The sequence below is a fragment of the Psychrobacter sp. genome (assembly GCF_041554015.1).
Taxonomy (GTDB): Bacteria; Pseudomonadota; Gammaproteobacteria; order Pseudomonadales; family Moraxellaceae; genus Psychrobacter.
Window position 1 is genome coordinate 115,343 of sequence record NZ_JBFFMS010000001.1, and the last position, 115,343, is coordinate 230,685.

Consider the following 115,343-nt stretch of genomic DNA (forward strand, 5'->3'; position numbering starts at 1 on the left):
CAATCATATTACCCGCTGCGCCACCGACCGCTTGTAGGGCTACTACTTGTGCAGCAAGGTTGGCATCTAAGCCAATTTGACTGGCGGTTGACCACTGAAAGTAAGCGAACATCATATTGCTGACGGTATTTGAGCCTGCAATGAAGGCGCCCAGTGCGCCAATCCACGGCGATACGAGTGGCCATGCATTTTCAAAGGCACCAGCGGCGCTCTCAGCCAGTAAGATAGGCATTGCAGGTAGCGAGTTTGCGACGTCAGCAGCTGATCCGGAGTTGATAAAGACTTGGACCATCGGCACCGAAAATAGCAAGGCTGGTGCAGCGGCGACCATAGTTATTGCAGAGCTGCGCCAACTGCGCTTGACAGCTTGGCTGTTCATTTTAAATAACAAAATGCAAATTAAGGACGCAATAATAAGAATGGTACCTGGAGAATAGGCAAGTTGTATCTTACTCGAGATGGTCGTACCAAAAAGATTGGTGAACTCTACGGTGGTCACCTCTCCAGTCAAAAATGCTTTAAGCGGTGCAATCACTCGAGTGATGATTAATAGACCAATAACGATAAGATAAGGAGAAAATGCCCGAACCAAAGAAAATCTCGGTGCAATAGAATCATCAAACTTTTCTTCAGGTAATGAGCCAAGCCAGTCTTTATCCCATTTAGCACGTGGTGCAAAATCGAAAATCTCTTTTGGCATCAAAAAACCGCGCTTTGCGGCAGGAAGCACAATCATCAGACCGATAAAACCGCCAACCAAGGATGGGAACTCAGGACCTAAGTATTTGGCCACTAAAAAATAAGGGATGGTAAAACAGAGACCGGCAAAAATTGCAAAAGGCCATACTTTGAGTCCTTCAACAAAAGAGCGATTTTTGCCAAAAAACCGAGTCAAAAATCCACTTAACAGTAACGGAATCAAAAAGCCCACCAGTGCATGTATCAGACCGATGTTACCTGCAATTTGTAAGAGATAATTTTCAGTTGAGAGTGGCGCAATCGCTTGCGTGATGTCTTCTTTATCATTGATGCCCGTCCAAACGCCAAGCAATACTGGCGTACCAACAGCACCAAATGACACAGGCGTCGACTGAATAATTAACACCGCCATCACCGAGGCCATCGCTGGGAAACCTAAAGCGAGTAGCAATGGTGCCCCGATAGCAGAGGGCGTACCAAACCCGGACGAGCCTTCTACCATTGAGCAAAATAGCCATGCCACGATGATAACTTGAATACGTCTATCGGGTGAGATATCCATAAAGCCTTTACGGATAGCAACGATAGCACCGCCTTCCTTTAGAGTATTGAGCAATAAAATAGCCGCAAATACAATAAATAAAAGCGTGAGTGCAACGATGATGCCGTTTACAGTCGCGGCGGCGACTTGGGCGCCACTGGCTTGCCAGACGAATAATGCTAATAGCGCAGTGACTAAATAGGCAACGCCCATAGAAATCTTGGCAGGCAGCCGCAATATGACAAGTAAAACGAGGACGACCAAAATAGGCGCTAAGGCCAAAAAAGTGTACATAATAAACCTTCCTTGGTATATGTAGTTGGAGTCATCTTTGAAATATCATTGATTGAATGATATATCTTGTTTCTTTACTGATGTTAAGCCAAAAGAAGCCGGTATCTCTTGATAATGCAGCCGTCATCCAAATGGCGGTAAAGAACGTATTTTAAAAATTAGCTGAGATCTTGAATCCTTTTTTAGAGTGGTTATCCTTACCGTCACTGTAATACAGTTACGGTGTGTACAATTACTGTGCTTACTATGACTAAAAGCTGAATGACTGTCCTTTATCGTTTATTCAGCTCAGGATAACTTGGTTGGTGAGGGATCTAACAATTCGATCCAGTGCTTGACTGGCACAGACGCATGACCGCCCAAATGCAATTGACATCCGATATTGGCTGTTACAATCTGATCTGGATTATCGATAGTAAGATCATTAATTTTATTGGTGAGTAATTGCTGGCTCAGCGTAGGTTGCAGGAGTGAGTAGGTACCAGCAGAGCCGCAGCATAAATGGCCGTTTTGGGTTTTAGAGAGCTCAATCCCAGCGCGTTGCAGAATCTGCTCAACATGACCGCCCAATTGCTGAGCGTGCTGTAGCGAGCAGGGGCAGTGGACAGCAGTCTTGCGATGCGTCTGTTTTACCCCCAAATTCTCTAGGTCTTCTTTGATCAAAATCTCACTCAGGTCTCGGGTCAGTGCACTGATACGCTTGGCTTTAGCTGCATAAGCGTCGTCATGTTTGAGTTTTTCGCCATATTCTTTGACCATCGAGCCGCAGCCTGAGGCGCTGATGACAATGGCTTCTGCCCCAGCTTCGATATATGGCCACCACGCATCGATATTGCGCCGCATGAACGTAAGCCCTTCTTCATGGGCTGGCATATGATAGCTCACAGCGCCGCAGCATCCGGCCTCTGGCGCAGCGATCAAGCTGATGCCGAGCTTATCAAGTACTCGGGCGGCAGCATTATTGGTATTGGGGGTGGCAGAAGGTTGAGCACAGCCCTCTAGTACCAGCATTTGGCGCGCGTGCTGCTGCGAGGGTCGCGGGCGGGTGACTTGCTTAACAGGGACTTGGGCTTTTAAGTCGCGAGGTAAAAAGGCGCGAAACAGTTGCCCGAGCCGTAAAAGAAAGCCGAAGCGATGCGGATAAGGCAATACCTTTCTGATAAGCCAACGTTTGAGCCTTTGATCGGCAGGTCGCGACAGCTGCTCCTCCATGATATCGCGGCCGATTTCAGCCAAGCGGCCATATTTCACCCCAGAAGGGCAGGTGGTTTCGCAGCTACGACAAGTCAAACAGCGGTCTAAATGCAGTTGAGATTTTTCGCTGACATCACCGGTTTCAAGCATTTGTTTTAGTAAATAAATACGACCGCGAGGACCGTCACGCTCATCGCCGAGCTCTTGATACGTGGGGCAGGTGGCATTACAGAATCCACAATGAACGCAAGTACGCAAAATATCGTCGGCTTCTTGAATATCTGGATGATCCAGATATTTTATATTGATTTGAGTTCGCATTACGACTTCCTTGTCATCGAGCCAAGTTACATCCAGCTGTATAAACGATTGGGATTGAACACACCGTTTGGATCAAAAGCATGTTTCAGGCGTTGGTGGAGTTTTTGCAGCGCCTCAGGCTGTGTATGAAAGACCTCCTGACTCCTGTCACCACCGCGATAAAGGCTGACCTGACCACCTGCGGCCTCAGCGATCGCCTCTAATTTGTCCGCGGTAAAGTCGCCACGAAGCCAGCGCTGCGATCCTCCCCAATCAATCAGCCAGTCTTCCTCTGGTAGCATGTGCGCCGCGCTACTTTTGACAGAAAACCGCCACAGGGAGGAGGCGTCTAAGAAATAATCCAATTGCTGCTCACCAAGCATTGACCAAAAATCATCTGTATCCTCTAATGCCGTGCCTTGCCACTGGCTAACGGTACTGTCTACAGCACTTCGCGCGCCTGCCAAGCGCAGATATAAATGATTGTCAAACCAACAAGCCCCCGTTAAAGGTTTAGATTGCCCTGAGAGGCGGTTCATGGTCTCAATTGCCGCTGTCGCATTCATCTCTTGCTTGACAGTGACAGTGGCGGCAGGTTTAGGCATGACTTTTAGACTGACTTCAGTGATGATACCCAAGGTACCCATCGCGCCTGCTTGCATCCGTGAGACATCATAACCGGCAACGTTTTTCATCACCTGACCGCCAAAGCGTAGCTCTTCTGCGCGCCCATTAATAAGCCGAATGCCTAGAACATGGTCCCTTATTGAGCCGCTCCAAGGTCTTGCTGGACCAGATAAATGACAGGCCAAGGTACCGCCTAAGGTTGCCTGTCCGTTAAATGCTGGTGGCTCAAATGCTAAGCACTGATTGTGTTCTGCCAAGGCGCTATTAATCTCATGGATTGAGGTGCCAGCACGGGCGGTCAGCACCAACTCGATCGGCTCATAACTGAGAATACCTTTGTGCTCGCGAAGACTGATGGGTTCGCCTATCGGCTCACGTCCCATAAACTGCTTGCTGCCCCCGCCCACGATTTGTAGTGCTGTGCCGTCGTGGCTGGCTTGTCTTACCCGCGCAATCAGCTCTTGACTGATGTCTGTCATGCCAGATCTCCTTGCTGTGGTTGAGCGTCATGGTTATGCTGAGGTCTGTCAAGGGTGCGGTATTCTTGACAGCGCTTGAGCACAGGAATGCCTTTACCTGGATTTAGCGTACCGATTGGGTCAAAGGCGTGCTTGATGGCATGAAACTGTGTCAGTTCTTGATCGTTAAACTGTATCGTCATTTGGCGGATTTTTTCGACGCCAACCCCATGCTCACCAGTTATGCAGCCGCCTACCTTGACACAAAGCTCTAAAATACGGCTACCAAATTCTTCAGTGCGCTCAAGCTCTCCTGGGACATTGGCATCGAATAAGATAAGCGGGTGCAAATTGCCGTCCCCTGCATGGAACACGTTGGCGACGCGCAGACCATATTGCTCTGAGAGTATTTGCATTTCGGTTAGGACGTGGGCAAGTTGGCTACGCGGAATGGTGCCATCCATGCAGTAGTAATCAGGGGATATTCGTCCGACGGCAGGGAATGCCGATTTTCGACCTTTCCATAATAAGGCGCGCTCTGCCTCACTTTGTGAGACACGGGTTGTGGTTGCACCAAGCTCAATAAACAGCTGCTCAACCTCTGCTATCTGTTCTTGAACTTCCGCCTCGCTACCATCTAACTCACATAGCAGCAAAGCTTGGGCGTCAATTGGGTAGCCTGCATGAGCAAATGCTTCGGCGGCTATGATGGCTGGGCTGTCCATCATCTCAAGTCCGGCTGGAATAATACCTTTGGCAATCACGCCGCCAACCGCGTCTCCTGCGGTCTGAACATTGTCAAAAGCGGCCATGACAACCTGAGCCTTTTCGGGGCTAGGTAGTAGCTTGACCGTCACTTCTGTAATCACCCCAAGCAAACCCTCAGAGCCGGTAATCAGAGCCATCAAATCAAAGCCATTGCTATCGAGACCTTCGCTACCAATAGTGATAAGATCGCCTTCGACTGTGACCATCTCAACCTTTAATAAGTTATGAGTAGTCAGACCATATTTGAGACAATGGACGCCGCCTGAGTTTTCGGCGACATTGCCACCGATAGAGCAGGCAATCTGTGAGGAGGGATCTGGGCCATAATACAAGCCGTATTGACTTGCCGCCTCACTGATAGCAAGGTTGCGGACGCCGGGCTGCAAACGCGCACTACGGGCAAGCGGGTCAATATCAAGGATATGTTTAAATCGGGATAATACCAACAAGACGCCATCAGGGTTGGGCATCGCGCCTGCACACAAGCCCGTACCGGCACCGCGCGCCACCACAGGGATTTGATAGCGATAACAGATTCGCATCACTTTGCAAACTTGCTCAACGGTTGCTGGGAGCACCGTAATGAGTGGCATATCGCAATATACCGATAGGCCATCACACTCAAAAGGCTTTTGCGTCTCCTCATCATTGATCACGTACTGAGGCTCAATAAAATCGCGAAGCAGCTCTGCTAGAGCCGCTTTATCAGGTCTTAGGATCTGATTCATGGTGGCATTCCTTTGCTCACTAAATGGTCGACACTCACTGCATTATTATACAGCTGACCTTAAGCTTATAATAAAAAGGGAAAGATTGGCTATCAATATATAGGCTAAAACTGAATAAAATGATAGGTAATGTTTTGAATTAGTAAGAATTAAGCTTTTTTGTGGCTGTATTGAATAAGCAAGCAGGGGCTGTCAGAGCTATAATAAACGCTGTAAATCCAGTACGGAAAATGGATAGTTTATACGCTTTGTCGGTGTCAAAATGACGGGAATCGTCGTCGCAAATTCCATCATCAACGGCTCAGAGAAATCGGCAATATCGACAGCCGCATAGCTAATAGGTTGCACCGCTTGTAGTTGTATCATCAGCTGTTCAGCAGTGCCACATAAATGACAGCCTGTAGTACCAAGCAGCCACCATTTAGTGCTATTTTCAGAAGTCCCAAGCTCAGGATTTTCTGCAATCATACGGGCGCGCAATGTGCTTATATTATTCTCGTACATGATGACTCTCTGGTTGTTATTTTTAAGGTAACACTTATAAATAAACGGAAGCTCGTTTTACCGCTACTTTATGACATGATAAAGAAATGGGGTAAATAATGACAGCGATTGTGAGATTAGGTAAGATGACTGCTATTTATCATTGCTGAGCTATATTGATAAGCTGAGCGCTCTTTATTTAGTTACTGACTTTGTCTCACTCACTCTTTTTTGAATCACTTGGACAACACCCATGACAAGTTTTGGCACATTTATCAAACGACTATTATTGGCATTCATGGTGTTGGTCGTCGCATTCCACGTGTTGGTTGCAGGGCTGCTGTTAATTTGGAAAACGCAGCCGATCAATAACAGCATGTTTATGCTCACCCATCGTATTACGGGCGGAGAGGTTAGCCAAACTTGGGTTGAATATGACGCCATTGCCAAATCTGCCAAACAAGCGGCGATTGTCAGTGAGGATTCGACGTTCAGCCAGCACAGCGGCTTTGATATGAAAGGTATTAAGGCGGCTCAGAAAAAGAACGAAGAGACGGGGAAAATGTCAGCGGGCGGCTCAACCATCACTCAGCAATTGGCCAAAAACCTATTTCTCACCTCGCATCGCTCTTATACCCGAAAAGCTGAAGAGGCGATTCTCACTATCATGATTGAAACCTTATGGGATAAGCAGCGCATTTTGACCGCGTATTTGAATGTGGCAGAGTTTGGCAATGGTATCTATGGCGTTGAGGCTGCCGCGCAGCATTATTTTGATAAATCGGCAAACAATCTAAATCGTGATGAGTCTGCGCTATTAATAGCTATGCTGACCAATCCAAAATACTATCAAGACAATCAAGGGGACAGGCGCTTGCGTAATAAGCAGCGCATCATCAAAAAACGTATGAAAAATGCTGTATTGCCGCAGTCTGCTTAGGCCTACCGTCATTGAGCATAAACACAGCACAGTCTCTTTACAACACTGCCTCTTTTTAAAATAACAATCATAGAAAGTATGGTATAAAAGTAGGGGCAGAATCAGATTGCTATAAAAATAATGCTAAGTTGATAATGGTGAAGGAGTATAACGTGTCAGAGATGGATAATACCCAGAATAATAATGAGATTACTGATGTTATTGAGGTGGATATTGATACAAATGACGAGGTTAATATAAACGGTGGTACTGCTAATAATGTTCAAATAAGTACTCCTTCTACTCGCCTTACTCATTCAAATGGTAATAAAGAATTAACCGAGATTGATTGGCAACGCTCAGAAGAAGGCAATTATTCACCCAACAGCTATATCAATCGTGACTTATCTTTATTACAGTTTCATCTACGAGTCTTAGCGCAAGCGGCAGATCCCCGCCATCCTTTGCTTGAACGCTTATTTTTCCTAATGATTTTTTCCTCCAATATCGACGAGTTTTTTGAGATTCGCGTCGCTGGTATCATGCAAAAGCTCAATCTGGGTGACGTATCGACCAGTGTGCATGGCATGCGTCCGAGTGAAGTTCTTAATGAGATATCAGCCGTGACCCACGATGCTATCGCTGAGCAATACCGGATTTTAAATGAAGATATCTTGCCAGCATTAGCACTTGAAGACATTCGTTATTTAAAACGTGATGAGCTAAACGCCGAGCAATCTGCCTGGATGAAGCGCTATTTTACTGAGCAAGTATCGCCAGTATTGACGCCTATCAGTATTGATCCCGCCCATCCATTCCCGCGTTTGGTCAATAAAAGCCTCAACTTTATTGCAACATTAGAGGGCAAGGATGCCTTTGGTCGCGATATCAATCTGGCGATTGTGCCCGCACCGCGCAGTTTGCCTCGGGTCATCCGTCTGCCTGATGAGCTAACAGGTGGCAAAGAGCATCATGTGATGCTATCAGCTGTGATTCATGAGCATATCGGTGAGCTATTCCCTGGGATGAATGTCACCGGTTGTCATCAGTTTAGGCTGACACGCAACGCAGATTTAGACTTGGCAGATGATGTCGATGATATTGCCAAAGCTTTAGAAGGTGAGCTTGAAAATCGCCGTTTTGGCGACAAGGTACGTTTAGAGGTGACCACTGACTGTCCGGCACCTATCAGTGATTATCTGCTCAATGAGTTTGAGCTACATGACAATCAATTATATCGTGTCAATGGACCGGTGAACCTAACGCGGCTGCTGTTCGATTTTAATATTCCAGCGCTGCGTTATCAGCCTTTTACCCATGTAATACCCAAACCGTTTCGCCGCGATGTCGACAAGCTTGATAAAGCGACCAGTATGTTTGCCGCAATGCGTAAAGGCGATGTCTTGGTGCATCATCCGTTCCATGCGTTTTCACCAATTATCAATTTGCTGTGGCAAGCTGCCAGTGACCCCAAGGTATTGGCAATTAAGCAAACGCTTTACCGTTCAGGTACCAATTCAGAAATCGTAAAAGCATTAGCTGCAGCTGCGCGTAATGGCAAGGAAGTGACAGCAGTTATTGAGATACGGGCGCGTTTTGACGAAGCATCGAATATTGCGGTCGCCAATTATTTGCAAGAGGCAGGGGCGGTAGTGGTATATGGCATTGTCGGCTATAAAACGCATGCCAAACTGATGCTTATCGTGCGCCGTGAAGAGGGGAAAATGCGCCGTTATGTGCATTTAGGTACGGGCAACTATCACGCGTCAAATGCCAAAGTTTATACTGATTATGGCTTATTTAGTGCTGACCCTGATATCTCAGAGGACGTCCATAAGATATTCCAAGAGCTAACTGGTATGGGCAAACCTGCCAATCTTAAAAAGTTACTGCATGCCCCTTTTACTTTGCACGATAAGCTAATGGAGTTTATCGATGAGGAAATCGCTCATGTTAAAGCGGGCAAGCGCGCTCATATCATTATTAAGGTAAATGCTCTAACTGAACGTCGTTTGATTGATAAACTCTATGACGCCTCACAAGCGGGGGTCAAAATCGAGCTGATTTTGCGCTCTATGTGCTGTCTGCGTCCGCAGGTAAAAGGGTTATCTGAAAATATTACGGTGCGCTCTGTTATCGGTCGCTTTTTTGAACATACCCGCGTTTACTACTTCCATAATAATGGTGATGAGCGCCTGTACTGTGCCAGTGCTGATTGGATGGATCGCAACTTATTTCATCGGGTAGAAGTCGCGTTTCCGATTGAAGATAGCAGATTGGCCAAGCAGGTGTATCAAGATGGGTTGATCAATTATCTAAAAGACAACACCCAAGCGTGGACGCTTAGCGGTGACGGTCGTTGGCAACAAAACCAGCCAGCCGCTGGTGAGACACCGCATATCGCCCAAGAGCATTTGTTAAAAATGATCAATGGTGTGGGCGAGCCGGCCTAACTATCCTTATCCTAGTCGGTAACAACAACTAAGTTGCTTAACCGCCTTTAGGACTTTGGGATTATTGAGATTTTTAAATATATAAACCAAGCATAGAGACTACTTTATGCTTGGTTTTTTTGTGCCCATCAAACTGTCTGCTAGTTACAAACTGTCTGGTAAGCTCACACTTATTCACATATTGATACGGCAGCACACTGGTAGGACTCTAAAGCTTGTATTTATAATTAAAAGGATAAGTAAAAAATAACAACAGGTTAATTACAAAATAGGATTTCACCATGAGTTATGCCGATAATGATACATCAGATATTCAAAAGGCCGCTGAACAAGCAAATAGCCAACAGATTGAGGAAAATTTAAAAGAAGGCAGTTCTGTCGATGCGCCAGAATCTTTAGCTGGTGAAGAAAAAACACCTTTTATTGATGAGGAATTACGTACAGATAAGTAGTGCGCAGTAAATTATTGACCCCCATACTAATAAAGCGAGGGAAACGCTATGTCACATCAGAATCAGTCAAACAGTATCCAAACTAATAATAAACATCCCAATAATGAAGAGCCTGTATTGGTCAATGATTCAGCGAAGCTGCATCCAGATAATCCATCGGACAGTTATGAAGGGCGTAAGCACGATCCTGAAATTGATGGACCTCAGCAGGAATCACAGGAAACAGATGAGATATACGCCGACCCGCGTAAAGAAGAAAACCTGCCGCCCGGAGGCAAGAATGTTGGTGATTTAAATGCGTATGATTTGTCACAAAAAGGCAATGAATAGCTTTTTATTATCGCGATTATCTTAGCTTTTTAACTTTCGTTCTTAACTCGCATATAAAAGCGTGAGATTAGATGTCTGTTAGATGGCTGACAGTGAGAAAATAACAAAAAAGATAAATTAAATATAAGGATATGACGATGGAAACCAAAGATCCTGCATTAACCAAAACGCCTATTAACCGTAGTGATGCTCATACTGATGACACGTACGCGCGCACGGTCGACAACGCCGCAGCTCATGATAATGCAGAAAAAGGGACGGATACGTTTCAAGAGACGGTTATCGGTACCAGATATGCAAGCGATGATGTCGAACATGGTAATCATAGACATGAGGATATTCATCATGATAGCTATAACGTTATGTCGACAGATGATAGCATCGAAAACCATACTACCATTAATAAAGGCACTGACACCTTCCAAGAGAGCGTTATAGGGTCTGAGCATGTCAATGATGGCGATAATCCTGCTCGCCAGCCAGACCGCCGCGATCAAGAAGGCAATGCTTTTGATGAGGGTATCAATGAACATACTACTATTGATGAAAGCGCTAAAAGCGAGGCCATAAATAACTTAAATCGCTATGCAAATATCGACAACGCTCAAAGTCGTGTCCTAAATCCGGATGAAAAAGATTTTTAGAATACATTAAGTAAATGACAATACATCAAGTAAATAAAAAAGGTGTTGCAGGTACAACTGATACGTTGCTTGCAGCACCTTTTTTATTATTGATTTTTCACTGACTAAAGCAGGCAGTTAGAGAGCAGTAGGCTCGCCACTATGAAAGCGCAGCTCAGTATCAGGAGTGGATATCAGCTCTGCTTCTACTTCTTTTAAGAATGTCACGCGCTCATCGATATTGTCCTCAGACAATGACTGCGCCAATGCCAAATAATCCTCAAAATGGCGGCTTTCTGATTTTAATAAATAACGATAGTATTTTGCCAAACGCGCATCATTAATGACCTCAGCAAGTGCCGCAAAACGCTCACAAGAGCGTGCTTCGATAAATGCCCCAATGATAAGTACGTCCACCATAGCGGCAGGCTCGTAGGTGCGCTTATGTTTCAGCATGCCCTTGGCATAACGCCCTGCACTCAGATATCTCCATTCTTGCCCGCGCTCATGCATGATTCCAAGCACTTGCTCATAATGCAGCATCTCCTCACGTATCAGCTGTGCCAACTTACGCTGTAAGTCATATGAGAACTCATAGCGAAAGATGAGATTCATCGCCGTACCGGCTGCCTTTTTTTCACAATTGGCATGGTCTTGAATAATCAGCGGTAAGTTATCAATGGCGGCATTGACCCAAGCTTGCGAGGTACGCGCGCCCAAGAACTCATAAACAGGTGATAGATCGACCTTTAGCGGTGTGCTAAGTTGGCTGATATCAATACTATCGACGCTATCAATGCTGTCATTATTACTATCATGCTCAGCATCTCTGGCAGGTTTGCTCTTTGCAGTAGCGGACAACTCTGATTGTAAATGAGCAGTGGTTTTAGGTGTTGAGGTATTTTCGTGGGTTATAGTCATAGTTGGCTTGGGCTTTATTAACAAGTGAATGAATAAAATAATAAAAAAAGCAGGTATATACGCGCTATATGTTTCTAAATTCTTTTAAATATCTAGATATGATAGATAACCATTACGCATAAATTCATACCGTAATGATTACTTACAGTTTATACTGAACGATAGGTTAGTGGCATGAAATAGTAAGACAATCTTTGCTAACCCATATAGAATATAGATCATCATTTGACTACAGTATAGGCATTTAGCTACTAAATGGGGTTTCCTTGTTTATTACCCTATTTGATAGTAGGATAATATTTTGCTTTTAGGGTATTTTGTCTTACTATTGATTGTCAGCGGATAGCAGATAGTCATTATTGTATCAACTATCAATCGCGTCTCAAAATCTAAGGTTTATAAACCCTCGTTATTTAAAACCTATCTAGATAATATCTGATAATAAAACGTTAAACACCGCTCCATAATGACGGCCAATATGAGTGTAATCTAACAGGAATTTTACCTAGCTTGTTTCTGATGGTCGAATATTTATTACTTTATAACGCTGCTCCATGCGCCCTTTTTCATGACTGTGTACATGGACGAGGTATGTTTTAGCAGCCCAGTATGAACAAAACTAACAAACAGATAAGGATAACAGTATGAGCCAGTCTTCTAATGCCAATCGCGTTCAAAAAGGCATTCTTGCCATCGATCAGCAGCTGTTCGATTTTATCGAAAATGAAGTGCTGCCGAAAGTTGGTGTCGATTCAGATGGTTACTGGTCAGGTTTTGAAAAGGTCATTAAAGAGTTTACTCCGCGCAATAAAGCACTGCTTGCAACGCGTGCCAAGATTCAAGGACAGATTGACCAATGGCATCTGGACAACCCTGCCAAAAATGGTGATATTGACTATCCAGCGTATAAAACCTTTCTACAAGAAATTGGCTATCTGTTGCCAGAAGGCGAAGCGTTCAGTGTCAGCACAGAAAACGTCGATGATGAGATTGCCCGTATTGCCGGACCACAGCTGGTCGTGCCAGTACGTAATGCTCGCTATGCGCTAAACGCCAATAATGCGCGTTGGGGCAGCCTATATGATGCTCTATATGGCACCAATGTGATCAGTGATGAAAATGGCCAAGAAGCAAAGGGTGGCTATAACCCGACACGCGGCGCAGCTGTCGTCGCTTATGCCAAAAACTTCCTTGATGAAAATTTTGCCCTAGCATCAGGCGCCTATAGCGATGTTACAGGTTTTAAAGTCATCGATGGCAAGCTTGAGATTGCGCAAGGCGCTAGCAGTACGCAACTAAAAGATGGCGCACAGTTTGTCGGTTTTGTGGGTGACACGGACAGTCCTAGCGCTGTGTTGTTAAAGAACAATAATCTCCATGCTGAGATTCAAATTGATGGCAATCATCCAATCGGTAAAGAGGATCCTGCCAATATCAAAGACGTTGTATTAGAGTCCGCGCTGACCGCGATTCAAGACTGTGAAGATTCCATCGCTGCTGTTGATGCTGAAGAAAAGGTTGAAGCCTATCGCAATTGGTTTGGCTTAATGAATGGCGATTTGCAAGAAACCTTTGAGAAGGGCGGTAAGACCCGTACACGTAGACAAAACCCTGATCGCGAATACACCACGCCCGCAGGCGATACGCTGACCTTGTCAGGTCGCGCGCTTTTATTGCTGCGTAATGTCGGACATCTTATGCAAAATCCTGCGATTTTGGTCGACTTGGGCAATGGTCAAGAAGAGATTTTTGAAGGTTTGATGGACGGTTTGATCACACCGTTATTATCATTGAATGATTTAAAAGGTAAAACCGAGCTATCAAACTCGCGTAAAGGGTCAATGTATATTGTTAAACCAAAAATGCATGGTCCAGATGAAGTAAAAATGGCGAATGACTTATTTAATGCTTCAGAAGACTTACTAGGCTTAGAGCGTTATACGATCAAGATTGGCATCATGGATGAAGAGCGCCGTATGACGGTCAACTTAAAAGAAGCTATCCGCCAAGCAAAAGAGCGTGTTATTTTCATCAATACGGGCTTTTTAGATCGCACCGGTGATGAGATGCACACCAGTATGAATGCCGGTCCATTTGTCCGTAAAGGCGATATGAAGTCGCAAACGTGGCTACCTGCTTATGAGCAATGGAACGTCGATATCGGTCTTGAAGTAGGATTACAAGGTCATGCGCAGATTGGTAAAGGTATGTGGGCAAAACCTGACGAGATGCAAGAGATGATGGACACCAAAATTGCTCATCCGCAGGCAGGCGCCAATACCGCATGGGTACCATCGCCAACGGGCGCAACATTGCACAGCATGCACTATCATCAAGTCAATGTTGCAGAGGTGCAAGACAGTCTAAAATCACGTGCGCGCGCTAGCATCGATGATATCTTGACCATTCCATTGGCAAAAGACACCAATTGGACTGAAGAAGAAAAGCAGCAAGAGATTGATAACAATGCTCAAGGTATCCTAGGCTATGTCGTACGCTGGGTAAACCAAGGCGTCGGTTGCTCCAAAGTACCTGATATCAATGATGTCGGCTTGATGGAGGATCGTGCGACATTGCGTATCTCAAGTCAGCATATCGCCAACTGGTTACACCACGATGTGGTCAGTGAACAGCAAGTGATGGACGCTATGAAACGCATGGCCAAAATCGTCGATGAGCAAAACGCTGGTGATGCTGAGTATCAACCAATGGCGACTGACTTTGACAATTCTTATGCTTTCAAAGCCGCTTGTGATTTGGTGTTTAAAGGGCGCGAGCAGCCAAGTGGTTATACTGAGCCGCTATTGCATCAAGCAAGGTTAGATCTAAAAGCCAGTGTTGGCTGCTAAAAGTTAAAAAAAGCAGCATTTGACAACAGTTGTCCTTGACGAGAGGTAAATGACTGTCAAGTTTTGAGGCTGTTAATGACTAAGTTAATAGTCAAATTTTTAGCTTTTTTGATCTTCTTTAGAGTGCTCACCCTTATTCGTTTTAAACGAGTAGGGGTGTTTTTTTGCCAAAATTTTCTTTAAAGCAAAACCTTATACAGAGGGTGGGTTTGAAAGTTTTTCCCAACTAAAGCTTCAAAAAAATGTTGCAAATTATGTCAAAGTTGTTATGCTTGTAGCTGAAGTATGAGTTTGGTAACGGATGTTACGCAACAGAGCGATAAAGACCAAAGTTTACATGGCAGTTACTTTTTTAATCCCAGTTATGTAAGTCATGGTTTTTTTCATCTTACGGTAATAGAACTTCGCCACACTTGTTTCTGACTAATCTCGGTAGCCAGTTACACATTATATCTTTGAAGATTTGTGACGATACCATTTGGGCACTAGCTAATAATAGCTCGCTCATTACTAAAATTGTAAAGTGGAGATACCCCCATGAAAAAACTACTTTTAGCTACAGCAATCGCTGCCCTATCTGTATCTGCAGCCAATGCAGCACCAACTGTTTATGGTAAAGCTTTTGTAGCTATGGACTATGTTAATGCTGAATTCGATGCTCCTATCGTTGGTAATATGTATGATGAAGACACAGTAGAGATCAATTCTCATGCTTCACGTATCGGTCTTAAAGGCTCTGAAGCCATGACTGCTAACACTGATGTTATCTATCAGTTAGAGTACGGCACAAGCGTTGATGGCGATAAAAATGGTTTTACTAATCGTGATACTTTCCTAGGTGTTGTAAACAAGCAATTCGGTGAATTCCGTGTTGGTAAGAACCAATCAAGCCTAGCTCGTATTGACAACGTAGTTGTTAACCAAGGTTATTGGGATAACTTAGGTCAGACTGAAAATGAAAGTGAAGTTGTTTCAGCGTTGAACATGGCGGATAGTAACCGTATCCCAAGTTCAGTAATCTGGACTGCGCCTAAATATAACAACTTACCGTTAGAAATCTCTGCAATGTATAGCTCTGATGATGCCAATGGTAACGACAACTCAGGTTTTGGTGTTGCAGCATTATTTGATCAAGGTACTGGCTTTACTGCTGGTGTCGCTTATGACAAAGATCAAAACATCGCTGGCGATATCATCCGTGGTACTGCTACTGTAGATCTAGCTAAATTTATCGCTGCTCCAGTAAGATTGGGTGCGCTATATCAAGTAGCTGATTATGATGGCGGCGAGTCAAAAGAAAAAGGTTTCGTAATCAGTGGTGAAATGCCTTTAACTAACTTTGCGCGCCCAGCTTCTGTCTATGCACAGTACAACAACACGTCAAACCTAAATGGTTGGGACAATTCTGACTCAGATCAGATCGTTGTTGGTGGCAAATATATGTATAAAGACAATATCATTGCTCATGCCTATGCTGGTATGAATAAAGCTGACAATGTTAGAGCTTATGATTTAGGCGCTCCTGGTACTCTAATTGGTGATGCTGAAGTATTGGTAATTGGTACTGGTCTAGAATACAAATTCTAATCTAACCATTAGAATCTGAATAAAAAACTCATCCTTCGGGGTGAGTTTTTTTGTTATGTCCTTTTTAATGAGTGAGTAAGTTATAATAGCTGAGCGCTTGTAACAGACAAACGCTAAAAATGCAGAGTTTCAAATAGTTTGTGCTTTTGCCCTATATTTTTTGACGTATTTTTAGTAAAATCCTTCTTTACCAATTACCGACAGAGTACTATGACCAAGTTTATATTTGTGACCGGTGGGGTAGTGTCCTCACTAGGAAAAGGTATCACCGCCGCTTCTCTTGCTGCCGTCCTAGAAGCACGTGGCGTAAACGTGACCATGACTAAGATGGATCCGTATATCAACGTTGATCCAGGCACGATGAGCCCGTTCCAGCATGGTGAAGTATTCGTGACTGAAGATGGCGCCGAGACGGATTTGGACTTGGGCTATTATGAGCGTTTTTTACGCCATTCAAAGATGAGTAAAAGTAACAACTTCACCAGTGGTCGCATTTATCAAAACGTTTTGAATAAAGAGCGTCGCGGCGAGTATCTTGGTGGTACGGTGCAGGTGATCCCGCATATCACGGATGAAATTAAGAGCAAAATCCTTGCCAGTGGCGAAGGCTATGATATCGCCATTATCGAGATTGGCGGTACAGTAGGTGACATCGAGTCGCTACCCTTTATGGAAGCGGTCCGTCAAATGCAAGTCGAGCTTGGTCGCAATCGTGCCATGCTGATGCATCTGACACTAGTACCTTATATCGCCAGTGCTGGCGAAACCAAAACCAAACCAACGCAGCATTCTGTTAAAGAGCTGCGCTCTATCGGCTTGCAGCCTGATATCTTGATTTGCCGCTCTGATCATCATATCTCGCAAGACAACCGCCGCAAGATTGCGTTATTTACCAACGTTGAAGAACGTGCGGTCATTATGTGTGAAGACGCACAAAGTATTTATCAGATTCCACGTACCTTGCATGAGCAAGATCTTGATGATTTGATCTGTGAGCGTTTTGGTCTGGATGTGCCAGAAGCGGATTTGAGCGATTGGGATAAAGTGGTTGAAGCACAGCTAAATCCTGAGTCAACGGTAACTGTAGCTATGGTTGGTAAATATGTTGAATTGCCAGATGCCTACAAATCAATCAATGAAGCCTTGTTGCATGCCGGTATTACTCATAAAGCCGACGTCAAGATTGATTATGTCGATGCTGAGCGCTTAGAAGACGATGACAGCTTATTGGTGCAGCTACATAATGCTGATGCTATCTTGGTACCAGGCGGTTTTGGTGAGCGCGGCACGATGGGCAAAATGAAAGCCATCACTTATGCCCGTGAAAACAAGGTGCCGTATCTAGGTATTTGTTTAGGTATGCAGTTGGCAGTGATTGAATATGCCCGTAACGTGCTAAACCTTGATGCCAATTCATCTGAATTTGATAAAAAGACCGCTGAACCTATTATTGGTTTAATCGTTGAGTGGTTAGATGAGCGTGGTGAGTTACAGATTCGTAGCGATGACTCAGACCTTGGCGGTACCATGCGTCTAGGCGCGCAGCAAGCTGAGCTGGTCGCTGGTAGTAAGCTTGCCCAAATCTATGGCTCGACCAATATCACTGAGCGTCATCGCCATCGTTATGAGATGAATAACCGCTATATTGAGCCATTAGAGCAAGCAGGTATGACCATATCAGGGTACTCTGCCAAGCAGCATTTGGTTGAATCGGTTGAGCTTGCTGATCATCCATGGTTCATTGCGGTACAGTTCCATCCAGAATTTACCAGCTCGCCACGCGGTGGTCATGCCTTGTTCAATAGCTTTGTGAAAGCGGCAAAAAATTATAATGAAGCGAAGTAATCGTTAATCTATCACTGCTTTTGACATAAAAAGACTGATCTTCGGATTGGTCTTTTTTTGTGGTTGATTTTATGACGATAGTATAACCGATGATTTTTTAACGGTTTGCTGCTAATTACGCTTGTAGGCTTTTTTTAATGAGACTATCGGTTACAATATGAGTCAGACATATCGATAACAGCTATCAATAAAAATAACGAGGAAACTTATTTAATGGAAAACTCATTAACCGCGCAGCCGCATATTCAGCTTACTACGCCAAATGGCAATACGATAAATATCGGTAATGATCAGCCGTTTGTCTTATTTGGTGGGATGAATGTCTTAGAGTCCAAAGAGATGGCGTTTGAGATCGCTGAGCAATATATCGATATCTGCCAGCGACTGGGTATTGGCTATGTATTTAAAGCCAGCTTTGATAAAGCCAATCGCTCAAGCTTGACCTCCTATCGTGGTCCGGGGCTAGAGCAGGGTATTGATTGGCTTGGGCAAATCAAAGAAAAATTACAAGTGCCGATTATCACAGATGTACACGAACCTCACCAAGCGGCACCAGTTGCCGAAGTCGCTGATATCATTCAGCTACCTGCGTTTTTATCGCGTCAGACAGATTTGGTGCATGCAATGGCAAAGACCGATGCGATTATTAATATCAAAAAAGCGCAGTTTTTAGCGCCGCATGAGATGCGTCATATCGTCAATAAATGCCTCGAAGGCGGTAACGATAAGCTGATCCTCTGTGAGCGCGGTAGCTCCTTTGGTTATAACAATCTGGTCGTCGATATGCTGGGTTTTGATACCATGAAGCAGATGGAGATACCGGTATTTTTTGATGTGACGCATAGCTTGCAGCAGCCGGGCGCGCGTAGCGATAGTGCGGGCGGACGCCGTGAGCAAATCACAACATTGGCGCGAGCAGGTATGGCAACTGGCTTGGCAGGGTTGTTTTTGGAGGCGCATCCAAACCCAGAAGTGGCAAAGTGTGATGGTCCCTGTGCCCTACGTATGAACCAGTTAGAACCGTTCTTGCAGCAGCTAAAGCAGCTTGATGAGTTGGTCAAAGGCTTTGAGACTTTGGATACCCATTAATGCTATAAACGATAAGGGGGTAAGATCATGGCGATTAAAGTGGCACAGGTAAGTATCGAAAATATTGAGAACGCTGAAGGTTTGGAGAGCGTGATGACAGCGCTAAAGAATATCGCGGGCGTTACGGCTATTGAATTGGATGCTGACAGTCACATGGCACTGGTACATTATGATGACACCAAAACCAGTATCCATGCCTTTACCGCGGCGATCAGTATGGTCGATTATGTCACGCAGCCATTTCCTATCGATGCGCCGCAAAACCCACGCCATCATGAATAGGTTTATAAAAGTATAACCAAACTGACTTGTGGTCAACGCCGATAGCTCTTATGCTGGTCTTGGGTTTTTTGACAAAGTCTTATACCCTTAAAGTATACCAACCATTTATTCACAGATAACAATAAGGAGCCGAACATGGCAAACCAAACCCGTATTATTAAAATCGATGGCATGACTTGTGGTGGCTGTGTGGCCAGTGTCCATAACGCCACCGCAGACATCGATGGACTAGATGACATCAGTATCGAGCTTGCAGACAATCAAGCGACCGTCACCTTTGATGATAGCAAAACCAGCGTAGAGACAATTGCTGCTGCTATTGATGATGCAGGCTTTGATGCCACCGTTGTTAACGGTTAGTTTTATACGCTGTGCTAAACGAACCAGCTATCATGGCTGGTTTTTTTAATGATTAAAAACTATGAATATAAAAACTATGGATATCAGAGTAAAGCGATAAGCTTCCTTATTGCTACAATATATCCTATTAATCTGAGAGAGTAGGTCGGCTAAAATAGTTGAATTGATGTCAATCATGACCATTTAATACCTAGATTAATATAATAAGACGATCACTGTATAAGCACTCTGAAAAATAAGCGCTCTGAAAAATAAGCGCTCTAAAAACAATATGATATTCATCTTTAGAATGTACGGCTTGTTTGATTTGAATGTTTACTCCTCCACTGATAGATTTTTATAGCGCATACGAACTTATAAATACCATAACGAGTTTTATTTATGAAAGATTCTACCCGTACCAATACCCCTAATTCTTTTGATGTTGAGACTGATGTTCAGTCAAATACGCCACTTACGCCGCAGCGGGCGCATTTGCAGCTGGCGATAGAGGGTATGACGTGTCAAGCCTGTGCATCACGGATTGAGAAGGTTTTGAATAAAAAGCCGTCGGTCTATGAGGTCAGCGTCAACTTCGCAGGCGAGACCGCCAATGTGGATTATGATCCGACTCAGACGACGCCAGAGCAGGTGACAGAGTGGGTGAATAAAACGGGTTTTGTCGCCAATTTACAGGTAGCTGATAGTTTGTTTGAGAAGACGGATGAGGATAACACGAGCGAATACCCATGGCGACTGATTGGAATGTGGGTTTGTTTGCTGCCTTTTTTAGTCGGTATGGCAGGCATGCTTTTTGGACAGGGTATGGCGTGGATGCCAGCGGTTTGGATACAATTTATCCTAGCGACCATTGTACAGTTTGGATTTGCATTGCCATTTTATAAAAGCGCTTGGGCATCTATCAAAGGTGGCCTTGCCAATATGGACGTATTGGTCGTTATTGGTACAGTAACCATTTGGGCGTATTCAACCTATCTGTGGCTGACTCATGGCGATGGCAGCTTAAACAGTTTGTTGCAAAGCGGCCATGCTGGCGGTCATGGTGTGAGTGGCGGTCCTGCCGTATATTTTGAAGCAGGGTTGATGGTCATTGCGTTTGTGCGTACGGGTAAGTATCTGGAAGAGCGCACCAAAAAGCACAGCTTAAACAGCATTGATTTATTATTGTCATTGACACCAGATGAGGTTGAGCAGCAGCAGCCAAATGGTGAGTTTAAAAATATCGCTCTAAAAGAGGTGCAAGTGGGTGATGTCTTACGTGCCAAGCAAGGTAGCCGAGTGGCAACTGATGGAGTGGTCATCGATGGTGCTGGCTGGTGTGTTGAGAGTCATTTGACCGGTGAGTCCGTACCGCTCAAAAAAGAGATTGGTGATGGACTATTAGCGGGTGCCTTGGTTGAAAACGGCAGCTTGCTGTACCGTGTCAAGGCTAAAGGTAGCGATACCAAGCTTGGTGATATGGTACAAGCGCTAAGCGATGCCCAAGGCTCAAAAGCCAATCTGGCACGCCTTGCTGATAGAGTCACTGCGGTCTTCGTGCCCGTTGTGGTAATGATTGCGCTGGTTACCTTTGGTTTGACTTGGTGGCTGACCGGTATGCTTGATACTGCGTTAATGCATGCGGTATCTGTATTGGTTATTGCTTGCCCCTGTGCGCTTGGTTTGGCGACACCAGCCGCAATCATGGCTGGTATGGGCGTTGCCGCGCGTCACGGGGTTTGGTTTAAAGATGCACAAAGCTTAGAAGCTGCGGGTAATATCGATACGGTGGTGCTTGATAAAACAGGCACTTTGACCATTGGTAAGCCGACTATCGTTGATCATGTCATGGTAGATAAGTCAATTGCGGTCGATGATGTGTTACAGATAGCTGCAAGCATTGAGGCACATGCCAGTCATCCGCTTGCAACCGCGCTGGTCAATGCAGCAACCGCGCGCGGCTTATCTTTATTTGATGTGTCTGATATTAGTGTGATAAAAGGCGCAGGTATTCAAGCCAGGATAGACGGTCTTGGTCTTATAAAGGTTGGTACGGCAGAGTTTGCGAATTTGGTCTTGCCTAAATTGATGCCAAAAGTATGGCAAATCGCCAGTACCGTGGCGATTAGTATTAACGATGAAGCATTAGGCGCATTTGCTTTGGCAGATGACCTAAAATCTGATACGCCGCAGGCTATTACTGCGCTACAAGATGCGGGTATTAATGTAATTTTGATGAGCGGTGATAAGCAATCGGTTGTTGATCATGTCGCAGGGCAGCTCGGTATTGAAAAAGCGTATGGTAAGATGAGTCCGCGTGATAAGGCAAGCCAGATTGCACTGCTGCAAACAGCTGGTCATAAAGTGGCAATGGCAGGCGATGGCGTCAATGATGCGCCAGCGATGGCAACAGCGGATGCCAGCTTTGCGATGTTTGAAGGTACCGATGTTGCCCAGCATAGCGCCTCCGCACGCTTAATGGGTGAGTCGCTGATGCATATCGATGCCGCGCAAAAAATTGCGAATGCAACGGTGCGTAATATCAAGCAAAATCTGTTTTTTGCCTTTATCTATAATTGTCTTGGTATTCCGCTTGCCGCCTTTGGCTTTTTAAATCCTATGATTGCCGCAGCCGCTATGGCACTTAGCTCGATTTCAGTATTGATAAATGCCCTGCGTTTAACCCGTTTTAAGACCAAGGTTGAGCTAAATAATACGGTATCTGCTCCCAATGCTGATAAAATAGCCTAATACCATAACAAAGGTTAGATGACTGTCACTTATCCTGTATTTGCGCAGTTGGTAATCGTCAATATTAGCGTTTAGGTTCGATTTTATGCTCGCAAGTTTGGGTAAGATAAGGGCGGTTTGGCAAAATATATGCTATGATGCCAAGCACTATAGTCAGTGATTAGGGTCAGCAATAAAACCTTAATGGCGCTGAAAATTAGACGATCATATTAATCACCAACGCTTTTTTTTGCGCCCTACTATACGATATTTTTCTTTTTCTTTATCTTTTTTGTATTCTAACTGCCATGATTTATTTTATACATCTGGCATGACCAAAGGAATTAACAGACATTATGTACGCTGAAGAAACCACCAACGTCACCGCAATTAAAGACATTCGCGCTCGTGAGATTTTAGACTCGCGCGGTAACCCAACGATTGAAGCCGATGTTATCTTAGCGGATGGCACCATTGGTCGTGCTGCTGCGCCTAGTGGCGCCTCGACTGGCTCACGTGAAGCATTAGAGCTGCGTGATGGCGATCAAAGCCGCTACATGGGTAAAGGCGTCAAAAAGGCGGTAGCTAACGTTAACAGTCAAATCCGTAGTGCTTTAATGGACAAAAATGTCACAGAGCAGCAAGCCATTGATGATGCTATGATTACATTAGATGGTACAGAAAATAAAGACAATCTTGGTGCCAATGCCATACTTGCGGTATCACTTGCAGTTGCTAAAGCAGCTGCTAAGTCACAAAGTCTGCCATTGCATCAGTATATTGCTGATTTGCGTAATCAGACGTCGCTTACGATGCCTGTCCCGATGATGAATATCATTAATGGCGGCGAGCACGCGGACAATACTGTTGATATTCAAGAGTTTATGATTGAGCCAGTTGGTTTTAACAGCTTCTCAGAAGCATTACGTGCTGGTACCGAGATTTTCCATAGCTTAAAGTCTGTACTAAAGTCGCAAGGCTTTAATACTGCAGTTGGTGACGAAGGCGGCTTTGCCCCAAATCTGCGCAGCAACGAAGAAGCTATTACCGTTATCATGCAAGCGATTGAACAAGTAGGCTACACAGCTGGTAAAGACATTCATCTGGCTTTGGACTGTGCTGCTACTGAGTTTTATAAAGATGGCAAATATATCTTGGCAGGCGAAGGTAATAAATCTTTTGATAGCCAAGGGTTCTCAGATTATCTAGTGGGTCTTACGCGTCAATATCCTATTATCTCTATCGAAGATGGTCTTGATGAGTCGGATTGGGATGGTTGGAAGTATTTGACTGAACAAATCGGTGATACGGTTCAGTTAGTCGGTGATGATTTGTTTGTCACCAACCCTGCTATCTTGCAAGAGGGTATCGATAAGAAAATTGCCAATGCGATTTTGATTAAGTTTAACCAAATCGGCACCTTATCAGAAACGTTAGATGCGATTTATCTGGCGAAGAAAAACGGTTATGCAACGATTATCTCGCATCGTTCAGGCGAAACCGAAGACAGCACCATTGCTGATTTGGCAGTAGGTACCGCGGCTGGTCAAATAAAAACCGGTTCACTATGCCGCTCAGATCGCGTTGCCAAGTATAACCAATTGCTTCGTATCGAGCAGCAAGTACGTGCAAGCTATCGTGGCTGTGAAGAGTTTATCGGATTACGTGGTTAATCCGTCAAAACTGTTGCAAATGCTGAGCGATATATAGATATATAAAGGTATCGCTCAGCAAGTTTTTATTCTCTTTATATTGTTTGGCGTTATTACCCTATGAAATATTTTAGCCAATTTATACTACTTGCGTTAGCCGTTGCCGTGCTGTCAGGACTGCAATATCAGTATTGGCTGGGTGAAAATGGTCGCTTTGAGCATAATAAGCTGACAGCTCAGATTACAGAGCAGCAGCGCTTAAATGACAATCAAGTATCAGCAAATAACTTGCTGCGCACCGATGTTAATGATCTAAAAACGGGTCTTGAAGCGGTGGAGGAGCATGCTCGTTTGGATTTGGGTTTGATCAAGCCAGATGAGACTTTTGTACAAGTATCAACCGCACCAACTACCCATAGTCCTTACTGATATAGTCGTTACTGAGTTTGACGTATCGCTATTATGGATATGACCGGCAGTACAATAAGCTATTATGAATAATAATAGTTTTTTTCGTTTTTATACCCCTTGTTTTTATCCTATTGTCATAGAATCAAACCATAAGTACTTTATCGTGGGTACTGTAGCATGAGTACTGTATTATGAATACCACGCCTAATATCCATGCCATGATTGTCGCTGCTGGTCGCGGTAGTCGTTTTGGGGCGCCTGTTGCTAAACAATATACCTTACTACAAGGTCAGACCTTATTACAGCACAGTGTGGCACGTTTGTCTGAGAGTCATTATATTGATCACTGCTTATTGGTGGTGGCGGCAGATGATACCACTGCCCAGACGCTGAGCTTCACGCTTCCTATTCATTATGCTGTCGGTGGTGCTGAACGTTGGCAGTCGGTAAAGGCAGGAGTAGAGGCAATGATTGATTCAGGCGCAGAGGCGGCTGATTTGGTCGTCATTCATGATGCCGCGCGCCCTGCCGTACCAAGTCATGATATTGATGCCGTTATCCAAGCAGCAATGCTAGAGCCTTATGGGGCTATTCTAGCGACACCGGTCGCTGATACGCTAAAGCAGTCTTATGTAGCATCTCATGTACTCGACACGTCAGCACATGAGGCTGCGTTGCCTCATCAGCAGCCTCTTCATGCTCAGCCTGCGCCTGCTAATGATCAAAGCCGTTGTGACACGTTTCATACCTATGCTAAAAAAACCATAGATCGTAGCCATATGTGGCAGGCACAAACCCCGCAAGTATTTAGACTTGGACAATTGCAACACGTACTGAATTATGTGGCTGAGCATAATCTTGCGATTACTGACGAAGCCAGTGCTTTTGAATATTTAAACCTATCGATTAGATTGGTAAAGGGCAGTCGCCAAAACATCAAACTGACTTATCCTGATGATAGTATTCTACTGACAGCAATTCTCACGTCTCAATTCGTTTGCAGCTCATAAATTTATTATTACATTGTAGTTTTTGACTTTTTGAGCGGTTATATATTTTATATACAATTTTTATTGTGGTCCAAAAATATCGGATATCACTGACCTGTATCGCTGCAAACCTTATATGGCAAGCTTTACAGCCCGTTCTAAATTTGGAAAATAAAAAAGAGTCTATTAGTTATTTTTGCTAAATGGTCGTTTATGTTTCCTATAATATTTTTTGTCGTCTTATAGGCTTTGTATATGAATATTTCCTGTATATTGTTTAATGTTAACAACTTGTCATTTCCATAAACATATATTGCTTTGCTCACTAAAACAGCCTATGATGTAACCAACTTAATACAATTAATATAAACATTTATAAAATCAATAATATACCAAGCCGATTCGTGTTTAGAAACGTCTTGCTTCTATGTTTTTTTCTAAAGTCTTAGCTACATTTACCTAATTATAGGGAGAAGCTGATTGTCACCAACGATTGATTCTACAAATCCAGTAATGCCAGATCTTTGCCAACTTGTTTATCTGAGCCACATTACCTCTACTGGTCTATCCAACTCTAGTACGCTTAATGATATTGCAAAGGTCGCAAATGAGCTGAATAAGGTGGATAATATTACGGGTATTCTTTGCTACGGCAATGGTTACTTTTTTCAATATGTCGAAGGTACTGAGCAGGCATTAACCAATCTTAAAAACCGTTTGCTAGTAGATGATCGCCACAAAGATTTAAAAGTATTAGATTTTTCAGTGATTGATGAACGCCGTTTTGATAGATGGTCATTACGCTCTATTACGCTTGAGCGTTGGATGGTTAGTGAGCCTAAGCTAAAAGGCTTTATGCCTTTTAGACCTGACAGCTGGCAGTCAAATGAATGGCAGCAGTTTTTAGATGTTCTGCAAGGTTATTATGAAGCGCAAGAAGTGACTGATGATACTGATTCTCAGCCGATAAAGTACAGCACCTTAGGTTTGACGTTGGGCAAAGTAGTAGGGCAGCACCAAGCCTTCTTCTTAATCCAAACCATACTAGGTGGATTGATTGTTTTAGCGCTACTGTGGCTGATTTTATCCGATAAAATTTTCTAAGTATCGTCAGTTTTACATTAGTTTCACATCGATAGATAGCGTCTCTATTTTATTTCACAGTAACGATATTATAAGTATTTTCATAAAGTCAGCATACATTGCTGGCTTTTTTGTATTTATAAACAGCGATTGCATGATTGCTAGACGATAGGCGTAAGACAGGCTAGAGGTAGCTTATGACAGATATCATAAACAGAGGCGCATAAAAAAAGCCCAATCACAATATTATTGTGATTGGGCTTTTCGGTGGCTTGCTTATTAGTCTGATCAGATGCTTTATAGCCATCTTGCTAATAAGTGACGCCAAATAGTGGCGTCCCCAGGGGGATTCGAACCCCCGTTACCGCCGTGAAAGGGCGGTGTCCTAGGCCTCTAGACGATGGGGACTAGTAACAACGCTTCAGCTGCTTTCACCTTTATGCTGAAGTGGTGCGTATTTTAATGTGGTCTGCGTTTGCTGTCAAGCCTTTTTCTACGTCTTTTTAAAATTAAATATCTTTTTTTTAGGGCGCGGCGTGGATGCAGGTCATTACGCTTTAAATGATAGCGAATCCATAACGAAGTACAAGCGCTAATGGTCAAGGCGAGCAGCATATAACCAATAATGGTTGCCCATAATTTAAACTGTGGTTCCATCATAAAGTCCCTCTTAGTAAGCTTCGATTGTCTATGACAGATGCTCAAAGCACAGCAGGTAACTTAAACCATCTCTAGATTTAACCCCTCATTCGGTATCGCCATTCGGTATTACACAGGCAAGAGGTTAAATCATTCTATCCAATCATAAGGTTGAAGTTAGTCAACCTTACAGATAGCATTATTATGTATGGTGAGCAAGAGGTACTCTGTAATGATTGGCTTATGGACACTCTGGAACAGTTTAGTTTGTGGTTACAGGCTCAGGCTCGCTATTCATGGCGTTAGCCAGCATAGGATAGTTATTTAAGATATAACAAAACAGCTCAGCCGTTTTTTGCGTGTCATATAGTGCTGAGTGGGCATCATTACCATCGAAATCAAGTCCAGCTGCCTTGCAAGCACGAGCTAGTACGGTTTGACCGAATGCCAGCGCAGATAAAGTCACGGTGTCAAAAACTGAAAAGTTATGAAAGGGGTTGTGGCTTTTATTGTTGGTACGTAATACCGCAGCATTTAAGAACGCTAAGTCAAAATGAGCATTGTGTCCGATCAACACACATTGGCGACAGTCTTCAGTACGGCGTACTTCTTTTAACCCTTTAAAGATACGGCGTAGTGCGGTTTTCTCATCTTCGGCTATGGCTTTACGCAAAGGATTGTTGGGATCAATGCCGGTAAAGGCAAGGGCGCTTGGCTCAAGATTTGCCCCTTCAAAGGGTTCGATATGAGCATTGAAAGCTTCACCAGGATAAAAGACACCTTGCTCATTTAATAGTACAGGAATACAGGCAATTTCTAATAGAGCATCGGTTTGCGCGTTAAAGCCAGCAGTTTCCACATCAACGACGACCGGCAAAAACTTACGAAATCGGTCTTTTAGACGCATGGGCGCTAGCTCGTCTGCGGCATCTTCTGTGTGACTATTTGACGCAAGCTTAAGGGTATTATCAACGGGGTTTGATGGGTTTTTATCAGGTAAGGCGGCATCATTTAGAGTGGTCATATCTGGTTAAATCGCTTTTATCAGTCGTGCTGTTATATTGAATTAAGACGTTAAATGATAAATAAACACCCTATGATACAAATCACACAGCTGGTTAGCAGATGTCATGCTGATCATAGGGTTAAAGTTTTACATGTCTAAAGTGAAAATAAAATAAAGACAGTTTTGCTTAGTTGGTTTTAGTCTTTGATAGACCAAGGCAATGTCTCACCTGCCATAAGCGGGGTCAATGTTGAGCCATCAAAATAAGGATAGGCTACTGGCACGTGCATAGGCGTATTGACAAGCGTAATCGTGCTTTCATTAACGGGTAGTCCATAGAACTGTGCTCCAAAACGACTGGCAAAGCCCTCTAGCTTGTCTATTTTCCCCACGCTATCGAAAGCGGTCGCATACAATGGCAAAGCGGTTGCGGCACTATAGCAGCCTGCACAGCCGCAAGCAGATTCTTTTGCATCGGTTGCATGAGGCGCTGAATCAGTGCCCAAAAAGAATTTTGGATTGCCGCTGGTTGCCACATCTAATAATACTTTTTGATGGCTTTCACGCTTTAGGATAGGTAAGCAATAAAAGTGCGGCTTTATACCACCAACCAATAGATGATTGCGGTTAAACATTAAATGCTGCGGGGTAATAGTGGCAGCAATGTGATTGCCTTGTGCTAAGACAAAATCAGCGGCATCACTGGTGGTAATATGCTCGACGACAATCTTTAAGGTGGGGAATTTGACAATGATTTGCGCCAATACTTCGTCTAAAAAACGTTTTTCACGGTCAAAAATATCCACATGATCTTGAGTGACTTCACCATGTATCAATAAGGGTAGATTGTATTTTTCCAGTGCTTCAAAAACGTCGACGCAGGCATTGATATTGGTGACGCCATCAGCTGAGTTGGTAGTCGCGCCAGCAGGGTAGAGCTTGACCGCTTGGACGATACCGGATTGTGCGGCCATCTCGATATCTTGGGCCGTGGTTTTGTCAGTGAGATATAAAGTCATGCGTGGATCGAATGCATTTTTGCGCTCAGCATTCAGCTCACTGTCTGCTAAGTGCGCCATGATACGGTCGCGATAGGCACGCGCATCGTCAGTGTTCTTAACAGGAGGCACTAAGTTTGGCATACACATGATACGGTTAAAGCTGTTTGCTGCATGTGCTACGGTAGTGCTCAATGCTTTGCCATCACGCAAATGGATATGCCAATCGTCCGGCTGAAGGATGGTCAATTCTCTAATCGAATCAGTCATAATGTCGTCGCGCTCTATATCGTCATATACGGAAATAAAAGGAAGGGATACTGTAGCGCTATCATAACAGATTTGCCTACTTGACTAAATATGCGGCTAAATATCTGTACATAATACATGGGTTGTTTTTTAATTTTTGGTAATCAGCTGTACCGATAGGCAAGTAACTAAAATCTGTCGACCCAAAATTTAAAGCAAAAGCTTGAGCCATGGGGCAGTTGTACTTTTGCCTATAGTAAATATGATGTACACTGAGCAAGTAATTTATCTTTTGATTGAATCTCAGCGCTTTTTCTCGAACTAAACGCTCACAACACTCATAACAGGAGTTCTTCATGGCTCAGCTTGATCCAAAAAATATTAATAAAATCGTCTTGGCCTATTCAGGTGGTCTTGATACCTCTATCATCGCGAAATGGCTGCAAGAAACCTATGATGCAGAAGTGATCACCTTTACTGCTGATATCGGTCAGGGCGAAGAAGTTGAGCCAGCGCGCGCCAAAGCTGAAGCCATGGGCATCAAGCATATCCATATCGAAGACTTACGTGAAGAGTTCGCTCGTGATTATGTATTCCCAATGTTCCGCGCCAATGCCATCTATGAAGGCGAGTATCTGCTAGGGACTTCTATCGCGCGTCCGTTAATTGCCAAGCGCTTGGTTGAAATTGCTAAAGAACATAATGCCGATGCCATCAGTCATGGCGCGACTGGTAAAGGCAATGACCAAGTCCGTTTTGAGCTTGGCGCGGTTGCACTGTCTCCTGACGTGGTCACCATTGCCCCTTGGCGTGAGTGGGACTTATCTAGCCGTGAAAGCTTGATGAAATATGCTGAAGAACATAATATTGCTATCGACTATGCCGGCAATAAGAAAAAATCTCCGTATTCAATGGATGCCAACTTACTGCACATCTCTTATGAAGGCGGTATCTTAGAAAACCCATACGCCGAAGCAGAAGACGATATGTGGCGCTGGTCAGTCAGTCCAGAAGAAGCGCCTGACGAAGCACAATATCTAGAGTTAGAATACAAAAAAGGTGACATCATTGCCATCGATGGTGAAGCACTTAAGCCTTTTGAGGTCATGATTAAGCTAAATGAGATTGGCGGCAAGCACGGTATCGGACGTTTGGATATCGTAGAAAACCGTTATGTCGGTATGAAATCACGCGGCTGCTATGAAACCCCAGCTGGTACTATTATGCTAAAAGCGCATCGCGGTATTGAGTCATTGACGCTTGACCGTGAAGCGGCGCATCTAAAAGATGAGCTGATGCCACGTTATGCCAAGATTATCTATAATGGTTATTGGTTCAGCCCTGAACGTATGATGCTACAAGCTCTGATTGACAAGTCACAAGAATATGTCAACGGTACCGTACGCGTCAAATTATATAAAGGGGCGGTAAGCGTCGTCGGTCGTAAGTCAGATGATTCATTGTTTGATGAAAAAATCGCCACGTTTGAAGATGATGCGGGCGCTTATGATCAAAAAGACGCTGAAGGCTTTATCCGTTTAAATGGTCTACGTCTGGCGATTGAAGCCAGCCGTGGTCGTGATTTATCGAAGTAAGCCAGATTTGCGGTAGTCAATTCGAGACATAGACGATACGTTAATAGTCACGTGCGACTGGTATAATTTTTCCTTGCTTGCTGTTATCACAGAGGCTACGAAAAATTCATTCCAGTCGCACTATATCGATTTTAAAGTCAGTCTACTATCGACACAACATAAGCAAGAAGAAATAAAAACGGCGCTATTAATATAGCGCCTTTTTTGATTTTTTTGCAGGTTTGTTCGACTATTTTTTGATGCTTAAGAAGTTATGTACTAATTGCTGCCACTTATTATTGTGCTGCTTTTGTTTCTTTATCGTCAGACTCATCACCGTCCACCATAACAATGGCCACATCCTGCTGTTGACGTTCTGCAATAATATCTTGTGCTATGACCTTTTCTGTCGCTAGCAGCATATCATCAGATTTTTGGCCTTGATATTTAAGAGCGGCAAGCCCGCCAAGCACCCCGATGACAGCAATAATAATTAAGATAACTGGGTTTTTCCAAAGAGGTATAGACGCCTCGTATTCAATGGGTTTTTCGCTGGTAGTGGTTGGCGTATTGTCATTATTACCACCAATGAGACCTAAGCTGACCAAAGGCGGCTTAGGTGCGCTGGCAGGCTCTGAGGTGATACGTAGGCGATTACGACTGAGATAGATATCTGAGATTTTGGCGAGCTGTAATAACCAGCGTTGGTGAGGTAAGGCAATGGCTTGCATTTCTGTAAAGACTAGCATGTCGTTATGATGACCTTGCTGCAAGTTATCAGGTGAGCGCCCAATGGCTTTTAAATAATTGCCCGTCGCTAGCTGCATGTCTTGTACGGGCTCATGATTTTCAGGTTTAAATGTCATCAACTCGTGCCAATAAGGATCAAAAGCGGGCGGGGTATCAGCGAGCTGCGCTGTGTTCAATAAGGCGCGTTCTATATTGGGACTATTTCCAGAGTCTTCTTGTATTGCTACTGATAAATCTAAAGCAGTTTCTGGCGCTGTAATTAAAGCATTATCTTTATTAGCCTTGGTCAATTCATTAGGGCTTGACGGTTGCTGATTGGTGGCAAAGCGGGCCACTGACAAAAACTGCGGTTGCAGGGCAAACCATTTATCCATCTCGTCATTATCAAGTTGGCTATAATCCGCTAAAATAGCCAGTTCACGTAAGACAATCACGCATAGAGATGTGAGAAGTATCTGTACTTGCTGCGTTGCTGCATCAATTTGCTGTGCAATATAGTCACTTGCTTGAATCACGCGAGCATTGTCATAAAATATGGCATGCGCCGCTTCATGGCGATGATATAAGGTCGCATTTAGCGTGGCAAAATTCATTGAATTATACTGGCGTAGCTCTTTGACAGCGCCGCGACTAAATAACTTTTTGCTTACCGCTTGTCCATCATTGTGCTGCTGATAAGCAAGCAAGGCGCTGACAATAGCCTGCAAACTGGCATCCATTGCTAATCGCGCTTGCGGTAATGACAGCTTGGCGGCATCTGCCAGTAACGACACCATGGGCTTGGTATCTTGATAGAGGAAATCATACATCGACACACGAGTCGGTGAAATAGTCGTCATAATCTGCTAGCATCAAAAAGTGTGCCCCTATATTACGGTGCCAAAAGCCTTGATACAATCACTTAATAATAGAAAAAATCAATCAACTTACTTATCACGCGCTCAATAATAATAGCCACTAGGCAAATGACTGTTGGAAATATTCCATGAAGAATAATGAAAGCTATCACAAGAAATTTAACGAAAACTCTAACGCCCATATAGTGATTAATGTTGCTGAGCAAACGTTAACGCTCTACCAACACGATAAAGAAATGAATCAATATACAGTGTCTACCGCCAAAAATGGCATTGGCAGTCAGCAAGATAGCGGCTGCACGCCTCTTGGCAAACATTTTATTGCCGAAAAGATCGGCGCAGATGAACCCATAAATGCGGTATTTATTGGACGTGTTCCTACGGGCGAGATATATAGTGCAGAGCTTGGTAAACAGCACCCAGATCGTGATTGGATACTAAGCCGTATTCTTTGGCTAAGCGGTATGGAAGAGGGCGTCAATAAAGGCAGTAATAGCCAAGGTGGCTGTGATACTTATCAGCGTTATATATATATCCATGGTACGTCAGACAGTGAGCCGATGGGTGTGCCACTCTCGCATGGCTGTGTACGTATGCGTAATAAGGATATGATTGAATTGTTTGCGCAGATTGAGGAAGGAACACCAGTGTATATTATCGCTTAATAGACGTATTGTTGAATATGGGCAGGTTAATATAAAAAGGATAGAGTGGAACTGAAATAAATTTTACGTAGCCTCTGTCGACGTAGGCACGGCAAGCAAGAAAGCAAGCAAGAAAAATTTATTCCAGTCCCGCAGCATAGTATTGTGTATCCACTATTATTTAATAGTGGCACCTATACATTTGAACCTATTTAATTACCAGAATACTGAGCAATCATAAAACTTATCCAAACGTTTTTCTGTGGCTTTTTCTTTTGGTGTTAAAGCCGCATTTAACCAGCCTGTAGCATATAAAGCAGCAGCGTCAGAGCTTGATTTACTTTGATAATATTGCTGATAATCCATCATATCGAGCTGTCGACCCAGTGCCTTCTGTGCTTTTACAACACGCTTTAGCCAGCGCTTGGTTTTCTTTTTACTATATAAAGGTGCTATTAACTCACTGATATAACGCAAGTTTTTTAGATGGTCGTATAGTTTGTACAGTGCCTGAAGGACGTCTTCGTTTTCTAGCTCACAGTCTGACTCATCATAGCTGTCCTCTAAATATTGCTCAGCTTCAAGTAATCTGTCATAAGATTTAATAAGGGCTTTTTCTAGCTTATTGATCGCGAGTTTATCAGCTTGCGGCTCAAGGCTTGGGTCACTCATCGTATAGGCGATAAGCTCAAGCAGCATGATCTGGAAGTCATTAGCACTGATTGCAGCCATTGGGGTAATTTTGATAGCATCAATATCTGCTGTCCAATCAACGCTAGGTGCGCCCTGCTGCTGTAATCTTGGTTCAACGTGACTATTGAGATAAGCAAGCTTACGATACTCAGTGAGTAATACAGTAGTTTGTTGCAATATGGCTGACCAGTCCGGATTGATTTCATCTGATAAGCTATCAAAGGCTTGTAGCACAGTGTGCAAGCGCTCTATACCGATAGACAGCTGTAAAAGGTGAGTATGGTCCTGACTGCCAGCAATGACGGCACTGCTGTTTGGGAGTATTTGCAGCAGGCAGTTGTGTACGGCAGCGCGTAAAAAAGCCGGCATACTGATTTTTTTATTGATATCAAGCGCGCTCAAATCCGTAAGAACGGCTGGGCTATGATTTTGTCCCTTGATAAGTAAGCTACCGCGCTCTGCTTTGGTGACAGTAGATAAGCACAGTTTATAACGCTGACACCAAGTTTTAGCTGTCGCAAATAAAAAATCCAACTCACCGGATACCAGCTCAAATTCGATTTCTTGAATGGCATCTTTTTGAGTATCATCAGTACCATGGATGATTTCTCCATCATCGTATGCCATCTCAATACTGTTAACGATTTTATCGTTTGTATCTTCTATCAATAAGCGGGTGGTGCGCGTTACATCAGTCACGTATAACCGTGTCAGTTTTTTAGCCAGTTTTTTTAGCTTAAAGTCTGCCAATGCTGGGGCAATAGGGGTATCTTTATAAATCGTCAAATCAGGCATGAGCGTGTTAGCGTCCAGCATCGCTTGTACTTGCTCATTATCTAATGTGGCATTGTGCTCTAGTCGCGCCGCAATACCATCGCCACCCGCTTTGATGGTCTGTACCCAAGTATCGCCCTCTTTACGAATACGCAGGCCAATACCAGCCTGTGCAAGCTGTTGATCAGGAGTGTCGTAATAATGGGCCGCCAGTTTAGTCGTTTGCGACGATTTGACTTGCGCTTGGCGCATCAAGCCCTTTAATCGTGATTCTGGTACCAAGAATTTTAGCTCTATCTCTTGCATGATGGCTCCCAATTATTTTAATAAATTTTAAGTTATTACCATCGTATGAAAGCTATCGGTGAATAACAAGTAAAAATTTCGCTTGGTTTACCAAATTATATGAAATACATGCTGAGTGGGTGGATGCTGCTTCATTAAAATATAATTGATCCTAAATGAGACGGATACGTTAGATTACAACGCATAAAAAAGCCGCCCTACAAGGTAGGACGGCTTTTCTTAAAAATTTACTTATAAAATGTACTTATAAGTGGTCGGATATTAGAACTGGTTCATGGTGTTCTTGCCGCCGCCAGCTTTAAGGGCGTTTTCACCAGAGAAGATCTCTTTGTGGTCATCGCCAAGATCAGAGCCTGCCATTGCTTGGTGCTTAACACAAGCGATGCCTTCGCGGATCTCTTTACGTTGTACGCCAGCTGCATAAGCAAGCATGCCGTCATCACCGAAATAGCCTTTAGCAAGTTCATGAACGCTAAGCGCCGTGGTATGATACGTAGGTAGGGTGATTAAGTGATGGAATACACCTGCTTCACGTGACGCATCACGCTGGAAGTTTCTAGCCGCTTCGTCAGCTGCAGTATCAAGTTCAGTACCATCGTAATCAGCACTCATCAAGTCATTTTTATTGTAGGCAGATAGGTCTTTACCTTCTTCTTCCCACTGAGCGATGATTTGCTTACGGAAGTTCAGCGTCCAGTTGAATGATGGGCTGTTATTGTATACAAGCTTGGCTTTTGGCTGTTGCTCTTTGATACGATCAACCATCATTTTGATGTGTGCGACGTCTGGAGTCGGTGTTTCGATCCATAGTAGATCGGCACCATTTTCTAGAGCGGTAACACAGTCAAGTACAACGCGGTCAATGTTTGTTTCTTCACGGAACTGATATAAACCGTTAGGCAGACGAACTGGGCGTACTAGTTTGCCGTTATGCTTAAGTAGGCTGTCGTTTTCTTTGGCGTTCTCTAGCGTCACTTCTTCCATCTCGATGAAGTCGATGTACTGAGAAGCAAGGTCGCCTGGCTCATTTGATACTGGGATTTTTTGCGTGAGTGATGCGCCCTCACTATCAGTACGTGCAACGATCACACCGTCTTCAACACCAAGCTCTAAGAATGCATAACGGATGGCGTTGATTTTTGCGATATAGTCTTCATGCGGTACGGTTACTTTACCCGCTTGGTGACCACATTGCTTCGCATCAGATACTTGGTTTTCGATTTGTAATGCACAAGCGCCCGCTTCGATGATTTGTTTGGCTAGTAGGTAAGTTGCTTCTTCGTTACCGAAACCTGCATCGATATCAGCAATGATTGGCACAACGTGTGAATCAAAGTTTTCGATTTTTTCTAGGATAGCTGAAGTATCTTGACCCGCTTCTTCAGCTGCGTTTAGCTCACGGAAATAGTCGTTCAATACTTTTGCATCAGCTTGGCGTAAGAAAGTGTAGATTTCTTCGATGAGCTTAGGTACAGAAGTTTTTTCGTGCATAGATTGGTCAGGTAGAGGACCAAACTCAGAACGAAGGGCAGCGACCATCCAACCAGATAGGTAGATATAAGTTTTAGACGTAGTGCCAAAATATTTTTTCTTTGCATACATGGTTTGCTGAGCAACAAAACCATGCCATGCACCTAGAGACTGGGTGTATTGAGACGTATCATTGTCATATTCTTCCATGTCTTGACGCATGATTTTTGCGGTGTATTTAGCGATATCCAAACCGGTTTTGAAGCGGTTTTGTGCCATCATACGTGCCGCATCAGTTTCACTGATGTTCTGCCAGTTGCCGTGTTTTTGTTTTAGTTCACGTACTAAATCGATCGCTGATTTATATGCAGTTGACATCTATGGTCTCCTTGGTGGTGAATAAATAAGTAAATTAAAATACTTTTGGTCTGTATAGAAAGATGCTGGCAGAAGTAAAAGTTTAAAATATCCGCTTCTTCCCTGAGCAATCTCTACTAAACTATAAGAAAATTGTGATAAAAGCAATTAAAACCTGTCTATTTGGTCAGCTTTTATTTTATTGCCTCTGTTTTTAACTTATGATTTAAGGTTAATCGATTGATTTATAAGGTTTTTTGATACGAAATTAACCATTGCCTTAAAACGTATCAGATATTTATCTAAGCTTAAAAAGACGTGTAAAAAACTGATTTTTTATAAGATACCGTTATACGGTTTATGTCCGTATTTGAGTATCAAAATACGATAAAATGCACTTAGTCATTCGTCCAATAAAATAGAGAGTAACAGTCTAATGTTGGATAATCCTGAATGAGCGCTTGCTAGCCACTATAGCTAGGTTGCCTTGATTTATCTAGTTTATGATTATTATCTTGGGTATTTCTTTTGATTATAGTGCATATAAAACAATGGCTTGTGAGCGGAAAATTCAGTTATAATGCGTATATTCTAGAATAATTAATATAAGAATATCCTGATATCAGGCAGTTATAGATGAGATTTAATAAATAACAGGACAAAAGTATCACGTTGATAGTGGTATTTATTCTAAGGTAAAGAGATACATATATGAATTTGCAGCGGGTAGATTTGAATTTATTGGTACATTTGGATGTATTGCTTCGTGAAAAAAACGTCACGCGCGCCGCTGAGCAGCTTGGCATTACCCAGCCTGCGATGAGTAATATTTTGCGCCGTTTGCGTAAGTTATTTAACGATCCTTTATTGGTGCGTTCATCAGAAGGGATGACTCCGACAGAGCGAGCTTTAGAATTGCAACCTCGTATCCGCGAGATATTGGCTGACTTGACCCAAGTGCTTGAACCGCGCACCGAGTTCCGTCCTTATAGTACCTCACGTGTTTTTCGGATCATGACCTCAGACTATGCTGAGGCGACTTTGGTGCCAAAGCTGGTTAAGGCACTGCGCTCAGAGGCACCCAATGTCATCTTGGATTTCTTGACGCCATCGGATGTGTCCTATCGTGATATGGAGCAGGGGCGAGTAGATTTGGCGATCAACCGCTTTAATGAGATCCCGCAAAGCTTCCATCAAGTGCTGGTCTGGCGTGATACCTTTAGTTGTCTATTATCCTCTGACAGCCCTTACGCTCATCGCTTTAATCTCAAAAACTATCTTAAAGCGCAGCATGTTTGGGTCTCTAAAACAGGTATGGGCGTGGGCTTTGGTGTCAATCCAGAAAAGTCTGGCGGCTTAGGTTCTATCGATCAAGCTTTGCAGCGTTTAGGTCAAAAACGTCAAATCAGTGTCTTTACCCGTCACTATCAGATGCCTGCGATGCTGGCAGCAAACAAAGATTTGATTGCGACTTTACCGACCCGTGTGGCAAAAATGCAGGCCAATAACGACAGCATCATCATGGAAGAGCCGCCGTTTTTTATCCCAGAATTTGAGCTAACCATGGCTTGGTCGCCTTTATTACAGCATCATCCAGCGCATCGTTGGTTACGTCAATTGATTATGCATGTGGCACGTCAGATTGTTAATGATGAAGAAAATCCTCCACAAGAGATTCCTGTGATTAATCATTTGTTTTAGGTTGTCTGCTACATGATTGACAAGGTGTTCTACAACGTAAATCTATATCAAACCAGCCATCGTGCTGGTTTTTTATTTGTCTAAATTTGCCAAAAACTCTATACAAGAGCGTCTATACAAAATTTAGGTCTGCTTAATAACAGCGTCACATTCTTAACATCTTAGGCACAATTCTTTATAAGTTGTAAACCTACTTTTTAGGCAGTTTGTTATGATGGTTGAATGTTAAGAAAAAGGATAAATCAATCCTCTATTGTTAAGCTATTGGCAATAGAAGGCAATAGAATTTTTATATACCTTTTTATACACCAAAGATATTTTAATAAATAAGGATAAGAATCATGGCAGATATCACGACGGTAAACCCAGCAACTGGCGAGAAGATCAAAGAATATAACTATATGAGCAATGATGAGGTTAATAATATCGTTGAAGCCTCGCATCAGGCGTTTTTAGAATGGCGCAAAACCAGCCATGAGGAGCGTGCGAAGGTGATCAACTCTATTGGCGAAACCTTGATGAAGTACAAAGAAGAGCTGTCTCGTCTTATGACTGAGGAGCGCGGTAAACTATATAGTCAGAGTTTACAAGAAATTGATTTATGTAAAGCAATTTGTGACTACACTGCAGAGAAGGGGGTGGCAGCTCTCGCTGATGATGAGCGTGACATCGAAGGTCTCAAAAAAGGTATTGTCACGTATCAGCCTATTGGCGTCATCTACGGTATGCAGCCTTGGAACTTTCCAGCTTATCAAGTGTTCCGTTATACCATCGCCAATTTGATGGCGGGTAACAGTATTTTGCTAAAGCACGCAGCAAACGTCACTGGTTCTGGCTTATTAATTGAAAAAATATTCCATGAGTCTGACTTGCCAAATGATTTATTCCGTACGATTCTCATTGATCATGATCAGTCAGCAAAGTTAATTGAGAATGATAAAGTGCGCGGTGTCACGCTTACGGGTAGTGATGGTGCAGGCGCAATCGTCGGTCAGCAAGCAGCAAAGGCAATCAAAAAAGCTGTTTTAGAGTTGGGCTCAAATGACGCCTTTATCGTTTTAGAGGACGCTGATTTAGAGCTTGCTGTACAAACCTGTACGCTTGCACGTCTTATCAATAATGGCGAAACTTGTGTGGCGGCAAAACGCTTTATCGTGGTTGATAGCCTATATGATGAGTTCCGCAAGCGCATCGTTGAAGAGTTTGCAAGTAAAAAAGCCGGTGATCCTATGGATGACAGCTCAGACCTTGGTCCACTAGCGCGTAAAGATCTACAAGAAAAGCTGCATGAGCAAGTAGAGGAGAGTGTTAGTAAAGGCGCTACTATCTCTGTTGGCGGTAAATTGCCAGAAGGCAAAGGCAGTTTTTATCCGCCTACTATTTTGGAAAATGTCGAGAAAGGTCAACCAGCTTATGATGATGAGCTGTTTGGTCCCGTCGCCTCACTCATACGTGCTAAAGATCAGGAGGATGCCTTACATATTGCCAATGACAGCCGCTATGGCTTAGGTGGCGCTATCTTCTCTAAAGACGAAGAAAAAGCGATTCGCCTAGCCAATGAGGAATTTGATACGGGCATGGTCTATATCAATGGTTACGGCCTTGCAAATCCAGCATTGCCCTTTGGTGGCGTGAAAAACTCGGGTCATGGCCGCGAGCATGGCGGTTTTGGTATCAAAGAGTTCGTAAACATCAAAGGTGTCCATGTTCATAACAGCTAAGAGCAGGTAAAAACGTTAGATAGTAAAAAGCCCAGTCATTCATCAGTTGAGTGACTGGGCTTTTTTATGCTCGATAGTTTGAAATATAAGCTATCTTACTGTACTTTCTTGCTGTACTTTTTGCCATTAGGTTAATGGTTGACATACAGCCGTAAAGGTAGCATCGGCATATGGGTATGTTGCTGATTTGATAATTGCTCGTTGTTCAACGACAAGACACCTTTGGCCAATAGCAAGATTGTCCAAGGTAGGAGCTGATGCTCAAGCTGTTGTACACGCGTTTGCAAACTGTCAGCCGTGTCTTTTTGATGCACCTCTAGCAAGGCTTGGGTCAAAACAGCACCGGCGTCGAGCTCGGCTGTGACCACATGGATGCTACAGCCATGATGCCGCTCGCCAGCCTGTATGATCCGCTGGTGAGTATCGAGCCCCTTATAAGCTGGTAGCAAAGAAGGGTGCAAATTGATCATCGGCGCAGGCGCATTGTCGATAAACGAGCTACTCAATACACGCATAAAACCTGCTAAGACAATCAAGTCAGGTTGCCAAGCACTTAGCTGTGCGCTGGCATGGGTCTCAAAGGTTTTGATACCCATGCGTTTGCCGCTCGCCACGTGAGATAATACTGCCACAGGAATATCAGCATCATTAGCGCGTGTGATGGAATAAGCATCTTCACGGTTACTAATAACGCCGACAATCTCAATCGGTAGCGCCCCAGCTTGCATAGCGTTGATCAATACTTGCAGATTGCTACCACTACCAGATACCAAAACCGCGATGCGTAATGGCGTGTTATTAGCTTTTGTATGACTGTCTAGCATTAACGGTACACCACGGCATCCGCCTGGTCATCAGTGCAGCGACTAACCATTTCACCCAATTTCCAAGCTTTTTCGCCAGCATCATTCAAGGTTTTGATAGCAGCATCTGCTTTGTCTTTTGGTACGACGATAACAAAACCAACGCCGCAGTTAAAGGTACGATACATCTCACTTTGCTCGATATTACCTTGGGTTTGTAGCCACGTGAATAGCTCTGAGAACTGCCAGCTGGCTGTATCAATGCTAGCCGCTAAATGGTCCGGTAGCACACGTGGCAGGTTATCGGTTAAGCCGCCGCCTGTGATATGCGACATCGCATGCAGGGCTGAGCTACCAAGGGTATCTTGTAGCGCTTTAATCGCTTTAACATAAATACGGGTAGGGGCCATCAATGCATCTTGGATAGGCTGACCATCTAATTGCTCATCGCTCGTAGTCACATCAACGCCGCTGACTTCGATGACTTTACGGACCAATGAGTAGCCATTAGAGTGCGCGCCACTTGAAGCAAGCGCAATCAGTACATCGCCCTCGCTGACATTTTCGCCCGTGATGACTTCCGCTTCTTCAACCACACCGACACAGAAACCTGCCAAGTCATAATCATCATCTTGATACATACCAGGCATCTCAGCCGTCTCACCGCCGATAAGCGCACAGTTTGATAACTTACAGCCTTCGCCAATACCCGTCACGACCGTCGCTGCCACATCGACATCAAGCTTGCCCGTTGCATAGTAATCTAGGAAGAATAATGGCTCAGCGCCGCACACCAACAAATCGTTAACACACATAGCGACCAAGTCGATACCGATAGTGTCATGGCGATTTAATTGTAATGCCAGTTTGAGCTTGGTACCGACACCGTCGGTGCCAGAAACCAATAGAGGTGAGGTGTAACCAGTCGGAATGCGACAAAGCGCCCCAAAGCCGCCAAGTCCGCCCACAACTTCAGAGCGTGAGGTGGCTTTTGCCACGGATTTGATACGTTGTACCAACGCATCGCCAGCATCAATATCAACACCAGCATCTTTGTAGCTTAAAGAAGGCTTGTTACTCATGGTCATCTCACAAATTTTATAGGAAAAGAAGGTCTGTCAGTAGAAAGTCGAGTTGGTCGTGTTAATTCTGAATATAGTGCGCGCATTATACCCAAAAATGACCCTGACTCGCAAAACAACTTGCGGTTATTTACTCGATATTTAGCTAATATTCCATAAAGACGGCAATAAAGCTGATATAAAAATTAAGAAACAAAAAATGACGGCTTTTTTATCGGACTCTGTGATAATAGAAGGCTAACATTACGCTCAATAACTGTTTGCTATTGGCGTATCGTCATTTAAGAAAATCTATAAGCAACTTGAAATCACATCATCCTCTTAAATCAGCCCATTCGTAGGACCAGCTTCATGACAAACCGATCAATAGACCCCTTTTTTCGACGCCTATTTATCGTCGTTGCTATTGTGGTCGCGGTATTTTTATTATATTTGATGACGCCGGTCATCGTGCCATTTGTCGTGGCTTTTGTGTTGGCTTATCTGTTTAATCCGCTGGTTAAGCGCTTATCGAAATATATCAAACGTTGGATTGCGATTATTATCGTATATTCGACCATTACCCTGAGCATGGCACTGCTATTGTGGTGGTTGATACCGACTCTGTGGCATCAGCTGCAAGCGGCGTGGGAGTATCTGCCAAAGGTACTCACTTGGTATAATGAAGTGGTACGTGAATGGTTTGCTAGCAATAGCCGTATTCGTCTACCTGAGCTTGAGGCGAAGGGTTTTTCTGAGACCTTGGTTGAATATATGCAAACCAATTATAAGTTTGAAGATGCCAGTACCATGATGAACCAAATACTGGTATCTAGTATGAACTTTATCAATAATGCTGGACTCATTGTGTTAGTACCAATTTTGACCTTTTATTTCTTATTTAATTGGGATCAGCGCCTGCAAACGTGGAAGATGGCGATTCCCGCGCCTTATTGCAAAAAGGTAGTGGCAATTGCTCAAGAATGTGATCGCGCCCTGATGGCATTTATTAAAGGTCAATTATTGGTGATGGTATTATTGGGTGCTATCTATGCCGTACAGTTGCAGCTTATTGGGCTTGAGCTTGGGCTAATCATTGGTATGGTCGCTGGTATTGCGAGCTTTGTGCCGTATTTGGGCTTTGGTATTGGCTTTATCGCCGCCATCCTCGCTTGCCTATTTCAGTTTGGCTTAGATTGGACATATTTATCACTGATCGCGGGCGCGTTCTTAATCGGGCAAGCAGCTGAGGGTTATATTTTACAGCCATTATTATTGGGTGACAAAATCGGTCTATCGCCATTGTGGGTGATATTTTCGGTACTAGCAGGCGCAAGTTTGCTCGGTTTTGTTGGTATGCTGATTGCGCTGCCAGTGTCTGCTGTCTTAAACGTATTGTTCCGTCATTTATACGCTTATTATCAAACCACTGATTTTTATAAAGGTCGTAAGCAGTTGGCACTATTTGAAGAAAAATAATCAGGTTGTATGTATCACTGACAGCCAGTCATTTGGGTGATGGCATATATGGTACATTTAGTATTAACACGATACAGTGGGGCTGGGATAAGTTTTACGCAGCCTTTGTCGGCGTAGGCGCAGCACGCCAGAAAAATTTATACCACCTCAACGCTGCAATATAATGTATGGATTTTATCGAGAATCGACTATCTTATCGCCTTTTGTCTGCGTGACTAAAGGCGAATGATGGGTGTTGTGGGTAAAAGACTTGTCAGTCATTTTGCAAATATGTTATATATAGGCACAGTAGTAACGGTATTGGCCGTTATTAGGTTGGCTTTGATTAAAACGAATTTATCAGAGCCAGTTTATAAGAATATTAGTCGTTTAGCCTTTTTATTGATTGTGCTACGCAAACCGAGTTGATGATTCATGGCAGAAGCACAGCTAAGTCTCAATCTGGACATAAAGCATGATGCAAGTCTCAGCGACTTCGCTGGTCCGGGTTGGATGTCTATTATCGATGCAGTGCGGCAGCTACATGTCGGCCTGATAGGTCAGCTATACCTATTTGGCAGTCCTGCTACTGGTAAATCGCACTTATTATCCGCTATTTGTGAGTCGTTTATTGAGATGGATAAGTCAGCGATTTGTCTGTCATTAAATGAGCTTATTCATACCGATGTCAATGTACTTTCATCGCTAGAAAACTTCTCCTTGATTGCAATTGATGATTTGGAAGTCATTGAACAAAACAGTCAGTGGCAAGAAGCTTTATTTCATCTGATCAATCGCAGCCGTGAAGGGCAGCGCCAGCTTTTATTTGCTGCCAATAAGCCTGCGTCTGAGTTGCCGTTTCAGCTAAGAGATTTACTCACCCGTTTGGCACAAGCACCGTCATTTAAAGTACCGACAGGACATGATTTTGCTGACCGTGAAGCGTTATTGCAATCGATACTGCGCAGGCGTGGTTGGCAGTTTGATGAGCGTATTATCAGCTACTTACTTACTGAAGGACCGCACCGTATTGGCGCAATGATGGAGGTGCTCAATTACATTCAGCCTATGTTCTCCAATTTGGGTCGTAGTAATATATCAAAAGCGGTCATTGCTGATGCGCTGCGTACCATTGATGAGCAGACGCTTGCCGCCGAACTTGCTGATATCGCACAAGAATCTCAAGTAGACAACGATGCTGCTGATCAAGACCAGCATAGTCAGCATACAATGCCACTTGATTTTTAGCAGTCAGATCACAGATTTTCTCTTTAAAATGCCTTTACTATTACTGGAAAAATTATGAAATCATATGCGTCTTTGCTAAAAAAGCTGTCTATCAGCACGGTGTTTGTCGGTGCAGCTTCTGTCTCTATGCTATCGCAAGCGGCAGTTACTTTAGTGGTTGATGATCATATCAAAGTCACGGCAATCAATGGTCAAGAGCTGACACAGAGTCTTCTCCAGCCATTGACCAAGTCATTTACCTTACAGCCTGGTAAGCATGTAATCACCGCTAAATATGATCGTCTGTATGATTTGCGCCGTGATGAGCATGATTATCTGCGCTCTGGCAACGTCAGTGTTGCTGCTGAATTGGCAGACAATCAGACCTATCGCTTAACCATGCCAAATCAGCCAGAAGACTATGCAGCTGCCAAGAAATATGCTGAGCGTCCAACGCTTGCGATTCAAAGCAATAACACCATCATTGCCAGCCAAGAAAGTGTTGGTGGTAGTAGCAACAGCTTATTCTCAGGACTAGGCAAAGCATTGGGCGGTGTATTCGGTGGTAGCGGTGATGCTGAGCTACAAAACCAGCGAGCGATAGCTGCATTAGATCAACCATCTGTAAGCACTAAAGTATCAGTAAATACGGGTGCTACTGTGACGCAGACGACGAGTGCTAACGCGTCTAGCAGCACACTTGATCAGTTTATGCAGATTTGGCTACAAGCCACGCCTGCTGAGCGTGAAAAAATGCGCCAATGGATGCAAAAATAAGCATTAAACGCTGATAGATTAAAAAAAGTTAAAAAAAGTGCGCATAAAAAAGCACCTATATTAGGTGCTTTTTCTACTTTAGATTTTATGACTATTTGGCTTTTAACCCAAAAAAGCATTATACATCCAGATTAGTTTTTCTTGCTCCTGTACATAGGCATCAACCAAATCCGCTGAACCTTGATCATCGGCCTCGCTTGCCATCGTTGAAACTTGGCGTTGTTCTTCAATCAGGGTTTGTAAACCGGTTACCACGCCTCTCACGCAAGTAGTGCCGTCTTTTACATTTTTGTCTTCTTGAATGCTGGTATGCTGAGTAAAGTCGCTATAAGCATGTAGTGGCGTACCGCCTAAGGTTAAGATGCGTTCAGCGATTTCATCGATTTGAATTTGCAGCGCAGTATATAGCTCTTCAAATTTTGGATGCAAAGTGAAGAAGTGCTCGCCTTTAACGTTCCAATGATAACCGCGAACGTTGATATAAAACATATGGTAGCTAGACAGTAGGCCATTTAACTTGCTGATAACTTCGCTCATATCTGCTTTTTCTAGACCGATTTGATTAGTATCGTTATTATTACTCATTATATTATCCTTTTCATTGAGTGTGGGTATCAAACATTATATCGTTCAACCTTGAAACTTAAGTTACTTAAGCAACTGATCGTAAGCGACTATCAACCTCAAGCTTAAAAGTATAATAGTCGCTTACTATGCGTTGCTCAACTTTTACTGCCTACCATCATAGCAAGCAATTAAAAATAAGTTAAATGAATCAAATTAAAATTTGTAATAGATTTTATCAAACAAATAAACTTTAAGCCCAAACAGATTTTAAGCCTACTTGGCTGGCAGCTGTAAGTTTTCAGGATTTAAGCCTTTGACTGCCACCACTTCTTTTAAATGCTGGCGTACCGTATCGATAGGAAACTTTTGAGCCTGCAAGCGCTTAGGGATAATCTGACTGCCTTGCTGACCTTTCATCTCAAACATCATAAAGATATAGTCGTCGGTCTCATCCCAGCTTTTGACTGCAGACCAAGGAATCACTGCTTGTTGGGTGCTGCCTGCACGCATCTGCATACCGCGCATCTGATTACTATTAAACATATCTGAGTGATTGACCGGCACTGCCATCACAATCCCATGCTTTTGCACACCGATTTTCATTTGGCGCATCTCATCAGGCATCTCTTGCTCAGCGACTTGTTTTTCAAACTCTTTTTTAACATACCATTTAAACCCAAGGGTACGAACCAGCAGATAGATCACAACGGCTGCTAGCATAAGCCAGAAAATAATGGTCGAATAACCGGTCAAAAAGACCAATCCAGCAACGGCCAAAACCACAGCGACTGCCATGATGATCCATTCTTTAAGCTTGATGCTTGACAGACCAAATGACGGGCTGGCACTAGCAAATAGCTCATACTGTGCTTGATGGAATTCTGCCTCGGTTAGGTTTAAGGCAACAGGTTGCAGCGTGTAGGGGTACAGAGCCATAAAGGTTTCTCAAAGACTTATAGTGAAAGCGTTAAATGAAAAGCGCCAAACGTCAACAGCGAGGCAATATTTGGCTGGAAATAGCATAAAGATATGCGCTTATCTTACCGAAAATCGCCCTTAAATGAAACATATAAGCCACTCTGTTCGCTAATAGAGGCTATATTAAAGGCATTAGCATAGGGATGTTGCCTTTATGGAGCAATATGGGAGCTTAGAGCATAGGACTAGAAGATTCATCTAAATATTTATCTTCTATTTGAACCTGAAGAAATAGAAGGTCAAATTGCAGCCAATAGATGAGTAAAAAACGGTCAAAACGTGGTCGAAACATGGTCAAAACCGCCGTAGCTTGGTATGATAGCGGCTACCATCTAATTTTAAGTACGATACGGCTATAGAGCTCAGATTTTATTATTCTCACACCTTTTATTCACTTTTAGCGCGACAGGCACTTACTATGATAGACCCAAAACTCTTACGCGGCGATTTGACTGAGTTACAGCAGCAACTGGCCACCCGTGGTTATACCCTTGATGTGGCGTTCTGGCAAAGTATTGAGAACGAACGTAAATCGCTACAGGTAAAAACCGAAGAGTTGCAGTCGCGCCGTAATGCGGGCGCAAAACAAGTTGGCGCGCTCAAAAAATCTGGTGAAGATGCTAGTGAGCTGCTTGCTGAGATGCAAAGCGTGAGCGGTGAGATTAAAACCGCCGAAGATGAGCTGCGGACTTTGCAAGAGCGTATCAATCAAGCGGCATTGCAGATACCGAATATTCCAGCAGCCGATGTACCAGTTGGCGCGTCAGAAGACGACAATGTCGAAGTGCGCAAATGGGGCACACCGCGCGAGTTTGATTTTGAGATAAAAGATCATACCCATATCGGTGAGACCCTTGGTATGCTTGATTTTGAAGCAGCGACCAAGCTTACAGGAAGTCGCTTTAACGTGTTAAAAGGACAGTTGGCGCAGATGCACCGCGCGTTGATTCAATTTATGCTGAACACTCATACGATTAAGTATGGCTATACTGAAACTTATGTACCGTATATCGTCAATTCTGAAAGCTTAAAGGGCACAGGTCAGCTGCCAAAGTTTGAAGATGATTTGTTTAAATTGACCAATCATACCAATAATGATGATATGGATTTTTATCTGATTCCAACCGCAGAAGTACCGATGACCAACTTGGTACGTGGTGAGCGTTTGGATGTTAAAGAGCTGCCATTGAAATTTACCGCGCATACGCCGTGCTTTCGTAGTGAAGCCGGCTCGCATGGTCGCGATACCCGTGGTCTGATTCGTCAGCATCAGTTTGAAAAAGTTGAAATGGTCAATATTGCCACCGCTGAGCAATCTGATGATTTGCTTGAAGCGATGACAGAGCAAGCAGAATTTATTTTACAGCAGCTTGATTTGCCTTATCGTACGGTCAAATTGTGTACTGGTGATATGGGTTTTGCCGCGCAAAAAACGTATGATATCGAAGTGTGGTTGCCAAGCCAAGATACCTATCGTGAAATCTCAAGCTGCTCAAACTGCGGCGACTTCCAAGCACGCCGTATGGGCACACGTGTCAAAGACGGTAAGCAAACCAGCTTAGCTCATACTTTAAATGGTTCCGGTTTGGCAGTCGGTCGTACCTTATTGGCGGTAATGGAAAATCATCAAAATGCTGACGGCAGCATCACGATACCAGAGGTATTGCGTCCCTTTATGGGCGGTGCTGATAGCATTTTATTGTAGTTATTTGATGATTCATACAATTGGCGAGTCAGGATGCTGGCTCGCCGATTGCAAATTGTTGCAGTAATTACCGGTCAAATTGATAAAACTGATACAAATTATTATTAAATACGAACGCTTCTGTCAGCGTCTTTTTGGCTAGGCAAAGCGCAAATATGTTAATATTGCACCCTGTATTTACAGATTATTTGCTAAGGGCGCCTATTGCGTCCTTATTTTATCATCCTCTGAGTAAACTCTCCTCTTATCCTCCATAATTCTATTCGAATATTAGGACACTCTATGCCAGCTCCAATTAGCGAACGTAAATTAGCCAACGCCATCCGTGTACTGTCGTTCGACGCGGTTCAAAAAGCCAATTCTGGGCACCCAGGTGCACCAATGGGCATGGCTGATATTGCCGAAGTTTTGTGGCGCAAGTTTTTAAAGCACAATCCTGCTGACCCAAGCTGGCACAACCGTGACCGTTTTGTCTTATCCAACGGTCATGGCTCGATGCTGATCTATTCGTTACTGCATTTATCAGGCTATGACGTGAGCATTGATGACCTAAAAGGTTTTCGTCAATTGCACTCAAAAACGCCAGGCCATCCAGAGCTTGGCTATACACCAGGTGTTGAAACGACGACTGGTCCACTAGGGCAGGGTATTGCCAATGCGGTTGGCTTTGCAATTGCAGAAAAGACGCTTGCCGCGCAGTTCAATCGTGACGGTCATAATATCGTTGATCATCATACTTATGCGTTCTTAGGTGATGGCTGCTTGATGGAAGGTATCAGTCATGAAGTTTGCTCGCTAGCGGGCACATTAGGTTTGGGCAAGCTGGTATTCTTCTATGATGACAATGGTATCTCAATCGATGGTAACGTCGAAGGCTGGTTTACTGACGACACCCAAGCACGCTTTGAGTCATATGGTTGGCAAGTTATCAAGGTTGATGGTCATGATACCGATGAGATCACGCAAGCTACTGAGCAAGCAATTGCTGAGACCACTAAACCTAGCTTAATCATTTGTAAAACCACCATCGGTGCTGGTAGCCCAAACAAACAAGGCCTAGCAGCCAGTCATGGCGCGCCACTCGGCGATGATGAAATCGTCTTGACGCGTGATGCATTATCTTGGACGCATGCGCCGTTTGAATTAGATGACGAGATTTATCAAGCGTGGGATGGTAAAGCCAAAGGTGACGTCTTGCAGAAAAACTGGGATGCGAACTTTGAAGCTTATAAAAAGGCTTATCCAGAGTTAGCAGCTGAATTGCTTCGTCGTTTAGAGGGTGATTTGCCAGCTGATTTTGAGCAAAAAGCGCAAGAATATATCCAGCAAACTCAAGAGCAGGGCGGTGACGTTGCCAGTCGTAAAGCCAGCCAAAATGCGATTAATACTTTGCAGCCGCTATTACCAGAATTATTGGGCGGTTCAGCGGATTTAGCTGGTTCAAACCTAACGCTATTTAAAGGCGCCAAAGGTATCGAAAAAGATGCTGACGGCAACTATATTTATTATGGTGTGCGCGAATTTGGTATGACGGCGATTGCTAATGGTATCGCACTGCATGGCGGCTTTGTTCCTTATGTTGCAACCTTCCTTATGTTTATGGAATATGCGCGTAATGCCGTCCGTATGGGCGCGCTCATGAAACAGCGTGTGATTCATGTCTATACTCATGATTCTATTGGCCTAGGTGAAGATGGTCCAACGCATCAGCCGGTTGAGCAATTGACCAGCTTACGTACTACGCCAAACCTACGTACATGGCGTCCGTGTGATGCGACCGAATCTGCTAGTGCTTGGGTAGAAGCTATTAAGTCAGAAAATAATCCATCAGCGCTAATCTTTAGCCGTCAGAGCTTACCACATCAAGCACGTGATGCTGAGCAAGTGGCTAATATCACAAAAGGCGGTTATGTCCTAGCCAAAGAGCAGGGCGAGCTACAAGCAATTATCATCGCCACTGGTTCAGAAGTTGGTCTTGCGATGCAAGCTTATGAGACTTTAACTAGCAATGGTGTTGGCGTCCGTGTGGTCTCTATGCCATGTGCAGAAATCTTCGTTGAGCAAGATGCCAGCTACCGTGAAGCAGTATTACCTGCCAATATTCGTGCCCGCGTCGCGGTAGAAGCGGCACACGTCGATTACTGGTATAAGTTCGTTGGTCTAGACGGTAAAGTGATTGGCATGACCACTTATGGTGAATCAGCCCCTGCTGATGAGCTTTATAAAGAGTTTGGTATCACCACTGACGCGGTAGTTGATGCGGTAAATAGTTTGGTGTAAAGATTCAGAACTGCTTAAACAAAAAAGAGTTGCTAGGTTTTCTAGCAATTCTTTTTTTTGGCCATTTTTAAAGCTATTTCAACTAATTCGCAGCAATGAGCCTTCCTGATATCTCAAGCGGGATGATGTTGCTAATCACCTTTGGAAAAGCCGTAACACCATAGCTATAACGATCTACCAAGCCTGTTGCACGAAATCTTAAGCTAGGTTTAGAGGTAACAGGATCATTCTCTACATCTGATAATGTGACTCTTACCGTTAAAGGTTTGGTTTGACCTAATACCGTAAAGTCACCCGTCACGTTGGCTTCCTTAGCATTTATCATGCTGACTTTTTTAGAAACAAAGGTCATGGTCGGATATTGTTTGGTATTTAAAAGCTCCTTTCGGCGCAAAAACGAATCTCTAAAACCGCGATCAGTATCGATACTATTGGTAAAAACAGTAAAGTTAATGGTGGTGCTCGTTGGTTTATTGACGTCATAATTGATGGCGCCATTTACTTTGTTAAACCTACCATCGGTACTTGCCTTGCCCAAGTAATTGACCTCAAATTCTACATTGGTCTTTGGAACATCGAGCTTCCATTTTTGTGGAACAGTCGCGGCTATCCCCATCAATGGCAATGATAAAAGCAAGCTGCTGCTGAGGGTGATTTTTAGCAAAGAGGTCACAGGTGTGGTCATATATCTAATCCAAAGAGAAATAGGCGGTATGTCAGTAGGTAAAATAATGTCATTAAAGGGATTCTATAGTAATCAATCAGAGCGCTATTCTTTTTAAAATGAATCAACTATAGTAAAGCGATATCCTACTATAAATAAGTGGTTTCAATGTACTATTAAGGTTATGAGTGCTTAAAGTCTGCTAGGTAAAAGCTTTCAGACAAACAGTATGCCAGTTGACTCATCAGTGTTTTTATCTTTTTTATTGGAATGCGATTATGTCTCTTATGTCTAGCTTCAAAGGTGTGTTAGGCGAAACGGTCATCAATGTTGCCATGTGGCTAAAACTTGAAAAAGACCTCTATCACCGTTTAAATAATATCACTTTACCATTAGCCAAGGGTGGTAGTACCCAAATCGACCATATCATTGTCTCTAAATACGGCATCTTTGTCATCGAAACCAAAAACTATAAAGGCTGGATATTTGGTAATGAGGCGCAGAGACAATGGACCCAAGTCATTATGGGTCGCAAGTATAAATTCCAAAACCCATTACGCCAGAATTATTTGCATATTAAAACGCTCGCGGAATTATTGGCGCTGGATATGAGCTACTTTCATTCGATGATTGCGTTTATCGGTGAGTGTGAGCTAAAAACTCGTGATGAGTTGCCGGAGCATGTATTGACAAGCGGTATGGTGTCTTATATTAAAAGAAAGCAGGATGAGATACTAAGCGAAGAAGAGGTTCAATCTATCGTTGCTCAGATTGAAAGCAATAGATTTAGTAAATCGTGGCGCACCAATCAGGCTCATAAAGCGTATTTAAAGGATAAGCACAATCACTCTAACAAACTATCCGATAACCCTCTTAACACTCATCGTAATACAACGCCAGTGGCGAAACCTATCCTTAAACCGGCAATGAAAGAGGCTGTTAAGAGTAGAGAGGTGCTTCGTTGGTCTGGTCAAACGGAAGTTGAATCTATTGATAAAAGTATTATTTCGTCTAGCAGTCTAGGTTCAGTGAATGACCAGCTTAGTCATGATAGCGATTACTTTATTACGCCATTTGAAATAGTGGACGTTCAATCCGTATCTGCAAATACGGCAAGTAAAGCTGCTATTGCTACTATTATTGAGCAGATGCCTGATATCTTAAAGCAAGCACCAGCCTGCCCGAGATGCAGTGGTGAAATGGCGCGGCGCGTGGCAAAAAAAGGCGAGCGCCAAGGACAGAGCTTTTTTGGTTGTGTTCAATTTCCAAAATGCCGCGGGGTCGTCAATATAATTTGAGCCCAACACAAATTTTTAGTTTGGACTCAAGTTATTATTCCTATATCGTTTAAGCAGGAACCGGCGCGCGGTGCTCATGATTTGTCTTGATCAGGTCTGCTATTTTTTCAGCAATCATAATCGTCGGTGCATTGGTATTGGCACTAATCAGGGTCGGCATTACGGAAGCATCGATCACCCGTAATCCGCTTACGCCGCGTACCTTTAATTCTAAATCGACAACAGAATTGTCATCTGACCCCATGCGGCAAGTACCAACTGGATGATAGATAGTATCTGACTTATTGCGGATATAGCCGAGCATGCCGTCTTTTTCGATATAAGGAGCAGGGTAGTCTTCGGTGATATATTTGGCGATGGGTGATTCTTGCATAATGGCACGCGTACGCTCAGCGCCCGCTACCATATATTCGACGTCTTTTGGGTGCGAGAGATAGTTTGGATCAATCAATACCGCGTCAGAGGGATCGGCTGAGTTTAGTCTGACGGTACCTCGGCTTTCAGGACGCAAGTAGCAGCTGTGGCAAGAGACGGCAAAGCCGCGTCTGAGATCACGACCGTGTTCAATCACCCGTGATATGACAAAATGCAGCTGAGTATTTGGCCACTCTTTTGGGTCGTCACCGACACTAAAAAACGCGCCCGCTTCTGCATAGTTGGTAGATAACAGGCCTGTACCATCTTTTCGCCATTGCCGAATACTTTTGGTCAAGGTTGAAATGGTTGCCATACCTATCCCAATGACATCGGTGGTATTGACCTCATAATCAAAGACGACGTCTAAATGATCTTGTAAATTACCGCCCACCTCGGGTGCATCTACCAACACCTCGATGCCATGAGACTGCAAATGCTTGGCAGGACCAATACCTGAGAGCATCAGAACTTTAGGTGAACCAAAAGCTCCACCTGATAAGATTACTTCATGACGAGCCATAACGGTATGGTCGACACCGTCCTTGTCATAGACCACACCAGTTGCTTGCTTGCCATCAAAAATGACGTGATTGGCCTGGGCATGGGTGATGACCGTTAAATTGGGTCGACTTTGTACTGGATGTAGATAAGCTGCCGCCGCAGAGCAGCGTTGACCTTGTTTTTCCCCATGAAAATGGGTGACTTGATACAATCCTGCGCCGTCTTGCTTTTGACCATTAAAGTCATCATTGTGATCTAAACCGTTAGCAATAGCAGCTTGTACAAAGGCTTTAGAGACATCACGAGGGCTCAGTAAATCACTGACATGGAGCGGACCGCTATCGCCATGCCGCTCATCACTGCCATGAATATTATTTTCAGCTTTGATAAAATAGGGCAATACATCGTCAAAACCCCAGCCTTCGCAGCCTTGCTCAACCCAGCGTTCATAGTCTAAGGCACTACCACGGGTATAGATCATGGCATTGATAGCGGAGGAGCCGCCCAAACATTGGCCGCGTGGTTGAAAGCCGCGACGGTTATTCAGATGCGTCTGCGGGGTAGTATGAAAACACCAGTTGTTTAATTTAAGAGGCTTGCCAGGCACCATCAAAATCAGTCCAGCAGGTACGCGAACGGCTAAGTCTTTGCCCTCACCACCATATTCTAACAAGCAGACACTGATGTCTGGGTTTTCTGTTAAGCGGCTGGCAAGTACACAGCCCGCTGAACCGCCACCAACGATGACGTAATCAAAGTTTCCATCAAGTTCCATTTTATATTCCCTGTAGCATCCATGCTCATTAAAACGTATTTATTAAAATAAGTTACGCTTTAGAGTATCTATCATTTTGCCGCAATAATGAAGTAAAAATGACTACAAGGTATAAGGTTGCTATAAATTTGCATCTATATCAATTGTTTAAGTGGTAAAAAGCCAGTATGGTCAGGCTGTATCTTATGATCTGTTAGTAAAGCTCAGATCGCACAGACTTCTGAGCGCACAATGAAGCGCTTGCCTTCAGGTATCTCTAACGAAAAACTGGCACCGCGTCCATTGACGACGTCAATGGTCAAATCGGTATGTTGCCACAACTGATACTGAGATTTGCCCATATAAAACGGACAGCCGCTAAGCTCACCGACCAGTACATCTTGGCCGCCGACCTTAAACTCGCCTAATGGATAGCACATCGGTGAGCTGCCATCGCAGCAGCCTCCCGATAGATGAAACATCAGCTCGCCATGCTTGGATTTTAGGAGTTCGATTAGCTCTTTACAGGATTCTGTCGCTGTGACGTTCATAATAATTTCCTTATTATTTATGGATAGCTCATGCTTTATTAAAACAAAAATGCAATCTACCTTACGATAGATTGCATGTGTTTATCTAAAATTAGTATAGAGTTTTAGATTAAAAGAAACCCATCGCTTTAGGACTATAAGATACCAGCATATTTTTGGTTTGCTGATAATGCTCAAGCATCATTAGATGATTTTCGCGGCCGATACCAGATTGCTTATAACCACCAAATGCTGAATGCGCAGGATAGAGGTGATAGCAATTGGTCCACACGCGACCAGCTTGGATGCCACGACCGAAACGGTACGCGCGCGTGCCATTACGTGTCCAGATACCAGCGCCAAGACCGTATAAAGTACCATTGGCGAGTGCCATTGCTTCTTCATCATCTTTAAAGGTGGTAACAGCTAACACAGGACCAAAGATTTCTTCTTGGAACACGCGCATATCATTGGTGCCCTCAAAAATAGTCGGCTGCACATAATAGCCGTTGGCCATATCGCCATCATGTTTGGCAAGCTCACCGCCTACAAGGACTTTGGCGCCTTCTTTTTTACCAATATCGAGATAAGAGAGGATTTTTTCTAACTGATCTGAGCTGGCCTGCGCGCCAATCATGGTATCGGTATCGAGCGGGTTGCCCATTTTGATGGCTTTAACGCGAGCGATACAGCGTTTCATAAACTCATCATAGATGCTCTCATGGACGAGGGCGCGTGATGGGCAAGTACAGACTTCGCCTTGGTTTAGCGCAAACATCACCAAACCTTCAACCGCTTTGTCTAAGAAATCATCGTCTTCATCCATGATATCGGCAAAGAAGATATTTGGGCTTTTACCGCCAAGCTCTAGTGTGACCGGAATGATATTTTCACTGGCGTATTGCATAATGAGGCGACCGGTGGTGGTCTCACCCGTAAAGGATACCTTATCGATACGTGGGTTAGAGGCGATTGGCTTACCTGCTTCAACACCGAAGCCATTCACGACGTTTAGTACGCCTTTTGGTAAAATGTCCGCTGCGCCTATGAGATCAAGCATATACAAAACAGACGCTGGAGTTTGCTCAGCAGGCTTGAGGACGATACAGTTACCCGCAGCAAGGGCTGGGGCGATTTTCCATATCGCCATCAGGATAGGGAAGTTCCAAGGAATGATTTGACCGACGACCCCTAGAGGCTCATGAAAATGATAGGCGACGGTGTCTTCATCAATTTGGCTGATGCCGCCTTCTTGGGCGCGGATAACGCCAGCAAAATAACGCAAATGGTCGATGGCGATTGGAATGTCAGCGGCGAGGGTTTCGCGAACCGGTTTACCGTTTTCATAGCTCTCAGCGATAGCGATTGCCTCTAGATTGGCTTCGATACCATCAGCAAGTTTGAGCAACATATTAGAGCGTTCAGTGACACTGGTTTTGCCCCATGCGACTTTGGCGGCGTGAGCGGCATCTAGCGCCGCTTCGACATCGGCTTCTTTAGAGCGTGCGATCTGGCAGAAGACTTTACCGTCGATTGGACTTGAATTGTCAAAATACTCGCCATCGACTGGCGCGACCCACTCACCATTGATAAGATTGTCATATTTTTTGCGGAATTGGACGGGACTGTTTTCAGTATTGGGATAAGCGTATAACATGAACGATTCCTTGTTGTGTATTATGGTTGTTTTAACATAAATACTTGGTCATCCCGACCAAGCTATGACTCTATCGTACTGAGCTTTGACGCCAAGCGATAATGACTTTTTATAATGATATGCTTTGTATCATATAACTTAAAGTTATGCGAGCTAAGACGGTTAAAATGGTTTGCAACAGGGATGTAGCTGTTATAATCATAAACACTTTGAGAGCTATTGAATTACAGCTTTCTATTTCTATTTTACAACTTCTCTTATTATTACTAATTGGTTTGGATATATGCGTCAATCTTCTGCTCTTGATATTTTAAAAACAGGTCAAAACGTCTTTTTGACTGGCTCAGCAGGTTCAGGTAAGACTTATACACTTAACCAATATATCGATTATCTGCGTGCGCGGCGCGTGCCCGTTGCTGTGACCGCGAGTACAGGCATTGCAGCAACGCATATGAGTGGCACGACGATTCATAGCTGGTCGGGTATCGGTATCAAGGATGAGCTTACTGATCGCGATTTGACCAATTTATCACGCAAGCAGTTTTTGGCAGATAGATTAAAAGATACTGCCGTCCTAATTATTGATGAGATATCGATGCTGCATGCCAAGCAGCTAAACTTGGTCAGTCAAGTGCTCAAGCATATACGCAAAAACGACAAAGCCTTTGGCGGTATCCAAGTGGTCGTAGCCGGCGACTTTTTTCAGCTGCCACCGATTGGTAGTAAAGGCGAGAGCAATCGTGAAAAATTTGCCTTTATGTCTGAGGCTTGGCTTGATGCCAAGTTCCATATCTGCTACTTATCTGAGCAGCATCGGCAAGTGAGCGAGGCGGCGAATGGCGGTCTTGATTTGGACGATATTCTCAATCAAATTCGTCGTCAAGAAGTCACTTTTGAAGCGATTGCTGCACTTGAGGCGACCTATGACCAAAACGTTGATATCAAGCGCACGCGCCTTTATACCCATAATCTCAACGTTAATAAAATCAATGATAAAGAACTTGCGGCGTTAGATGGTGAGATGATGCGTTTTGAAGCGACATCTGTTGGCGATAGTAAATTGGTTGAGACCTTAAAAAAGACCGTGCGTACCCAAGATGAGCTGATTCTCAAAGTCGGCGCTAAGGTAATGTTTATCAAAAACAATACTGAGCTTGGCGTCTCTAATGGCACCATGGGTGAGCTGATTGGCTTTGCTGCTGTCAAAATTGATGATAGCAAGGACAATAGTGATGACTTGATCGAAGACGATGATATTGGTAGCGATAAAGACGGTGATGCTGATAAGACTATAAAAGGCAAAGGTAAAAAGACGACCAAAGAGACCAAAGAGAAAGACAAAGTAAAAACCAAAAAGCCGACGACACAAAAAATGCCCGTGGTTAGATTAAATACGGGACGTGAGGTTGTCGCTGAGCCAGAAGAATGGATTATCGAAGACGAGACGGGTGATGTGCTGGCAAGCTATGAGCAAGTGCCTCTGTGCCTTGCTTGGGCGATTACCATCCATAAGTCACAAGGGATGACGCTCGAAGCTGCTGAGATTGACTTGTCACGTACCTTTGAGCTTGGGCAAGGCTATGTGGCGTTATCACGGCTAAAGTCGCTGGCAGGCTTGCAGCTGCTCGGTATGAATGACATGAGCTTGCAGCTTGATCCGCTGGCACGCGGTGCTGATAAGCGCTTTTTGGTACTGTCTGATGAAGCAGATGCCAATTATGCGATGCTCGATGAAGAAAGCATGACACAGGCGCATGAGAAATTTATTCTAAAGTCAGGTGGCACGCTGAGTAAGTCAGTGATTGATGCCTATGCCAATTTGCAGAAAAAACGCCGCGAGCAGCAGCAAGCGCAAATAGGAAAAAAACAGAAACTTGGTAATCAAGTGGCTGATAAGTCAGACAGTACGTTACTCGCCACACGAGTACTTCTTGAAGAAAGTTTATCTATTGCGGAGATATCGCAAGAGCGCCAACTGTCACAAGCGACGATCATGCGCCATATTGCTGAGCTGAAATCTCAAGATCCAAGCCTAGCTTGCGACCATTTGCGACCAGAAGACGAGGTCATGACGGCGGTTGGCAATGCTTATGTGGCGATTAAAGTTGCTAATAACCCAAATGACTTTAATGATGATGGTAGTATTAAGCTGCGTCCGATATTTGAGCATTTAAAGCAAGCCATTGATTACAACACCATCCGTTTGGCATTGATATTTATTACGCCGTAGTCAAGACTAAATTGCTAGAGTTTATTAATAGTCATGTGCTTACTGTTTTGTGGTTTGCTGCCTTGTGGTTTACTGTATTGATATAGCTCATGGTGATGCGTCATTCTTTTTCATACCTCTTTATAGCGATACCCTTTTATGCCTGATTTTTCTAGTGCCACCTACCATTTGACGTCCAATCCTGCTACCGCAGGGTTTCATACGACCAGTGACCAGACTCAGCCTTTGCGCGTGGCTATCAATGGTTTTGGTCGTATTGGGCGTAATGTATTGCGTGCATTATTAGAGCGCTTTGAGGTGTTAGGACGGGCAATCCATGTGGTGGCGATTAATGATGTGGCGCCTGCTGAAACCTTATTGCATTTACTTAGGTTTGATAGTACGCATGGGCGTTTGAGCCAGCTTGGCGTGACCGCTGATATCGTACAAGATGGCTTTACCGATCATCAGCAAAAACCTTGTGCCACGGCAGCAAACGACATTCAGCTGTGTTTGACCAAAAATAATCTTACTTACTGTATTCGTTTATTATCAAGAGAGAACCCAGAAACACTGCCATGGAAGGACTTGCAGGTCGATGTGGTGCTTGAATGTACCGGACACTATCGCTCATACGAGCAGGCAAGCTTGCACATAGAGGCGGGCGCAAAACAAGTGATTATCGGCGCGGCACCCTTTGACCATGTCGATGCTTGTATCGTCATGGGTGTCAATAGTGATACGTTGACGCGTGATTTACCTATTATCTCTAGCGTCTCTTGTACCACTCAGGCACTCGTACCGCTTATTGATACCCTTGATAAAGCATTTGGGGTTGAGTCAGCGATGATGACTGAGATACATGCAGTGACCGCTGATCAAACTGTTCTTGATCAAGCGCACCGTGACCTAAGGCGTGCGCGTGCCTCTGGCTATAATATTATTCCGACCACTTCCAGTAGTATCGCTGCCACAGAGCGCGTGCTACCGAATATGGTAGGTAAGATAAATGGTCATTCAATCAGAGTGCCGACGATTGATGTCGCTGCGATTGATGTGACTTTTGTATTTGAAAAGGCAGATATCAGTATTGATGCAATACGTAACGTTTTAAAATCAGCCAGTCAGGCGCATTTAGCGACGATCATAGACTATACAGAGGAGCCACTGGTATCAAGTGACTTTATCCATCAGACGGAATCACTGATTATCGATGGTCAGCAACTGATGCAAGTTGGCAATCAATACAAGGTTTTTGCTTGGTATGACAATGAATGGGGCTATGCCAATCGCATGCTAGATATGTGCTTGCATCTGGCTTCAAGTAAGCTTTAGACCCATGATTATCAGCGATGTAAAAAATAATTTAACTTTTTTGATATAACTGCTTGCATTCTCATTTCAGATCGCTATAATGATGCACAAATGGAGACGTGGCAGAGCGGTTGAATGCACCGGTCTTGAAAACCGACAAGGGTTAATAGCCCTTCGAGAGTTCGAATCTCTCCGTCTCCGCCAAATTCGAAAATCCCCAATCAGCAATGATTGGGGATTTTTTTGTGCTTAAAAATTAATTTTATTTAGCCTTAACATTTATGGTCACGAGTTTTATATTTTTGATATAAACCATTTATATTTATAACCATGATAGTTGTTACAAAAATCATGAGAATCAAAGATTAAATGGTTAGTATATATTCTTTTATACGAATATAATAGAATGGTCGTTTACTACACTTAATATTATCTTGTTGTTAAATAACCTGAGGATACTGCAATGAAGAAAATAGCGCTGTATTTATTAGCTGGCACGTTCCTTTTAGGTTGTGGCGGCGATGATTCTGGTTCTGGTTCTGGACTTAATGTCGAGCTTTTACCGGGAATTTATACAGGTACTACAGATGAAGGTGAGTATTTAGAAGGCCTAGTCGATGATAACAAGAGACTATGGTTTGTCTACTCAGAGAATGAAGATTTCTTAGGTTTTATTAATAGTAATGAGTCAGTAGTACCTAATAATGGCAACTTTACGGTATTAGGAAAAAACTATTCTTTTGATTCTCGTAACCCTCGTAATATTAAAATTGATGGTGATTATCGAATCTCAAAAACTCTTAAAGGTGAAATTTCAGAACCGTCTTCAGATTCAAGTTTAGATGCAAGCAAAATAACCTATAACTTAGGATATGATGAAAATCTATCAGCCATAAAACTGACATTGGATAGAGTTAATAATAAAATATATACGGGTATTTCACATATGACTGGTGATATTAATTCAAGTCCTACAACGATTAAATTTACTACCGATGGTAATTTCACTATAGATGATAGTGGAGAATGTGTTATAGATGGTAAGTTCACACCTTCTGTTTCAGGACGATACTTTATCAGTACTGTGAAATTTAGCGGGACTTTATGTCCTGAAGCTGGTGAAAGCTATACTGGGGTAGCAATTTTAGAAGATGGTAATGAGTTATTATTCGTTGGTGCAGAAGCTATGAAGGATAAGGGTTTGGCTTTTGTTAGCTTAGATGATTAGATGTTGAAAGTTACTCCTACTAATTGAGTTTAAATAAAGCCCCAATAAATAATGACTGGGGCTTTTTTATATTGCTATAGAGTTTAAAGCCTTTGTCTTATTTGGCTAGTAACTCGTCAAATTCAATTTCCTGTCCATCTGCCAATATCATTTTACCCTCAGTGATCTCAATGCTCACTCCGGTGTTATTTTTAATAGCACGCATGACATTGATATCTTCAATACTGCTCTCAAGGATTATCTTGCCAGATTGCTCTGGAGCGATAGGTGGCTCGAACTGGGTTAATGGCACATTGAAACGTTTATTTTTGGTCAAACGTTTCTCTTTCATCGTAAGAGTGCCTTGAAAACTCTCGATGGCTACTTTGCCATGATTTGACAGCATAAACTCTAGCTTGACTTGGTTTAAGCTATCGCTATCGCTGGTTTTGACAGGTAATAGGGCAACAGGATAATTGAGGTGATTGGCAGTTTCTATCTGTTGGCTGGTCACAATCGGGCTTTTCTTACCCGTTGGGTTGGTAGGGTGCAGGCGCTCATACTCGCGCTGTTGGATCAAAGCTTGTTTAATTGTGATACGTGGCATCGCGCCCGATTCATAAGCACTACTGAGCTTCATACGTAGCATATAGCGGCTGAGCAGCTTTCTATCTGCTTCAGGCAGGCGCTCAAAGGTGTCGCCCAATGACTCTTGCCATTGATCGGAGTTGGTCGGTATGGTTTGCTGGCTAGGATCTACTTGCGGCTGTGAGCAACCATAGAGGACAGGGAATAGCCCTAAGCTCATTGTCAAAAACATAACTTTGTTTAAATGTTTGTATAAACCCATCATCTGCTACCTCCATATGAGCCATGATAGTGGTTATCTTAATGTATTGTATCTCACCGTTGTGTATGTTTATTTAACGCCAAATAAGGGCAGTATTAACAGTCGCAAAAAAAGACCAAGCACCGTTAGGTTTGCTTAGTCTTTATTAATGCGTGGAACATTCAAGGCTTATATATTTAAATGCTTATATATTTAAGTGCTACTGCTATTTGTTTTCTTGCAGATCAGACAAAGAATGGGTGATATTGTTATTGTGAGTGACCACGATCGCCTCATCAATAATGCGCTGGCTCACGCCTTTTTTGCGTAACGTCTCAATAAAGACCTCATCATGGGCAAGCGTATAGTCTTGATGGTCACGATCCAGACCTTGACGAATATATAGGCGAATCAGACCTTGAATACGCTTAAAACCCAGCTCTGATGCAGTTGCTGTTAAAAGCTCAATCATCTCTTCAGAGAGGCGAATACTGACAGGGCGCATGATTTTTTGCGGATGATCAGAAAACTTATTTTTTATACGTACAGGTATCATAATAAACCATTACTATTAGTGAGTAGGAATAAAGCACTCAGGCAATACTGACTTAATCTTATATCTACCCTTACCATACAACAAAAGTCTCCAAAAGAACACTGAAGCTGCGTTAATGGCCATATTAATAAGGGATTAATAAATACAAACCAAAAAAAGACCTCCATCAAATAAGTGATGAAGGTCTTTTCGTATATGGCTCTCCAACCTGGGCTCGAACCAGGGACACACGGATTAACAGTCCGTTGCTCTACCAACTGAGCTATTGGAGAATAATTGGTAATAACGTCAAGTTTTACAAAGGCTTTAATAAGCGTCATTGCTTGTCTTGTTTGCGTTATGTGGGGCACATTTTAGCCAAGTAGAGATAGGCTGTCAACCTTATTATGAGATTAATTATAAATCTAATCGTTATTGCTCAAATATCGACCATAATGCCCCTATTTTACCTGCTTAAAGAACAGTTAGCAGGACTCAATGATAAAATAAACACAGCATGTCAGGGTAAAAAAGTCTTTTTGTCCTATAATACTGAAAGAAAAATGCAAAGCATCAAAGACAAAGGATAAAAGCAGTGACCACCTTAAAATATATTGCTCATTATTCTGAGGATATCCAAAATCAAGCTGCCATGCTGATTAGTAGCGGCAAGCTAGGCAATTATTTGGATAAGAATTACCCTGAAAGACACCAAATACAAAGCGATAAAGCGTTATATCACTATATTAATGACATAAAAAATCAGTATATGCGTAAAAGCAATCCACTGTCTCAAGTGACTTATAACAGTAAGCTGACTGTACTCAAACACGCGCTGGGGATACATACTTATCAGTCGCGCGTGCAAGGCAGCAAGCTAAAAGCACATAATAGCATTACGGTTGCAAGTTTATTTAAAGAGGCGCCGCCTGAGTTTTTACGGATGATTGTGGTCCATGAATTGGCGCACTTTAAAGAGCAGGAGCATAACAAGGCATTTTATCAGCTGTGCTGTCATATGGAGCCTGACTATCATCAGTTAGAGCTGGATACGCGTTTGTGGTTGCAATGGCGCGAGTGCTAATCTATCGTGGTTGGCATCATAAGGTAGATGAGTAGGCTAAGCTATGCGGGCGTCAGGGCAACAAGGGGTTTTAGGTAATAAAAAAGCATGGCTCATGCCCCTGCTTTGTCTGCTCGCTGGCGGCGCTTTAATCGGCATCTCTACCAATTTGGCAAAATATGCAGGCGAGATTGGGCTGACGCCACTGGCATTTTTGTTTTGGTCTATTACAGGTGCTGCGGTTATTTTATTTGTGTATGCGCTGTGGCGTCATGAGCTACCGCCTTTAAGCAAACCTATTCTGAGCTATTATTTTGTGGCAGCATTGGTCAGTGTGGCAGGGTCCAATTTAATATTTTTCTCAGCGATTCCCCATGTTGGCGCAAGTTTTGTCGCTTTGATAATCTCTTTGCCGCCGCTGCTTACTTATCTTGCTGCAATTGTGCTGCGTATAGAGCCATTTACCAAGCTTCGCGCTCTTGGTGTGGTCGCAGCACTCGCTGGAGCAGGCGTATTGGCAGCTCGTAAGTTTTCTGCGCCAGATGCCAGTATATTTTGGATTATATTGACCCTTTGTGGTCCTATTTTGCTTGCCATCGGCAATATTTATCGCACGCTATATTGGCCAGACAATCTCTCTGCTAGTGCATTGGCGCCCGGTATGCTGATTGCGGCCTCAGGACTGCTTGCTCTAGTTGGTATTTTCCCTCATTACTCATTGGCCGTTCCGATGACAGCACCTTTGCCCTTTATTATCATTGTGCTACAAGCATTTGTATTTGCTGGGCAGTTTTTACTGCTGTTTTTACTGCAAAAAACTGGCGGTCCTGTGCTGCTAAGCTTATTAGGGGCAGTAGGGGCGGTAATCGGTGTGCCAATTGCTATCTTTTTACAACATGAGAAGCCGCCGGAGGGGCTAATCTTAGGTGCCTCATTAATTGCGCTCGGGGTAATATTGGTCACCTATGGCGGTGTCAAGATGATCAAAGCCGAGCAGGGGTGAGTAAGATAGGGGTATAAGGAAGTTATAGAATTTATGATAGGGCAACCTGCCAGCATTGTTATGAGAATGTCATATTTTGTTAAAGTCATTGTGGTAAGTGACTTGCTGTCTTGATTGAGCCTAGGTGTTATTTGATATAATACAAAAAAATACATGAGATCAAATAATGAGCGCCTTTATGTCTGATTCTAGTCCTACTTCTAAAAAACGTCAGTCCTATAAAATCTTACAAAGTGCCGTGTGGTTAGTTGCTGCATCAACCTTGTTTGCCTGTAGCCAACCTGACAATGGCGCGTCCGATACAAACGCCCTCCAAAATGATACTAGCGCGGCGGTGATGGCCAATACTTCTGAGCCACATACTCAAACCCCACCGCTCATGTCAACCACAGTGAGCAATCCAGACCTATTAAAGAGCGTTTCAGCAACCGTCTATAAAGATGCCAATTGCGGCTGCTGTAAAGACTGGATCAGCCATGCTGAAGATAACGGCATGAGTGCCACTGCGCAGGATGTTACGGAGTTGGCAGTGTTTAAGGAGCGCTACGGCGTCCCAGCGAAGATGCGCTCTTGCCATACTGCTGTTACAACCGACGGTTATGTTTTTGAAGGTCATGTACCAGCGAAATATGTGGCGCAGTTTTTAGAAAGCCCACCAGTACAAGCGCTCGGTCTTGCGGTACCCGGTATGCCAGTTGGTAGCCCAGGTATGGAATATCAAGACAAATTCGCGCCTTATCAGATTATGCAGCTCAATAAAGACGGTACCACTGAGGTTTATGCTGATATTGTCTCAGCTGAGCAGCAGCTATAACTTGGCATTTATCGAACTTATCCTACTTAAATTAAATTATTACCAGCTAAGGCAGTCCCATGAATCATAAATTAAGCACCTTTGCTCTCGCCACCAGTATCCTATTGGCACTAAGCGCCTGCCAACCAGCCACTGATAAAGTTGACGTGACTGCATCAGAAAGTACGGCAGCAGCAGACCCGCATGCAGGTCATGATATGAGTGCAGGCACTATGGTCGCAGATGGCACACCAATGACGGCGATGCTAAAGGAATATAGCGACTCCATGACCAAGATGCATGAAGAGATGATGATAGGCATGGATTATAATGATCCAGATGCCGCATTTGCTCAAGGTATGCTTGCTCATCATGTGGGCGCGGTAGATATGGCTGAGATTGAGCTAAAATACGGCACCGATACAGAGATGCGTAAGCTGGCTGAAGCTATCATCGATGCGCAGCAGCCTGAGATTGAGCAGATGAAAACATGGCTTAGCAACAATCCGGATAGCAAAACGCCAACAGCGGATACCAAAGCCATGCAGCAAGCTTATGCTAAAGGCATGGATGCGATGCATGGTGAGATGATGGCAGGTATCGCTGACCCAGTACCAGATATGGCATTTGCTCGTGGTATGTTGACTCATCATGTTGGGGCAGTCGATATGGCAACAACGCAGCTTAAATATGGTAAAAATCCTGAGATGCGTAAGCTGGCGCAAGAAATCATCGATGCCCAACAGCCTGAAATTGAGCAGATGCAAAGCTGGATTGCAGCACATAAAGGTTAACTGTCATCCTAGTAAATTGAACAGCTGAACATTAACACCATAAAGTTTATAGCTTTTATTTACTCATTATTTTTGCAAGTCGACATATAAAAATTAAAAAAGCAGCCGCTAGCGGCTGCTTTTTTAATATGAGTGGCTAAAAAGGTTAGGGCGGCTGTAGTAAAAGTGCTATTTTTCACCACACTCACAGCATTTTGCACAGCGATCGCATTGATCACAAGTTGATGCCGCGTTACAGCCACATTTTGGGCAGGTGCAGCCAGCATTATAATGTAGCGTCGGTATCAATGAGTGTACGCTATCTTTAGAAGTCATTTTCATAATACATCCTCGTCCTTGATCGTTTATTCAGTCTGGCAATAAACATTATCGCAATCAGTGGTTTTATTGTTAATACATGATGATAAATAGTGCTCGTTACCACAGATATTCGGATGAAAAAGGTCGGGACGCTCTGGTTAAAACACTCATTAGAAATACAACTAAGACGAATATTGTAGTGGCTCATGCCAGAACACATAACTGGTTACGATTATCTAAAACCACGCTTAGTATATGACAGAAAAAAGGAGTATAAGTATTCTGGTTATTCCTTTTCTGGACCTAAGCTATGTATGTGGGTATTCCGTATCGGTTATTGAATAAATTTATCGTGGTAATCAGTCTCATTGGTGTGGGCGTCGCCTTAATTGACAGTGGTTTTACCTTGTCTGTCTGGTTACAACAACTGTTTCACTTGTTTTATATGAGTATCATCTTACTCGGCTTTGTCACTACGCTAAGACGTTATATGCGTCCAAAAAGACGCCTAACAGTCAATAAAGTCGCCGTCTTTGACTTATTGACCAGCATTGCCATTTTAGTCTTGCTTGTCCTACATTTTACGGAACTGTTTCAATCAGGGTTATCTACGCCTGCTGACGGTTTTATCGCCATCAAGATTGCCGTATTGGTCACTTTTATCCGCGAGATATCGGACAATAACTTCATTCTTAACCGTGCCTTTTTAAACCCCGGTCAATTTTTTATCTTAAGTTTTTTATCGGTGATACTGGTCGGATCATTGTTGTTAATGATGCCCAATGCTACCAATCAGCCGATCTCCTTTATAGACGCCTTATTTACCGCGACCAGCGCCGTTTGTGTAACCGGGCTCATTGTCGTCGATACCGCAACCCATTTCACTACCTTTGGGCAAGTGATTATCTTAGGGCTTATCCAAATAGGCGGTCTTGGCATCCTCACGTTTGTGACGTATTTTAGTTACTTTTTTAAGGGTGGTATCAGTTACGAGACCCAGCTCAGTATCAGTGAGATGACGTATTCGCCACGTATGGGCGATATGGTGACAACCTTAAAGTCTATTTTATATGTCACCTTCGGTATTGAGGCACTGGCTGCAATACTGATTTATATCAGTATTTATGATTTGGCAGGCATGAACATCTTTGAGCGTTTATTCTTCTCGGTATTTCATGCGGTTTCAGCATTTTGTAATGCGGGATTCTCTACCTTTAGTGCCGGGTTATACGATGCCTCACTGCGCTTTAATTATCCTTTACAGCTGATTATCAGTATTACCTTCTTATTTGGTGGTATGGGCTTTTTGATCGTTGTCAATTTGCTCCGCTATCTGCGCCACCGTATGCAAAGAGCGCTGTGTCGTGATGGGCAGCGCTATGCCTATCAGCCTTGGCTGCTAAGTATCAATAGTCGGATTACTCTAATCACCTCGGGTGCTTTACTGTTAGTCGGGCTGATGGGAGTGATGATGTTTGAATATCATGGGGTATTGGCGGAGCACAGCAGTTGGTATGGCAAGCTGGTAGCGGGGCTTTTTACTGCTGCAACACCTAGAACCGCAGGCTTTAATAATATCGACATGGACGCTTTGGCTTTTCCAACTATTATGCTGACCATTTTTTTGATGTGGATTGGCGCATCTCCAAACTCTACGGGAGGTGGTATTAAAACCAGCACCTTTGCCATTGCCTTCCTAAATACCTTGAGTTTAGCGCGTGGACAGACCAAAGTTGAAGTGTTCAAACGCGAAATTGCAGACAATTCTATTCGCCGTGCGTTCTCCGTTATGTGGTTGTCCTTACTAGTGATCGGGCTGGGCGTGACTTTGATCAGTTATGATCAGCCTGAGCTTGATTTGATCAAAGTGATATTTGAATGCTTTTCAGCTTATAGTACGGTGGGTTTAAGCTTAAACTTGACCACGGAGCTGTCTACATTTAGCAAAATTGTGGTTTCAGTCATTATGTTCGTTGGGCGCGTCAGTATGCTGACGATTTTTATTGCCTTACTCAAAAATAGACATGAGCGTAACTACCGTTATCCAACAGAAGAGATTACTATTAACTAATCCATCGCATTGCTATCGCTCTAATATAGAGTTGAGTGACAAGGAATATTATGAAATTTATTATCGCAGGTTTGGGCAGTTTTGGCTCCTCGCTTGGTATGGCGCTGACCAGTCAAGGTCATGAGGTCATTGCTATTGATAGTAGTATGCAAAAAGTGGAAACGTATAAGGAGGTGATTACTCATACCATCTGTATGGATGCGACCGATGAATATACGGTCAATGGTCTACCAATTAAAGATACCGATATTGTCGTGGTAGCCATTGGTGAAGATCAAGGTGCCAATGTGATGGCGACCGCGCTTTTTAAAACGCTAAATGCGCGGCGTTTGATCAGTCGTAGTATCAATCCATTACACGAAAAAGTCCTACAGGCGATTGGGGTTGATGATATTTTTCATCCTGAGAAAGAGGCGGCAATGCGCTGGGCGAAACGGCTGTCCTTGCGTTATTTTGTAGACTCGTTCGAGCTGAGTGACAACTTTAGTATTGTCGAAATTAGTATTCCAACCGATTTGATTGGTAGAACCATCGGCGAGCTACAGCTTGAACACCGATTTAATATCAAGTTGCTTAGCACCATGTGTCATGAGCATTATGAGGACAGCTTTGGTCGTATGCAAACCAAACCAAATATACAAGGCTTAGCCGCGCCTGAACAAGTGCTACAAGATGATGACGTACTGATTATTTATGGTGCGAATACACATATTAATAAGTTTTTACGCAGTGTTGGGGTGAAAGCTCATTAAATAAGGAAAGAGGCCATGAGGAAATATCGACTATCTATGCTGTGCCTGACTGCCCTGATGTTAATTTCAGGCTGTGATCGCTCTATACAAGATCCAAATGTGATGTTTTCAGAAAAACATAAGGACCCTATTAAAGAGCTTGAAAAGACGTCAAAGGATATGGATCACAGTAAGTTTGGCTATAAACAAACGTTTTATGTGCCCATATATTCAGAAATTTATACCGACAGAGACAATCGTACCGTCCTGCTCTCTGCCACACTCAGCGTGCGTAATACCACATTAAAAAAATCATTGTATATCAATAAAATTGATTATTATGATACTGATGGTGCCTTGGTAAAGTCCTATTTAAGAGCGCCCATTGAGCTACCAGCGATGGCAACCTTAAATTATATCGTCGAAAAAGAGGAGGATAAAGGGGGTTCTGGTGCCAACTTTATCATTGAAGTAGAAGGGGTCGATGATACGGTGACGCCTGTCATTGAGGCGGTCATGATCGGTAATTTTAGCAATAAAAGCTTTGCTTTTAGTACAGAGGGTACGCCTGTTGTACATTGATAAATGTATACCTTAGTGTGAATACGCATCAAGAGTTCTATGTCCATTAAGACTTAAATGGTGGCAGTCTACTGATGAACATATTAGGTTTAAGCAAAGATAGGTAAGCTTTATGAAAAGGCGTGTCTTTGCTCTTGCTGTTGGCTTTTATCAGGTTATTAATAATATACGGTCACAGTCACCCTATCAGAATAGCTATCAGGGGTGACATCCGTGTTTGGGACGGTAATGTATACCGTATGGGCTTGCGCCGCACCATTGCCTTTACCTGTTACACCATTGGTGAGGGCAGCATAAGTATTTCCATTATTGCCCCATTCTGTACCGCTTGCATCAGATTGCAGTTGATAAGGTAAGGTAGGCTCGCCATTGCTGCCTGTCATAATGCCCTTACCAGTCGTATTGTCATTAGAAGGCATTAAGCCAATCTTATAGGAAGTAGAATTGGTGCAGGTGACATTAATAAGATTGCTTGCCGAACCTATCGTGGGCATAGTTGATGCCGAAACACGGCCAAGATCCAAAGCACCTGTTGTAGTGACAGTACAGTGATCACTTACAGAGGCATTGCTCTTGTAAGTAAAATCGTAGGTTGAAGCTGAGGAGGTAGTGTCAGCTTTAATGCAATCAGGTGGCGCGCTACTCCCTAACACTGAGTTGACCGTCATAAACACTTGGCTTTGTAAGGAATAGGAGCCTGAAATAAGCTGCGTCTGTCCAGCAAGTGTTTGAGCATATACAGTAATGCTAGCATTTACTGTTGTGCTGTTGCTGCTGTTAAAGACTACTTGTAGCGGATTGTCAGAGGTTATCGAGGCCTTCCGACTAGGGTCTGAAAATAAATCAAAAGCCATCAGCGAGTTATTCGGTCCAGACAGCTTACGATCATTAGTGTTTAAAGGACCAAAAGTGAAGCAGACTCGGGCGCTTGATTCCTGACCATTTCCTTTACATGCATATTTCAAGGTCGCTGATGTATCTGTCTGGCTAGATAAAGGATCCACTGCGCCAAAAGAGATGTCATTAATGTTATTTGCAATAGATGATTGGGAGCAGGTAATAGTTCCAGACCCAATATCTGCGAATACAGCGGTAGGCTTGCAGAAGATAACACCAACTAAGGCGATAGGAAAAAGACAGTGTCTATAGTGCCAGTGAGATGTTTTTATCATTTCTGTACCTTTTCACAGATAAAAGGACCGAGAAGCGGAATCTCATCCCCTTGCTTGGTGTATTCAAAACGCACAGTACAAATGCTCGCATCAGGGGTGGTGACCTCAAGGATATTGTGGGCGTCCAATGTATCCAAATATACCTCTCCATCAAAACCCACTACGGTAGTTGGCTTATCTTCGTTGGACAGTAAGGTCACTTGACTGCCAAGGGCAATCGGTTGCTCATTACTATCAACTAAGACCAGGGTTGCTGAGCGCACGGGCGTGATATCAAAAGCGACCATCACTCCGGCTCGGTCAGTTGGGGTCGCGTCCTGACTGACTTTATTAATGCGTAAATCTGCTGGCAGCTGCATCGGGTCGATAGCAATCTTATTCTCTTGATAGGCGTTGAGCGGTGTCACCAGTAGCAGGCCGCGGCGGTTGGTTGTGCCAATAGGATTGTTTTGCAATAGGACGGGCACATCAGCGATACCGCCGGTTGAGACCACTGCAAATCCACTACTGATTTGGCGTGCAGGAAACATACCGCCACCCATCATCACAAGCGACCCTGTGCCACTGGCGTAAGTGGCATAGCTGTCATCATTACTGCTAATACCAGCTTGAACTCGTCCGTAGCGTCCAAGGTAGCTCAGCTCAGCCAACGCGCCTGTACTGTCTTTTGCCTGACTATTTAACCTATCGTCTGATGGACTAGCGGCGCTGTGGCGTACCTGCGCGCGCCAATCAATACCACCCGCGCTTGGCGCTGATTTTGAGATATCTGCTGTGATAATGTCTTGCGCTGCGGTGTGTTGCAAGCTGCTTCTCATTGACATATTGCGCGCTAGTGCTAGCGAGGCACCTATCGACAAACTGCTTTTTTCTGAATGATCAAAGTCATTGTTATAGTTAAGATTCATACTAAAGCGGCGGCCAAAGGACTTGGACCAAGAAACACGAGCAAATCGAGTGTCCTCTTTTTCAGCTTGGGCGACCTGATGGTAACTGAGTCCAAAACTACCGAGCGTCGGCAGACTATAGCCAGTAGATATCTGCTCACTTCGATGTAGCGGGGCGCTGCCATATTGCGAGCCGATATCACGATACGAGCCATATGTGCCAAGCGCATTAAAACCAATGTTAAAGCGACGATTATTCCATGAATAGTTGGTGCTGTACTGCATGCCGCTTTGACCTTGGCTATGACTTGCCGCGAGCGAGGCAAACAAAATCCCGCCAGCGCGTCCCAATAGCCACGTCCCGCCGACCCCTGCATTGGTAAGATCAGGCGTAAGCTCAGCATGAGTTTCAGCGGTAAATCGGTCATTAATCCCACGGCGCCACGTTGCACTGGCAACCAGCCCATTTCCATAATCAAAAGATTCTGTCCCATAGTTTTCACGTACCGCGCCAAGCTCAACGGACCAATCAGACAGTCCGGGCTGGAGCAGTCGATGGGTATCATATAATGAAAAAGTTAGGGTTTTGCTTTGACCTAAGGCATCGGTGACTATCAGCTGCGCTGTTCCTGCGCCACTGATACTGGGCGCGGTGTCCAGCTCAAAAGGACCGGCGGGTACCTCACCGCTATAGTGTTTAAGACCATCAACAAACAATTCTACCTTTGAGGGTAGGGTTGCTGAGCCAAAAAACGATGGCAACGGCGTGGTCGAGCGATAAGGTTGCAGATTAAAATTGGTGCCGATTTGTAGCCCGCCCAGTCGTGTCGACCGCGTCCATGATAAGGCGCCGGTCAGAATATCGCCTGCCCGAACCGTCAACAGCTTATCGGGAAAAGACCGACTCCAGCTGGTATCAAGGCGCACGGTTTGACCCTTCCACTGACTATGACGACGGTTATTAGCAGCCGTATTTGCATTCGTTAAGGCGGTAGAGCTGACCACGCCAAGCGCATTAAAGGCGCGCAGCTCGGTATAGGCGCTCAGGTTTTTGGCACCGTGCTGCGCGCTTGTGGCATGAAGGTTATAGTTTACTAACAGACCGGGTGAGGCGCTCGCTTTTGGGCGCTTATCGGTACGCGTACTATGAGTGGTTTTATCGAGCTTAAGCATATCGAGTGGCGCGATAAGAGTCAGCGATTGCTGACGCGCATCGTAGTCGATTTTTAGCTCAGGCAGGCTGTCAAGGGCGATAGAGTCATGGCTTGACTGCAATGATGAGGGCAATATAAAGCCCAGCTGTTGCAAGATAGCTGTCGTTACCCAAAGGCGCTCATCACGGTAGTCGAAATGTACCAAGCCTTTACTGGCACCATTAAGTGTAACGTCCAGATACAGGTCAAGACTGCCATCATCGTCATCATTGGCACTATAGCGTACTAACTCAAGCTGAGCCAAATCCGCATCTATATCAGCCTGAGCCACGGTATCCGTTTGCGCCTGAATGGTAGGCGCTACCGCGGTCGCCGCAGGCAAAAAAGCAGCGCTGGTATCAACGCTGCTCGTAGAGCTATCTTTATTCAGTACCGCGGCGTGGCTAATAGAGACAGCCAAACCTTGCAAAAAAGCGGCATTAGCGAGTGTTTGTGTCCAGCGTGACGTCAGGTGTCGTCTGTGTACCATTTAGCATAACCTTGAATTTACCCCCTGAAGTTAAAGCAGAAGGCGGTATTTTCAGTGTCCAGTTCATGGTCGCACCGGGTAACACATAACCAAGCAAACCGGGATGAATATCCATACTCGTACCTGCCGTATCAGTAAAGCTTAGTCCTACTAATTTGGCATGACCATTACCAGTGTTCTTGACATAGAGTTTCACCTCTTTACCATCTGGTTGCAGATGGGTACTCCACTGCAACTGCGGACTGGTCTTAGCCACGCCAACCGGTTGAACAAAGACCGGTAGCGAGTAGCTAAGCGCAAACTGTAGTCCGCTGGTATTTTCAGGCAGCTTAACCGGCACCTCATTGACCAACAGTCGGTACGCGTCCTCAACTGCGCCTGCGCCTTGCGGCGGCGCTTTGGCGCGGATAATACGTACCAGCTGCCGCTCACCGGGCTGTAGCTCAATTATCGGTGGACTGGCAAGCAGTCCGCGCGATGGGGTAAGCGTGTCACCTGAATCATCCTGCGTCCACTGCTGAACCCGCACCTGCGCTTGCACTACATTATTACCAGCATTGCTGAGTGTCAGCCCGCTTGCCGTCTCGCGCGCCTGTAAGCTTAAAGAGATAGGCGATACCTGCAAGCCATTTGCTAATACTAAGTTAGAAGACAGTAATAAAGAAGTAAAAAGTATTAGCTTGATAAAATAGCGTAAATAAAAGTTTAACATATGCACTAGAGAACAAAGCTAACAGTCACAGTATCTACATAACTACCGGGGATGACATCTGTAGTAGTAGTAGTTGCGACTGTTATACCATGACTTTGCGGGTTATATGCGCCAGCACCATTTGTATCTAATGTATTTGTACCACTAACATTACCCCATGCCGTACCGCCCGTTGTTTTGGTTAACTTATATCCGATCTCATCTCCTGTCCCATCTTTTCCTCCTATTTTTAAAACCCCGAGACCTGAAGTGTTGGCATTGCTTGGTGTTAGTGCAATCTTATAGGCAACCCCTTTGCTACAAACTACCTCAATAGAAGTAGCTCCACTTTTTATAGTGTTATCTGCTTTATCAAAATTGATGTTAGTCGCGTGGTTATCAGTAATATTACATGAACTGTCTACGGTGAGTCCGATATCAAAATTGTCTGTAGTTGCAGCATTCGCAGACATAACCGCAAAACTACCAACGGCAAATACGGCCGCAGTCATAACCGATTTTTTAAATAACATGGTAAATCTCCAAAGAATTAGGTTTTTTTAGCAATTTCAATAATATAAAATTTGGGACTTAGCTGAAGACTAAAATTCACCGTACTAAGATCAGATCTCTCAGTAATTTGGAACCTATCGGCACAGCGCAATTACCTGATAATAACAATATATATACACTTTCTATATAAAATGAAACTATATGCAGATATTTGTATATAAATTGTAACACAATATGTGTGCAACTGTACACTTAAATAATGCTTAAAACTCATATTTAATGCGTGATGGTTAGTTGGCTAAACGAAGGATGTAGAAAGCAGTCATAAAGCTCAATATGTTTTTGATATCTAGCTCTAAGTTACTGATGTTTAGCGAAAATTGGAGACTTGAGGCGTTAGATAGGTTACGCATTGCTTACAGTGAAGATTAATGAAACATGTCTGTTGTATTTGACAAGATTTGCGATTAAACATAGCTATTGTTTAGCGAATAGAATGCAGTGATATCTAAAAATTAAAGTTTAGATTTTATAATGATTGAGAGGATGATAAAAAGGTCGGCTAATCACAGTCAGCCGACCTTTTTGATAGCGCTAGACAGATTAACGATCGCTTTAAGATACCGCTAAATCACTAGCGTAAGCAAATAAAGCGGGCGCGCCGCCCGTATGCCAAAATAATACACTATCCGTTTTCTTGATTTTACCAGTACGTATCATATCGAGTAGTCCACCCATCGCACGACCTGTATAAACAGGGTCTAATAATATGCCTTCTGTTTGCGCGGTTATGGCGATGGCTTCATTTTCTAGTGCACCAATTACCCCGTAACCGTCTCCTACATAATCAGAGTTAAGTACTAGGTCTGTCTCTGAAAAAGTATAGTCTGCCCCAATCAATGCCGCCGTGCTATTGGCGAGGGAGACAATATATTGGTCAAACGGCACCGTATCGGTTTCACCTTTATCAATATTGATGCCCACTATCTGATAGGGCGCGTGAAAGATTTTATTGCCCAGCATCAAGCCCGCTTGTGTGCCGCCGGAGCTGGAGGCAAAAACGATATGCGTGAACGAGATATCCCTCTCTTGACGTTGTAATTCAAGCTCTTTAAAGGCTTCAACAAAGGCAAAAGCACCGAGCTCGCTTGAGCCGCCATAAGGGACAATATAGGGTTTCTTACCCTCTTTTTTGAGCTGCTCTACAATCTGAGGAATGTCTTCCCCTTTACGGTTGCTGCCAGCCCAGTGGATATGGCAGCCAAAAATCTTATCTAACAATAGATTGCCCTGTAACTGTTTTGGCTCGTGTCCGCCCAATACCAGATGGCATTCAAGTCCCAAACTGGCGGCGGCAGCGGCGGTCTGGCGACAATGGTTTGACTGGGCGGCACCGGCTGTCACGATTGTATCCGCACCTTTAGCAAGGGCATCCCCAATGATAAACTCAAGCTTTCTGGTTTTATTACCGCCCAATGCCAGTCCGGTATTGTCATCGCGTTTCATGTAGATTTTAGGACCATTAAGGGCTGTGCTTAATCTGGTCAGCTCAATCAACGGCGTTGGGAAAAACCCTAAAGATTGCCGATTCATACTTGGCAGGCTTGGTATAGATTCGTTTTGCATCATTCGTCCTCTTTGATATAAGGCAATTTATAGATATTGTTAAACACTATCTGAACTCTCATAATGATTTGATTCATGCAGACTGTCTATCATTATAGGATATCAATAAAAATGACTCGGTCTTTGCTAACTGCTGCTATTTACTGTTATATAAGTATAAAAGTGACTTGGTAAAATCTGAGGCAACCCACTCGTTTGACCTAAAAAAATGGTGGTCATACCTAGAGTATAACCACCACCGGAGAGAGGTTTCAAAAATAGTGTCGCTAAAATCTACATAGCAGGCTTAAATTTTCTACGGTAGATACTACGTATGACTGGCATAAATACCATCAAGATAGCCAGTAGCCACAGTACTACTGTGATAGGGCTGCTCCATAAAATAGCCAATTCGCCTTGAGAGATAGATAGCGCACGTCTTAAGTTAGATTCCATCAGCTCGCCCAGTACATAACCTAAAATCAGCGCTGATAATGGGAAGTTTAGTTTGCGTAAGAAGTAACCAAAGACACCAAGCCCCACCATAAACACCAAGTCAAAGGTCGTGCTATGGATAGAATATACCCCAACGAAACTGACCGCAGCGATGGCTGGTATCAAGATATAGTTTGGTACATCAAGTAATTTTGCAAATAATCCTACTAATGGGATGTTCATGATGAGTAAAATCACGTTACAGATAAACAATGAGGCAATCAGACCCCAGACGATATCTGGCTGCTCAGTAAATAACTGCGGACCCGGTGTGATGTTATATAGTGTTAATGCACCCATCATGACCGCTGTCGTACCCGAACCTGGCACCCCTAGTGTCAACATTGGCACAAATGAGCCACAAGCTGAGGCATTATTTGCCGCCTCTGGCGATGCAACACCGCGAAGATCGCCGTCACCAAAAGTCCCTTTGTCACCAGCGATTTTGCGTTCACTAGCATAAGTCATGGCGCTGGCAATAGTCGCGCCCGCACCTGGTAAAATACCAACCACAAAGCCCATCAGACCACTACGTAGCATAGCGCCAAAAGCAAACGTAAACTCTTTAAAGTTCAATAAACTGCGCTTGCCTTGTTCAATAATCTTATGACCCGTCGTGGTTTTTTCTAGCAAGATTAAAATCTCACTCACACTAAAGAAACCAATAACGATGGTGGTAAATTGGATACCATCAGACAGATTGACCGAATCAAAGGTAAAGCGATAAATACCAGTAACGGCATCGACACCGACGGTTGCTAGACCCAGACCAATTAATGCGGCAATACCCGTTTTAACTGGCTGATCACCTACCAAACCACTTAAGCATGTGATAGCAAATACCATCAATACAAAATATTCAGCGGGTCCAAATGAGATTGCCCATTTTGCTAATAAAGGAGCAAATAGCACCACACCGATAGTTGCAATAGTGGCGCCAACGAAAGAGCTGACAGCAGATAAAGACAGGGCAATACCAGCCTTACCTTGCTTCGCCAATGGATAGCCATCCAAAGTTGTCATAATAGCGCCGGCATCACCGGGTACATTAATAAGAATGGCAGAAATACGACCACCATACTCACAGCCAAGATAAACGGCTGCTAGCAAAATGAGCGCGCTCTCAGGTGGTAAACCAAGCGCAAAAGCAAATGGCAGTAAAATCGCCACCCCGTTGATCGGACCAAGACCCGGCAACATGCCTACAATCGTACCTAAAAAAGCGCCAATCAGTGCAAGCAGTAAGTTTTTTGGGGTAGATGCAACAGCAAAACCATGCATCAAAAAATCAAAAGTATCCATATTGGCTATCCTATTATCCCTGACAACAATCCGAGTGGTAATTTGACATCTAAAAATAGGTCAAATAAGACATATAGGCCGATACTGATCACAACTGAGAAGATAAAGCTTTTTAGAGGATTACCGGCAAATAATAAACCTACGGCGAAAGACATCACAATAGTGGCAAGAATAAAGCCCAACACTTCAAAAATAAGCCCATAGACCAATAAGGTAAGCGCGCATAAAATAAGATTGCGGATAATGGTTTTGTTTAACCCCAGTTCAATCGCTTTAGTAAAGCTAGCGGGGCGAAAGGCCACAACTAAGCAGCCAAAGGCAAGTAGGGAAAAGATTAAAATAGGATAAGGACGAGGACCAATTGGGTCATAAGCAATAGGGGCAACATAACCAATGGCTAAGTATATTAAGAATATACTGACCAGCGCCATGAGTCCGGAAAACAGACGTTCCATTGTCATAAGGAACACTCCTTGAGTTTTAGGGCAAAAGGCTGACAGATAGACATCCTGCCAGCCCTTTGAAAAATACCAAAATATTTGATATTCAATTGCTAAAGGTTGTTAAGTCTTAACGTAATTATTTGGTTGGTGCGGCTTCAACCAGACCATACTCGGCAGATAGCTCACGCAGCTCGCCCGTACGCTTATATACATAAGCTTCTAGCTCATCACCAGTCATAGAGAAGGGCAGTAATTCTTGTTGCTCACGTATCTCAGCAAATTTTGGATCAGCAAGCATCTTATCGAACGCCTCTTTCCACCAGTTATAAGCGCTAGGGCTCACGTCTGGTCCCATGTAGTAACCACGAACGACAGGCCACGTCACATCATAGCCTTGCTCTTTGGCAGTTGGGATGTCGGTCATCGTGCCGCCCAATCTTTCATCTGTAAACACCGCTAATACACGCAATTTACCTGCATTGGCTTGCGGCATAATCTCGGCAATACCAGCACTAACGACAGTAATATGATTGCCCATTACCGCTGTGATCGCCTCGCCGCCGCCTTCCATGGCAACATAAGTCATATCACTAGGCTTAACACCAACGGCTTTGGCTAAAATGGCCGTTTGCATCCAATCTTGACCACCAACGCTACCACCAGCACCGAAGCTGATCGCTTTTGGATCTTTTTTAAGCTCAGCAACTAAGCCGGCCAAATCTTTAATAGGAGAGGCTGCATTGACCGCGATAGCGCCATAATCAGTACCAACACCCGCGAGCCATTTCACGTCTTTTTCAGTGAATTTACCAAACTTACCTTGCGATAAATTAAGGATAGAGCCGGTAGAGAAGGCAATAATCGCATCGCCATTGTCACGATCATTGGCAACGATTTTATTATAAGCAACAGCGCCGACGCCGCCTGGCATGTAGGTGACGCGCATCGGATCTTTTAAGATTCCTGTATCTCGTAAGCCAGCTTGGGCAAGCTTACAGGTTAAGTCAAAGCCGCCGCCTGGTTTGGCAGGTGCGATACATTCTGGACGTGAAGGGGCAGTCAGCTCAGTTGAGCCATCTGCGGCAGTCGCATCTGTACTGGCCGTTTCGTTTGCATTGTTACAAGCGCTCAAAGATAAGATCGACAGGCCAAGAGCCAGATAGGATAGTTTTTTCACACGACACTCCTTGTGTGTATTTTTACAGTAAAAATTCAGTAGAATTTTGGCTAAAATATGCAAGTTGTTACAGGTGAAGTGAGCACTCGAATAACGAGATGACTAAACTTCGTAACACTAGAGATTTATCACTTGCCAAAAGTAACAGAATATTTTGAAAATAACAAGAAACATATGTATGTATATATGAATTTTATAGTAATATGTCAAATATAAGGCGATATAGCGTCTTCTGAAATATCGATATAGAGAACAAAAGAAAGACTTTAACGCCTCCAATAAAAGGTATTAAAGTCTAGTAAGAACAAAGAGTTGGCGAGATTTGTGATGATGGGGATTATAGAGATGTAGTAAAAATCATGTCGATATCAGTACTATTTCGAGGCTAGAACAACGGATTAGGAAGTTATGCATTTAGTAAGAAAAATAAAGATATTGAGAGCAAAATATAGCAAGCAGGTGTCAATATTTTAAAAAATCACGCTATATTTTGCCTATGAGCCGTTAAAATATTAGCTGAATGATTAAAATCGCCAGTATGCCAACACCAATATCTAAAGGTACGGCCTTGAATAATAGCGCATTAAAAAGTCTGTCTTTGTTTATAACGACTTGGGACGCGCCTAACATCAGGCTACCTCCTGATGAAAAGGGCGACAGTGATGAGCTTTGCGCGCCTACCACAATACAGGTGAATAGTAATAAAGGGCTTAGGCCAGAAGCAACGGCTAGAGGCAGGACCATAGGGAATAAGGTCGGGGCGATTACCCCTAGTGTACTGGCAAATATCGACATCATGGCGCTAATCACAAAGACTAAAATCGGTATCATCCAGATAGGTACATTGGTACTTAGCCATTCTGTCAGCTCGTAAATAACGCCTATTTCTACTCCAAGGCTGATTAACATACCGACGCCGCAAATCATAATGAGGGTATTCCAAGGTATCAAAGCAATCACTGCTTTTTCATCGCCTAATTTTAAAAACAAGCTCACTAAAGCAAAAAATATGGCGATAAAACCGATGTCAATCCGAGCGTTCAAAAACTGAATCGCTGATACTTGTGGCATGAGTAGGTTTAAAATGGGCACGATAAGTACAATAGCCATCATAATAAAAATCAGTATAAGAGACTGTTTTTGCTTACTGTCAAAGGGTTCTGGCATGATCGTCTGAAATGCAATTTTGCTATTTTTGGCATTGAAAACACTGTAAGCGCCCAGTAGCACCACAGGCATGACAAAGGTAGCAGCGAAGATCCCTAACACGTAGGTAAAGGTATTGTCATTTGCGACGCCTGCGCCGCGCATAAGCTCTCTAAAAATGACACCGCTTTGTGAGGTGATAAAATTGGCACCCGCTAAGGCACCATAGTTCACTGATAAAGTAGCAATAACAAGGTTCAAGTTAGTGCGTTTAGACAATAGCAGAATCATCGGTGCCATCGTCGCTAAGACCGTATAATAACCAGCCCCTAAGCCTGCAATAATTGTGGCTACCAAGAAAATAACCAAAGGTAGGAATGCGGGAAAGTGACGGCACTTATAGATTAAATGATTAGATAGTTTTTCTAAAGCACCGTTAGCGAGAGGGAAGTTATAAAAAAGAGTCACGGCAAAAATAACGAAGAAAATTTTGAGTGGCCATAGCTCAATCACTTCCTGTGCCTTCATCCCCATACCGAAACAACCGATCAGATATGAGAATGCAATAGCAAATAGGCCAATATTAATCTTAGTGGTATAGCCCAAAATGATACATATTACGATGGCGGCTAGAATATAAAGCGTCACGATTACTCCTTGACCTTAACTGTATGAATTCTATAAAAAACCATAGCAGTTTTTACAGAGTAAAGAGCCTTACGCTAATATTGACACAGAGGTTTTTAGCCTGAAAAATCTTATAAGTCTAAAGTACATATATGTGCGTAGAATAATAGCAAAAAAGTTGGCAGTCATTAGAAAAGATAATCATAAAAACATAATAATGCTTTAGTATTAAGATGATATCTATCGCATGCGCTAAAAGATTAAGAGAAGCTGATCAATAATAACGCCGTTTTATAGCAATAGCAGTACTTGATGTGATCGAAGCAGTTAATAAAAACCTTTCCACTGTGGTGAAAACAATGCTAAATAACTTTAAAGAATTTAAAATGCCGCGTTATGAGCAAGTAAGGTGGCATATACAAACGTTACTGACAGAGAGTAAGTGGGATGAAAACACGCCCTTGCCGACGGAACAGGAGTTTGCAGATAAGTATGAAGTATCTGTAGGAACAGTCCGTAAGGCTGTCGAAAAATTGGTAGAAGATGGTGTGCTAATAAAACAGCAAGGTAAGGGCACTTTTTTAAGACGCCCAGACTTTGCAAGCTCGTTACTAAGGTTTTTTAAGTTCCGTGATAAAGAAGCGAGCTATGTCACACCGACGGGCGTCATCAAAAAAATCACAGTCATCGACGGTATTGAGGACATCAATAAAAAACTAAATATAAGTAAAAATAAGGCTCTTATTTATATAGAGCGTCTGCGTATGGCGGAAGACAGAGTCTTATTAAGTGAAAAAATTTGGTTGCCGAAGAGTCGCTTTCAAGCTTTTGCAACCCTAAATCCCGAGGATTTTGAGAATCTTCTTTATCCATTTTACTATACCAAGTGTGGTCAGTTTGTGTCATCTGCGGTAGAGACACTGTATTTTATAACCGATCATAGCGACGATTATCTGGGCAATACTAAGCAAGAAAACTTGGTTAAAGTCTGCCGCATCGCAAAGAATCTAGAAGGCGACCCTATCGAGTATAGAGAATCCTATGGACTGGCAGAGAAGTTCAGCTATGAGATCAATATTATTTAAGCACTATTATCTAAGTGCTCTTATCTAAGTGCTCTTATCTAAGTGCTCTTATCTAAGTGCTCTTATCTAAGTATCTGTAAAACCCATTTCATCATTAAGCAATCGCTTGCGATAAGAGGATAAAAAACAGTACTTTTAGAAGAGACTAAAAGTACTGTTTTTTGGCATCTATTTTATGCTTTTATAAACTAGCCTGTATTGCGTAGACCGGCTGCCAAAGCATTGATACTACGGATTAATGGGTCTTCAACATCGAGGTCATCATGGTTAGTATTGCATGTCGCCTCTTTTTGTCTGGCACGTTTTAACAGCTCAATCTGGATATAGTTGGTTGGATCTAAATACGCATTTCGCCATTCAAGGGAAGCGGCAAGATTCTGCTGATGCGCCAATAATGACGTCTGATTAAGCAAGGAGTTTAAACCTGAATAAGTCAAATTATGCTCATCTGTCACCGCTGTCATAATCTGCTCACGTAACCTCTCATCGTCACATAGTTGGCTATAAGCCTGAGCGATACTCATATCAGACTTGGTAAACGCCATCTCAATATTGCTGATAAAGACGTTAAAAAACGGCCAGCAGTCATTCATCTCTTTCATTAGCGCTTCATCATCGATGACGCTACGCAAGGCACTGCCGACGCCATACCAAGCAGGTAAAGTAAAGCGCGCTAACGACCAACCAAATACCCAAGGAATGGCACGTAAGGTGGTTTTACTTGGCAAGCCTTTGTTACGGTGCGCGGGGCGTGAGCCGATATTTAATAATGAGATTTCTGCTACCGGCGTTGCCTGCGAGTAGAACTGATAGAATCCTTCGGTATGATCCGTAAGCGTACGGTAACGTTGTTCACCTGCATCTGCCAAGCGCGCAAAGAGCGCTTCATAATGTGGCAACTCTGGCGGTTGCACCACAAACCTTGAAGAGCAAGCTTTAAGCGTGCCCGTGATACCCATGGTGAGCTCAAATACAGCGGTGTCAGTATTGGCATACTTGGCATACAGGACCTCGCCTTGTTCGGTCACTTTAATTTCTCCATGTAGTGTCCCTGCGGGCTGAGCAGCAATCGCCTTATGCGTTGAGCCGCCGCCACGACTGACTGAGCCACCGCGACCATGAAACAGGCGTGTTTTGATGCCGTATTTTTCAGCGATACGGTTAATGGTCTGCTGTGCACTATAGAGCTGCCATGCAGATGTAATAATACCGCCATCTTTTGAAGAGTCCGAATAACCGAGCATGATTTCTTGGGTATTATCTGAGTGCGCAAGTAGCCCTCGATACAGTGGATTGTCCAACACGGCAGGTAAGATTTTATCGATGTTTTTAAGATCTTCGATGGTTTCAAATAAGGGTGCTACTGGTAAGTCGGCAGACAGTTGCCCTTCGTCATCTACTCTACATAAGCCTGCAAAGCGCATCAGCAGCAATACTTCTAATAATTGACTGGCGTTATTGGTCATCGAAATCACATAACTGCCAAACGTATCTTGTCCAACCAGTTTACGCAAGGTCGCCACAGAGTGCATCAATGCCAATTGTTCGCGGGTTTTATCACTTAAGTTATCAGTATAAATGAGCGGTGTACCGGGCTTCTCTAATAAACGAGTTAACCATTCCTGACGCTCGGTTTCACCCAGCGTTTGATAGTCTGGCAAATTTGAAGCATTGGCAAAGATATCGGCAATCACTTCACTATGATAAGACGACTCTTGGCGAATATCGAGCGCTGCTAAATGGAAGCCGCAGGTTTTGACTAGGCGTATCACATCAAGTAATAAGCCTTCGCTATGTGCGCTGTCGTGAGTATTGACACTTTGACGGATGATGCGTAAGTCTTCTAATAGTTCTTGTGGATTGGCGTAGGCATCTTTTTTCGCCTCGCTGTCACAGCCTTTACTCTGAATCAGCCGATTGGTCGCTTTTATTTTGGCAAGAATAATCGACAACAATCTGCGGTACGGCTCATTGTTGTAATCGTCAGGATTATAATAAAATACTTTTTGATCGAGAGTGGCGTACGCTTTTATACGAGCATAAACGTCAGGCGCAATCTTGACAATGGTATCGCTGTGAATAAGCTCACGGCGTAGTTTCTTGAGCAGCACTTGATAGTGACGTATCACAGTATCCGCATGCATTAATACTGCCATTTCTGTGGTGTCATGAGTGACAAAGGGATTGCCATCTCTGTCGCCACCGATCCAAGAGCCAAAGCTCATAAAGGCAGGTAATGGATAATCTGTTAGCTCAGGATAGATATCAATAATGGCGTTTTTGATATTACGATAAACTTTGGGGATGGCAGCAAATAAGCTGGCATTAAAATAGTGCAGACCGTTATTGATCTCATCATAAACTAAAGGCTTACGCGTCCGCACTTCATCAGAGGACCATAGCAGATCAATCGTTTGCGCTGTTTTCTCTTTTGCTTGTTCGTAAGCAAAGCTGTCTTCTGCAAGATTGTTTAAGGCATCGCTATGCGTAAACAGGCTTTGCAATAGATTCATCGTCGTACGGCGACGTGCTTCAGTAGGGTGGGCGGTAAAAACAGGAATGAATTTTAGTTGCTCAATGAGCTCTTGCATTTGAGCGGGCTCAACATTGCGCTCACGGCATTCAAGTAGTGTACGACGAAACGAGCCTTCCCAGCTTTGATCGGATTGCATACGTAGGGCATGACGCTGCTCGCGCAAGTAGTTTTCTTCACTTAGATTGGCTAAGAAAAAATAGATAGAAAAGCTGCGGATGACATTTTTTAAGGTTTGATTGTCTAGAGAAGCAATGAAGTCGATGAGCTGCTGCTTGTTCGCTTCGTTAGGCGCGCGGCGTTGTTGAATAAAACCTTTGCGCAGGGTTTCGATAGTATCAAGGGTTTGTTCGCCCGTCTGGCGAGAAATCGCATCTCCTAGGAATGAGCCTAATAAGCTGATACGTTCACGTAATACATTATTGTCTACTATCATCCTTGAACCTTCTTATCAAATGAATTAAAAAAGAGTGAAGCGGCGAATAAAGTGTAGCATGGGCGACTTCGTATATTAAAGAAGTTAGCGGATTATGTTTACAGTGATGGATAAAAGGATATATAGCAGATAGCAGGCAGCAGATATATAATTGTGATAACTGAAGTCAAGGTAATAAAAAATGGATATCGAAAGCGGCAGCGCAGACCAAATAGACATTATCTATGAAGATGAATATCTGGTGGCGATTAATAAAGAGGCCGGTCTGTTGGTGCATCGCAGTTGGCTGGATAAAGGTGAGACGCGCTTTGCCATGCAGCTCACCCGTGATGCGGTAGGTTGCCATGTTTTTCCGGTACATAGATTGGATAGGCCAACATCAGGCGTCTTACTGTTTGCCAAGAGCTCGGCCGTGGCGCGTAGCCTTACCGAGGCCTTTACTGAACACAAAGTGAATAAGCAGTATTTAGCCGTGGTGCGCGGTTTTATGCCCGAGCAGGGTACTATTGACTATGCATTGAGCTTTCAGCCCGATGCCATCGCCGATAAGTTCGCCAACTTGGACAAACCTGCACAAGAGGCAGTGACCCATTGGCAACGCTTAGCACAAGTTGAGCTGCCATTTGCTGTGTCAAAAAAGCATGACACCACCCGCTATAGTCTGATGCGTTTGACGCCCGTGACAGGGCGCAAGCATCAGCTGCGTCGGCATATGCGACATGTATTCCATCATATAGTGGGGGATACCAGCCACGGCGATGGACGCCATAACCGGTTTTTTCGTACTCAATATGGTTGCACACGTATGCTGCTGCATGCCCAGACTTTAGCGCTTAGCCATCCGGTCACTGGTGTGCCGTTGTTGCTAACAGCTGGATTAGACGATCAATGGCTGCGCATTATGGCAGAGTTTTCTTGGATAGAGAGTGTCTGATTAAAGAGTATCTGGGTAAAGAGTGCTTGAATAAAGAGTGCTTGAATAAAGAGTGCTTGAATAAAGAGTACCGAAGCGTAAGCAGCGTAAATTTATAGCAATTTCTTATGGCATTAGATAATATAAATACTGAAATACTTATACCTGTGCCGCGTTGCGATATAGCGTATCTGTTTTATTTGGAATCGACTATCGCGCAGATAAGTGAGGTTAGAAACTAAGGTCAGTAGTGATATAATGCCCCGATAATCGATATTTTATAAAGGGGTTACCTTATGGCTCGTACAGCTAGCGCATTACATATTTTAGTAAAAGACAAAGAGCAAGCGGAAGATATTATTGCCAAGCTTAAAAAAGGCAATATGTTTGATGTATTGGCTAGGAAATACTCAATTTGCCCATCAGGTAAAAAAGGCGGTAGCTTAGGTGAGTTTAAACAAGGCGACATGGTACCGCCATTTGATAAAATCTGCTTTAACGGCGAACTCCTCACCCCACACTTAGTAAAAACCAAATTTGGCTGGCATGTGGTCAAAGTACTTTATAGAACGTAAGCGATAGTAATAAAGCGATAGTATCAAAGCTTCTGTTGATATAGTCAATTCTCAGTAAAACAGATACGCTATATTGCAACGCGGAACTGGTATAAATTTTTCTGGCGTGCTGCGCCTACGCCGACAGAGGCTGCGTAAAAATCATCCCAGTCCTGCTAATCGTTTTAATACTGAATTAAGTATATCAGCCTGATGTATTCTCTGACATCCTATATTGTCCTGATAAAAAAGCTCCAGTCGTTAGGCTGGAGCTTTTTAATATTTTTAAAAGAGGTTTGTTTATAAAAATATCTACTCTTTTATAAAAATTTATTCAAGACTATTAGTAGTTAGTAATCAAATCTTTATTCTCGTTATTGTGAATATATCCATCATTTTGCTGTTGTATCCTATCTATCTTTTGTTGATTGCGCTTTTTAACTTGATTAATAGCATCGCTGATTTTCTCATTTGTTTCTTCTAGCTCAGACTTTATAAGATCAAATTCTCTCTCTTTATTAGGTTTTGAACTTAATGTCGGTGTGTCTATATTAAGTAAGCCTACATCACCTTTAACATCAGCTAAAACATCTCTAGAATAATTGCTAACCAGTCCATTAACTTTTGGTTTTTTTTCTAAACTATTGTTATTTTCTTGTAAGTTTTGATGTCTTATCGTTTCTGATTCTATCTCATAAGTAGGGATAGAAGCATCCATCTCTAAAGATTTATTAAGTATTTTTCCTTCAGACCTAATGCTGTTTTCTTTATTAGCGCTCAAAATTTCTTCCTTAGTATTGTCACTAATAGGATGTTTTTTTGCAGTATTTAACGTGATTATCTGAGCTTGAGTTTTAACGGGCATATAAGGCTTTTCGACAGTAGCACTGGTAGTAGTCTCTTCAATAAATTTCTGTTTATGCTCTATATGATCTGTACGATCTTCATGCCAATTCATATAAAAAATAAATATGATTCCTAGATGCAGAAGTATTGCAAATACTAGCGCTGCTGACCACTTTTCAAAGAATTTAGCCATCATAGAAAAACCTCCTTTTTTTAATATGAGAGTGTATTAGCAGCGTATATTTATATAAAAGAATTAATAAGATTTTCTAATTTTAGAAATTGGTATTACAAGTTTTATTAATCAAATTTATAAATTAAATCTGTAGAAAATCAGGCAATAATAATGCCATTGTTTTAGGATTGCTTATGTAATCTTTATAAAAACATTCTTTCATTTAATCTTAGTGACATCAAAATAGGTTTTATCATATATTCAAAGATAAAGTGTGTGCTGGACTAAATGCTCTCAATTGCATTATAAATATAGGTGGATATAATAAAGTGAACGCTACAGTAAAAGTTAGCTATTGATTTTTACTGGGGCATACTTTTTTAGTAAAATCTAGCTAAATCTAATAAAGTATCAAATATTTATTTTTATATATTAAGTTTTTCATTGACTGGAATAAGATGCTATGGATCGCAGAACTATATTGTTATCAACCGTGGTTTGTTCAGCAATTGGTCTAGTCGGTTGCCAAACCGTAAAAACTAAACCGACACTTTCTAGCTCTAATACAAGCCATCAAACTAAGCCCGTGACTTGGGAAAAAAATGGCGAGCTATTTCATGTACCTACTGATAATAATCTAGCAGTTAATGAAAGTAGGGTGGTCTTTTTCCGCAATTCGAATGATGACGGGCGACTACCTAATGTCAAGATAGGAATGGGATCTGAAAATACTTTTCATGTCAGTCTTCAAAACGGACATTATTCAGATGCCGTTGTTTGTAGTGGCGATCAAATCATTACCGTAGAAAAACCTTCCCAAGAAAGTGGTCAAGCTATTTCTAATTCTAAAAACTATCAGTTTCTACCGCAAACAACCACTTATTTACAAGTTGTTTTGTCAGCAGCAGGTAATCCTGTTATCCAGCAGATACCAGCTGATGAAGCATTGGTATTATTAAATCAAATGACACGTCAGAATCATCAGATTAGTCGGGTGTTGTCAGGCTGTAATGTCTTAACATCTGAACCCATGCTAACTTCACCTCAAAATCAGCTCACGACCCCTACGGCAGATAAAACGGAAATTCAAAACCCTACGCAGTTTAATGTGCTGTTTGATTTCAATAGCACAGGCATAAATAGTAAGCACTCTGCAGTGTTAGCAGGAATGGCCAATTTTATTCAAGCTTATCCGCAGACGGCCGTCACGCTAGAAGGTCATACAGATAATAAAGGTCCTGAAAGCTATAACTTAAAGCTTTCAAAATCTCGGGCAAATATGGTTAAAGATATTCTAGTAGACCAGTATGGTATTGAGGCGATACGTTTAAGCACTGTAGGGTACGGTGAAACGATGCCAGTGGATACCAACGATACTGAAAAGGGTCGTCAAAACAACCGACGAGTTGTTGCTATCGTTAGCCAAGGAAACAACTAAACGAATGCATTACTTCTATATCGATAGGTTTTTTATTTAGAATTAGTTAATTAAGGATGATGTCATGAGCACTATAACGGTCAAAGTAAATGCCCAAACCACAACTATCACAGAACACAAGGTCGTGACACAAAACGGTAAACCTACAATAATAAAAGCCGTTGATAAAGTGAACTACGAGCTAATTGATGAGACTACGGGCCGCGCACCAAACCATATCGTTACCAAGCGTATAGATAAAGCGTTGCATATTTCTTTTGAAGACAATAATGAAAATCCTGATCTTATTATTGAAGGGTTCTATGATAATGTCGATAGTGCTCTGATCGGTATTGCTGAAGATGGCAGCTACTATTATTATATTCCTGATTCTGGTGAAGTTGGCGATTACGTCACTGAGCTACAGTCGGGTGAAATGCAGGGTCAAGCACTAGGCGGTAATCCACAAGTCGCGCCTTGGTGGATAGGTGCTACAGAGGCTGAAGGTTTTAATGCATTGCCGTGGTTAGCTGGTTTGGCAGGAATAGGGGTATTGGGTGCTGCTTTAGGCAGCAGTGGCGGAAGTAACAACAATGATAATCAACCGCCAATCGACACTGAAGCGCCTGACGCCCCAACCGATGTCGCGGTCAGTGGTGATGGCAGCACCGTCACCGGTAAAGGAGAACCTGACACCAACGTTAAAATCACCGACACAAATGGCAGCCTCATCGGTGAAGGCGTGGTGAATGCAAACGGTGACTTCACCGTGACCTTAGTGCCGCCCCTGGTGAATGGCGAACAAATAGACGCCACCTTGACAGACAAAGCAGGCAACGAATCTGACCCAACCAACGCCGCCGCCCCTGATCTAACCGCCCCAGATGCTCCAACCAGCATCCTTGTTGGTAACGACGATGGCTTCTTAAACGCCGAAGAGATCGGTGCGGACAACACTGTGGCCGTCGTGATTGGTCTACCAGAGACTGCAAAAGCAGGGGACACGGTGATCGTCAATGGCAAAGAGCAACGCTTAACGCTTGATGACATCACCGCCAAAAAAGTCACCGTCAACATCGCCGCCCCAGCGGAGGGTGACTCACTCACCATCACCGCCACCATCAGAGACGTTGCAGGCAATCAATCTCAAGCCTTAACCAAAGACTTGGGTGTGGTTGACACCGAAGCGCCTGATGCCCCAACCGATGTCGCGGTCAGTGGTGATGGCAGCACCGTCACCGGTAAAGGAGAACCTGACACCAACGTTAAAATCACAGACTCAAATGGCACCCTCATCGGTGAAGGCGTGGTAGATGCAAACGGTGACTTTACCGTGACCTTAGTGCCGCCCCTGGTGAATGGTGAACAGATAGACGCCACCTTGACAGACAAAGCAGGCAACGAATCTGACCCAACCAACGCCGCCGCCCCTGATTTAACCGCCCCAGATGCCCCAACCAGCATCCTTGTTGGTAACGACGATGGCTTCTTAAACGCAGAAGAGATAGGCGCGGACAACACTGTGGCCGTCGTGATTGGTCTACCAGAGACTGCAAAAGCAGGGGACACGGTGATCGTCAATGGTAAAGAGCAACGCTTAACGCTTGATGACATCACCGCCAAAAAAGTCACCGTCAACATCGCCGCCCCAGCGGAGGGTGACTCACTCACCATCACCGCCACCCTCAAAGACGTTGCAGGCAATCAATCTCAAGCCTTAACCAAAGACTTGGGTGTGGTTGACACCGAAGCGCCTGGCGGTCAAGACGGCGCCACTCAAGTTGCCCCTGTCGTTGCTATTCCAGAAGCTGAAAACGGTGTCAACGCACAGGAGATGGCTGATGGTATCCAAACCCAAGTCACATTGCCGACAGGTACTTTAGAGGGGGATAGTATCACCCTAACTGTGACCCCAGTGGATGGTGGAGCGCCCATACAGATCACTCATACTGTCACTGGTCCTGAAGCAGCAGCTGGCTTCTCAGAAGTTACGATACCCAATGACCTAAATGGCATTACCGCTGACGGTGGCTATACTATCGTAGCTACTGTCACAGATAAGGCGGGTAACAGCAGTGCGCCAAGTATCCCAGTAGACGTGACTGTGGATACCATCGCCCCAGATGCCCCAACCACAGCGCCCATCGTCACAGACAACGTTGCCAATGATGGTAGTGGAGACATATTAAATCCACCAGAAATAATCCAAGCTGGTGATGTCACCAACGATAATACGCCAAGTATCACTATTCCTGCGGCGCAAGCGGCTAAAGGGACGCCGCAGTTGATAGTTGATGGAAAAGTGGTGCCATCGATAGCCGTCACCAACCCAGATAATGGCAACGTGACATTAACACCGCAAGTAGCGCTTGCGGAAGGTAAGCATGATCTCAGTTACAATCTGAAAGATGCTGCTGGTAACGTGAGTGAGAGTGCGCCTGTAGTGACAGTAACGGTAGATACCATTGCTTCATTAACCGTCAATAAGCCGATTGCAGGCGATAATATTGTCAATGCTGACGAGGCAGCTCAAGGTTTTAAGGTAACAGGTACAGGTACGGCAGGCGACACCATTACTTTAACCTATGGAACAAATGGTAAGATTGGTACAGCTATCGTAGGAGCTAATGGCAAATGGTCAATTGCGGTCACGCAAATAGACGTTGCCAATATGAATCAAGGGTTAGAAACTTTGACGATTACCGCCAAAGACCCAGCGGGCAACGTCAGTTCTGAAACCGCTGATATTACTATTGTTCCTGCAGATCAATTAACCATTACCTCGCCAATTGCAGGTGACGATATCGTCAATGCTGAAGAAGCAGATACGGGCTTTAACGTAACAGGCACGGGTGTGGTAGGTGATACCATCACATTAACCAACCAAGCAGGCGATATCATCGGTATTGCAATTGTGGATGAGAATAATAAATGGAGTATCCCAGTCGCTCCTCAGAGCATTGCTGCCATGGGAGAAGGATTAGAGACTCTGACTGCAAAATCTACAAGCAGCGCTGATGTGACTAGTGCGACGATTAACATTGATACCATTGCCCCTGATGCCAGTACTACTGAGATTATTGTTGATAACGTGACTGCTGATAACGTCATTAATGCGATAGAAGCTGAAGGTAATATCGCAGTCACTGGTAGCGTGACAGGTGATTATAGTGAAGGAGATGCGGTTAAGATAACGGTTAATGGTATTGACTATACAGGTGTGGTGGATCTTGCTGGTAAATTTAGTATTGAGGTTCCAGGTGTTGAATTAGTCGCTGATGCTGATAAGGCTATTGATGTCAGTGTTACAGCAACTGATGCGGCGGGTAACACGGGCACAGTAAATACAACTAAGGAATATACTGTCAATACAGATGAAATCATCGCTGCTGCTGATAACTTTGTTGATTTTCAGATAACGGCGACGCCATTAGAGATAAAAAATGATACGCCATCAGATTTGAATAAGACAGGTTTTACCGTTGTCGGCGCAAGTTTAGGTCCTGTATTAGGTGCAGGCGTTGTCGCTGATGTCGTCAAAAATTCAGTGGTGCTTAATGTAGGTGAGGATCAAGTCCGTGAAGTCACCGTTCAAGGTAATGCAGGCGGCGTACAAGTCGCAGGCACCATGAATCTGAACTTATACAAATTAAATGAGTCTACCAACGAATGGGAGCTGCAGGCTGTTAAAGAAAATTGGGTAGTGTCTTATTTACTAGGGGGCGTGTCCAAAGAGGCCAACTTTAGCTTGGATGAAGGTCAGTGGCTCTTTGTTATGTCTGGTAATGAAGGGATCTCAGCGCTGACAGGTTATACCTTAAAATTCCTAGAAGATACCGTCTTAGATTACTCCCAAGCAACAGCGGTGAGTGGTTCAGTGACAGGAAATATTTTAGCAGATGATGATGCAAGCTCTAGTTATGATGAGCTACCAGTTGGTACTACGGTGACATCCATCACATCATCTAATGGCGCACCACAAACTCTTGAATCAGGCGAGACAACGATTGAAGGACAATATGGCACATTGACCATATCACCTGACGGTAGTTATGAATATAGGGTTAATGAAGACTTCCGTGGACCCTATGGCAGTGAAGAGAGCTTTACTTATACTATTACCTCACCTGATGGCAATACTGCTTCTGCCGAGCTTAATATTCAATTAAATATTCTTCCCGTTGACAAGCAAATCAAGATAGATCAGAGCTTGATTGTTGATGTTGAACCAACGGTCATCTTAGATACAACCGATTCTGAGATTAAAGATGCTGTCGGCTTTGGGGTTCTTGATTTGAGCTTTGGCTCATCGTCCGTGCTTGATCTTGAACTATTAGGCGGCAAGCCGCCACTTGAATTTACGGTTGGTGATAATCAAGTGCGCGAGCTTACCTTGCATGGTAGTGGGGGCGGCGTAGATATTGCAAAAACTTATAGTATGGCCGTCTATAAGCTTGACGAAAATACGGGACAATATGTACAAGTACATTTCGAGAAAAACTGGTTTAATGTGCCATTCCTTGGTGGCAAGTCAGATCCTTTGACGCTAAGTTTTGGTGCAGGCGACTATAAAGCTGTGTTATTAACCGCAGGCGGCGTTGGGGTGCTCAGTGGTAATGGCTTATATGTGGATCGCGATATCATCTATGATTATGACCAGCCCTCCAAGTTTATGGGTGAGATAACAGGCGACGCCACCCCTGATGCGGGCAAAGTTATACTTAAGGTTGGTGAAGAGTCTGTCACATCAGATACACCAGTGACTTACCAAGGCAAATATGGGCAGCTCACAATAGAGGCAAATGGCGATTACACCTATAGCGTAAATAATAACGCTAGTGATCCTAATTGGCAGCCGCCATATGGTGCGGTAGACTCATTTAGATTGGTAACCAAAGACGCAAACGGTAAAGCTGCTGTTGAAACGCTAAACATCAAGATTAGCACGCATACGGCGGTTGATGATTTTAATGAAGTGGCGGTACAAACGCAGAATACCGTCACCAATATCACCTTTAATGAGCCAGATAAAGTAGGTAATTATGGCAAGTCTTACACTAAAGAGTTTGAGATCGCTGAACATGATGCCGCCGCTCCGGTTATCATAGAAGCGACTGCCAGATCTACTAATATCGCTTTTGGTGATAATGTCACCATCACTTATACTTTGTTAAATACCACAACTGGTCAAAGATTTACTGGGTCAGTCAAGGGTACAAAGGCAGGAGCGTCCTTGAGCGATTCATTACCTGATTTGCCAGCAGGCAGTTATACACTCACGATTACGACGAACAAAGGCAACTTGCAGAGCATCGGTTTTGATACTACAGTCATTCATTCAGAGGATTATAGTGCTTCGTCACCCGCTGAAGTAACTGGCGTATTACTTGGTAATGATGCAGGTATAGGTAATATCTCTGAGCTAAAAGTTGGCAGTAAATCAGTGTTTATTAGCGATCCAAATCAAGGGGCTAAATCAATTGATATCGAAGGTTTGTATGGCACCTTGACGGTTAACAAAGATGGTAGCTATAGCTATCTACCAAATGGTGAGAGCTTTGGGATAGAGCGCTTTACTTATGAGACTGTTTCTGTGACAGGTGTCAAAGAGACAGCAACGTTAGAGATTAACGTTGGTAAAACAGTAACCGCCTCTATTCATAATGATGTTGCTGTCAGCTCTGCTGCTAACGATAGCTTCATAATGGGCGCAGGCGCTGATACTTTAGTCTTTGATAATCTAGGTACAGAAAACGGCGGCAATGGTAATAACGGTCTGGATATTTGGAGTGACTTTAGTGCGGCCCAAGGCGATCAAATTGATATCACAGGCTTGCTCGATGGCAACCAAACAGCAGCTAACATAGGCAATTATCTTAAGTATCAAGATGGTGTTCTCATGGTAGACCGTAATGGCAATGCTGAATATGAAGCGCTGTTACAGGTCGCAGCGACCGATCTGACTGAGTTGTTAGGCAGCATCAAGTGGCAGGTAGCAGGTGCTAATATTGCAAGCTATAGCATTGGAGCTATCGGTAAAGATACTGTCTATCTAGATGATATCTATGCTTCATCCTCGCATCATCTTGATGAAGGTTCCGATACTTTTACTTTGACAGGTTCTGGTCAAACCATCAGTTTGTCAGATTTTTTTGAAACTGACGTGATTGATATTAGCGGTACGGCTGCAAATACCTTAAATATTGGAGATGAGGATGTGACTGGCGCTGAAATGTCGAATCCGATTTATGTTAGAGGCGATAGTGATGACACAGTAAATCTTCAAGGCAGTGACTGGAGTAAAACGGGACAAACTGTCAATGATAATACTGGACAAACTTATGATGTATGGCAGATAGATAATAACCTATCTTCTCAGGTTTATATTGATACTGAGATTGCCAATATTATCTGATGATATTGCGATCTAAAAAACGCTTCCAATAGGGAAGCGTTTTTTACACTTAGTGCTGAGTGGTTGTAAAAAGTGATATGTGAACCATCGCGACCCATTATTCGTATCAAAATATATTTATAGAGTTGGCTATTGAAACCTAATATGAAAAAACTGTCAGACCAAAGAACCTTACTTTCTGGTTTAATACCATGTAGACCGCTAATACTCTTAGCTACCAGCATGTGTTTTGCTATAACTACGCAGGCTGCAGTAACAGATATGCAAATCAATACCTTGATTACACATGCAGTTCAGACGCATCCTTTGGTTGGCTCAGCGCGCGCCAATCAACAGGCAACCACAGAAGGTATTAATGCAGCAAAATTGAATCTATTACCAACCCCAAGCATAAGCTCAGGCTATGATAGAGACAATGATTTTGTCTCACAAGTGACCATTCGCCAGCCATTATGGACAGGTGGTAAGCTCACTGCTGATGTCAATCAAGCCATATTTGATGACAAGGCGGCCGTTGAGTACGTCTATGAGCAGCAAAATCTCGTCGCCAAGACCACGATTGATGCTTGGCAAGCTTATATCCAAGCCATTGCCAAACAAAGCGTGCATATCGATGGTTTAAAAGAATTGAATGAGTTTGAAGCCATGATGCAGCGCCGTGTCAAACAGGGTGTCTCTGCGCGTATCGAACTTGATTTAGTGACTAACCGTATATTGCAGGAGCAAAATGCTTATCAAGCGGCGGTGGAGCAGCAACGCATCGCGGCTGCGCGACTTGAGCAAATTGTCGGCGAGCCTTTGTCGCAAAGTAGCGTGATGAGCTTACCTAATATCAAAGCACTCGTCAATCAAGCCAAACAACAATCTACCAATTTTGAGAGTATGGCGTTTGAGCAAGCCGGTTTCTATAATCCCACCGTAGTAAAAGAGCACTTTCAAATTGAGTCAGCAAAACAAGGCGTTGAGGCTCAGCAAGCCTCTAAATATCCTACCGTGTATGCTCAATACGAGCACGCTTACTATCATGAAGACAAAGAAAATAAAGGTAAGTTCTCACTGGGGCTAAGTTATGCACCGGGCGCAGGGTTTTCTAATCTAGCCCTATCCCGTGCCTCGCAGGCGCAAGTGAGTAGCTTGGTACAAACACAAGAAGCAGCACGTCGGCGCGTCATAGAAAACGTACAGGTGCAGTATCAGCAATTTGTGAGCGCAAGAGATCGCGAGACCTCACTAGTTGCGGCGGTAGCGGGGGCGCAGATTGTCGTCAGCTCCTATCGTCGCCAGTTTATTGCTGGACGTAAATCTTGGTTAGAGGTGCTAAACGCAGTTCGTGAGCACAATGAGTATCAAATACAATTGGTGCAGACGCGAGCAGATATGTTAGGCGCGTTTTATCGTCTCCAAGTAGATTTTGGCAGTATGCCATGGCAACAGTATGGACACAATCGTGCGCCAGTCACATTATTTAAACCATTAGATCCTGTAAAAGACTGGATTCACCATCAAGAAGAAAAACAATCCGCCAAGCGCATGGGTTATATACCGGCGGCAGAAGAGGACTATGCAGAAGAAGACTATGCAGAAGAGGATTATATAGAAATTAGGCTGCCTGACAATATAGAAGACAGCCTTAATAATGGCAATTTTATTATGCTAAACGAAGATTATAGTGTCACGCCCATCGTTGATCAAAATACTATAATAGAGCGGAAGAAGTGACAAATATGAGTGAAGAATTTAAGCTGATAGCCGCAGATTTAGAGAGTAACCAGATGAGCAATATGGCCGATCAAATGTTGACGCCATCTGATCTGATGCAGACTTTGGCTGATGCTATCAGGCATTTATTGAGTCAGCAAGGGTATCCGATAGACCATGTGCGCTTACAAGAAGTGGTCGCCCGCTATGATGGCAGGTCAACCAATGATAATGGTCAGGACATCAATGAGCTTGGTCGCGTGGTTGCAATATTAAAAGATATTGGCATAGACAAGACGCCAGAAGTACTAGAGCAGCCAGACGCAGCCTTTTTGCCTTTATTGTCTTATCGACCAGATTTGGGTTGGGGCGTCATCGACGGTCAAACGCCGCAAAAGAGCTGGAACTTCAGACAAGAAAACAATCATATCCATACACGTACTGATGAGCTAACAGTGGTGCTAAGGATTCGTCTTAGTGATGAGCATATCCAAAAGCGTAAATCCTCTTTTACAGAGTTATTAAAATCCGATTTAGGCAACTATAAAGCCGTTCTCATCGAAGCTGTGCTGGCGACCTTTTTGATTAATATGTTGGCATTGGCGGTATCGCTATTCTCTATGCAGGTTTATGATCGGGTTATACCGACACGTAGTGAATATACGCTCATTATTTTGGCCAGTGGTGTCTTTTTGGTGATCCTTTTTGAAGCGTTTATGAAATTTTCACGCTCAAGAATTATGGACAAAGTCGTTGTGGGGTTGGATCAATACTTGTCGCGTGAGGTATTTCAGCGTCTGCTAAAAGTTCGTATAGATCAAATGCCAGGTTCAGTAGGCTCGATGGCGGCGCAATTGCGTGGCTATGAACAGGTGCGCAGCTTTTTTACCGCCAGTACTTTGTTTGGCTTGGTCGACTTGCCGATGACCATCATTTTTATCTCTTTAGTCGCTTTTATTGGGTCGCCGCTAGTGGCTGTTGTTCCGATCATTGCTGCTGTGATTGCGGTGACGATGGGGCTGTTCGCTCGTAAACGTATTGATGCCATTGCTGCTGAAGGCGCTACGGCCTCTTACTATAAGACAGGTCTATTGGTTGAAGCGGTTGAAGGTGTTGAAACCATCAAAGCGGGGGCTGGAAGTTGGAAGTTTTTATCACGTTGGCTTGATGTGATGAAGGTCACTATCAAAAACGACTTAGACATGAAGCACACCAATGATAACCTGACGTATTTTACCCAGATGCTACAGCAGATTAGTTATGTTGGCATTGTCATTGTCGGCTCATTTGTGGTGATCAGCGGCGATATGACCATGGGTGGATTGATTGCTTGCTCGATACTTGGTGGTAGGGTGTTAGCCCCCGTTATGATGCTACCAAATTTGTTGGTGCAATACTCACATGCCAAAGCCGCTAAGCTCAATATTGAAACCTTGTTTTCACTAGAGCAGGACAACCATGGTGTTTCTTACCCTTTATCACCCAGTCGTATTAATGGTTTTTATCAATGTGAAAACTTAGGATTCAATTATTCAGGTAACGACAGAGCTGCTGTAGATGTAAAAAAGTTAACGATTCGTCCGGGGGAGCGTATTGCTATATTGGGGCCTATCGGCTCAGGTAAATCGACACTCCTAAAGATACTTGCTGGATTATATGCGCCAACCAAAGGACGTGTCTTATTAGATGGTCTTGATATCCATCAGATCAGCCGCGAGACCTTAAGCGAACGTTTGGGGTATTTACAGCAAGATCATCGTTTATTCCAAGGAACGCTGCGAGAGAATTTATTGATAGGAATGGCGGCGCCTAATGATGATGTGATGCAAGAGGTACTGAGCAAGACTGGACTGATACATCTGGTCTCAAGTCATTCAAGTGGTCTTGATTTGCCTATTAGCGAGGGGGGGCGCGGCCTGTCTGGAGGGCAAAAACAGCTCGTTGCTTTTACGCGTTTATTATTGACCAAGCCCAATGTGTTTTTACTCGATGAGCCTACTGCTTCCATGGACAATAGGCAAGAGCAGCGCTGTCTTCAAGTGCTCAAACAGGAACTGACAGCAGGTCAAACATTTATCGTCTCAACTCATAAAACGGCATTGTTAGAGTTGGTCGATAGACTGATTATTATGGACAATCAGCGCATCATTATCGATGGTCCAAAACAGGCAGTACTTGATGAGCTAAGGAAAAACGAGCAAGCTAAAAATTCGCCTGCTCAATCGCTAAACTCTAAAGGTATGGTGAAGTCTAGCATCCATAAAACGCTCACAGACGCTTAAGGTAAGTAGGTATGTCAGACTATATATATACGCCCACCACGATCAAGGTCGGTCGTTCAAGGCTGAGTATTTGGATTGGAGTAATCGGTATCCTGATTTTGATCATATGGGCATCCTTTGCCAAAATCGATCAGGTCACTCGTGCAAAGGCAACTGTGATTGCCAGCGCTCGCACGCAAGAGATTCAAGCTTCAGAAGGTGGAGTTTTGACAGAGTTGGCAGTGACTGAAGGTCAAGAGGTGACAGCAGGTCAGCTGCTTGTGGTCTTAGAAGAAGAGCGCGCTAAAGCTGCTTTAGACAATTCTGCTTCTAAGACAGCGGCATTACAGGCGAAATTGGCTCGACTAAATGCAGAGATTTTTGAGAAGCCTCTTGTGTTTCCTAAAGAGGTGAAAAATTACCCTGAATACATCCAAAACCAAACCGCACTTTATAATCGTCGTCGTCAAGCCATCAATGAAGAAGTGTCTTCTCTTGAAGCCATGCTGGTACTAGCAGAAAAAGAGCTGAGAATGAATGAGCCGTTATTAGAATATGGCGATGTCAGTCAAGCAGACGTGATTAAATTGCGCCGTCAAGTGGCTGATATTGAGGCACAAATCAATAATAAGCGAAACAAATATTTTGAAGAAGCACAAGCAGAAATGACTAAGGCGCAAGAGGAGCTAGACACCGAGCTTGAGCAACTGCGAGATCGCGTACAGGTCTTAGAAGAAAAGCGTTTGATGTCGCCGACAGATGGCAAAATTAAAAACATCAACGTCACCACCATCGGCGGGGTTGTTAAGCCTGGCGAAGTTATATTACAAATATTGCCAACCAGTAGCGATTTGGTCATTGATGCAAAGGTCAATCCTGCGGATATTGCCTATGCTAAAGAAGGTCAGGCAGCCACTGTGAAGCTTGACGCTTATGATTATTCAATCTTTGGCGCAATGAATGGCACAGTAAGCTATATCAGCCCAGATACCTTAATGGAGCAAACACCTAAAGGAGAAGAGCCTTATTATCGAGTATTAATTGTTATTACTGGCGCTGAATTTAAAGGACGAGAAGATAAAATAGTGATTAAGCCTGGTATGACAGCTTCTGTTGATATTAAGGCGATGGAGCGGACGGTATTGTCTTATCTCACTAAGCCTATTACTAAGACTTTATCAGAAGGAATGGGTGAGCGTTGATGGACATAATAGATCTAATAGACTATAAGGTTTAAAGTGCCGCGCTGTTTACTTTTCATCCCACTCACAGCAGGTGAGCATCAATTACAAGTTACCATACCGCAACCAGTGACTTTATATTTAATGCCCTACAACAGATAGTGCTCTTGCACATAGGACACACACAGCTCATAAAAAGCTTGAGCTGGCGGGGAAATAGACTTATCAGCCAGTTTAAAGATACCGATTTGTCTATTTAAAGCAGGATCAAGTAAGTTTATCCAAACCAGCTCAGGCTCATTAGAGGGAAAGGCAAGTTTCGGTAGGGTAGTGATACCAAGATCGTTTCTTAATAGTGAAAACAGAGAGGTAATGTTTTCTACTGTATAGCGAGCTTTGCGATTGAGCACTTCTGCTGGTGTGTTTTCGAGTAATCGGCAGGTGCCATTATAAATAAAAGGCTCGGCCATGAGTTGTTGCCATTTTAGCCCTTGAGAGTGATGTGATTCATGATTTAGCGCATTGCTTTTAAGACAAACCACACCGATGGGGTCTGATATCAGTGGGGTAAAATCAATATCTGTTTGATTGATACTCGTACAGTTGCCTAATGCCAAATCTACCTCGCCCGTGAGCAACCGATTTGCGACGCCAACCGCGTTATCATCTATCAAGACAATTTCAATATCAGGGTATTTCTTTGAATAAGCGACCAATACGCTAGGCAATAGCTTCGTCACCAATGACGGCACGCTGGCAATGCTTATCTTCCCTTTATCGCCTGCTGCACTCGCTCTTAAGTCCTCTTCAAACGCTTGATAAACACTAATGAACTGCTGAATCTTTGGTAAGCAGCTCTCTCCAAACGGCGTCAGTGTTACTTTATTACCACTTTCAAATAAACGCTGATCCAGCGTTTTTTCAAGCTCTTTTATAGAGGCGGATAATGCGGCCTGTGTTCTGTTAGCGCGGTTGGCTGCCGAACGAAACCCCCCTTCTTCGACCACAAATAAAAAATGCCGTAACTGTTGTAGTTTCATCATCGTTAGTGCCTTGCTATTTGCTGCCGTTGATTAGAAGCTATTTATCATAGTGATAGATTAAATCTATCATATTTAATATTTAATTAGTTAGATTTGTCATTATTTATTGCGTAGGATAATCAATAACAAAGAAATTGCCAAACCATTCATTCAAAGGATATGACGATATGACGACTCCCTCAACCAAACAAGCAGTTCAGACTGCACTTTTTGCCTCAAAGTCGCCTCTTGAATGGGCGATCACAAGTAATGGCACATTATATACCGCACAAATTCCTATTGATGAAAACGGCGATGTGGTCGCAGGTGGTATCGAAGCCCAAACTCGGCAAACCCTTGATAATTTAAAGCATACATTAGAGTGTGCCAATGTAGGCATGAACTCAGTCTTACAGGTACTTATTTATGTTACTGATCGTGAATATCTGAAAACGGTCAATCAAGTCTATGCTGAATATTTTACAGCGCCTTATCCAAATCGCGCCGCTTTGGTCATAGCAGGACTTGCTCGTGAAGAGATGTTGGTTGAGCTGGTTGTTTACGCGGCCGTACCATAATTTCCCACTATAGTTATATAGCTCTATAAATCATTTTATAACGCAAATTTTAATAAACTGAGGACGCCACAATGTCAGCTCAAAACATCCAAAAAGTATTACAGCAAAACCCACAGCAATCCCTTTATATCAATGGTGAATGGCAAGCGGGTAGCGATACCATTGCTAATATCAACCCATCTGATATCAGTGAAACGATCGGCGAGTTCGCCCAAGCCAGCAGCGATCAAGTTAAAGATGCTATTGCTGCTGCTCGCCAAGCGCAGCCGAAGTGGGAAGCAACGCCGTTAGAGAAGAAGCAATCTATTTTGCAGGCGATTGGCGATGAGATGATTGCCCGCTGCGATGAATTAGGGGCGTTATTGTCACGTGAAGAAGGTAAGCCATTTGCGGAAGGTCGCGGCGAGATTTATCGTGCCGGTCAGTTTTTCCATTATTATGCCGCTGAGGTGTTGCGTCAAATGGGCGATACTGCAGATTCAGTACGTCCAGGAGTTAAAGTAGAAGTCACGCGTGAGGCCGTCGGTGTCGTCGCCATTATCTCTCCTTGGAACTTCCCAACCGCAACCGCTGTATGGAAAATCGCCCCAGCATTAGCATTTGGCAATAGCGTCATTTGGAAGCCTGCCAATTTAACACCAGCCAGTGCAGTCGCCTTAGCTGAAATTATTCATCGTCAAGGGTTGCCTGAAGGTACGTTTAACTTGGTATTGGGTGGCGGCTCAATCGTTGGTGACGCACTCATTCATTCAAAAGATATCGATGCGGTTAGTTTTACAGGCTCTGTGCCAACCGGTCGTAAAGTTGCTGCAGCAACCGCGCCAAACTTTGTCCGTTGCCAGCTAGAGATGGGTAGTAAAAATGCCTTGGTTATCGCTGATGATGCTGATTTACAAGTCGCTATTGATGCAGCGGTTGCTGGTGCGTTTGGCGGTTCAGGACAAAAATGTACGGCATCTTCACGCTTGATTGTCATGGATGGTATTCATGATGCGTTCGTCGATGGTGTCATCGCAAAAATGAAAACCCTAAAGGTTGGCCATGCGCTTGATGACGGTATTTTTATGGGTCCTGTGGTTGATGATAAGCAACTTGCCTCTAACTTAGACTGGATTGAAAAGGCCAAGCAAGCCGGTGCCAATTTAGCCTTTGGTGGTGAGCGCCTATCAATGCCGCATGATGGCTATTATATGTCGCCGACCTTGTTTACTGAGACTGATAACAGCTGGGATATCAATCAAGAAGAAGTATTCGCGCCGCTCGCTTGTGTCATGCGCGTTAGCAGTTTAGAGGAAGCGATTGCGATGACCAATGATACGCGCTTTGGTCTAACCGGCGGTATCATTACCCAAAGCTTGCGTAATAGCGCGATGTTTAAAGAGCAAGTACAAGCAGGCTGCGTCATGGTCAATCTAGCCACTGCTGGCACGGACTATCATGTGCCGTTTGGTGGTCGTAAAGAGTCTAGCTTTGGCCCGCGTGAGCAAGGTCAGTATGCCAAAGAGTTTTATACCATTGTCAAAACCGCTTATCAAAAGGCTTATTAACAGTCAGTTAATGACAGGTGCTATTAGTGATGTGTGGCTGGTAAATTATCCTGCCACAATGCATTTGTAAAAGTATAAAAGGAATTAACTATGTATCAAGACCATATCGTCATTGACGGCTTACAGTATAGCCATTGGGATCGTGACTATTTCAAAATGCTGCAAGCCAGCGGTATCAATGCGGTACATGCCACCTTGGTTTATCACGAGGATTCACGGCAGACAATGACGCGTTTTGCAGAATGGCATGCACGCTTTGAGCAAAACTCAGATCTTATCTTGCCAGTCTACTCAGTCACTGATATTGAGATGGCAAAGCAGCAAGGTAAAGTCGGTATTCTTTTTGGCGCACAAAATTGTTCACCGATTGATGATGAAATTGGTCTTATCAGCGTGATGCGCCGTTTAGGGCTACTGATTATGCAGCTGACATATAACAACCAAAGCCTACTAGCGACCGGTTGTTATGAGAAGAATGATAGTGGTATTACGCGTTTTGGTCAGCAGGCTATAGCAGAGATGAATCGAGTTGGCATGATTATCGATATGTCGCATAGCGCAGAGCGTTCGACGCTTGAAGCGATTGAGCATTCGACGCGCCCGATATGTATCAGTCATGCCAATCCAACGGCTGCACACGATGCGCTGCGTAATAAATCTGATGCCGTTATTAGTGCCTTAACCAAAGCGGGCGGGCTATTAGGTTTTAGCTTATATCCGTTTCATCTGCCTAATGGTAGTGATTGCACGCTTGATGATTTTTGTAGCATGGTTGCTGATTGTGCTGATAAACATGGCGTTGATCACTTAGCGATTGGCAGTGATTTGTGCCTAAACCAACCGCAAGCGGTGCTTGAATGGATGCGCAATGGACGCTGGTCAAAGGCCATGGATTATGGCGAAGGTAATGCCAATAATTCAGGTTGGCCTGATACCTTGCCATGGTTTGCAGGCAAAGACGGCATGGAAAATATTTATAACGGTCTACTAAAGCATGGTTTTAATGATGCCGATGCTGGAAAGATTATTGGACAAAACTGGTTTAATTTTCTTGAGAATGGCATTAAGCCTTTGGTATAAATGCTCGGCACAGAGCTCGCTTTCTAACATGCTGGCTAAAACTCAAAGTAACAAATATGAAAGTCAGAAGCATTGAAGCCACAAGCATGAAAGTATAGATGGATAAGACGGTTTAGATAAAACGCCAACTTAAATGACGCAACATTATCATATGGAATCACATCATGGCTGATTTAAAAGGATTTAACAGTAAGCGACATGAGCAAGGACGCTCTCACCAAACCGACAAGATAGCAGATGCTCTAGCACATGCGGACAATCCATCAGATACTTTAGGGCTAAAAAATCCAGCATTTTGGTACAGTGGCGGTTTTATCATTGTCTTTGTTCTCATGGCTATCTTTGCCGAAGAGTACTTGGCAAAACTCATCAATGTCGGATTTTCTTGGTCGGCAACCATCTTTGGTCCTTTTTGGCAAATCTTATTGTTAGCGACCTTTGTAATTGCCTTGGCAGTTGGGGCAGGTCGCACAGGACGGGTCATTTTAGGTGGCTTAGCAAAGCCTGAGATGGATAGTTTTAAATGGATGGCAATTTTATTCTGTACGCTGCTTGCTGGCGGCGGCGTCTTTTGGGCAGCCGCTGAGCCTATCGCTCATTTCGTTAGTGCACCGCCTGTATATGCTGAAACCGCTGATATCCAACAACGCGCTTTTAATGCGCTATCTCAGTCTTTTATGCATTGGGGATTTCTAGCTTGGTCTATTGTCGGTAGCTTGACGGCTATTGTGGTCATGCATCTGCATTATGACAAAGGCTTGCCGCTTAAGCCGCGCACGCTTTTATATCCGATGTTTGGTGAGCGCGTTCTGACAGGTCAAACGGGCGCGATTATCGATGCTTGTTGTATTGTTGCGGTTGCTGCCGGTACGATCGGTCCTATTGGCTTTTTGGGCTTACAAACCAGCTATGCATTAAATACACTGTTTGGTATTCCTGATACCTTTACCACCCAACTTATCATCATTATCTTTGCTATTGCACTTTATACGCTCTCAGCCATTAGTGGGCTTGCTCGAGGTATGCAGCTGCTCAGTCGTTTTAACGTCATCTTGGCCTTTGGTCTGATGATCTTTATTTTGATGTTTGGTCCTAGCAAATTTATTGTGAATGGTTATATTCAAGGTGTTGGTACCATGGTACAAAACTTTATCCCGATGGCAACCTATCGCGGCGATGAAGCTTGGCTTGGTAGTTGGACGGTTTTCTTTTGGGGCTGGTTTTTGGGTTATGGTCCGATGATGGCGATCTTTATCGCTCGTATCTCACGTGGTCGCACCATTCGTGAACTGATTACAACCGTATGTATTTTGGCGCCCTTGGTCACCTGCTTTTGGTTCACGGTCATCGGTGGTTCGGGTCTTGCGTTTGAGATTGCCAATCCCGGCAGTGTAAGTACGGCATTTGAAGGCTTTAATCTTCCCGGTGCACTGCTTGCCATTACTCAGCAGCTGCCGTTTCCTTTGATTACCTCGTTATTATTTATCATTTTAACCATGGTTTTTATTGTTACTACTGGTGATTCGATGACCTATACCATCAGTGTGGTTATCAGTGGTGAGAGAGAGCCAAACGCTATGATTCGCACCTTTTGGGGTGTGATGATGGGGGTCACGGCGATTGTGCTTATCTCCCTTGGTGCAGGCGGGGTGACAGCATTACAGTCCTTTATTGTTATTACGGCGGTACCTGTCTCCTTTGTTTTGCTGCCATCATTATGGAATGGTCCAAAAATTGCTCAGCAAATGGCACGGGATCAGGACCTTTATCGCCCTAATAGGGTAGAGACTGCTCATCAGTTTATCGAAGAGCAACTGGTTGAAAAAAATGAAAGCATCGACTAGGTAGTGCTTTGTTATAGATGATAGTTTATTTGCGTATAAAAGCCGTAAATCCAAAGTATTAAAAGTATTAAAAGTATTAAAAGTATTAAAAGTATTAAAAGGTGGTTGGTTTAACACATTATTGAAGGTGATAGTTATATGGAACATACTTTGCCAAACAACCCTAAGCTAGATGCAGTCAGCTTTCGTAGCCCCGATATGGTGATGAATTCTGAACGACTGGGCGCGATGCATCAGACGCGTATCAGCTTTGTACGTACGTTATTGCGCAAAATCGACAAAGAGCATTGGACATTAAGTAAGTATCTATGGGATTTAGATAGCGATGGCTATGGACAGGTTATCTATCGTTTACAAACGCCTGAACACGTCTATCACTTGGTGGTATTTTGCAATCAGATTGCTGATGAAGAGCGTAATGATCGCGTCATTGCGCAAAAATGGGATGTTACCTTTGCCCTTGTTTATGGCGAGATAGGGGATGAGCTACTGGCAAACCTAAAGGTCAATGTGCCATTACAAGAAGCCGGTCGTAACTCTAACATGGTGATGGTGCTGGCACGTGCCAATAAAAGCGTACGCGTCTTTGATCATATTGTCAGCTCACTTGCTGAAGGGCAGCAGCCTGATTTGGACGTACTGGCGCAAGTCGGTTATATTTTGCGCACCACGGCCGTTTATGGCAATGGTAAATTCGGTATTTATGACTTTAAACCGCTAGATCATAGCGAAGATTTTAATCAATCGTTCCGCGCCCAGATGTGTGCGGTGTATCTGATTCGAGAGTTTAGCCTTGACTGGGTTGATTATTTAGCGCAGCAAAAAGGCGGCGTTAAAGCGGTCAGTTTACACCCTGAGATTAAGCAGTATCTGGGCATAGGTAATGCAACCGGTCTTGGTATGGCGCCTTATTTGATTAATCATCCTTGTGTGGTTGATCAATGGCTCACGACTCGTGAAGGCGCGCTACAAGCGGTCTTGGTCTGTGAGATTAATGATGACCGTAATAATAAAAAAATCAAGCAGTTTACAATCTTGATAAAACGCGCTGTCCAGCATTTCTCTGAAGTGGTGACCATTAATGAGCCGCAAATCCTACTTAATAGTACTGTCGTTAAAGAGTTAACAGCTTTGCAAGAGCAGCTGGCAACTGAGCTTAAAAAATGTGATACATGGGCGGATTTTTTACAGCGTCAGGCGCACCTTAGTTTTGAGAGCCAAGAGGTCATTATCTCTTGTATGATGGAGCTTTATCCTGAGCTTGTTGATGCGTTTGCAGGGCAAGTCAATGCGGATGAAACCATGTCACTGCCGAGTGGTAAAGTCGTGCAGGACTTGATTGATGTCTTAGAAGCGCGTTATCAGTGGGCAATTAACATTGATTTTAATACGGCTGATAATATCTACTGGTTCTGGTATCGCTCAGAAGATAAAGAAGAGCCGAGAATGGGTGTGCGCGGACAAGAGCATGGCGATGATAAGGAGTTTTTATTAGATATCGGCAGGCAAACCAATACGTTATATCGAGCACTGCAACAAGCAAATCCACAGCAGCTATTATCAGAGTTTATTCTTACTCAGCCAAAATATCGCTCGATAGCTCGGCGCGTTTGGACGATGGGGCACAAGAAAATGGGTGATATCCAGATAAACGTATTACAAAAGACAGCATTACCCATGCATCTACTGCGCTGTAAATTGTCTATGTTTGGTGCAACCAAGTTTGATCCAAGATCAGATCGCTGGGTGCGTGTGACGCTATTCCAAGGCGCGCCGTTATTCAATGATGTCCACAGTGATGAGTGGCTGTTTCCTTTATTACCTAGCGTAGCTTTAGTTACCCAATAAGGAGTATTTGAACATGATTGTATCGCACAATGAAATCGTGACTATGGTCAATAAAGCCTTCTTGGGTATGCAGCGAGAAGTAGGAGAAGCAGACCTGATTGCCGCTATGGTTGCAGAGCTGCAAATGGCAGGGCTTGACGGTATTTTGCACTTTAATAATGCCAGCCCATACATCTTATTAGAACGTGATGCCCCTATCGATATCATCTATCAAAGCGAGAATGAGGTCAGATTAGACTTGCATGGCAGTAGTCTGGTCTGTCATTTGCCAGCAGTAATGGATTATGTTGTGGAAAAAATGGGCAGTCGCAATCATTTTAAAGTGTATTTGCAAAATTGTCATAATCGCTGGCTTGCCTATAGTGAGCTTGCAAAGCTTGCGGCAAAAGGCATCGCTTGTTTGGCAAAATGGGACAATGGTCGTGCACCCAAACATACGATATTTACTTTAGATAAAAGGTTCGTTTATCCTGATTTATATTTTTTTGATGAAGCACAGGCGAATTATAATACCAATGATATGATCATTGAGCTGTCAACGGACAACTTCGATATTGAACAAGATATTCAGAACTTTGATCGTAAAGTATCAACAGATGAGCTGTATGCAACCCATCAGCGGGCATGGAAAGAAGGTATTTATGTCGATGATGAGCAGTGGGCAATGTTGAAAAAAAGCGCTGCGGCAATATTGGTCGAAAACAGTGAAGCTTCAAGTAAAGGGGCTGGCGGTATCTAAGCTACTAAGCTATATAGACTATAGGACGTGCCATCCGTCTTTAGCCATCACAATCACTGAACCTGTGAAATTTTATTCCTGCGCTGATACTTATTGTAGAGTAGCACTACGCTTAACTATAGTGAATTCAGTATTCAAACGATACAGCGGGACTGGGATAAATTTTACGCAGCCTCTGTCGGCGTGGGCACAGCAAGTCAGAAAAATTTATACCAGCTCCGCGTTACAGTATGGCGTATCTGTTTTATTTGGAATCGACTATATCTTATCAAACGCTCAACCATCGCTATACCCCATCTTCCATTCTATAACCCACCTTCCGTGCTATTTTCTCAACAGAGGACAAAAAACCTTGTACGGTTTTTTTATCCGCTGGTCATAATCGCTGACAAGATTCTGTTAATGCCATTCTCATCGCCTTATAAATACGACACGGTCAATTGCTGATTGTGTTGCTATAGTCATTTCCAAATAAAAAATATCTTCCATTGCAATGCGGAATGGGCATAAATTTTATATTACCTCAGCCCAAGTGCAACTAGCGAGTGTCAATAAAGGAGCTATGCTGAAATGATCAATGTAAACAAAGCTTTATAAGTTACAGAAATGATAATAAAGTAATCAATCTTACTATCTGACTTTAATCTGGTTTATGGCAAACTTGATATCGAATTTGAGAGTTTATTGGCATTTTTAAGTAAGGTTTTGATATACAGTCGATACTAAATGATTTAATGCTAAATAAAATGGATACGTTATCTGACAATATGAAACTGGCATAAATTTTTATATTGCACTGACTATAGCACTTTATCAAATGCCCCTTTATTAAATGTCCCTTTGTTAAATGATACTGGATTAAAGAGGAAAAAGCGGTGACTTTAGGAAGAAGCGCTCGTAAAAATAGGCGACCTATTTATATTCAGCCGAATCGCTTTACTGATAGTTTATCTCATCAGCAAGCATACTATTTGTTTTTGGATATAGATGGCACCTTAGCTGATTTTACGCTGAATCCCAAAGACAGTATTATCCCAAAATCAACCTTACTACTTTTACAACAAATACAAAATTATGGAGTGAAAATCGCTGCCGTGACAGGACGCAGTTTGGGAGAAGCAAGGCAAATGTTGTCACCTTTAAGATTGCCAATTGCCGCCACTCATGGACTAGAGATCGCATTGCATGATGGCAGCGATAATCATGAGAAAGACCTTGCCAGTATTGATATCACTGAGCTTGCGATTATAAGACAAGCCATTATCCAATCTTGTACTGCCTTTGATGGCTTTACCATAGAACACAAACCCTATTCTGTCGCCCTGCATTTCCGAGAAAACCCTAGTTTGGCTGATACAGCTTATACCATCATGACAAAAGTTTTGACAAAGCATAATAATTGGGTGTTAAAACCCGGTAAATATGTTTGGGAGCTGGTACCAAGAGGGGCCAATAAAGGCACAGCCATTTTGACCTTACTAAAAAAAACTCAGAGTAGTGAGAGTCTTTGTCCTATTTTTATCGGTGATGATAGTACGGATGAGGCAGGATTTATGGCGATACAAGGTGAAAGTATATCGCTAGATGGCTATCAGCATCCCATAAAAGGGATGGGAATTAAAGTTGGTCATGAGCCGACGCACGCCCATTACTATGTAGATGGTACTCATGAAGTGACTATTTTACTAAATAGCTTTCTGAGCTTTTATAAACAACGTAGGGCGCTAACAAAAGAACCAGTGAGAGTGAGGCACATGCTATGAGCCGCTTAATCGTCTTGTCTAATCGAGTTAAAATGCCCGATAACAATCCCATGGCAGGCGGACTGGCGATAGCGCTGCAAGATGTATTAATGGAAAAATCAGTCATCTGGATGGGCTGGAATGGTGAGATCAGCGATAGTGTTCATGATGATTTTGTTCATGGATTTAGTAGCACCAAACAATCTGTCTCGCCAGATATGGATATATCGCAGGGCAAGACATCTATTACTTATATGACGATGGCTTTTACGACTCAGCAATATCAGCAGTTTTATTGTGGCTATGCTAATAACGTCCTATGGCCATTACTGCACGAGCGCGTTGATTTAATAAGTCAATCGCCGGAGGACTATACAGGCTATCAAGCGGTCAATCGCCTTTTTGCTGAGCAATTAAGGGCAGTCGTTAAGCCTCACGATGTAATCTGGGTACATGATTATCATTTTTTAAGTGTGGCGTATCATTGTAGGCAGTTAGGTATTCGCAATCGCATCGGCTTTTTTTTACATATTCCGTTTGTCTCATTGCCGTTTTGGCAATCTCTTGATAACAGCTCTGAGCTGATTGGCCATCTTGCTCATTATGACGTACTTGGCACGCAAACGCAGCAAGGGCGCATTAACTGTCTGGCTGTCTGCCGACATTATCTAAAAGATAAGTTGTCAGAAGCCTGTTTTTTAACGTCCTCACCCATCAATATTTTACACGAAAAGCAGCATGCTGCGAGTGCACAGCTATCATCTGCTGTGCAGTTAATGTTTGATCTGGAGTTAAAACCTCAGCATTCTTTAATGATAAAGGCTTATCCAATCGGTGTGAATGTCGAGAGAATCCAGCAACAGGTTAGCCACTTATCTGCTCATGGCTCATTACAAGCCGCCACTCCCAATCTGCAAAAATATACCAAAAAGTCTACCGCGCAGCAGATTATTGCCGTGGACAGAATCGATTACTCAAAGGGGTTGTTAAGACGTTTTTCGGCATACCGCGATTTTTTACAGCAAAATCTGTCATACCAAAATCAGCTAAAATTATTGCAGATCGCCTGTCCCAGTCGCTTAGATGTACCTACTTATCAGCAACTTTATAATGAGGTTAAAACGGCTGTACATGATATTAATCAGCAGTTTTTGCCCAGTAACGATACAACAGATGCCTCTATACATGATTGGCAAGTGATCAACTATTGCGAAAGTGTCATAAGCCATAAGACATTAATGGCGATGTTTTGGCAGAGTGACATAGGTTGGGTCAACTCGCTTAAAGATGGTATGAATCTGGTGGCTAAAGAATATATTGCAGCTCAAAATCCTGACAATCCTGGCGTACTGCTACTCTCACGTTATGCAGGGGCAGCAGAGCAAATGCAAGCGGCGGTCATCATTGATCCCCATCAGCCAAACAGTATGGCAGAGGGTTTAAAGATAGCCTTGACGATGCCACTAGATGAGCGGCGCTCACGCCATCAGTCGTTACTACAAGGACTACAGCAAGATAACTTACAGGCTTGGCAGCAGAGTTTTTTGGATGACTTATATGATGATAAAAGCTGTCAAACAGATGGCTTAAGACCTGCCACCGTCTACCTGTCTGACTCATAAGAATAGTTAGGAGACCTTTATGCTACTGTCAGATAAAACAAATCCTTTGTTATCAGAGATTAACGCTAACATAGAAAATATCATATCTGCTGATAATCAGACCATGAAAATGCTTGTTTTAACTGATACCTTACGCCATGACATTCTAAAGGCTTTAATTAGCTATAGCGAGAAAATCCCGTATCCTGCCAGTGGTGCTAGCACTATAAAAGGTGAAGTCTCAAACACATTAAATCGTTGGCAGATATTGGCCTATGTAGCAGGGATTGATTTAACGGTTGTAAAGTGGTTTGAGTCGCATTTAGATGCCTTGAGTATTTTATATGAGGTGGGGCATGGTAACCCTGAGCAAGGTTTATGGGCTATTTGGGCAGCAGAGGGCTCCCCTGATCCTATTGATTATCAGCAGGGTAAAATCAGTGGTACAAAAGGGTGGTGTTCAGGAGCCAACATTGTAGAGCATGCGCTAATAACCTATCGTGATAAGCGCGGTCAATCACAACTACTTACCATAGATATGCAGCAAACTGGCATAAAAATTGATAATGAAGCATGGCAGGCGGTAGGGATGCAAGCCACTGATACAGCGACTCTACAGTTTTCTGAGGTGCGAGCCCGTCAAGTTGGAGCAGCCAATGCTTATCTAGAACGAGTGGGATTTTGGCACGGAGCGGCAGGCGTTGCTGCCTGCTGGTATGGGGCAACAGCTTACTTAGCAAGCTACTTAATTGACGCCTATCAGCAGAAACCAAACGATTATAAAGCCATGTATTTGGGTCAGATTAGTACGGATTTGGCGGTTACTCAGCAGTATTTTTATTATGTTGCCGATTTGATAGATAGCCAGCCACAGCTGAGTCATGAGCTTGCCATACGTCAGCTAAGAGCCTACGTTGAGAAAGTCGCTCGCCAAGTAATAGACGTCGTCGGGCAAGCATTGGGCGCCGCGCCATTTTGTCATAATGCTCATTTTGCCAGACTGTCAGCAGATCTACCTGTATTTATACGCCAAAGCCATGGTGCTTTTGATCTGCAAAAAATCGGCGAGCTATCTAGCATTTTAGCGCGTGAGTCAACAGCTAAGCGGAGCAATATATGGCAACTGTAATATCTGATAAGACGATAGAGCTTGCAGAAAAAGAGGTTACCGTGACCCATGCTGATCCGCTTGAGAGTAACCATCCGATTGTGGGTGACCGTGTTATTGAAGGTGATGGCACCAGTCAGGAGGCTTGGAGAAACTGGTCAGGATTGCATGATTTGCCTCGATTGGAGATTACAAAAAGCTTTGCCCCGCATCAACGTGTCTGTATCTTTGCCCCGCATCCTGATGATGAAGTACTAGGCTGTGGTGGTCTCATGCAGCAACTGGCGGCGCATAGCAATCCTATCGTTCTTATTCACGTGACCAACGGCACACAAAGCCATCCAAACTCGACCCTCTACACTCAAGAAAGCCTTGATATTATTCGACCGCAAGAAAGTGTTAAAGCGCTGGCAGCATTAGGCATTGCTCAGCAGGTCACGACCATTACTCTACATTTAGCAGATGGCGAAGTCTTTAGCCAACAAG

Annotated in this window: 89 protein-coding genes and 3 tRNA genes (2 of these 92 running past the window's edge); 55 read left to right on the plus strand and 37 right to left on the minus strand. The window is 43.6% G+C overall.

Features of this window, described 5'->3' with window-relative positions:
• The 5 genes from ABYU67_RS00490 to ABYU67_RS00510 all read right to left on the minus strand — a co-directional run.
• Positions 1 to 1,534: the 5' portion of an L-lactate permease gene (locus ABYU67_RS00490; protein ID WP_372842995.1), read on the minus strand. It extends 224 nt beyond the left edge of the window; only the first 1,534 of its 1,758 coding nucleotides appear in the window; the start codon lies at positions 1,532 to 1,534; the stop codon falls past the left edge of the window.
• A 288-nt stretch (positions 1,535 to 1,822) separates the two neighbouring features.
• Positions 1,823 to 3,049 carry a glycolate oxidase subunit GlcF gene (gene glcF / locus ABYU67_RS00495; protein WP_372842996.1) on the minus strand — a complete coding sequence of 409 codons (1,227 nt, stop codon included), beginning with the start codon at positions 3,047 to 3,049 and terminating at the stop codon, positions 1,823 to 1,825.
• A gap of 26 nt (positions 3,050 to 3,075) precedes the next feature.
• Positions 3,076 to 4,134, minus strand: a complete 1,059-nt coding sequence (glcE, locus tag ABYU67_RS00500) for a glycolate oxidase subunit GlcE (protein WP_372842997.1) — start codon at positions 4,132 to 4,134, stop codon at positions 3,076 to 3,078.
• Positions 4,131 to 5,609 carry an FAD-linked oxidase C-terminal domain-containing protein gene (locus ABYU67_RS00505; protein WP_372842998.1) on the minus strand — a complete coding sequence of 493 codons (1,479 nt, stop codon included), beginning with the start codon at positions 5,607 to 5,609 and terminating at the stop codon, positions 4,131 to 4,133. Before ABYU67_RS00505 ends, glcE begins: the two co-directional genes overlap by 4 nt.
• A 198-nt stretch (positions 5,610 to 5,807) precedes the next feature.
• Positions 5,808 to 6,113: a glutaredoxin family protein gene (locus tag ABYU67_RS00510; protein ID WP_372842999.1), complete on the minus strand. Its 306-nt coding sequence runs from the start codon at positions 6,111 to 6,113 to the stop codon at positions 5,808 to 5,810.
• A 232-nt stretch (positions 6,114 to 6,345) separates the two neighbouring features.
• Here ABYU67_RS00510 and mtgA point away from each other — a divergent pair, with 232 nt between their 5' ends.
• The 5 genes from mtgA (at position 6,346) to ABYU67_RS00535 (ending at position 10,890) form a co-directional block, all read left to right on the plus strand.
• On the plus strand, positions 6,346 to 7,032 hold the full coding sequence (gene mtgA / locus ABYU67_RS00515) for a monofunctional biosynthetic peptidoglycan transglycosylase (protein WP_372843000.1): 687 nt from the start codon (positions 6,346 to 6,348) through the stop codon (positions 7,030 to 7,032).
• Between the two features lie 161 nt (positions 7,033 to 7,193).
• The gene (gene ppk1, locus ABYU67_RS00520; RefSeq protein ID WP_372843120.1) at positions 7,194 to 9,464 is read left to right on the plus strand and encodes a polyphosphate kinase 1; all 2,271 of its coding nucleotides are present in this window, start codon (positions 7,194 to 7,196) and stop codon (positions 9,462 to 9,464) included.
• Positions 9,465 to 9,745: 281 nt separating this feature from the next.
• The gene (locus tag ABYU67_RS00525) at positions 9,746 to 9,916 is read left to right on the plus strand and encodes a hypothetical protein (RefSeq protein WP_372843002.1); all 171 of its coding nucleotides are present in this window, start codon (positions 9,746 to 9,748) and stop codon (positions 9,914 to 9,916) included.
• Between the two features lie 48 nt (positions 9,917 to 9,964).
• Positions 9,965 to 10,246, plus strand: coding sequence for a hypothetical protein (locus tag ABYU67_RS00530; protein ID WP_372843004.1), 282 nt, complete (start codon positions 9,965 to 9,967; stop codon positions 10,244 to 10,246).
• Between the two features lie 137 nt (positions 10,247 to 10,383).
• Complete coding sequence (locus ABYU67_RS00535; protein ID WP_372843005.1) at positions 10,384 to 10,890, plus strand: hypothetical protein; 507 nt, start codon at positions 10,384 to 10,386, stop codon at positions 10,888 to 10,890.
• Between the two features lie 117 nt (positions 10,891 to 11,007).
• Here the strand turns inward: ABYU67_RS00535 and ABYU67_RS00540 are convergent, their stop codons facing one another.
• Positions 11,008 to 11,790 carry a tRNA-(ms[2]io[6]A)-hydroxylase gene (locus tag ABYU67_RS00540; RefSeq protein WP_372843007.1) on the minus strand — a complete coding sequence of 261 codons (783 nt, stop codon included), beginning with the start codon at positions 11,788 to 11,790 and terminating at the stop codon, positions 11,008 to 11,010.
• 644 nt (positions 11,791 to 12,434) lie between these two features.
• Here ABYU67_RS00540 and ABYU67_RS00545 point away from each other — a divergent pair.
• From ABYU67_RS00545 to ABYU67_RS00595, 11 genes are all read left to right on the plus strand, one after another.
• Positions 12,435 to 14,639, plus strand: coding sequence for a malate synthase G (locus ABYU67_RS00545; RefSeq protein ID WP_372843008.1), 2,205 nt, complete (start codon positions 12,435 to 12,437; stop codon positions 14,637 to 14,639).
• A gap of 537 nt (positions 14,640 to 15,176) precedes the next feature.
• A complete protein-coding gene (locus tag ABYU67_RS00550; protein ID WP_372843009.1) occupies positions 15,177 to 16,226 on the plus strand; it encodes a porin in 1,050 nt (349 codons plus the stop codon).
• Positions 16,227 to 16,436: 210 nt separating this feature from the next.
• Positions 16,437 to 18,071, plus strand: coding sequence for a CTP synthase (locus ABYU67_RS00555; protein ID WP_372843010.1), 1,635 nt, complete (start codon positions 16,437 to 16,439; stop codon positions 18,069 to 18,071).
• Between the two features lie 213 nt (positions 18,072 to 18,284).
• Complete coding sequence (gene kdsA, locus ABYU67_RS00560) at positions 18,285 to 19,160, plus strand: 3-deoxy-8-phosphooctulonate synthase (protein ID WP_372843011.1); 876 nt, start codon at positions 18,285 to 18,287, stop codon at positions 19,158 to 19,160.
• A gap of 27 nt (positions 19,161 to 19,187) precedes the next feature.
• Complete coding sequence (locus ABYU67_RS00565; RefSeq protein ID WP_372843012.1) at positions 19,188 to 19,442, plus strand: hypothetical protein; 255 nt, start codon at positions 19,188 to 19,190, stop codon at positions 19,440 to 19,442.
• 135 nt (positions 19,443 to 19,577) lie between these two features.
• Entirely contained in the window at positions 19,578 to 19,802 is a 225-nt protein-coding gene (locus ABYU67_RS00570; protein ID WP_372843013.1) for a heavy-metal-associated domain-containing protein, read from the plus strand.
• A gap of 381 nt (positions 19,803 to 20,183) precedes the next feature.
• The gene (locus ABYU67_RS00575; protein WP_372843014.1) at positions 20,184 to 22,532 is read left to right on the plus strand and encodes a heavy metal translocating P-type ATPase; all 2,349 of its coding nucleotides are present in this window, start codon (positions 20,184 to 20,186) and stop codon (positions 22,530 to 22,532) included.
• Positions 22,533 to 22,867: 335 nt separating this feature from the next.
• Positions 22,868 to 24,184 carry a phosphopyruvate hydratase gene (eno, locus tag ABYU67_RS00580; RefSeq protein ID WP_372843015.1) on the plus strand — a complete coding sequence of 439 codons (1,317 nt, stop codon included), beginning with the start codon at positions 22,868 to 22,870 and terminating at the stop codon, positions 24,182 to 24,184.
• Between the two features lie 99 nt (positions 24,185 to 24,283).
• Positions 24,284 to 24,592, plus strand: coding sequence for a septum formation initiator family protein (locus ABYU67_RS00585; protein ID WP_372843016.1), 309 nt, complete (start codon positions 24,284 to 24,286; stop codon positions 24,590 to 24,592).
• 173 nt (positions 24,593 to 24,765) lie between these two features.
• Positions 24,766 to 25,584, plus strand: a complete 819-nt coding sequence (locus ABYU67_RS00590) for a 2-C-methyl-D-erythritol 4-phosphate cytidylyltransferase (protein WP_372843017.1) — start codon at positions 24,766 to 24,768, stop codon at positions 25,582 to 25,584.
• Positions 25,585 to 26,043: 459 nt separating this feature from the next.
• Positions 26,044 to 26,667: a BLUF domain-containing protein gene (locus tag ABYU67_RS00595; RefSeq protein ID WP_372843018.1), complete on the plus strand. Its 624-nt coding sequence runs from the start codon at positions 26,044 to 26,046 to the stop codon at positions 26,665 to 26,667.
• Positions 26,668 to 26,978: 311 nt separating this feature from the next.
• On the opposite strand, the gene ABYU67_RS00600 is transcribed toward ABYU67_RS00595, so the two are convergent.
• The 4 genes from ABYU67_RS00600 to pyrC all read right to left on the minus strand — a co-directional run bounded on the left by ABYU67_RS00600 (position 26,979) and on the right by pyrC (position 29,559).
• Positions 26,979 to 27,054 (minus strand) — tRNA-Glu (locus ABYU67_RS00600).
• A 51-nt stretch (positions 27,055 to 27,105) separates the two neighbouring features.
• Entirely contained in the window at positions 27,106 to 27,306 is a 201-nt protein-coding gene (locus ABYU67_RS00605) for a hypothetical protein (RefSeq protein WP_372843019.1), read from the minus strand.
• Positions 27,307 to 27,547: 241 nt separating this feature from the next.
• Entirely contained in the window at positions 27,548 to 28,192 is a 645-nt protein-coding gene (gene rnt, locus ABYU67_RS00610) for a ribonuclease T (RefSeq protein WP_372843121.1), read from the minus strand.
• 296 nt (positions 28,193 to 28,488) lie between these two features.
• Positions 28,489 to 29,559 (minus strand): dihydroorotase, encoded by a 1,071-nt coding sequence (gene pyrC / locus ABYU67_RS00615; protein ID WP_372843020.1) that lies wholly within the window; start codon positions 29,557 to 29,559, stop codon positions 28,489 to 28,491.
• Between the two features lie 335 nt (positions 29,560 to 29,894).
• Between pyrC and ABYU67_RS00620 the strand changes: the two genes are divergently transcribed.
• Positions 29,895 to 31,133, plus strand: coding sequence for an argininosuccinate synthase (locus ABYU67_RS00620; RefSeq protein ID WP_372843021.1), 1,239 nt, complete (start codon positions 29,895 to 29,897; stop codon positions 31,131 to 31,133).
• Positions 31,134 to 31,408: 275 nt separating this feature from the next.
• On the opposite strand, the gene ABYU67_RS00625 is transcribed toward ABYU67_RS00620, so the two are convergent.
• The gene (locus ABYU67_RS00625; protein WP_372843022.1) at positions 31,409 to 32,701 is read right to left on the minus strand and encodes a hypothetical protein; all 1,293 of its coding nucleotides are present in this window, start codon (positions 32,699 to 32,701) and stop codon (positions 31,409 to 31,411) included.
• Positions 32,702 to 32,847: 146 nt separating this feature from the next.
• On the opposite strand from ABYU67_RS00625, the gene ABYU67_RS00630 reads away from it, so the two are divergent.
• Complete coding sequence (locus tag ABYU67_RS00630; RefSeq protein WP_372843023.1) at positions 32,848 to 33,384, plus strand: L,D-transpeptidase family protein; 537 nt, start codon at positions 32,848 to 32,850, stop codon at positions 33,382 to 33,384.
• 195 nt (positions 33,385 to 33,579) lie between these two features.
• Here ABYU67_RS00630 and ABYU67_RS00635 read toward each other — a convergent pair whose 3' ends face one another.
• Positions 33,580 to 35,136 (minus strand): CYTH domain-containing protein, encoded by a 1,557-nt coding sequence (locus ABYU67_RS00635; protein WP_372843024.1) that lies wholly within the window; start codon positions 35,134 to 35,136, stop codon positions 33,580 to 33,582.
• Positions 35,137 to 35,397: 261 nt separating this feature from the next.
• Positions 35,398 to 36,984 carry an isocitrate lyase gene (locus ABYU67_RS00640; RefSeq protein ID WP_372843025.1) on the minus strand — a complete coding sequence of 529 codons (1,587 nt, stop codon included), beginning with the start codon at positions 36,982 to 36,984 and terminating at the stop codon, positions 35,398 to 35,400.
• Positions 36,985 to 37,674: 690 nt separating this feature from the next.
• On the opposite strand from ABYU67_RS00640, the gene ABYU67_RS00645 reads away from it, so the two are divergent.
• Both ABYU67_RS00645 and ABYU67_RS00650 read left to right on the plus strand, forming a co-directional pair.
• The gene (locus ABYU67_RS00645) at positions 37,675 to 38,664 is read left to right on the plus strand and encodes a LysR substrate-binding domain-containing protein (RefSeq protein ID WP_372843026.1); all 990 of its coding nucleotides are present in this window, start codon (positions 37,675 to 37,677) and stop codon (positions 38,662 to 38,664) included.
• Between the two features lie 341 nt (positions 38,665 to 39,005).
• A complete protein-coding gene (locus tag ABYU67_RS00650) occupies positions 39,006 to 40,385 on the plus strand; it encodes an NAD-dependent succinate-semialdehyde dehydrogenase (RefSeq protein WP_372843027.1) in 1,380 nt (459 codons plus the stop codon).
• A gap of 131 nt (positions 40,386 to 40,516) precedes the next feature.
• Here ABYU67_RS00650 and purN read toward each other — a convergent pair whose 3' ends face one another.
• Positions 40,517 to 41,209, minus strand: a complete 693-nt coding sequence (gene purN, locus ABYU67_RS00655; protein WP_372843029.1) for a phosphoribosylglycinamide formyltransferase — start codon at positions 41,207 to 41,209, stop codon at positions 40,517 to 40,519.
• On the minus strand, positions 41,209 to 42,270 hold the full coding sequence (gene purM, locus ABYU67_RS00660) for a phosphoribosylformylglycinamidine cyclo-ligase (RefSeq protein WP_372843030.1): 1,062 nt from the start codon (positions 42,268 to 42,270) through the stop codon (positions 41,209 to 41,211). The genes purN and purM overlap by 1 nt, the downstream gene beginning before the upstream one ends.
• 351 nt (positions 42,271 to 42,621) lie before the next feature.
• On the opposite strand from purM, the gene ABYU67_RS00665 reads away from it, so the two are divergent.
• From ABYU67_RS00665 to ABYU67_RS00675, 3 genes are all read left to right on the plus strand, one after another.
• The gene (locus tag ABYU67_RS00665) at positions 42,622 to 43,728 is read left to right on the plus strand and encodes an AI-2E family transporter (protein ID WP_372843031.1); all 1,107 of its coding nucleotides are present in this window, start codon (positions 42,622 to 42,624) and stop codon (positions 43,726 to 43,728) included.
• A gap of 414 nt (positions 43,729 to 44,142) precedes the next feature.
• Positions 44,143 to 44,955, plus strand: a complete 813-nt coding sequence (hda, locus tag ABYU67_RS00670) for a DnaA regulatory inactivator Hda (protein ID WP_372843032.1) — start codon at positions 44,143 to 44,145, stop codon at positions 44,953 to 44,955.
• 54 nt (positions 44,956 to 45,009) lie between these two features.
• A complete protein-coding gene (locus ABYU67_RS00675; RefSeq protein WP_372843033.1) occupies positions 45,010 to 45,711 on the plus strand; it encodes a DUF2057 family protein in 702 nt (233 codons plus the stop codon).
• A 102-nt stretch (positions 45,712 to 45,813) separates the two neighbouring features.
• On the opposite strand, the gene ABYU67_RS00680 is transcribed toward ABYU67_RS00675, so the two are convergent.
• Together ABYU67_RS00680 and ABYU67_RS00685 are read right to left on the minus strand one after the other, a co-directional pair.
• Complete coding sequence (locus tag ABYU67_RS00680; protein ID WP_372843035.1) at positions 45,814 to 46,296, minus strand: Dps family protein; 483 nt, start codon at positions 46,294 to 46,296, stop codon at positions 45,814 to 45,816.
• A gap of 255 nt (positions 46,297 to 46,551) precedes the next feature.
• Positions 46,552 to 47,214, minus strand: coding sequence for a YcxB family protein (locus ABYU67_RS00685; protein WP_372843036.1), 663 nt, complete (start codon positions 47,212 to 47,214; stop codon positions 46,552 to 46,554).
• A 460-nt stretch (positions 47,215 to 47,674) separates the two neighbouring features.
• On the opposite strand from ABYU67_RS00685, the gene serS reads away from it, so the two are divergent.
• Together serS and tkt are read left to right on the plus strand one after the other, a co-directional pair.
• Positions 47,675 to 48,961, plus strand: coding sequence for a serine--tRNA ligase (serS, locus tag ABYU67_RS00690; RefSeq protein WP_372843037.1), 1,287 nt, complete (start codon positions 47,675 to 47,677; stop codon positions 48,959 to 48,961).
• A 282-nt stretch (positions 48,962 to 49,243) separates the two neighbouring features.
• Positions 49,244 to 51,241, plus strand: a complete 1,998-nt coding sequence (tkt, locus tag ABYU67_RS00695; RefSeq protein WP_372843038.1) for a transketolase — start codon at positions 49,244 to 49,246, stop codon at positions 51,239 to 51,241.
• Positions 51,242 to 51,323: 82 nt separating this feature from the next.
• Here the strand turns inward: tkt and ABYU67_RS00700 are convergent, their stop codons facing one another.
• On the minus strand, positions 51,324 to 51,926 hold the full coding sequence (locus ABYU67_RS00700) for a YceI family protein (protein WP_372843039.1): 603 nt from the start codon (positions 51,924 to 51,926) through the stop codon (positions 51,324 to 51,326).
• Positions 51,927 to 52,183: 257 nt separating this feature from the next.
• On the opposite strand from ABYU67_RS00700, the gene ABYU67_RS00705 reads away from it, so the two are divergent.
• Complete coding sequence (locus ABYU67_RS00705) at positions 52,184 to 53,203, plus strand: NERD domain-containing protein (protein ID WP_372843040.1); 1,020 nt, start codon at positions 52,184 to 52,186, stop codon at positions 53,201 to 53,203.
• Between the two features lie 49 nt (positions 53,204 to 53,252).
• Here the strand turns inward: ABYU67_RS00705 and ABYU67_RS00710 are convergent, their stop codons facing one another.
• The 3 genes from ABYU67_RS00710 to ABYU67_RS00720 all read right to left on the minus strand — a co-directional run bounded on the left by ABYU67_RS00710 (position 53,253) and on the right by ABYU67_RS00720 (position 57,062).
• Positions 53,253 to 54,896, minus strand: a complete 1,644-nt coding sequence (locus ABYU67_RS00710; protein WP_372843041.1) for a GMC family oxidoreductase — start codon at positions 54,894 to 54,896, stop codon at positions 53,253 to 53,255.
• A gap of 203 nt (positions 54,897 to 55,099) precedes the next feature.
• Positions 55,100 to 55,426, minus strand: a complete 327-nt coding sequence (locus tag ABYU67_RS00715; protein ID WP_372843042.1) for a DUF779 domain-containing protein — start codon at positions 55,424 to 55,426, stop codon at positions 55,100 to 55,102.
• Between the two features lie 109 nt (positions 55,427 to 55,535).
• Positions 55,536 to 57,062 (minus strand): aldehyde dehydrogenase family protein, encoded by a 1,527-nt coding sequence (locus tag ABYU67_RS00720; protein WP_372843043.1) that lies wholly within the window; start codon positions 57,060 to 57,062, stop codon positions 55,536 to 55,538.
• 283 nt (positions 57,063 to 57,345) lie between these two features.
• Between ABYU67_RS00720 and ABYU67_RS00725 the strand changes: the two genes are divergently transcribed.
• From ABYU67_RS00725 to ABYU67_RS00740, 4 genes are all read left to right on the plus strand, one after another.
• A complete protein-coding gene (locus ABYU67_RS00725; protein WP_372843045.1) occupies positions 57,346 to 59,292 on the plus strand; it encodes an AAA family ATPase in 1,947 nt (648 codons plus the stop codon).
• 138 nt (positions 59,293 to 59,430) lie between these two features.
• On the plus strand, positions 59,431 to 60,606 hold the full coding sequence (locus tag ABYU67_RS00730) for a type I glyceraldehyde-3-phosphate dehydrogenase (protein ID WP_372843046.1): 1,176 nt from the start codon (positions 59,431 to 59,433) through the stop codon (positions 60,604 to 60,606).
• 92 nt (positions 60,607 to 60,698) lie between these two features.
• Positions 60,699 to 60,789: transfer RNA gene (locus tag ABYU67_RS00735), tRNA-Ser, on the plus strand.
• Positions 60,790 to 61,048: 259 nt separating this feature from the next.
• Positions 61,049 to 61,813 (plus strand): hypothetical protein, encoded by a 765-nt coding sequence (locus ABYU67_RS00740; RefSeq protein WP_372843047.1) that lies wholly within the window; start codon positions 61,049 to 61,051, stop codon positions 61,811 to 61,813.
• A 97-nt stretch (positions 61,814 to 61,910) separates the two neighbouring features.
• Here ABYU67_RS00740 and ABYU67_RS00745 read toward each other — a convergent pair whose 3' ends face one another.
• The 3 genes from ABYU67_RS00745 to ABYU67_RS00755 all read right to left on the minus strand — a co-directional run bounded on the left by ABYU67_RS00745 (position 61,911) and on the right by ABYU67_RS00755 (position 63,449).
• The gene (locus ABYU67_RS00745) at positions 61,911 to 62,645 is read right to left on the minus strand and encodes a hypothetical protein (protein WP_372843048.1); all 735 of its coding nucleotides are present in this window, start codon (positions 62,643 to 62,645) and stop codon (positions 61,911 to 61,913) included.
• Positions 62,646 to 62,847: 202 nt separating this feature from the next.
• Positions 62,848 to 63,177 carry a CopG family transcriptional regulator gene (locus ABYU67_RS00750; RefSeq protein ID WP_372843049.1) on the minus strand — a complete coding sequence of 110 codons (330 nt, stop codon included), beginning with the start codon at positions 63,175 to 63,177 and terminating at the stop codon, positions 62,848 to 62,850.
• 196 nt (positions 63,178 to 63,373) lie between these two features.
• A tRNA-Asn gene (locus ABYU67_RS00755) sits at positions 63,374 to 63,449 on the minus strand.
• A gap of 302 nt (positions 63,450 to 63,751) precedes the next feature.
• Here ABYU67_RS00755 and ABYU67_RS00760 point away from each other — a divergent pair.
• The 4 genes from ABYU67_RS00760 (at position 63,752) to ABYU67_RS00775 (ending at position 66,809) form a co-directional block, all read left to right on the plus strand.
• A complete protein-coding gene (locus ABYU67_RS00760) occupies positions 63,752 to 64,240 on the plus strand; it encodes a M48 family metallopeptidase (RefSeq protein ID WP_372843051.1) in 489 nt (162 codons plus the stop codon).
• A gap of 43 nt (positions 64,241 to 64,283) precedes the next feature.
• Entirely contained in the window at positions 64,284 to 65,222 is a 939-nt protein-coding gene (locus ABYU67_RS00765) for a DMT family transporter (protein ID WP_372843052.1), read from the plus strand.
• Positions 65,223 to 65,388: 166 nt separating this feature from the next.
• On the plus strand, positions 65,389 to 66,036 hold the full coding sequence (locus tag ABYU67_RS00770) for a DUF411 domain-containing protein (RefSeq protein WP_372843053.1): 648 nt from the start codon (positions 65,389 to 65,391) through the stop codon (positions 66,034 to 66,036).
• A gap of 59 nt (positions 66,037 to 66,095) precedes the next feature.
• Complete coding sequence (locus ABYU67_RS00775) at positions 66,096 to 66,809, plus strand: DUF305 domain-containing protein (protein WP_372843054.1); 714 nt, start codon at positions 66,096 to 66,098, stop codon at positions 66,807 to 66,809.
• A gap of 168 nt (positions 66,810 to 66,977) precedes the next feature.
• On the opposite strand, the gene ABYU67_RS00780 is transcribed toward ABYU67_RS00775, so the two are convergent.
• Positions 66,978 to 67,130 carry a hypothetical protein gene (locus ABYU67_RS00780; protein WP_372843056.1) on the minus strand — a complete coding sequence of 51 codons (153 nt, stop codon included), beginning with the start codon at positions 67,128 to 67,130 and terminating at the stop codon, positions 66,978 to 66,980.
• A gap of 289 nt (positions 67,131 to 67,419) precedes the next feature.
• On the opposite strand from ABYU67_RS00780, the gene ABYU67_RS00785 reads away from it, so the two are divergent.
• Genes ABYU67_RS00785 through ABYU67_RS00795 form a run of 3 tightly spaced genes read left to right on the plus strand, consistent with a single transcriptional unit; the run spans position 67,420 to position 70,493 of the window.
• A complete protein-coding gene (locus ABYU67_RS00785; RefSeq protein ID WP_372843057.1) occupies positions 67,420 to 69,180 on the plus strand; it encodes a TrkH family potassium uptake protein in 1,761 nt (586 codons plus the stop codon).
• A gap of 50 nt (positions 69,181 to 69,230) precedes the next feature.
• Positions 69,231 to 69,932, plus strand: a complete 702-nt coding sequence (locus ABYU67_RS00790; protein ID WP_372843058.1) for a TrkA family potassium uptake protein — start codon at positions 69,231 to 69,233, stop codon at positions 69,930 to 69,932.
• Positions 69,933 to 69,947: 15 nt separating this feature from the next.
• Positions 69,948 to 70,493 carry a DUF3124 domain-containing protein gene (locus ABYU67_RS00795; protein ID WP_372843059.1) on the plus strand — a complete coding sequence of 182 codons (546 nt, stop codon included), beginning with the start codon at positions 69,948 to 69,950 and terminating at the stop codon, positions 70,491 to 70,493.
• 158 nt (positions 70,494 to 70,651) lie between these two features.
• Here ABYU67_RS00795 and ABYU67_RS00800 read toward each other — a convergent pair whose 3' ends face one another.
• From ABYU67_RS00800 to ABYU67_RS00840, 9 genes are all read right to left on the minus strand, one after another.
• Positions 70,652 to 71,665: a spore coat U domain-containing protein gene (locus tag ABYU67_RS00800; RefSeq protein WP_372843060.1), complete on the minus strand. Its 1,014-nt coding sequence runs from the start codon at positions 71,663 to 71,665 to the stop codon at positions 70,652 to 70,654.
• Positions 71,662 to 74,235 (minus strand): fimbria/pilus outer membrane usher protein, encoded by a 2,574-nt coding sequence (locus ABYU67_RS00805; RefSeq protein ID WP_372843061.1) that lies wholly within the window; start codon positions 74,233 to 74,235, stop codon positions 71,662 to 71,664. The genes ABYU67_RS00800 and ABYU67_RS00805 overlap by 4 nt, the downstream gene beginning before the upstream one ends.
• Positions 74,186 to 74,860: a molecular chaperone gene (locus tag ABYU67_RS00810; RefSeq protein ID WP_372843063.1), complete on the minus strand. Its 675-nt coding sequence runs from the start codon at positions 74,858 to 74,860 to the stop codon at positions 74,186 to 74,188. The genes ABYU67_RS00805 and ABYU67_RS00810 overlap by 50 nt, the downstream gene beginning before the upstream one ends.
• A gap of 92 nt (positions 74,861 to 74,952) precedes the next feature.
• The gene (locus ABYU67_RS00815; RefSeq protein WP_372843065.1) at positions 74,953 to 75,459 is read right to left on the minus strand and encodes a spore coat protein U domain-containing protein; all 507 of its coding nucleotides are present in this window, start codon (positions 75,457 to 75,459) and stop codon (positions 74,953 to 74,955) included.
• A gap of 595 nt (positions 75,460 to 76,054) precedes the next feature.
• Positions 76,055 to 77,068 carry a D-cysteine desulfhydrase family protein gene (locus ABYU67_RS00820; protein WP_372843066.1) on the minus strand — a complete coding sequence of 338 codons (1,014 nt, stop codon included), beginning with the start codon at positions 77,066 to 77,068 and terminating at the stop codon, positions 76,055 to 76,057.
• A 270-nt stretch (positions 77,069 to 77,338) separates the two neighbouring features.
• Positions 77,339 to 78,841 (minus strand): tripartite tricarboxylate transporter permease, encoded by a 1,503-nt coding sequence (locus ABYU67_RS00825; RefSeq protein ID WP_372843067.1) that lies wholly within the window; start codon positions 78,839 to 78,841, stop codon positions 77,339 to 77,341.
• A gap of 5 nt (positions 78,842 to 78,846) precedes the next feature.
• The gene (locus tag ABYU67_RS00830; RefSeq protein ID WP_372843068.1) at positions 78,847 to 79,302 is read right to left on the minus strand and encodes a tripartite tricarboxylate transporter TctB family protein; all 456 of its coding nucleotides are present in this window, start codon (positions 79,300 to 79,302) and stop codon (positions 78,847 to 78,849) included.
• Between the two features lie 118 nt (positions 79,303 to 79,420).
• Positions 79,421 to 80,461 (minus strand): Bug family tripartite tricarboxylate transporter substrate binding protein, encoded by a 1,041-nt coding sequence (locus tag ABYU67_RS00835; protein ID WP_372843069.1) that lies wholly within the window; start codon positions 80,459 to 80,461, stop codon positions 79,421 to 79,423.
• Between the two features lie 504 nt (positions 80,462 to 80,965).
• Entirely contained in the window at positions 80,966 to 82,255 is a 1,290-nt protein-coding gene (locus ABYU67_RS00840; protein ID WP_372843070.1) for an SLC13 family permease, read from the minus strand.
• Positions 82,256 to 82,593: 338 nt separating this feature from the next.
• Between ABYU67_RS00840 and ABYU67_RS00845 the strand changes: the two genes are divergently transcribed.
• On the plus strand, positions 82,594 to 83,319 hold the full coding sequence (locus ABYU67_RS00845) for a GntR family transcriptional regulator (protein ID WP_372843071.1): 726 nt from the start codon (positions 82,594 to 82,596) through the stop codon (positions 83,317 to 83,319).
• Positions 83,320 to 83,507: 188 nt separating this feature from the next.
• Here ABYU67_RS00845 and ppc read toward each other — a convergent pair whose 3' ends face one another.
• Positions 83,508 to 86,288, minus strand: a complete 2,781-nt coding sequence (gene ppc, locus ABYU67_RS00850; RefSeq protein WP_372843073.1) for a phosphoenolpyruvate carboxylase — start codon at positions 86,286 to 86,288, stop codon at positions 83,508 to 83,510.
• Positions 86,289 to 86,469: 181 nt separating this feature from the next.
• Between ppc and truC the strand changes: the two genes are divergently transcribed.
• Positions 86,470 to 87,222, plus strand: a complete 753-nt coding sequence (gene truC / locus ABYU67_RS00855) for a tRNA pseudouridine(65) synthase TruC (protein ID WP_372843075.1) — start codon at positions 86,470 to 86,472, stop codon at positions 87,220 to 87,222.
• 275 nt (positions 87,223 to 87,497) lie between these two features.
• Positions 87,498 to 87,776 (plus strand): peptidylprolyl isomerase, encoded by a 279-nt coding sequence (locus tag ABYU67_RS00860; protein ID WP_372843077.1) that lies wholly within the window; start codon positions 87,498 to 87,500, stop codon positions 87,774 to 87,776.
• Between the two features lie 322 nt (positions 87,777 to 88,098).
• Here ABYU67_RS00860 and ABYU67_RS00865 read toward each other — a convergent pair whose 3' ends face one another.
• Positions 88,099 to 88,797: a hypothetical protein gene (locus tag ABYU67_RS00865; RefSeq protein ID WP_372843079.1), complete on the minus strand. Its 699-nt coding sequence runs from the start codon at positions 88,795 to 88,797 to the stop codon at positions 88,099 to 88,101.
• A 442-nt stretch (positions 88,798 to 89,239) separates the two neighbouring features.
• On the opposite strand from ABYU67_RS00865, the gene ABYU67_RS00870 reads away from it, so the two are divergent.
• The 5 genes from ABYU67_RS00870 to ABYU67_RS00890 all read left to right on the plus strand — a co-directional run bounded on the left by ABYU67_RS00870 (position 89,240) and on the right by ABYU67_RS00890 (position 101,769).
• A complete protein-coding gene (locus tag ABYU67_RS00870; protein ID WP_372843080.1) occupies positions 89,240 to 90,214 on the plus strand; it encodes an OmpA family protein in 975 nt (324 codons plus the stop codon).
• 64 nt (positions 90,215 to 90,278) lie between these two features.
• Positions 90,279 to 96,608 carry a BapA/Bap/LapF family large adhesin gene (locus ABYU67_RS00875; protein ID WP_372843081.1) on the plus strand — a complete coding sequence of 2,110 codons (6,330 nt, stop codon included), beginning with the start codon at positions 90,279 to 90,281 and terminating at the stop codon, positions 96,606 to 96,608.
• Positions 96,609 to 96,869: 261 nt separating this feature from the next.
• Entirely contained in the window at positions 96,870 to 98,327 is a 1,458-nt protein-coding gene (locus ABYU67_RS00880; RefSeq protein WP_372843082.1) for a TolC family protein, read from the plus strand.
• A 5-nt stretch (positions 98,328 to 98,332) separates the two neighbouring features.
• Complete coding sequence (locus tag ABYU67_RS00885) at positions 98,333 to 100,588, plus strand: type I secretion system permease/ATPase (protein ID WP_372843084.1); 2,256 nt, start codon at positions 98,333 to 98,335, stop codon at positions 100,586 to 100,588.
• A gap of 11 nt (positions 100,589 to 100,599) precedes the next feature.
• A complete protein-coding gene (locus ABYU67_RS00890) occupies positions 100,600 to 101,769 on the plus strand; it encodes an HlyD family efflux transporter periplasmic adaptor subunit (protein WP_372843085.1) in 1,170 nt (389 codons plus the stop codon).
• Positions 101,770 to 101,897: 128 nt separating this feature from the next.
• Here the strand turns inward: ABYU67_RS00890 and ABYU67_RS00895 are convergent, their stop codons facing one another.
• Positions 101,898 to 102,791, minus strand: coding sequence for a LysR family transcriptional regulator (locus ABYU67_RS00895; RefSeq protein ID WP_372843086.1), 894 nt, complete (start codon positions 102,789 to 102,791; stop codon positions 101,898 to 101,900).
• A gap of 167 nt (positions 102,792 to 102,958) precedes the next feature.
• Between ABYU67_RS00895 and ABYU67_RS00900 the strand changes: the two genes are divergently transcribed.
• The 10 genes from ABYU67_RS00900 to ABYU67_RS00945 all read left to right on the plus strand — a co-directional run.
• Complete coding sequence (locus tag ABYU67_RS00900; protein WP_372843087.1) at positions 102,959 to 103,348, plus strand: RidA family protein; 390 nt, start codon at positions 102,959 to 102,961, stop codon at positions 103,346 to 103,348.
• 71 nt (positions 103,349 to 103,419) lie between these two features.
• The gene (locus ABYU67_RS00905) at positions 103,420 to 104,895 is read left to right on the plus strand and encodes an aldehyde dehydrogenase family protein (protein ID WP_372843089.1); all 1,476 of its coding nucleotides are present in this window, start codon (positions 103,420 to 103,422) and stop codon (positions 104,893 to 104,895) included.
• A gap of 90 nt (positions 104,896 to 104,985) precedes the next feature.
• Complete coding sequence (locus tag ABYU67_RS00910) at positions 104,986 to 105,975, plus strand: membrane dipeptidase (RefSeq protein WP_372843090.1); 990 nt, start codon at positions 104,986 to 104,988, stop codon at positions 105,973 to 105,975.
• A 164-nt stretch (positions 105,976 to 106,139) separates the two neighbouring features.
• Complete coding sequence (locus tag ABYU67_RS00915; protein WP_372843092.1) at positions 106,140 to 107,819, plus strand: BCCT family transporter; 1,680 nt, start codon at positions 106,140 to 106,142, stop codon at positions 107,817 to 107,819.
• 138 nt (positions 107,820 to 107,957) lie between these two features.
• Positions 107,958 to 109,667 (plus strand): hypothetical protein, encoded by a 1,710-nt coding sequence (locus ABYU67_RS00920; RefSeq protein ID WP_372843093.1) that lies wholly within the window; start codon positions 107,958 to 107,960, stop codon positions 109,665 to 109,667.
• A 13-nt stretch (positions 109,668 to 109,680) separates the two neighbouring features.
• Positions 109,681 to 110,406 (plus strand): DUF3726 domain-containing protein, encoded by a 726-nt coding sequence (locus ABYU67_RS00925; protein WP_372843094.1) that lies wholly within the window; start codon positions 109,681 to 109,683, stop codon positions 110,404 to 110,406.
• Positions 110,407 to 111,281: 875 nt separating this feature from the next.
• On the plus strand, positions 111,282 to 112,169 hold the full coding sequence (gene otsB / locus ABYU67_RS00930; protein WP_372843096.1) for a trehalose-phosphatase: 888 nt from the start codon (positions 111,282 to 111,284) through the stop codon (positions 112,167 to 112,169).
• The gene (locus tag ABYU67_RS00935) at positions 112,166 to 113,770 is read left to right on the plus strand and encodes a trehalose-6-phosphate synthase (RefSeq protein WP_372843097.1); all 1,605 of its coding nucleotides are present in this window, start codon (positions 112,166 to 112,168) and stop codon (positions 113,768 to 113,770) included. The genes otsB and ABYU67_RS00935 overlap by 4 nt, the downstream gene beginning before the upstream one ends.
• A gap of 19 nt (positions 113,771 to 113,789) precedes the next feature.
• Positions 113,790 to 114,878, plus strand: a complete 1,089-nt coding sequence (locus tag ABYU67_RS00940; RefSeq protein ID WP_372843098.1) for an acyl-CoA dehydrogenase — start codon at positions 113,790 to 113,792, stop codon at positions 114,876 to 114,878.
• Positions 114,866 to 115,343: the 5' portion of a PIG-L deacetylase family protein gene (locus ABYU67_RS00945; RefSeq protein ID WP_372843099.1), read on the plus strand. The gene runs 383 nt beyond the window's last position; only the first 478 of its 861 coding nucleotides appear in the window; its start codon is at positions 114,866 to 114,868; its stop codon lies off the right edge, out of view. The genes ABYU67_RS00940 and ABYU67_RS00945 overlap by 13 nt, the downstream gene beginning before the upstream one ends.

What these genes read in the sequence shown, in the direction of transcription:
- glcF (WP_372842996.1), bottom strand. Translation starts at nt 3,049, where the DNA reads ATGCGAACTCAAATCAATATAAAATATCTGGATCATCCAGATATTCAA.
- glcE (WP_372842997.1), bottom strand. Translation starts at nt 4,134, where the DNA reads ATGACAGACATCAGTCAAGAGCTGATTGCGCGGGTAAGACAAGCCAGC.
- ABYU67_RS00505 (WP_372842998.1), bottom strand. Translation starts at nt 5,609, where the DNA reads ATGAATCAGATCCTAAGACCTGATAAAGCGGCTCTAGCAGAGCTGCTT.
- ABYU67_RS00510 (WP_372842999.1), bottom strand. Translation starts at nt 6,113, where the DNA reads ATGTACGAGAATAATATAAGCACATTGCGCGCCCGTATGATTGCAGAA.
- mtgA (WP_372843000.1), top strand. Translation starts at nt 6,346, where the DNA reads ATGACAAGTTTTGGCACATTTATCAAACGACTATTATTGGCATTCATG.
- ppk1 (WP_372843120.1), top strand. Translation starts at nt 7,194, where the DNA reads ATGGATAATACCCAGAATAATAATGAGATTACTGATGTTATTGAGGTG.
- ABYU67_RS00525 (WP_372843002.1), top strand. Translation starts at nt 9,746, where the DNA reads ATGAGTTATGCCGATAATGATACATCAGATATTCAAAAGGCCGCTGAA.
- ABYU67_RS00530 (WP_372843004.1), top strand. Translation starts at nt 9,965, where the DNA reads ATGTCACATCAGAATCAGTCAAACAGTATCCAAACTAATAATAAACAT.
- ABYU67_RS00535 (WP_372843005.1), top strand. Translation starts at nt 10,384, where the DNA reads ATGGAAACCAAAGATCCTGCATTAACCAAAACGCCTATTAACCGTAGT.
- ABYU67_RS00540 (WP_372843007.1), bottom strand. Translation starts at nt 11,790, where the DNA reads ATGACTATAACCCACGAAAATACCTCAACACCTAAAACCACTGCTCAT.
- ABYU67_RS00545 (WP_372843008.1), top strand. Translation starts at nt 12,435, where the DNA reads ATGAGCCAGTCTTCTAATGCCAATCGCGTTCAAAAAGGCATTCTTGCC.
- ABYU67_RS00550 (WP_372843009.1), top strand. Translation starts at nt 15,177, where the DNA reads ATGAAAAAACTACTTTTAGCTACAGCAATCGCTGCCCTATCTGTATCT.
- ABYU67_RS00555 (WP_372843010.1), top strand. Translation starts at nt 16,437, where the DNA reads ATGACCAAGTTTATATTTGTGACCGGTGGGGTAGTGTCCTCACTAGGA.
- kdsA (WP_372843011.1), top strand. Translation starts at nt 18,285, where the DNA reads ATGGAAAACTCATTAACCGCGCAGCCGCATATTCAGCTTACTACGCCA.
- ABYU67_RS00565 (WP_372843012.1), top strand. Translation starts at nt 19,188, where the DNA reads ATGGCGATTAAAGTGGCACAGGTAAGTATCGAAAATATTGAGAACGCT.
- ABYU67_RS00570 (WP_372843013.1), top strand. Translation starts at nt 19,578, where the DNA reads ATGGCAAACCAAACCCGTATTATTAAAATCGATGGCATGACTTGTGGT.
- ABYU67_RS00575 (WP_372843014.1), top strand. Translation starts at nt 20,184, where the DNA reads ATGAAAGATTCTACCCGTACCAATACCCCTAATTCTTTTGATGTTGAG.
- eno (WP_372843015.1), top strand. Translation starts at nt 22,868, where the DNA reads ATGTACGCTGAAGAAACCACCAACGTCACCGCAATTAAAGACATTCGC.
- ABYU67_RS00585 (WP_372843016.1), top strand. Translation starts at nt 24,284, where the DNA reads ATGAAATATTTTAGCCAATTTATACTACTTGCGTTAGCCGTTGCCGTG.
- ABYU67_RS00590 (WP_372843017.1), top strand. Translation starts at nt 24,766, where the DNA reads ATGAATACCACGCCTAATATCCATGCCATGATTGTCGCTGCTGGTCGC.
- ABYU67_RS00605 (WP_372843019.1), bottom strand. Translation starts at nt 27,306, where the DNA reads ATGATGGAACCACAGTTTAAATTATGGGCAACCATTATTGGTTATATG.
- rnt (WP_372843121.1), bottom strand. Translation starts at nt 28,192, where the DNA reads ATGCGTCTAAAAGACCGATTTCGTAAGTTTTTGCCGGTCGTCGTTGAT.
- pyrC (WP_372843020.1), bottom strand. Translation starts at nt 29,559, where the DNA reads ATGACTGATTCGATTAGAGAATTGACCATCCTTCAGCCGGACGATTGG.
- ABYU67_RS00620 (WP_372843021.1), top strand. Translation starts at nt 29,895, where the DNA reads ATGGCTCAGCTTGATCCAAAAAATATTAATAAAATCGTCTTGGCCTAT.
- ABYU67_RS00625 (WP_372843022.1), bottom strand. Translation starts at nt 32,701, where the DNA reads ATGACGACTATTTCACCGACTCGTGTGTCGATGTATGATTTCCTCTAT.
- ABYU67_RS00630 (WP_372843023.1), top strand. Translation starts at nt 32,848, where the DNA reads ATGAAGAATAATGAAAGCTATCACAAGAAATTTAACGAAAACTCTAAC.
- ABYU67_RS00635 (WP_372843024.1), bottom strand. Translation starts at nt 35,136, where the DNA reads ATGCAAGAGATAGAGCTAAAATTCTTGGTACCAGAATCACGATTAAAG.
- ABYU67_RS00640 (WP_372843025.1), bottom strand. Translation starts at nt 36,984, where the DNA reads ATGTCAACTGCATATAAATCAGCGATCGATTTAGTACGTGAACTAAAA.
- ABYU67_RS00645 (WP_372843026.1), top strand. Translation starts at nt 37,675, where the DNA reads ATGAATTTGCAGCGGGTAGATTTGAATTTATTGGTACATTTGGATGTA.
- ABYU67_RS00650 (WP_372843027.1), top strand. Translation starts at nt 39,006, where the DNA reads ATGGCAGATATCACGACGGTAAACCCAGCAACTGGCGAGAAGATCAAA.
- purN (WP_372843029.1), bottom strand. Translation starts at nt 41,209, where the DNA reads ATGCTAGACAGTCATACAAAAGCTAATAACACGCCATTACGCATCGCG.
- purM (WP_372843030.1), bottom strand. Translation starts at nt 42,270, where the DNA reads ATGAGTAACAAGCCTTCTTTAAGCTACAAAGATGCTGGTGTTGATATT.
- ABYU67_RS00665 (WP_372843031.1), top strand. Translation starts at nt 42,622, where the DNA reads ATGACAAACCGATCAATAGACCCCTTTTTTCGACGCCTATTTATCGTC.
- hda (WP_372843032.1), top strand. Translation starts at nt 44,143, where the DNA reads ATGGCAGAAGCACAGCTAAGTCTCAATCTGGACATAAAGCATGATGCA.
- ABYU67_RS00675 (WP_372843033.1), top strand. Translation starts at nt 45,010, where the DNA reads ATGAAATCATATGCGTCTTTGCTAAAAAAGCTGTCTATCAGCACGGTG.
- ABYU67_RS00680 (WP_372843035.1), bottom strand. Translation starts at nt 46,296, where the DNA reads ATGAGTAATAATAACGATACTAATCAAATCGGTCTAGAAAAAGCAGAT.
- ABYU67_RS00685 (WP_372843036.1), bottom strand. Translation starts at nt 47,214, where the DNA reads ATGGCTCTGTACCCCTACACGCTGCAACCTGTTGCCTTAAACCTAACC.
- serS (WP_372843037.1), top strand. Translation starts at nt 47,675, where the DNA reads ATGATAGACCCAAAACTCTTACGCGGCGATTTGACTGAGTTACAGCAG.
- tkt (WP_372843038.1), top strand. Translation starts at nt 49,244, where the DNA reads ATGCCAGCTCCAATTAGCGAACGTAAATTAGCCAACGCCATCCGTGTA.
- ABYU67_RS00700 (WP_372843039.1), bottom strand. Translation starts at nt 51,926, where the DNA reads ATGACCACACCTGTGACCTCTTTGCTAAAAATCACCCTCAGCAGCAGC.
- ABYU67_RS00705 (WP_372843040.1), top strand. Translation starts at nt 52,184, where the DNA reads ATGTCTCTTATGTCTAGCTTCAAAGGTGTGTTAGGCGAAACGGTCATC.
- ABYU67_RS00710 (WP_372843041.1), bottom strand. Translation starts at nt 54,896, where the DNA reads ATGGAACTTGATGGAAACTTTGATTACGTCATCGTTGGTGGCGGTTCA.
- ABYU67_RS00715 (WP_372843042.1), bottom strand. Translation starts at nt 55,426, where the DNA reads ATGAACGTCACAGCGACAGAATCCTGTAAAGAGCTAATCGAACTCCTA.
- ABYU67_RS00720 (WP_372843043.1), bottom strand. Translation starts at nt 57,062, where the DNA reads ATGTTATACGCTTATCCCAATACTGAAAACAGTCCCGTCCAATTCCGC.
- ABYU67_RS00725 (WP_372843045.1), top strand. Translation starts at nt 57,346, where the DNA reads ATGCGTCAATCTTCTGCTCTTGATATTTTAAAAACAGGTCAAAACGTC.
- ABYU67_RS00730 (WP_372843046.1), top strand. Translation starts at nt 59,431, where the DNA reads ATGCCTGATTTTTCTAGTGCCACCTACCATTTGACGTCCAATCCTGCT.
- ABYU67_RS00740 (WP_372843047.1), top strand. Translation starts at nt 61,049, where the DNA reads ATGAAGAAAATAGCGCTGTATTTATTAGCTGGCACGTTCCTTTTAGGT.
- ABYU67_RS00745 (WP_372843048.1), bottom strand. Translation starts at nt 62,645, where the DNA reads ATGATGGGTTTATACAAACATTTAAACAAAGTTATGTTTTTGACAATG.
- ABYU67_RS00750 (WP_372843049.1), bottom strand. Translation starts at nt 63,177, where the DNA reads ATGATACCTGTACGTATAAAAAATAAGTTTTCTGATCATCCGCAAAAA.
- ABYU67_RS00765 (WP_372843052.1), top strand. Translation starts at nt 64,284, where the DNA reads ATGCGGGCGTCAGGGCAACAAGGGGTTTTAGGTAATAAAAAAGCATGG.
- ABYU67_RS00770 (WP_372843053.1), top strand. Translation starts at nt 65,389, where the DNA reads ATGAGCGCCTTTATGTCTGATTCTAGTCCTACTTCTAAAAAACGTCAG.
- ABYU67_RS00775 (WP_372843054.1), top strand. Translation starts at nt 66,096, where the DNA reads ATGAATCATAAATTAAGCACCTTTGCTCTCGCCACCAGTATCCTATTG.
- ABYU67_RS00780 (WP_372843056.1), bottom strand. Translation starts at nt 67,130, where the DNA reads ATGAAAATGACTTCTAAAGATAGCGTACACTCATTGATACCGACGCTA.
- ABYU67_RS00785 (WP_372843057.1), top strand. Translation starts at nt 67,420, where the DNA reads ATGTATGTGGGTATTCCGTATCGGTTATTGAATAAATTTATCGTGGTA.
- ABYU67_RS00790 (WP_372843058.1), top strand. Translation starts at nt 69,231, where the DNA reads ATGAAATTTATTATCGCAGGTTTGGGCAGTTTTGGCTCCTCGCTTGGT.
- ABYU67_RS00795 (WP_372843059.1), top strand. Translation starts at nt 69,948, where the DNA reads ATGAGGAAATATCGACTATCTATGCTGTGCCTGACTGCCCTGATGTTA.
- ABYU67_RS00800 (WP_372843060.1), bottom strand. Translation starts at nt 71,665, where the DNA reads ATGATAAAAACATCTCACTGGCACTATAGACACTGTCTTTTTCCTATC.
- ABYU67_RS00805 (WP_372843061.1), bottom strand. Translation starts at nt 74,235, where the DNA reads ATGGTACACAGACGACACCTGACGTCACGCTGGACACAAACACTCGCT.
- ABYU67_RS00815 (WP_372843065.1), bottom strand. Translation starts at nt 75,459, where the DNA reads ATGTTATTTAAAAAATCGGTTATGACTGCGGCCGTATTTGCCGTTGGT.
- ABYU67_RS00820 (WP_372843066.1), bottom strand. Translation starts at nt 77,068, where the DNA reads ATGATGCAAAACGAATCTATACCAAGCCTGCCAAGTATGAATCGGCAA.
- ABYU67_RS00825 (WP_372843067.1), bottom strand. Translation starts at nt 78,841, where the DNA reads ATGGATACTTTTGATTTTTTGATGCATGGTTTTGCTGTTGCATCTACC.
- ABYU67_RS00830 (WP_372843068.1), bottom strand. Translation starts at nt 79,302, where the DNA reads ATGACAATGGAACGTCTGTTTTCCGGACTCATGGCGCTGGTCAGTATA.
- ABYU67_RS00845 (WP_372843071.1), top strand. Translation starts at nt 82,594, where the DNA reads ATGCTAAATAACTTTAAAGAATTTAAAATGCCGCGTTATGAGCAAGTA.
- ppc (WP_372843073.1), bottom strand. Translation starts at nt 86,288, where the DNA reads ATGATAGTAGACAATAATGTATTACGTGAACGTATCAGCTTATTAGGC.
- truC (WP_372843075.1), top strand. Translation starts at nt 86,470, where the DNA reads ATGGATATCGAAAGCGGCAGCGCAGACCAAATAGACATTATCTATGAA.
- ABYU67_RS00860 (WP_372843077.1), top strand. Translation starts at nt 87,498, where the DNA reads ATGGCTCGTACAGCTAGCGCATTACATATTTTAGTAAAAGACAAAGAG.
- ABYU67_RS00865 (WP_372843079.1), bottom strand. Translation starts at nt 88,797, where the DNA reads ATGATGGCTAAATTCTTTGAAAAGTGGTCAGCAGCGCTAGTATTTGCA.
- ABYU67_RS00870 (WP_372843080.1), top strand. Translation starts at nt 89,240, where the DNA reads ATGGATCGCAGAACTATATTGTTATCAACCGTGGTTTGTTCAGCAATT.
- ABYU67_RS00875 (WP_372843081.1), top strand. Translation starts at nt 90,279, where the DNA reads ATGAGCACTATAACGGTCAAAGTAAATGCCCAAACCACAACTATCACA.
- ABYU67_RS00880 (WP_372843082.1), top strand. Translation starts at nt 96,870, where the DNA reads ATGCAAATCAATACCTTGATTACACATGCAGTTCAGACGCATCCTTTG.
- ABYU67_RS00885 (WP_372843084.1), top strand. Translation starts at nt 98,333, where the DNA reads ATGAGTGAAGAATTTAAGCTGATAGCCGCAGATTTAGAGAGTAACCAG.
- ABYU67_RS00890 (WP_372843085.1), top strand. Translation starts at nt 100,600, where the DNA reads ATGTCAGACTATATATATACGCCCACCACGATCAAGGTCGGTCGTTCA.
- ABYU67_RS00895 (WP_372843086.1), bottom strand. Translation starts at nt 102,791, where the DNA reads ATGATGAAACTACAACAGTTACGGCATTTTTTATTTGTGGTCGAAGAA.
- ABYU67_RS00900 (WP_372843087.1), top strand. Translation starts at nt 102,959, where the DNA reads ATGACGACTCCCTCAACCAAACAAGCAGTTCAGACTGCACTTTTTGCC.
- ABYU67_RS00905 (WP_372843089.1), top strand. Translation starts at nt 103,420, where the DNA reads ATGTCAGCTCAAAACATCCAAAAAGTATTACAGCAAAACCCACAGCAA.
- ABYU67_RS00910 (WP_372843090.1), top strand. Translation starts at nt 104,986, where the DNA reads ATGTATCAAGACCATATCGTCATTGACGGCTTACAGTATAGCCATTGG.
- ABYU67_RS00915 (WP_372843092.1), top strand. Translation starts at nt 106,140, where the DNA reads ATGGCTGATTTAAAAGGATTTAACAGTAAGCGACATGAGCAAGGACGC.
- ABYU67_RS00920 (WP_372843093.1), top strand. Translation starts at nt 107,958, where the DNA reads ATGGAACATACTTTGCCAAACAACCCTAAGCTAGATGCAGTCAGCTTT.
- ABYU67_RS00925 (WP_372843094.1), top strand. Translation starts at nt 109,681, where the DNA reads ATGATTGTATCGCACAATGAAATCGTGACTATGGTCAATAAAGCCTTC.
- ABYU67_RS00935 (WP_372843097.1), top strand. Translation starts at nt 112,166, where the DNA reads ATGAGCCGCTTAATCGTCTTGTCTAATCGAGTTAAAATGCCCGATAAC.
- ABYU67_RS00940 (WP_372843098.1), top strand. Translation starts at nt 113,790, where the DNA reads ATGCTACTGTCAGATAAAACAAATCCTTTGTTATCAGAGATTAACGCT.